The following is a 115,343-nucleotide window of genomic DNA, read 5'->3' on the forward strand; positions in this document are numbered from 1 at the left end:
GGGCGCTTATTTAAGCAGGTAACTGGTCAAGGACAAATTTTGATCAACGGTCGCTTAGCGGCGTCAACCGGCGTTCGTTTACAACAAAATGATCGTGTAACGATCCAATTACCACCAGAAAAAGCGGCGCAGCAGATTGCTATCAGCACACAGCCGCTAAATGTGATTTATGCAGATGAAAATTGGTTGGTGGTGGATAAACCAGCGGATCTCTCAAGTATTCCTGGGCCCACCAACCAAACCGATACGTTGTTAAATCGGGTTCAAGGCTGGTTACAACAACAGAATAATACTGAAACGGTACCGCACGTTGTGACCCGATTGGATCGCTTTACGAGTGGGTTGGTTTTATTAGCACGCCATCGCTTTGCTCATAGTCTGATTGCTCGACAATTGACTGATCACACCTTAGATAAACGGTATTATGCGATCGTTGCGGGACATTTAACGACGACCCATGGTTTCTTGACCCAGCCCTTAGGTCGCCAGGGTGATGAGATCCGCCGCCGAGTCATGGCCACCGGTAAACCGGCTAAGACGGAATACTGGCAAATGACTAAATTAGCTCGTGCCACTTTAGTTGAGGTAAAGTTGCATACGGGACGAACTCACCAGATCCGTGTACATTTTGCGGATCAAGGCCATCCATTGCTTGGCGATCAGCTATATGGCGGTCCGCTGGATCAAGGCATTACCCGCCAAGCTTTGCATGCCTATGAGCTTAACTTTTATGATCCATTTACTCAAACTGAACGCCATTTTACCAGTCCATTACCGGTAGATATGCAGGCGGTATTGAAGCTGATGTAGCCACAATTGCCTAAGCAGACAAAAAAAGACGAGCGCACTCGTCTTTTTTGCTAGTCATTATTTTAAACGCTTGGAAACTTGGTAACGATTAGCAGCGGTGTCGTCAGTCTGCGCATCGGCTGCGTTAAAAATCGCGTAAGTTTCACCATCGACTTCCTTAACGATCATTAGTTCATGTTGTTTTTGATCACGGTGAAAAATTTCTGCACTGCGCATCGCTTCATTAAAATCGTGACCGCTGGCGATCGCATCACCAGGATTGAAAAAAACAATTTCGTTCATCGGCGCCACTCCCTGTATTTTATTTGGTTATCTTAATTGTAACGGAAAACGCTTTAAAAAACAGTAAACAGGTCGTTAAACTTATAAGAAAAAATCGGAGTAGAAGCATAATAACATAAATAATGTAGACTGAAAGCGGGCTGACAACAAAGTAGTTGTAATTATGCCGCTTTCATGCTAAGCTATGTTTGTAAAAAAATTTAATAAAGGTTCGTCTTCAGGGCAGGGTGAAATTCCCGACCGGCGGTAATAGTCCGCGACCCATCAATTTATTGGTGGCCGAATTGGTGTGATACCAATACCGATAGTTAAAGTCTAGATAGAAGAAGATAGGCTTATTTTACGTAATTTAAAAATAAGACTAACGCTATTGAGATGCCCCTAAAAAGACATTTTGGTAGCGTTTTTATTTTGCGTAAGATGAACTCACTTACCTGAGGTGAATCCTTGTAGGAGGATTTATTATGGAAAAATGGGCGTCAGAAAGCTAGTCATGATCGCCATGCTAGCAGCAGTCTCTTACTTATTGATGTTGTTCAGCTTCCCGGTATTACCGGCGGCACCGTTCCTTAAGATCGATTTTAGTAACCTACCGATCTTCTTGAGTATGTTTCTTTACGGACCAGCAGCAGGGGCGTTTACCACGCTGATCACGGGTTTATTGGACTTTATCACGCGTGGGTCTGGCCTGCCTGGCTTGATCGGTGAAGCAGCGTACTTCTTAGCGACGATGTGCTTTACACTGCCGGTCTATTATTTCTTTAAACGTGATCACAGCGTTAAAGCCAACCGGAAGAATATGTTAGCTGGTTTTGTGACGGGGACCATCTCCTTAACTATTTTTATGAGTTTAGCTAATCTCTTTGTGTTATTACCGATTTATATGAAGTTTTCTGGTATCCAAATCAATGCTACCACACTGAATTTAGTGGCCACAACGGTTGTGCCATTTAATTTGATTAAAGGGGTGCTGGTCAGCGTTGTCTTCTTGATCGCGTATGAGCGACTGTTACCATGGCTATCACGTAAGGTATTACCACAGCAAATTAAAAAAATCTAAATAAATTTTCGGCGTACAGTTTAGCTGTGCGCCTTTTTTTGCTTTTTTCAGGCTAACCGGTATAAAGTAAATATTGTTCTAAAATTGATTTAAAAAATACTAAACATGATTATATAACCATAAAGACTGTAGTATAGTTGGACATACATTAGTGCGGGGCTAAATATGATTGATGGGGTTTGATATTGTGTTTAAAAGGATTTATTGGCGGGATGTGGCACCGTATATATCGATCGCGGGGATGGCGGTACTGTTGATATTGCCACAGTTAATTTTGCATAGTACGATCGTTGGTTCCGACGCGATCTTTCATTTTAATCGAATCTATGATGCAGCTAAGCAGATGCAAAACTTTAATTTTAGCTATTTTCAAACCAATTATGGATTTCAACAAAGTGGTCGGATCATCAATGCATTATATGGGCCATACTTTGCTTATTTAAGCGGCGTACTGCTAATTTTGGTTCGTAGTTGGTATCATTTCCAGATCGTTTCGACTTTGTTAGTGTATTTGATTGGCGGCATAGGAATGTACTTGTTGGCAACGAAAGTGCGGGCGACTAAGCGGATTGCGTTGATTGCGGCGCTATTATTTATGAATGTAGGCTGGTTGCCACGCTGGGGCCTGTCACAAAATTTGAATTCCTGGGGCGCTGCTTTAGCCCCATTTGTATTGATCTGTGCAGTACGGATGATCAGTGATCACCAGCGGCCAATCAAAATAATACCGTTGGCGCTGATCATGGCGATCATCATCGAAATCCATATATTAAGTACAATTCTGTTTACGCTAGTTTTATTGCCATTTTTCATGATTGGTTTATGGCGGGCAAATGATAAAATAAAGATGCTGCTGGATACGATTTTAGCGGCTTTATTGACAATTTTATTAACGGCCAACATCTGGGGAAGTTTTCTAACAATTTTTGCGAATAATAGTATTGCTGAGCCAGCAAAATTTGCGTTAGAGCAAAATGCATTACAGTTTTCGATGATCCTTGGGCAGCGGAATCAGTTAGGTGCGGTTTGTTTGATCCTTTTTGCGGCACAGCTGGTTTATGTGCTTGTCAGTAAGCAAGCTACAACCGTTAATCGAGTCGTAACGGTGATCGGTGCGTTGATTCTATTTATTGCTTCTGATTTATTCCCTTGGGTGACCTTACAACATCAATTGCCTTTTTTACAAAGCACATTGCAATTTCCAGTTCGCTTCACGATCATTGCCTATCCGTTACTGTTTTGTGGGGCGGCGATCAGTGCCACGCAGTTGCGTTTAAGCAGTGAGCGCCACACGGGTTACTATCGTTTCGGGGCGTTGATCGCCGTGTTATTGTGTTTAGCGCCAAATATGCTTAGTATGGCGCTAAAGGCGGAGACTTATCATTCAGTGGATGTGCTGAATAGTTGGACTGGCGTAACGGTTTTAGCAGACACGCCTGATCAAATCCGCAGCTCATTACACGCTGAACATCCAGGTCAATTATTAACATTGGTAGAAAAGCGTCATCCAGATTATTTGCCGATTCCCAGCGAATTTAAACGTTTGAACTTTAAACGTTCCGATGAATATGAAAAACAAATCATTGATCGACATCGTGAATTTGAACATAAAGTACTTAGTGGTGGTCGATTACAGCTAACCTGGAACGCTGAGCGGCGCGATTATCGGCAAGTGCCACTGATCATGTACAAGGAGTCTATTTTACAGTTGAACGGGCACCGCTTAAATAGTTATCAGTACGATGAAACCAATATCGGTGCGCCTGTTGTTCCGCAAGAAATCGGCCGTAATACATTGATCTTGCAATTTAAACAGCCGCGCAGCTTCACTAATCTACTGATTTTGTCGCTTGTTTCGTGGTTGGTATTGTCTTGCGTCGGTGTTGGTAAAGTGGTTTATCAGTATAAAAAATATTATAAACGAGGGTGAAGTAGTGGCTGAATTAACAATTAAGCTGGCTACCGGTGCACGGACAGCGTATCAAAATTTGCTATTAATTGGGGATGACGCAGCGGAAGTGGTAGCTAGTTACCTAGATCAAGGCCAGTTGTATTTGCTACAAAGAGATAAACTAACGATTGGCGTAGCGCTGGTTATTCCGCAAAATAAGCAGGTCGTTGAATTGAAAAACTTAGGCTTACTGCCGCAGCAACAGCATCATGGCTATGGTAAATGGTTTGTGCAACAATTGCTCAAATTATTGCGGGAACAGGGTTATCAGACTTGTATTGTGGGAACGGCCAATTCGAGTATTGCTAACATCCGTTTTTATCAGCGCGTTGGTTTTCGCATGGATCGAATAAAACACGATTTCTTTGCGACCTATCCGCAACCAATCTATGAAAATAAGCTGCAAGCAATAGACATGCTGATGTTTAAACAAGAGCTATAAAAGAAGACGCTGGTGCATAAAATCTTATGCATCAGCGCCATTTTTTTAGATTTTTTCACTTAATTTCTCGCTGGTTTGCTGATAAAGTAGGTCAGCGCTATCCCAGAATTGCAAAAATGAGATGTCCTTGTAAGCTAAGATCACAGGCTCGCCATGTTGGTAAGTCAAGGGATCAAACGGTAAGCAAGTGAAGTGGTGGGCGGTTGCGGCAACGACTTGGTCAACTGGTGTAATATCAAACCGACCAGCGATAGTAATATAAGCCCGTTCCTTAGTCAAAGCGGTGAAGAGCTTAGGTAGTAGTTGTTTGGACCACTGACTGATCGTTGTTTCTTTTTCGCTAAGCTGGAATGGATCGTATTGCTCGTGTGCTTTAAAAAAGTCCTGATAAGTTGTAATGATCTTTAAATAAGGCGTCGTGCTACGAACGCGTTTGATCCGCTTTAACGCAAATAAAGTATAACCAGCAAATTGTCCCTGTGCGTTCACCGTCGCGATGATCAGCCAACGATGATCACTGACGATGGGGTAGCCGACTTCGAATTCACCGGTTTGCTTTTTGACATAGACTTCCACCAGCGTGTGTTGCTGCTTGGCTTTTTCAATTTGACTTAAAATTTTTGCCTGTTTCAATCCGAACACCTCACAATTAGTTTCCGTCACCATTGTAAAGGATTTGTAGTAGAAAAGAAATGACAATTTACTAAATTCAACCGCGAGTTATTGTAATAGCGTTCTCATTTAGATAAACTAGATAGGAAACCAAAAATGGCTGGTCATAGCTAAGAACGAACATTACTTAATGACCAACCAAATTGTGGAGGGGAAATAGAACATGTTACGAAAACGATCATCCGTTGTTATGGCGGTGATGCTATTGTTATTACCTTTGGTGTTAAGTGCCTGTACGGCGAAAAAGCAAGCCGCACCGGTCATTTCTGAACCATATAAACGTAGTGAGTTTATGCTAGGGACGATCTGCACGTTGTCGATTTATAATAAAGGCAAGAAAAAAGTATTACAGAAGGGGTTTGATCGGATTGCTAAAACGGAAAAGCAAGCAACCTTAACTAAAGCTCATTCTGAGTTAGATAAAATCAATGCGAATGCGGGGATCAAGCCAGTTAAAGTCAGTAAAGATATGTGGCCATTAATGGAAAAAGCTATGTATTATAGCAAAAATTCCAATGGGGCCTTCGATATGTCGATCGGTGCGATCACTAATTTGTGGAAGATTGGTTTACCCGGTGCCCGGGTCCCGGCACAATCAGAAATTGATCAAGCACTGCCTTTAGTTGATTACCATGATGTTAAATTGGATGCCAGCAAGCGGACGGTGTATTTGACTAAAAGAGGGATGCGGTTAGATTTTGGTGGCATTGCCAAAGGCTATATTGCTGATCAAGTACGCGAGGTATTCCGGAAAAATGGGGTCAATACGGCGATTATTGATCTTGGTGGTAACGTAGTGGTGATGGGTAGTTCACCAGCAGGTAAGAACAAGCCATGGCAGGTCGGCGTCCAAGATCCCTACGGTACGCGTGGTACAGCCTTAGGGACGTTACCAGCTAAGAACCTTTCAGTCGTGACGGCCGGTATCTATGAGAAGTATTTGAAGGCTAACGGCCATACCTACATCTATTTGTTTAATATGAAAACTGGCTACCCGTATGAGAACAGTCTAGCAGGGGTAACGATCGTTTCACCGAAATCAGTTGACGGAGATGCGCTATCAAATGCTGCCTTCAATAAAGGCGTTAAAGGTGGCTTAGCCTACATCAACAATAAGCACCAGAAAAATATTCAGGCAGTATTTGTAACTAAAGATAAGAAAGTTTACGTCAGCAACGGTTTGAAGAAGACCTTTAAATTGACTAAAAATTCGGGTTATAAAATGGGCGATCCTAGCAAGTTAACTGCTAATGAATAAGTAACATAATAAAAATTATGTAAACTAACGGTCATGATGGTGATTTCCATCATGGCCGTTAGTTTATTTTTTCACTGTTTTTAGAACTGCAATATTATTAAACGTTCTTTTATAAATGCCTAATTTAATAACATTTGTTAATTTTAAAAATTATACGATAGTCTTATTTATTTTTAAAAGAACTTTTATTCCGTTTTAGAAAACAAAAAAATACTGCAACTGGAAAGCTGCAGTATTTAGTCATTTATTTGAGTTGAGCAATCAAGTCAGTCAATCCAGCACTAATTTCAGCAGGTAGGGGATATTGTTGATGGGTTGCTGTGTAGCTTGTGATCCAATCCAAGCGGATCTGTAACCGTGTCCGTAGCATTGCCACATAATCCTTATCAGTAAAATCAACTGGAAAATCATTTAATGGGGCATAGCTCAGGTGTTTCAGTGGGCCAAAATCTTGCCAAGTCATTTTTTGGTTGACAATATCTTCTAGAATGCCTAACGTTACTTCCTTAGGGATTTTCTTGCCATTATAATAACCCGTATTGAGGATATAACAATCAACTTGACGCTGCGCAAATAGGCTCTTAAAATCAGCGTAATCTTCGGCCAACGGGTAAGCGCGGAATGGATCAGCAAACGGCTCAATCACTAGGGCGTTACGGTCAACATTACCAACTAAATTTTCGGCTGATGACCGTTTGGTTGCTAAGGTTGCGCCAAATGTTGCAGCTAAGGTCGGATCAGTAATATGGACAACTGGTGGTAAGCTGTCGTCTTTCATGATCCAGAAAATTGCGTTGATTGGGGCTTCCTCTTTATCTACCCGATTAGCCGAGGCGTAACGCGATTTAATGGTACGGCCGTTACCATTACGCAGATCTTCAGTGACAAGCACTTTTTGCCCTGCTTTATTTAAGGTGACGCCAACGTTCATTAAGGTCATGAAATACTTGGTTTCATCAGTCCCAGATGGATAGTCGTTGGTTTTGTCAAAATAAGCAGGTTCTAGTGCAACTGAGCTACCGTTTTCGCGTGAAATAACAAAAGCATCATCATGTAAAACTGTGGTTTTAAAGCGTCCACCATGCTTGGCGTGAGTCAAAGTCGATTTACCGGAACCAGAAAGGCCAAACATAGCAAAAACTTGATCTGGACGATCGTTAAAATGAAAAGCTTTTTCGCCACCATGACACGCAACGTAGCCGTGACGATGTGCAGTGGCCCAAGCTAGCGTTAGGGTCGACTTCTTTAGCTCACCAAAATAGCGCATCCCTAAAATAGCAGCAACGTTATGTTGCGCGTCAAATAAGGCTAAACCATCGGGAAAATCAGGATGATGAAAATTTGGATCCGCGTAGATGAAAATATCGCCTTCTTGGTAAGGCTTGGATTGCTGATAGCGAGCTTGATAGGTCTGATTAAGTGTTTGAAAATTCAGCATATAAGATAAGAGATTGTTTTCATAACCTTCGGGAACGGCTAAATGGGCTTCAACCATGAAGTCTTCATCAAGTCCGACAACGACGCTAGTTTTATAAAACTGTTGTTGTGTGCCGGCAAAAATGGCATCACGCAAAATACCAGCAAACTTAGCTTGATCAACATCTGCGTCACCAATCCGACGGCGTGCTGCGGCTGTACGGCCCACAACTCGGCCATGATTGTTAACTAACATGACAGCATCGGCTGGTAAACCTAACTCGTCGGTATGAATGATCGGCAAGTCAGTAACGGTCGTTTCTGGAGCCGCTTTTGTCAATTCATAAGCGGTAGTGAGATCATTTACAGCAACCATATTATTGCCATAAAAAGCGGACTCAATAGTAGTACGAATTTGCGAGAAAATCGGATTAGCTTTACGAATGTCTGTTTCTGCGTAATTACCAATGGTACTCATGATGATCACCTCTCCTTTTGTATGCGCTTACAGATATAGTAACACAAATTATCACAAAAGTCCGCAGCCAAAAGCTGCTTTCTATGGCGTAGATAATCTGTAAAATTTAGTAATAACTGACGAATTTATCACTACATAAACTGGAAAAATGCTACAATATGAAGCAAATAAAATCGGCGGGGAGTTTTGGTGATGAATCAATCTTTGGATGCGCGCTTGTTAGGTCGACATTTTATCATTGATCAAACTAATGAGCAGGGCACGATCAGTTTTTTTGGTATTTTTTATCATTTTGTTGCCAACGAACCGTTAAAACTTGGTGACGAAGTTGTGATCACAGCCGTGACTGCAGAGCATTTAACAGTCACTAAGGCTGAATCGTTGTTGAAATTCTAAGTGATGCCACTTAAAAAATCGGTGAAGGGATCTAGAACGTGAAAACGAAGTTAACATTAGCGCTGGAGCAAACTTTATATGCGTATTGTAGTGAAAAGGGTTATTCGGCAGTTGAGGAAGTGGCCTTGCCAGATGATTTAGGGATCGTTGATATGCTGGCATTGCGCACGGACGAACAACAGCAACAAGAATGGCGCTGCTATGAACTAAAGATTTCCAAGGCTGATTTTCATTCTACGGCCCGGTTGTCGTTTGTAGGGCATTACAATTACTTTGTTTTAACGGCACCCTTGTACGCCCAGGTCGCTGCGGAAATTCCAGCTCACGTTGGGGTTTTAGTTTTTCACCCATTTAAAAAAGGACTAGAAGTTGCTCTGCCGGGTTATTTGACTGTGGCCAAAGCAGCACGGCGGCAGGAGCTAGCTACAACGGCAGCAACCTTGACGACTCATTTTATGTTGGCGTTGGCCCGGGAAGCGGACAAGTTTAAGCGCGCCAATATTGGTTTAGCAGCTTATTCAACGGAACGACTTTATGCGGAGTTGCGTAAACGCGGTCATCATTATGATCCCAGTGGTTTGACCCCTAATTATTATGAGCAATTTATCAAGGATGTTCGCGCTGATGCGGTTGAGCAGTTGAAGGCTGAGTTAGTTGCCACTGAAGCCGACTACCAGCAGCTACTGCGTCGCTATCATCAAGTTAAAGCGGGGAATCTGTGATGCTGCATTACTATCCTTATTTACGTGGTAAACAATTTGAATTACAGGCTTTATTAGCGCTACAAGCGGCCGGAAAATTAGCGCCAGCAGTGGTGCCGATAATTGAGCCAGTTCGTGATTCGCATCATTTAGTGGATTGCGTGGCTGAATTCATGGTGGCAAAACGGCCGCTGATCGTGATCGTTAATCCGCAGGTTGGCACCTATGATCAGCACCGCCAACAACGCTTCCCACTAACTAAATGGTGGACAGATCCTAATTTAAAAGCTGGATTATTAGTCAGTACTGAAGTGTCACTAAGTGATTATAATGCCGCTACAGTACTGATCTATACGCAACCTGGATTGCTGGAAACACTGCCTTTACCACGACCGCAGCAGTTAGTAATTGCCGGTCCTAGTCATCGCTTGCGCCGTGCGCTAACACCGCAGGTTACCTTGGCTGATCCGCTGCCACGTAGTTGGGATGGGGCCGATTATCTGTTACAGCCGCAAACTTTTTTTAGTGATCAACCTTGGTTTGCTGGTGCTGATGGGCTAAGTGGATTTAGTGATTTTGCGATTGCCGGCTCAAGTTATAGCGAAAAAGGCTATCCCTTGCCTTACGTGCGTTTATCGCTTAGCTTTCCCACTGGACAGCAGGTCTGGTTGCATCATTTCATTTCGGATCAATTTACTGATTTTAAACAACCGAAAGCCAAGTATTTCAGTTCGGGAGTTCATTTGCTGGCTTGGTTAGCTGAACATCCTGAAGTGCCGCAAACAATGGGCTTGCAAGCATTAACACAAAGTCTGAATGAGCAGCATTTTCCTGGTTTAGGTAAAGTCAAGCAATGGTTATTGATGCACCATATTGAAATGGTCGGCCAGCTTTTAACTACTGCACCCAGCTAAATGAAGTTATCTTTTAGGTCTATTTTCAGAAAAAGGCTAGAGGGCTGGTATCGGTGGTTTGAGTATGGCATAATTGAAACAGAAAAATACGCAATTAGTTATCTATATACAGAAATCTGAATTGGAGGAATTTATGTGGCGATCAAACAGACCTGGCACGTTTTGTTTTATACTAAAAGATTCACGGCTGAACAGGTACACACGTTTGTCGATGATTTGAAGAAAGAACCTAATTTCGGTGGCTTTCCCATCGAACAAGTGACGTTCGATTATACGACTAAAGAGATGTTATACACGACCTTTATTTTTACCGCGCCACAGGCAGTTGGTCAAAAAATGCAGCACGAAATGGCTAAGTATTTGTATGCTCGTGTCGTTCATCCAGGTGGCTTAGATACCAAACAGTACTATGAAGTACTTAATCAATCTAGTCAGGAACTAGGTATTGAATACTATGACTACGGCAATGGCACACTGGATATTATGCTTTGGGGTCAGCAATCTTAATTAAGCAGTCAGGACTCGTCGGCAATACTGACGAGTTTTTCGCGTGGTAAGGCGTGTAGATGAGTAGAGGAATTGGCAATGACGATGACATTTACTGAGTATTTTGAACAAACCGACACCATCACAATCGCACAGCAACTATTGGGCAAACAGCTATTCTATCAGGGGCCGGCGGGGCTGCTGTCCGGTTATATTGTGGAAACTGAAGCTTACTTAGGTGAAAAAGATCAGGCAGCGCACGCATTTGCCGGGCACCGTTCGGCTAAAAATGAGGCTTTATATCACGCTGGAGGTACGATCTATATTTATACGATCTATGGACAGTTTTTGCTGAATGTGATCACTCAACCGGAAGGCGTGCCACAGGGCGTACTGATTCGGGGCTTACAACCTAATTTAGGTCAGGAAGTAATGCAGCTCAATCGGCGACAACCACGTTCTGTTTTTGATTTGACCAACGGCCCTGGTAAATTAATGGCTGCACTAGGCATCCAAGATCTTAGTTTGAATTTACAAAGCTATGCCACGAGTGCGCTAACTTTGAGTTTAACGATGGAAAAGCGACCGCTAGCAGTTAATGCGGCGCCTCGAATCGGCATTGGTGATAAAGGTATCTGGAAGGCTGCGCCGTTACGCTTTTACGTGGCGCATAATCCATTTGTTTCCAAAATGCCTAAGCGGGCAATGAATCTAGAAAATTATGGGTGGCAATCATGAAAATAACGATGTTGGACTATCTAGCGACACAAGTTGCTGACTATGCTGGTGAAGGTCAGTTAGATCTAAACTGGGATAAAAAAGAGCATGTTTTTGAAATAACTTTAAGTTTGACTGCGCAGAATAAAGCTGGGCAAGAAGTGACCGATGTGGCGGGTAAATTAAGTACCCAGGATAAAATTGATTTTCAGGATCAAATCTTGATCTACGATGAAAAGCGTTTAGATCCAGCGGCGGTGGCTGAAGATTACTTGGCTTTGTTACCATTTTCGGGTAAAACTGGTTTAGCGCAGCAAACTATCGATGGATTGTTTGCGTATTTACCTGAAGTAATGGCGGATGGTTTAAGTGATTTGATGGCCTTTTTAAACGAAGATACGGTCACGACTTTTGAATTAAAATGGCAACCACGAGTTTTCGAGCAACAAGTAGCGGCGCAGGGCCCAATTAAAGCAACTGATTATTTAGCGTATCCGCGGTATTGATCAGTGTGGTATGAGCTTTGTTACCCAAATTAATCACTGTAGTGTAGAAAGGCGATCAACTTAATGGAATGGACTGAAGTGAAAGTCACAACTTCAACGGAAGCAGTTGAAGCTGTAGCTAATATTTTAATGGAGGCTGGGGCTACCGGCGTACAGATCAATGATTCGGCTGACTTTAAGCCAGAATCACAGGGCCCTTTTGGCGAAATATTTGACCCCAGTAAGCATCCGCATATTCAATCAGGTGCTGAAGTTGCGGCTTATTATCCGGAGACGGTTTTTTTACCTGAGATTTTACCAACAATTAAGCAACGGGTGACTCAGTTGACTGATTTTGGTTTAGCTATTGGCGCTAATCAAGTGACAACAGCAGCTGTTGATGAAGGCGCCTGGGCAACATCATGGAAAAAGTACTATCATCCTGTTCGTGTTACCCGTTATTTGACGGTGGTTCCAAGTTGGGAAAAATACCAACCCCAACAGGCTGATGAGCAGTTGATCATTTTAGATCCAGGGATGTCTTTTGGAACCGGGACGCATCCAACTACTAAATTGGCGTTACAAGCGCTTGAAACCACGATTCGTGGTGGCGAAACGGTATTGGATGTTGGGACAGGCTCTGGTGTACTGAGTATTGCCGCTAAGCAACTTGGTGTTGGGTCAGTTTATGCTTATGATCTGGATGATGTGGCTGTTCGAGCTGCAGCGAGCAACTTAGCGTTGAATCCAATTGCTGCTACGGTCAAAGTTGCGGCCAATAATTTATTGACGAATGTCACGCAATCAGCGGATATTATCGTGGCCAATATTTTAGCAGAAATTATTTTACCGTTGATTCCGCAAGCGCAACCCTTACTGAATCCGAATGGTTATTTGATCCTTTCTGGGATCATTGCCGATAAGCTGGCTAGCATCAAACAGGCGTTGCTCAAGGCTGATTTAGCGATTGTTCAGGTGTTAAATGAAGGCGATTGGTACGGCGTGATCGCGCAGAAACGGGAGGACTAGGATGCAGCGCTATTTTATTTCTGATCAGGTGCCTGCTGGTGGACAAGTGACGATCACTGGCGAGTCGGCGCGTCATATTCAACGGGTCATGCGCGCGCAAGTAGGTGATCAGCTTGAGGTTGTGACTGGAGATCGCCGCGCTTATCGTAGTAAAATCGAGGCGTTACAACCTGATGGCGTTAGTGTCCATTTAGCAGATACAGCATTGACAAGTCCAGAACTGCCTAATCAAGTGATCATTGCATGTAGTATCGCTAAAAAAGACAAGGCTGATTGGATCGTCCAAAAAGGTACCGAGCTTGGTGCCAGTGGCTTTATCTTTTTCTCCAGTCAATACGGGGTAGCTAAATGGGAACCAGCACGTCAAGCCAAGAAGCTGACGCGCTTACGTAAAATTGCCTTGGAAGCGGCACGACAATCGCATCGGGATCAAATTCCGACAGTCGATATCATGGCTGGGTTAACGGAACTAACGCAAGTTACTAAAGACTTTGGAATCGTTGCGTATGAAGAGTCGGCTAAACAAGGCGAAACGGCGGCGTTAGTGGCAACCGCGCAACAATTGGTTGGTGGGCAAACACTGATCGCTGTATTTGGTCCAGAGGGTGGTTTGGCACCGACTGAAGTTGAGCAATTAAGACAAGCTGATTTTAATGTGGCGGGTTTGGGACCACGCATTTTACGTGCGGAAACGGCGCCTTTATATTTATTAAGTGCGTTATCAACGTTGTGGGAATTATTAGCTCCCCAAAACAAATGATTCGCGTGTTACCGATAACACGTTGCGTCGATTCTAAAAAACGCGGAGGTTTAATTTTGACGAAAATCAAACAATTACTTAAACAGCCAGTGATTCAGCTCATTTTATTTAGTTTGATCATTACTTGGCTGTTACCCTTAATTTTTCACTGGTTGGCAGTCGCTAAAGTGATTCGAATCACAGTCTTATTTATTGTGGTCAATATGGTCGCGGCGATCGCATTGGGAATTTATTTAGCCAATCGCCATTTTGCTATCTGGTGGTTACTGATCTTTCCCGGGTTATTTACCGGAATCATCTACTTGCGCTATGGTCACTATGGTTATTGGTTTGCCGGTGCGTACTTAATTTTAAGTTATCTGGCCTATAGTATGCGCAAGACGGCGCTGACAGTTGCAAAATAGGTGGGCTCAGGTATAATTCATAGTGAATTTGCTGACTAAGGATCATACGGTACGTGGTATAATTAAATCAACAATTACTGCATGATCGGTATCTAAATTATTAGCTACATTTTGGCAGTTGATTCAGCTAAAATGCGGTCAAGTAAGCACGCATGCTGCATAGCTACCGTGCTGTTTTTGTATCAAAGCAGATAAGGATGTGGGGTTTATGGCTGAAGAAAAAGTTTACACCGCTAACGAAAGTATCAAGTTAGTTGAAACTTATATGAATGATGAGCATGTGGCGTTTGTAAAAAAGGCACTTGATTTTGCGACCTATGTGCACAAGGAACAGTTCCGTCAGTCTGGTGAGCCCTATATTGTTCATCCCATCCAGGTGGCGGCGATCTTAGCAGAGTTAAAAATGGATCCTGCGACGGTAGCGTCCGGGTTTTTACACGATGTGGTTGAAGACACTAATATTACGTTAGGCGACATTCAAGAGCTGTTTGGCCACGATGTAGCGGTGATCGTTGATGGTGTGACTAAGTTAAGCAAGATCAAGTATGTCGCGCATAAGGATGAATTAGCGGAAAATCACCGTAAAATGATTTTAGCGATGGCTAAGGATCTACGGGTGGTCATGGTCAAGCTAGCTGATCGTTTGCACAATATGCGGACCTTGAAGCATTTGCGTCCAGAAAAACAGCGGCGGATCGCTAATGAAACGTTGGAGATCTATGCGCCGTTAGCTGATCGTTTAGGTATCAGTCAGTTCAAATGGGAATTAGAAGATACTGCGTTACGGTATTTAAATCCACAACAATATTACCGTATCGTTCATTTGATGAATTCAAAGCGGGCACAGCGCCAAGCCTATATTGACGAAGCAATCAAACAGATTAAAGCTTCGATGACCGATTTTAATATTAAATACGAAATTTATGGGCGCCCGAAACATATCTATTCAATTTATAAAAAAATGCGTGATAAGCATAAACAGTTTGAGGAAATCTATGACCTATTGGCGATCCGTGTGATCGTGGATACGATCAAGGACTGTTATGCCGTTTTAGGGGCGATCCATACCAAATGGAAGCCAATGCCTGGCCGATTCAAAGACTATATTGCCATGCCTAAAGCCAATATGTACCAATCATTACACACAACGGTGATTGGGCCTAAAGGACAGCCATTAGAGATCCAAATTCGGACTGAAGAAATGCATCAAGTCGCTGAATATGGTGTAGCTGCACATTGGGCCTATAAAGAAGGCAAACGTGACGAAGTCAAATACGACTCGAATGGCAAAAAGATCGACATGTTCCGGGAAATTCTGGAACTAGGCGATGAAACCACTAACGCTGCTGATTTTATGGAAAGCGTTAAAGGTGATATTTTCTCTGATCGAGTTTATGTTTTTACACCTAAAGGGGACGTTTACGAATTATCTCAAGGTTCAGGACCATTGGATTTTGCGTACACGATCCATACTGAAGTCGGTAATAAAACCGTAGGGGCCAAAGTGAATGGCAAAATCGTACCGCTAAATTATCAATTGAAAAATGGCGATATCGTTGATATTTTGACTTCACCAAATTCATCACCTAGTCGTGATTGGATCAATTTGGTCAGTACCAGCAAAGCACGTAATAAAATCAAGCGTTTCTTCAAGCAAGCCGACCGCTCGGAAAATATTGAAAAAGGCCGCGATATGCTTGAAAAGCAGCTTACCGATATGGGCTTTTTACCGAAGGATTATTTGAATAAGGAAGTTTTAGGCCAAGCAATCAATCGGTTTAATTTCAGCAATAGTGATGAACTATTGGCGGCGGTTGGTTATGGCGAGTTATCACCGTTAGTGGTCAGTAATCGGTTAACCGAAAAAGCCCGCCACCAGCGGGAAAAAGCCGAGCAAGATCAGCAAGCCCGGGATGTTTTGACTGATACGACTGCGGCTAAAAGTAAGGGTAAAACCAAGCCGAAGGAACCAAATGAAAAGTTAAAGATCAAGCACGAAGGCGGCGTCGTCATTCAAGGGGTCGACAACTTGCTGATTCATTTGAGTAAGTGTTGTAATCCTGTACCGGGTGACCAAATTGTTGGTTACGTTACTAAAGGTCGGGGTGTCTCGATTCATCGCGCGGATTGTCCCAATGTCCAAAATGCTGCGGATACCGCTAATCGTTTGATTGAAGTTGAATGGGAAGATGCTGCAGCTAAAGGAACCACTTACGACGCTAACTTGGAAGTTTATGGTTACAATCGTTCTGGTTTATTAAATGATATTTTGCAGACTTTGAATGCGCAAACAAAGAATTTAACTTCCGTTAGTGGCAAAGTTGATCATGACAATATGGCAACTGTTCACGTTACCGTGGCCATCACTAACTTAGCCCATTTAACTCGGTTGATCGATAGTATCAAAAATATACCGGATGTTTACAGCGTTAAGCGGTCGAACGAATAATTGTCTGGCGCCACGTTGCTTGCGGTACGGTTTTTGCTAGAAGAATGATTATCGACCACTGCAAGTGCAAAATTTATTAGCAGATCTGGCTAAGAAACTGTCATTAAAAGGAGGCTATGTTGTGCGAGTTGTTTTACAGCGGGTCAAACAGGCTAGCGTGACGATTGATGATCAAGTTGTCGGTGCGATCAAGCGCGGCTATCTATTATTAGTTGCTGTGCGCGATGCTGATACCGAGGCTGACATCGATTATCTCGTACATAAAATTACTAATTTACGGGTTTTCGAAGATGCACAAGGCAAAATGAATTTAGCGTTGGCTGCGGTTGCTGGTGAGATTTTGTCGGTTTCGCAGTTTACGTTATATGCGGACACCCGTAAAGGTAATCGGCCGAGCTTCACTGATGCTGGACACCCAGAAAAAGCTGCCCAGTATTATGCGCGTTTTAACGAGAAGTTACGGGCTAATGGTATCAAAGTTGCAACTGGGGAATTCGGCGCGGATATGGCCGTTGCGTTGATCAATGATGGACCAGTGACAATTTTATTTGATACAGAAAACAAATAACAGCCATTTCACCATTTAGGCAAATAGAAAGTAAGGGATTATTTTATGTTACAAGCGGCAATTTGGGATTTTGATGGCACACTTTATGATACTTATGCTGGCATTATGCAGGCTTTGTTGCAATTAGCTGATGAGTATCGGCTTAAAGTTGACCGTCAAGATTTGTACCGCCTGATCAAGGAAGATTCAGTTAAAACGGCGATCCAGAATTTTGGACAGACTTTGGCCATTGCACCAGAAAAACTGTCTAAGCGTTACCATGAAATCGAATTTGCAACGCAGCGTGATCCACAGCCTTATGCTGGGGCTTTAGCAACTTGTCAAGCAATTATCGACCAAGGTGGGCAGAACTTTCTAATGACGCATCGTGATCGTGGTTCAGAGCGCTTTTTGGCAGCCGGGGGTTTTTTACCGCTATTTACTGAATGTGTTACTAGTGAGCAACACTTTAAACGTAAGCCTGATCCAGAAGCCATAAATTATTTAGTTAAGCAGCATCAACTTGACCCAGCCACGACGGTGATGATCGGGGATCGGCCTTTGGATGTAGTTGCTGGGCAAAATGCTGGTGTTAAGGGCTGTTTCTTTGATGTTGACCAATTCCATAGTGCACCAACTGCTGACATCATTATTGATCAGTTACCTGAGATCGTGCCTTATTTTCAAGCGAGAAATTAAAAGAGGGGCTATAAATCTACTGACCCGGTATGTTATAATCGCTTAGGTTTGTTTGCTAGATTTGGAGGCTTACTTTTGAAAGTAGAGGACAAAAATTGGTTTAACGTATTTAAAATTGCCTTGCCACTTTGTATAAGTTACGTACCAATCGGATTAGCTTGCGGTATTTTGTTACATTCAGCAGGCTTTAATATTCTGTTTACCGGCTTGTTATCGATCTTAGTTTTTTCTGGTGGTGCTCAGTTTTTAATTGCGTCGATGTTGGCAATTCACGCACCACTCTTGCAAGTTTTATTGATGCTTTTTTTCTTGGAGATGCGGTACGCACTATTATCCGCAAGTTTATCACCATACTTAAAAAACGAACCATTACCTTTTTTGATTTACTTCTCCAGTTCAATGAATGACGAAAATTATGCGATCAATTATTTAAAATTCGCAACAGATAAGAAATGGAATGGTCATCAGGCCGTGATGGTCAATCATTTTTCACTATTATTTTGGACCGTCAGTAATATGATAGGTTCGACGATCGGTAATTTGATCCACTTTGACGTGAACCTAGTTAATTTCACATTGACGGCGTTATTCGGCTATATGTTAGTGATGCAGGTCAAAAACTTGCTATCGATCTTGGTGGCTGGTTTATCCGCGGTTTTGTCCGTATGGTTGATCATTGCAATGCGGAGTACGATGGGTTTGGTTGTTGCAACGTTGGTAGCCTCGTTTGTTGGTTTCATGGTAGAACATGGCTTAGAGGGCAAGTCCAATCCATTGCTGTTGCGGTCACTACGTTTACGCCGCCGCCACGAAAGCTTTAAAGATATACCAAAGGAGACGACCGACGACCATGAGTAACCTAGACTACCTGATCTTGATTGTATTGGCGGCCATGGTCGCATTTATCCCGCGTGTGATTCCATTACTATATTTTTCAAAGCGCAAAATTCCAGCTTGGTTTAATGAATGGATGAAATATATTCCGGTGGCATTATTTACGGCTTTGATCGCTAAAGACGTTTTCGTCACTTCACACTATACTTATAATGCTAAAAACTTGACTGAAATCATTTCAACGATTCTTGTCTTCCTAGTAGCGGCTAAAACAAAGTCGATGCTGGTAACCGTGGTTGTTGGTTTAATCGCAATTATGGGCTTAGCCTTAATTTTCTAGTTATAAAGCGGTAAACTTTAGGTGTTGACCTAGGGTTTATGGCTTTTTTGTTATGGGGGAATTTTATATGGCTACTCCAGAAAAAATATTTGCTACTTATGTAGCTAGTTGGTTGCATCAAGATGAACCGGTTTTTTTAGCGACTTTAGCTACTGATGTGGTGATCTACGAATGTTATGGGCCTTGCTATCAGGGCAAAGATGAGGCGCAACGCTGGTTTGAACATTGGCATCGGTCGGCAGAAAATAAAGTATTAGCTTGGACGATTTCAGCTACCTATTTTGATCCAATACAACAGGTTCATTTCTTTGAGTGGCGATTTCGTTGTCGATACAACGGTGTAGAGTCAGTGTTTAGAGGCTGCTCAATCGTTAAAATAGTGCACCAACAGATTACGCTGATCAAGGAATTTGAAATGCAGGATCAGCAATATCGACCTTTCATGAATGAATAAAAAAACGACCACAGTATTTGTGGTCGTTAAGTGGATCTATTTGAAATAACGGGTCAAACCCTTGTAAATATCATTGGCGATCTCAGTTTGATAGCTACTGGAATGAATATGCTTATAATCGTTACTGTCATTGATATAGCCTAGTTCAAGTAAAACTGCTGGCTGTTTATTGTCACGCAATACCAGGAAGTTACCGAATTCAACACCACGATTGTCTAATGGTAAGTGATCTAATTGCTTGTTTAAGGCGTTGGCTAATGGTTTGTCTTTAGATTTACCGTAATAGTAGGTTGTGGTTCCACTGGCTTGATTATTTTCGGGACTAGAATCAAGGTGAATACTGATAAAGGCGTCAGCGTGCACTTTTTTAGCCAATGCGGGCCTTGGCGACAAACCAACGTATTTATCCGACTTACGGGTTAAAACGACGTGAGCGCCCCCTTGACGCAGTTTAGCGGCCACTTTTTTGACGATCTGCAAAGTGAACGTCTTTTCGTAAGTTTTCTTTTGCGATAAGGCGCCAGAATCATTACCACCATGACCGGCATCTAAAACGATCGTCGCTTCGGCCAAATCATTGGCGTTAGTTGTTACTGGTTTGTTTGAAGTCGATGGAGTAGCCGTCCAATTCGCTACATAGCCGGTTTTACCGTCTTTGGTTTGCACTTTATACCAATCACCAGCCGTCGCCAAATAAGTGAGTTGCGATTTCTTGCTTAAGGTTGCCTTGATATGTCCACCAATTGAAGGTGAGCTACGTAATTTAACGTTATCATCATGCAGGGTTAAACTCTTAATGCTAGAATCAACGGTTGGTTGTATGTTTTCAGTGGTATTATCGCTGGTCTTTTTTTCTGTGATATAGGCGCTTTTGACCCAGGCCACCGTTTTTTTGAAAAGGATCTGGCTCCAACCAGTTTTTTCGTAAACTACTGTTACTGTTGCATTTTGTTGCAAGGTTCCCAGTGTGTCGCTGTCGTCGGCGGGATTTTCCTTAGCCAGCACATTGGCAGTGTTGATCGTGCCTTCAGTGTTGGTGGCTGAGCTGATCTCGGTGTTTTTCAATAGCCAACTAGCGACCCAGCCGATCTTGTCACTACTTAAGCGAACTTGATACCAGCTATTTTTTTGCGTGATCACCGTGATTTTGTCGCCTTTTTTTAGTTGGGCCATGGTATCATAGGCCAATCCAGGCCCCATACGTACGTTGACCGTATTTGCGGTAACGGTGATCGTTTCCTGACGAGCATGGGTAACAGTTGGGCGGGCGAGACTACTGCCAGCAAAAATTAAACTTAGTAACAAGACTAAGCCAATGAGTTTTTTAGTTGGTCTGAACAACTCTTCACCTTCAAAAAATCAATTAATTTCATTATAGCAAATACTAGGTGCCGAAACAGCAATTTTCGCAATGCTGACTTGACTTTTCGCGATATTTTCGGTAACGTAATTGTGAACTTAATATGACCGATGACAAAGTAAGCTTGTAGGAAAGGTGTTTCATAGAGAGCGTCAGCTAGGCTGAAACTGACGTAAACACCCCTGCAACATGACACTTTTGAGGTAAAGCCTTGTGCTTTCGCGAACAGCGTTATCTGATAAGTGATCAAAATTAAGTTTTTAATAATGGTCAAGTAATTTAAGGTGGTACCGTGCAATCAATGCGCCCTTGTCGAAGACAGGGGCGCTTTTTATTTTATTGTGCGCGATTGAAGTAGAGCCATGCTTCTTGCGGTACGATTTTTGCCACAAGAATGGTCATCGTCCGTAACATCAAGGTTAATTAGTGTTTTATACTAATTAGCTACCTTAGTTGTGAAGTAGAGCCATGTTTCTTGCGGTGACCGAAACGATTTGAGGTGAGGAAACGCAGTTGCGGACTTTGCAACTACGCTCCTTAAAATTGCCACAAGAATGGTCACTGTTGCTCGTTCTTAACAAGATAGGTTGGTAAGTATTAGCATTTGTGCTTATCTGCTAAACGGGGCTTGCTTGCCGATGTCGATTGGGCTAGTGTCTAAATACGGCAAGTCCAAGTCGCATCGTCCGTAACATCGGGGCTAATTAGTTATCTTAATTGTGAAGTAGAAAGGGAGTTTATACATGGTTTATCAACGACCAAAAGGGACTGCAGATATTTTGCCAGGTGAATCGGAAAAATGGCAATATGTTGAGCAGACAGCACGACAGGTTTTTAGCAATTATCAATTTAAAGAGATTCGAACACCAATCTTTGAAAGTTTTGATGTTTTTTCACGTTCAGTGGGTGATACTTCGGATATCGTCACTAAAGAAATGTATGATTTTTATGATAAAGGGAAGCGCCACGTGGTACTACGCCCGGAAGGTACTGCCGGCATCGTCCGCGCCTACGTTGAAAATAAGTTATTTGGCCCTGAACATCCCAAACCAGTAAAGGTTTATTATATGGGCCCGATGTTCCGCTATGAACGGCCCCAATCTGGCCGGATGCGCGAATTTCATCAGATTGGTGTTGAGGCTTTAGGTAGTGCTAGTCCAACAGTTGATGTTGAAACGATCGCAATGGCCCTTGGGTTATTTAAAAAAATCGGCATCGGTGGTTTGAAGTTAGTAATCAATACATTAGGTAATTTAGCCTCACGGCAAGCTTACCGCCAAGCATTGATCGATTTCTTGGAACCACATTTTGCTGAATTAAGCGAGGATTCCCAAGTCCGTTTGCACAAAAATCCATTACGTGTCTTGGATAGTAAAGACAAAAAGGATCAGGCAATCGTGGCTGATGCGCCTTCAATTCTAGATTATTTGGATGAAGAATCGACTGCTCATTTTACGACAGTTAAGACGTTGTTGGATAATTTAGGTATCGCTTATGAAGTTGATCCCACTATGGTTCGTGGTTTGGACTATTATAACCACACAATTTTTGAGATCATGTCCAACTCTAAAGCTTTTGGTGGTCAGTATATGACTGTTTGTGCCGGTGGTCGTTATAACGGCTTAGTTGAAGAAATCGGTGGCCCAGCAACGCCTGGTTTCGGCTTTGGTTTAGGCATCGAGCGGATGTTGTTAGTAATGGATGCAGATGGTATTGAAGTGCCGACTGCTAAAGCGCCAGCGGCTTACGTTGTTGGAATCGGCGCTGAAGCAGTACCAACCGTCGTTCAAGTCACACAAGCCATCCGTAATGCTGGTTTTGTGGCTGAACATGATTATTTAGATCGCAAACCCAAGGCCCAGTTTAAAATGGCTAATCGGTTAAATGCTGAAGTGGTGATCACGATCGGTGAAAGTGAATTAGCTACCCAATCAGCACATTTGAAGAACATGGCGACAGGTAATGAAATTACAGTACCGCTTGCAGAGATCGAACAAGATTTTGCAACCGTACTCGCACAAGTAAGGGGAGAACAACGTGGATAAACGCACAACTTATGCAGGTTTGATCGATGAAAAATACGTTGGTCAAGAAGTCACATTAATGGGCTGGGTCCAAAAACGCCGCAACCTAGGTAATTTGATCTTCATTGATCTTCGTGATCGTGAAGGTATCGTTCAATTGGTTTTCAGTCAGGAATTTGGTCATGATGCTTGGGCCGTTGCTGATAAAGTTCGTTCAGAGTATGTATTGGAAGTTAAGGGTAAAGTCACTAAGCGGGCTGACGATGCCATTAATCCTAATATGAAAACCGGTAAAGTTGAAGTTGAGATTCATGACGTCACTGTTTTGAATAAAGCGAAGACACCGCCATTTTATATTGAAGATAATATCAATGTTTCTGCTGACCTAAGGATGAAATATCGTTACTTGGATCTGCGCCGGCCAGAGATGTTGCAAGGGTTATTGATCCGCAACAAGATTACCCAGGCAGCTCATCGTTATTTGGATGAAACTGGCTTTATCGACGTTGAAACGCCTGATTTAACTAAGTCAACGCCGGAAGGGGCTCGCGATTATTTAGTCCCATCCCGAGTTTATCCTGGTCATTTTTACGCCTTACCTCAATCACCCCAATTATTTAAGCAATTATTGATGGGTGCTGGCTTGGATCGTTATTATCAAATCGCCCGTTGTTTCCGGGATGAAGATCTGCGTGGCGATCGGCAACCAGAATTTACACAAATTGATTTGGAGACGAGCTTTTTAAGTGCTGAAGAAATTCAGGATCTAACTGAAGGCTTGTTGAAGGCCGTTATGAAAGCAACTAAGGGCATCGATTTAGAAACACCAATCCCACAGATCACTTGGAATGAAGCGATGGCGCGTTTTGGTTCGGATAAGCCTGATATTCGTTTTGGGATGGAACTACAAGACCTTTCTGACTTAATGGCTGACACTGAATTTAAAGTTTTCAGTGGTGCGGTTGCAAATGGCGGTCAAGTCAAAGGAATCTGTGTACCTGGTGCTGCTGATAAATATTCACGTAAAGATATTGATAAAATTCAAGATTACGTTAAACGTTTCGGTGCGAAAGGCTTGGCTTGGTTGAAACTGACTGACGATGGTTTCACTGGTCCAATCGCTAAGTTCTTTAAGGGCCAAGAAGACGTTATTGGTGAACGCTTAGGGGCTAAATCCGGCGACTTGCTATTATTTGTTGCTGATAGTCGGAAAGTTGTTGCTGACACCTTAGGCTATTTGCGTAAATTCTTTGCTAAAGAGCTTGATTTGATTGACGAAAGTAAATTTGCTTTCATCTGGGTTGTTGATTGGCCATTATTTGAATACGATGAAGGTATTCAACGGTGGACGGCGGCACATCATCCATTCACGATGCCAAATGAAGAAGATGTACATTACTTGAATGATGGCGAAGATCCGCATAAAGCACATGCTCAAAGCTATGATATCGTCTTAAACGGTTATGAGCTTGGTGGTGGTTCAATTCGTATCCATGATCGCGATATTCAAGAAAAGATGCTGAAGGCCTTAGGTATTTCGCCAGAAAAAGCACAAGAACGCTTTGGTTTCTTATTAGATGCGTTAACTTACGGTTTTCCACCGCATGGCGGCTTGGCAATCGGTTTAGATCGTTTTGCAATGTTGCTAGCAGGTAAGGATAATATTCGTGAAGTGATCGCCTTTCCGAAGAACTCAAAAGCCGGCGATCCATTGACTGATGCACCAAGTAAAGTATCAAATAAACAATTATTAGATCTTGACTTAACGGTCTACGATAAATAAGACAAATACCGTCACTTCAATTGAGGTGGCGGTATTTTTCGGATAATTATTATGGCTCTTTGTCAAATCCTGTTGATGAATAGCTTTTACAGAGTTGAAAGTCATGCGACTTTCAACTCTGTTTTTTTCATTGGTTTTGTTCTCATTTGCCGTAACTTAATACGTGAAATCATATGATGGTAATTACGGAATCCAAATGCTGTGCGTTGAATTTGTTTAATCATTCGATTCATGCCTTCGACTGGGCCATTCGTATAGTCCGATTCACTGGCGTTGAGTACAACCACTAAGTTCTTTTTGAACGTTTGAAACACTGCTTTCATGTAGGGACTTATATTTTGATTTGTATATAGATCTTCCACAAGCTTGTCTTTGTCTTGATTCTTAAGGTTTTCCATGATGCTTTGCATCGACTCGTACGATGCTTTAAGTTCTTCGTTAATTGTCAGTCCTTGTTCTACACGTTCTAGTTGTGTGAGTTGTTTTCGCAGGTGTCGGTCATAAAAGACATGTTCCTCATCTAGATTTCCGGCATACTTCAAATAAAGCCGCCAGGCGAACTTTAACGTGCGATATTCATAGGATCTTTTATTGTTTCATGGTTTGCACCCGAGTTTGATTAAAAGCTCGAGTCATCATTGCAACGATGTGAAAGCGGTCGATCACAATTTTTGCCTGCGGAAACATTGCCTTGGCAATGTCTTGATAGTAACTATTTAGATCTACGGTAACTGTTTTGACACGTGCTCGAACACTTGCTGGAAATTGTTTAAAATAATCAGTAATACTTTGCTTGAATCGGTCTGGCAGAATTTGTTGAATTTCATGCTCACCAGCGCCATTAATACAGATGAAATGGAGCCGACCACCAATTCCTCTAAATTCATCCATGGCGAGATGAACCGGTAGATAGTTAAGATTTCTGCGAAATAAGTCATCATAGTTGTCTAAGTAACGACAGACAGTGCTAGCTGATATGCCGGCATCGATCGCAATGCTAGCTTGAGTGCGGTCGTCTTGTAGACTCATAAACACTTTCTGACGCGTGGCTCGGGAGATACAACAGTACTTGTCTACCACATCAGAAGTAGCCATAAACGACGCTTTACAATTACGACAAATGACGCGTTCTTTATGGAGTTCTAAATAAACTGGTTCACTCGCATTCGCTGCCAGATAGGTCACGCGTGATACGTAGTGTCCATTATGACTTAGCTCGCAAAAGCCACAGTTAGCGCAATGTTTCTGGTCGAACTTAACCGTGGCTATATATACTTTTGCGCGCTTAGCTTTAATCACTTGATAGTTATATTTGTAAAAAACTACATTTGGGTCTTTAATACTGAGCGCAAATTTTATATTATTATCTACAGGGTCCATAAGTTTTCACGTCCTTTAAAAAAGATGCTGTAGTGGGTGGATTTTTTAGGTGCGAGGCTTATGGGCCTTTTTTATTTTGCACTAAAAAATCCTGCTAATAGATTACCATGTTAAGTAAGCTATCAACAGGAAAAAGTATAGAACCATTATTATTAACGAACAGTAATCATTAAATGAATCTTAGATAAAATTAGAAAAATAGCCGCGGAAAAAATCAATTCGTTAACTGATTTTTTCCGCGGCTATTTAGCAAGACCGAAGTTATTTTTTCAAATTAGCTTCGATGAACTGCTTGATTTCGTCCTCACTTTTATCGCTGGTGTAAGGCTTAACGTCGACAACAGTTTTATCGGTGTCGTGATTATTTTTTTCCATGAAATAATCCCAAATCGCATCGCGTACCACTGTGTCGCTATCGCTCCAGTCAAATGCCTCGCTCATTTTTTCGTTAAGAATATGTGCTTCTGTGACTTCTGCCATAATGCTTACCTCCTAGATTTAGTTAACGGACTAATCTCTTAGTTCACCTTCTAGTATAATCCTTTTTTGAAAAAGTGCGGTAATTATTGCTGATAAAAATTAGATTTATTAGCGTAAAGGTCGTTTAAATACAGGGATATGTTATAATGCAATCAACAAGTACTTCGGTGGGGTGACCCAGAATTAATTAAAAGAGGTTAGATAAAGACAACATGGATGATTTACAGCGCGTTATGCGGCGCCATCAATATACCGCTAAAGTTTCCACGGCTTTTTTGTACTCGATTTGTGTTTCAATCGCAATGAACTTTTTTTGGCAGCCAGGTAACATCTATGCATCCGGGATTACCGGTTTTGCCCAATTACTGTCCACCTTAAGTGGGCGTATTTTTTCGGTCAGCATTTCAATTCCGATTTTGCTATTTTTACTTAACCTGCCCTTATTTGTTTTAGCTTGGCGACAGATCAGTCATCGCTTCACGATTTTCACGTTTATCGCGGTTGTATTTTCCAGTGTGATGATGAAAATGATCCCGATCACACAGATCACGTTTGATCCAATTATTTGTGCGATTTTTGGTGGGGTAGTCAATGGTTTTGGTACCGGGTTAGCTTTGAAAAATGGAATCTCAACTGGTGGTCTAGACATTATCGGCTTGGTGATTGGTAAGCGAACTGGTAAAAGTATTGGTACGATCAATATCAGTTTTAACGCCTTTATTGTCATCGCGGCAGGTTTTGTTTTTGGTTGGCCGTACGCCTTTTATAGTGCATTGAGTATTTTTGTTAACGGAAAAGTCATGGATATGGTTTATACCCGCCAGCAAAAAATGCAAGTCATGATCGTGACCGATAAGCCACGGAAAGTGATCGACCACATTCAGAACCGGATGCGGCGTGGGATCACGATCGTTCATGATGCTGAAGGTGCTTACCAACACGATGAAAAAACGATTCTATTCACTGTTATTTCGCGATACGAAATGCATGATCTTCAAGCGGCCATGCGCGATTCTGATCCTAAGGCATTTGTTAGTATTTCGGATACAGTTAAGATCCTGGGCCATTTTTATGAACCGATGATTTAAAAAAACAGTGACACCGCAAAGTTATAACAAATTGCGGTGTTACTGTTTTAATTTACATATTTTTAGCTGGTAAAATTTTAGTAAGAATCAAGCCGATGATAAAGCCGCTTAAGGCGGGAATCAACCAGCCCATACCAATGCTGAAAAAGGGCAGATATTGTTGTGCCAGAGCCACGATCGTTTTAGCGACTGTGGTTTGAGCAATGATTGCTGGTGCCGTATGCACACCGTCAGCGATTGCGGCGATCAACGTAAAAATAGTGGTGGTTACGTAAACGACACGGCGTTGTTTGAATAGCGAACCGCTAATTCCGAGTAGCATCAATGTAATCGCCAGCGGATAAATGAACATCAAAACTGGGGTCGAGTAAGCAATAATGGCAGTTAACCCGATATTGGCGAAAATACCAGGTAAAATACTGGCACCAGTGATGTACCACAGATAATGACCTTTTGGAAAAAGTTCTTGGAAAGTTTCGCCAAAAGCTGAGACTAAACCGATCGCTGTTTTGATACACGCTAGAATGACTAATAGTGCTAAGAGCAAGCTACCAAAACCACCAAAGTAATATTTGGCAATCGCGGCTAAAGCAATTCCACCATTGGCTGCCGGTTTAAATTGACCCAGGCTCATGGTTCCCATCATAGCTAATAATGTGTAAATTACGCCCATTAAAACGATACTGATCAAGCCAGATTTCATGGTATCCATGGCAATGGTCGTTGGCTTAGTCACGCCTAGTTTACGAATCGTATCGGTAACGATTACGCCAAAAGCCAATGCAGCAAGTGCGTCCATTGTGTTATAGCCTTCGGTGAAACCGACAAAAAACGGCTGCTGCGTGTAAGCACTAGCTACTGCAGCATGGTTGATACTGCCCAGCGGTTTGATCAGCGCCGTTAGTAATAACAGCCCCAATACGATCAAGAAGGCGGGGGTTAAATATTTGCCGACAACCGCAATTAATTGTGATGGTCGCCGGGCGAACCACCAAGTGACGGCAAAGAAAATAATTGAAAAGATAATCAAAGCGCTAGTTTGTTGGTTACTTTTCAAAAAAGGAATGATTCCGATTTGAAACGAAGTTGTGGCTAATCGCGGTAGTGCAAAGAACGGGCCGATCGTTAAATATAGTAAGATCGTAAAAATATAGGCGTAGGGGCGGCCAACGTGTTCAGCAAGTTCAAAGACGCCCTTGCTTTGAGACAAGCCGATCGCGACAACCCCTAACAACGGTAGGCCAATACCGGTGATAAGAAAGCCTAAATTAGCCGTCCAAACATTGTGTCCGCTACTTTGACCAAGAAAAACGGGAAAAATTAAATTACCGGCGCCAAAGAAAAGACCGAATAACATTGAACCGATATAAAGGTATTCGCGCTTGGTTAAGCGATGCTGCATAGATTATTTCCTCCTCTAACTCATTCTTAAGGTAGTGATTAACAAAGCCACTAATTAAGGATGTTACTAGTAGTGCCACTAAATAATGCTAATTTTGTGTGTAGAACCAGCAGGCGCACATGAGATTGATTTTGCACAATGGATTATGTTTAAATAAAACTAATATCTGTTTAAAAATTACGCGAACTTCATTACAGAAATAGTTCAAAGCTTATTTTAAACAGCGCTTAGTTTATATCGACCTTATTAGATTACCTAATTTTAGAATAAAAGTAAAAGGAAGGTTACATAATGCTATTAATTGGTTCTCACGTTGCCATGCGGGGTAAAGAAATGTTTTTAGGTTCAGCTAAAGAAGCGGCTAGTTATCACGCCACTACTTTTAGCATTTATACTGGAGCACCGCAAAATACGCGACGCAAACCGATCGCGGAGTTGAATATTCCAGCTGGTCAAGCATATATGCAGCAACATGAACTGCAAAGTGTTGTGATCCATGCGCCTTACATTATTAATCTAGCTAATACGATCAAGCTTGATCATTTTGATTTTGCGGTAAAATTTTTGCAGGTCGAAGTGCAACGAGCTGAAGCCTTAGGGGCTAAACAGATCGTTTTGCATCCAGGTGCGCACGTTGGGGCGGGAGCTGCGGCTGGCATTGCGAATATTGTTAAGGGTCTGAATGAAGTTCTACAGCCACAACAAACGGTTCAGATTGCCCTAGAGACTATGGCCGGTAAAGGAACGGAAGTTGGTCGTAGCTTTGCTGAACTAGCTGAGATCATTGCGGGTGTGCATTTAAATGATAAATTAAGTGTTTGCTTTGATACTTGTCATACCAACGATGCTGGCTATAACGTTAAGGAAGATCTTTCCGGTGTGCTGACTGAATTTGATCAAATTATTGGTTTAGAACGGCTACAGGTCGTGCATTTAAATGATTCAAAAAATCCCCAAGGCAGTCATAAGGACCGGCACCAAAATCTTGGTTTGGGAACGATAGGCTTTGCAGCATTAAATGAAATGGCCCATCTCCCTGAGTTAGCGAAAGTACCGAAGATCATGGAAACACCGTGGGTCAAAACTGATACGGGAGAAAGCTTTGCGCCTTATGGTTATGAGATCGCCATGTTGACTGCGCAAAAAATGAATCCCACTTTGATGGCGGATATTGTGGCACAACAACCATTCAGTCAGAACGTTGGATAAAATAAAAAAGCTTGCGAGATTAAATCGCAAGCTTTTTGCTTACTCATCTTTATTACCGTAGTGATCTAATCCCATATGTTCTAGGATCAAGGTCGCCGTTTCTTCGATCGAACGATGAGCTGTATTGATCACGTAGCAGCCAATTTTATCATAAAGTTGCCGCGCAAAATCTAATTCAGCGGTGATCTGATTCATGTCAGAATAAGCCGTATCAGGATTTAAGCCGTAAGCAATCATGCGCTCACGACGGAAATTATTGAGTACGGCAACATCGGTGGTGAGACCAATAATTTTTTTCGGATCGACTTGCCAGATTTGTTCCGGAATATGAGCAGAAGGAACTAATGGTAAGTTGGCAACTTTAAGGTTGCGGTTAGCCAGAAAAAGCGAGAGCGGGGTTTTGGATGTCCGGGAGACACCAAGCAATACAATATCCGCTTCTAAAAAGCCTTTGGGATCTTTACCATCATCGTACATTACAGCAAATTCCATGGCCGAGATGCGATCAAAGTAACGGTCATTGAGGCGATGGATCGCACCTGCTTCGCCGCGTGGGGTTTCGCCAGAAAGTTGACTAATTTTTTGCATGATGGGACTCAGTAGATCATAGCAAGTTAAATTCTGCGCTGCCGCAAATTGATTGACTCGTTTGGACAGATCACCGGTGACCAATGTTTGAATGATGATTGGCCGCTCAGTTTCCGCTTGCTTGAGGACGCTATCAAGACGGCTGTCTGAGTTGGTAAAGGGAAAACGATAGTAGATCGGATCAACTTTTGTAAATTGTGCTAAAGCGGCACGAACCATGTTTAAGGCCGTTTCACCAACAGAATCAGAGATAATAAAAAATTTAATTTCGGTTTTACTTGGCATGAGAGGAAGGCTCCTTTATCTGAAATAGTTAGAGTGGTCGCGGAAGCAAGCGCGCGAAACTCACGTTTTTGTAATTGTTTTCATGATAGCATAAAATGTGGATCGAGTTGTAGTAAATTAAAAAACCAGCAAATATTATCGTTTGCAAGCCGCTTTCTTATTGACGGGGCAGCAACCGTTGGTTATAATAAAAAACGAATCGAATTTTATGAGAGCAATCTTGCAAAACGGTTCCATTTTTGAGCTCGGAGGGAGGGATATCATAATGGCAAAGACAGTCGTTCGTAAAAACGAATCTCTTGATGATGCTCTTCGGCGCTTCAGACGCACTGTGTCCAGAAATGGTACATTGCAAGAATACCGTAAACGTGAATTCTACGAAAAGCCAAGTGTTAAACGTAAATTAAAATCAGAAGCAGCAAGAAAACGCAAGAAGTTCTAGTTTACTTGCCTACTAAGGGATGAGTATCCATGAGTCTGATCGATACGTTAAATGCTGACTTAAAGACCGCAATGAAAGCACGCGACAAAGCAACTTTAGCTGTTGTGCGGATGTTGAAGGCCGCCGTTACGAATGAACAAATCAAGCTTGGTCATGAATTAAATGAGCAAGAAGGGCTAGCGGTACTTGCCACTGAACTGAAGCAACGCAAAGAGTCACTGGATGAATTTCAAAAGGCAGGGCGTGACGATCTCGTTACACCTTTGCAAGGTGAAATTAAGATAGTGGAACATTATTTGCCGCAACAGCTGACCGAAGCGGAAGTTAGTGACTTAGTCACAACAACCGTCGCGAAGCTTAATGCAACGTCGACGAAAGATTTTGGTAAAGTGATGCAAACGTTGATGCCCCAAGTTAAGGGCAGAGCGGATGGCGCTTTAGTTAATCGATTAGTTAAATCAGCGTTAACCAAATAGTCAGCAAAAATAGTCGAGCGAAAGTTCGGCTATTTTTTTGGCTTAAAATACTGGCAGATGCTTTTTTGGTGCGGTTGTGCTATCATTTTTAATGATAATTACGTTAATGATTTTAAGAAAATAAGCAATGACTATAAATTTGATTAAGCGCCATGTTGCTTGCGGTACGGTTTTTGCCACAAGAATGGCTATCGACCGTAACATCAGAAATTTTTGATACAAAAATTAACCACTATTGTGGAGTAGAACCATGTTTCTTGCGGTATGATCTTTGCCACAAGAATGGCTATCGACCGTAACATCAGAAATTTTTGATACAAAAATTAACCACTATTGTGGAGTAGAACCATGTTTCTTGCGGTATGATCTTTGCCACAAGAATGGCTATCGACCGTAACATCAGAAATTTTTGATACAAAAATTAACCACTATTGTGGAGTAGAAGGAGTACGCTTTTGGCAGAAGAACAAGTCGTTAAAGTATTTCGTGTCAGTAGTCCAGAACAAGCTGTGAGCTTGATGGGCACGCAAGATAAAAACCTGAGTTTGTTAGAAGATGGCTTGAAAGTCACCTTAAATGCGTTTGGTAATGAAATCAAAATTACTGGGTCTAGTGAAGCGGCTAGTCAGGCTTATGCAGTTTTGACTAATTTGCTCCATTTGCTAGGTCAAGGGATCGCCATCGGTAGTGAAGATGTTGTGAGTGCGATTAAAATGGCCACCCGAGGTACTTTAGACTATTTTCAGGATCTTTATGCCACTGAATTGATCAAAGATCGACGTGGCAAGCCGGTTCGGGTCAAAAACTTTGGTCAGCGTCAATACGTTCAGGCTGTCCAGCACAATGATGTGACCTTTGGTATTGGTCCGGCTGGTACTGGGAAAACTTATTTAGCAGTGGTCATGGCGGTTGCAGCGTTAAAAAGTGGTTCCGTGGAGAAAATCATTTTAACGCGACCTGCAGTGGAGGCTGGTGAAAGTCTTGGCTTTTTGCCAGGTGATCTAAAGGAAAAGGTTGACCCTTATTTGCGGCCAATCTATGATGCCTTGTACGATATTCTCGGTGCAGAGCATACCACGCGATTGATGGATCGAGGCGTGATTGAAATCGCACCACTGGCTTATATGCGTGGACGGACCTTAGATAATGCTTTTGTTATTTTGGATGAAGCGCAGAACACCACGCCAGCACAGATGAAAATGTTTTTGACGCGGCTGGGCTTTGGGTCCAAAATGATCGTCAATGGGGATGCGACGCAGATCGATTTGCCGCGCAATGCCAACAGCGGTCTGGTTCAGGCTCAACGCATCTTGCAAGATATTGCACATATTAGTTTTGTTAGCTTTAGTGCCGCTGATGTGGTTCGGCACCCAGTTGTAGCTAGCATTATTGCAGCTTATGATGAACAAAGTCGCCAAGCATAATATTATTTTTGAAGGGTAGGAAGTTGTGTGGATTTAGAAATATTTGACCATACGGAAGCAGCATCACCAGAACATCTAAAATTAATTCAGGATGTTTTAGAATTTGCTGGTAACTACATGAAGTTGCCAGAAGATACAGAAATGTCAGTTACTTTAATGCATAATGATGAAATTCACCAAATCAATAAGGAGTACCGTAATACTGATCGGGCAACTGACGTGATCAGTTTTGCAATCGAAGAAGATCCTGACGATCAAGATGTGATCATTTTGCCGGATAATGTTCATGTACCACGGAATATCGGTGATTTAATGGTTTCGGTGGATAAAGCCCAAGAACAAGCTGATGATTATGGTCATTCTTTTGAACGTGAATTAGGCTTTTTAGTGGTCCACGGTTTCTTACATTTAAACGGTTATGACCATATGCGCTCACCAGAAGATGAGAAAATAATGTTTAGTCTACAACGGGAAATCTTGGATGCTTATGGGCTTAAAAGATAAACAGACGACGAAAAACCATAATTTAGGCCAAAGTATGCGCCATGCATTTGCTGGCTTGATTGCGGTCGCTCATTTGGAACGTAACATGCGATGGCATTTGTTAGCTAGTATCTTGGTACTAGTTGGTGGTTGGTGGCTACAGGTTGATCGCAGTGAATGGTTGTGGTTGATTTTAGCAATTTTTCTAGTGATCCAAAGTGAGCTGGCCAATACAGTAGTGGAGAATGTGGTTGATCTGTTAACGGATCAACACTATGCATTGGCAGCTAAGTATGCAAAAGATATGGCTGCTGCTGCGGTTTTGGTTGCCGCCATTTTTGCGATCGTTGTTGGTCTAATTATCTTTTTACCTAAATTATTATGGCTAATTTAATTATGAGTTAGTACAACAGGTTTGGGACACAGTACCACGAACATCAGGAATTTATTAGTGTTTTTTGCTAATAAATTGACCTTAATTGTGAGATAGAGCCATGTTTCTTGCGGTACGATTTTTGCCACAAGAATGGACATCGCCACGAACATCAGGAATTTATTAGTGTTTTTTGCTAATAAATTAACCTTAATTGTGAGATAGAGCCATGCTTCTTGCGGTACGATTTTTGCCACAAGAATGGACATCGCCACGAACATCAGGAATTTATTAGTGTTTTTTGCTAATAAATTAACCTTAATTGTGAGATAGAGGAGTATTAAAATATGAGTGAAACAGCATTTCATTCCGGTTTTGTCGCCATTGTTGGTCGGCCAAACGTTGGAAAGTCGACATTCTTGAATCGAGTTGTCGGCCAAAAAGTTGCTATTATGTCGAATAAGGCGCAGACAACACGAAACAAGATTCAAGGTATTTATACCACTGAGCATAGCCAGATTGTATTTATTGATACACCGGGTATTCATAAGCCACAAAATAAACTAGATGAGTTCATGATGAACTCAGCAACTTCGGCGTTAAATGAAGTCGATGCAGTTTTATTTATGGTCAGTGCTAAAGATCGCATGGGCGCCGGCGATACCTTTATTATTGATCAATTAAAAAAAGTGAAGCAGCCGGTTTATTTGATCGTTAATAAAATTGATACAGTTCACCCCAATGATCTAGCACCATTCGTTGAACAGTACCAAGCTGAATTGGACTTTGCCCAAGTTTTCCCTATCTCAGCCTTGCAGGGTAACAATGTTGATGAATTGCTGGCGACATTGAATCAGAATTTACCGGAAGGTCCGCAATATTATCCGGACGATCAAATCACTGATCATCCGGAGTACTTTGTGGTTTCTGAATTGATCCGCGAAAAGATCTTGGAGCTAACACGTGATGAAGTGCCTCATTCGGTTGCGGTTAATGTCGAACGGATGCGGCGTAATGATCAAGATAAACTTAAGATCGAAGCAACGATCATTGTCGAACGTGATGGTCAGAAGGGCATTATCATCGGTAAAGGTGGTAAAATGCTCAAAGAGATCGGTACTCGGGCACGACGTGACATTGAGCACTTGTTAGGTGACAAAGTTTACTTGCAGTTATGGGTTAAAATTGACAAGAACTGGCGTGACAATCAGCGCTATCTAAATGAATTAGGTTATCAGAAGAAAAACTATTAGATAGGTTATCTTGAGCGCAATCGTCAGCTGGTATTGCGGTTAACGCTATCGGAATTAGTCATAGGAGGTTGCGGTGGCACAACGAGAAATTACTGACTTTAATGGCATCGTGATGTTACGTAAAGATTATCGCGAACGCGACATGTTGGTTAAGATTTTAACTGATCGGTTTGGCAAGAAAATGTTCTTTATTCGTGGTGCACGCAAAAAGGGGTTTCGCTTGGCAGCGGCAATTTTACCGTTTACTCACGGGACTTTTGTGGGTAATATTCGTGACGAAGGGCTGTCGTTTATTAATACAGCTAAGGAATACCGCCAGTGGCAAACCATCAGTCAAGATATCACTTTGAATGCCTACGCAACTTATATTTTAAGCTTGGTGGATGCGGCATTTCCGGATGGTCAGCCGTTGGAACGGTGGTATGAACAAACTGACTTGGCACTACGTTATATTGACGATGGTTTCGATCCACAAATCATTACTAATATCATGGAAGTACAATTGCTACAGATTTTTGGGGTTGCTCCGCGGTTAGAAAGTTGCGTTGTTTGCCAACGGACGGACCTACCTCTGGACTATTCACAGAGTTATGGTGGCTTGTTGTGTCAGCAGCATTGGTCTTTAGATCCCTATCGCTTCCATGCTAGTGCCCGGGCGATCTACTTGTTACGGCTATTTTCAGTGATTGACTTGCGTAAACTAAATTCGATTACGGTCAAAGCTGCGACTAAGCAGGAATTACGGCGGATGCTAGATCGTATTTATCAAGATAGTGTTGGTCTGTCATTGAAGAGCAAACATTTTATTGATGAAATGGCAAAGTGGGACGATTTACTAAAACCATGATTGACAACTTTTAGGAAAAGCCGTAGAATCTGTATCAGTGAATGAAGACGGAACGGTGTTAAGGAAGCCTCAAGCGAGCCTGTGGTAGTGGAAGACAGGTAGGTCATGACTTAGCGTGGCACTCTCGAGTTCGAATTGAAATATAATTAAGTGTTAACGGAGCGATCCGTTAGAACTAGGGTGGAACCGCGCAGCTGCGTCCCTATGTCGTGCTTTTTGGCGACATAGGGACTTTTTGCTGTCGTTCATTAAAGTCCGACTGTACTACTAGTGACAGTCACCAACATAAATAAAAATTGGAGGATTTCTTATGAATCAGAAGTTGAATATTCAAGATATGATTTTGACCTTGCAACGTTACTGGGGTAAACAAGGTTGTATGCTGATGGAAGCATACGATACAGAAAAAGGCGCCGGCACCATGAGTCCGTACACTTTCTTGCGGGCAATCGGTCCTGAACCATGGAATGCAGCCTACGTTGAACCTTCGCGGCGTCCAGCGGATGGTCGTTATGGTGAAAATCCTAACCGCTTGTACCAACATCATCAATTCCAGGTCGTGATGAAGCCATCACCTGCTAATATTCAGGAACTTTATTTAGGTAGTTTGCGTGAATTGGGTATCGAACCGCTAGAACACGATATTCGTTTTGTTGAAGATAATTGGGAAAACCCATCAATGGGCTGTGCCGGTGTTGGTTGGGAAGTTTGGCTTGACGGAATGGAAGTTACTCAATTCACTTATTTCCAAGTTGTTGGGGGCTTAAACGTTAAACCAGTCACTTCTGAAATTACTTACGGGATTGAACGCTTAGCGTCATACATCCAAGATGTCAACAATGTTTTTGACTTGGAATGGGGCGATGGCGTTAAATACGGTGAAATCTTTAAAGAACCAGAGTATGAGCATTCTAAATACTCTTTCGAAGAAAGTAATCAAGAAATGCTGTTACAGTTATTTGATATGTACGAAAAAGAAGCAAAGAAGCAGATCAAAAATGGTTTAGTTCATCCAGCTTATGACTACATTCTTAAATGCAGCCATACCTTTAATTTATTGGATGCACGTGGCGCTGTCAGTGTGACGGAACGGGCTGGCTACTTAGCACGAATCCGGAATATGGCGCGTTCGGTTGCGCGTGCATTTGTTGCTGAGCGGGAGAAATTAGGCTTCCCATTGTTAAAAGAAGCAGCTAAAAAGGAGGAGGCATAATTATGAGCCAGACATTTTTATTAGAGATCGGATTAGAAGAAATCCCTGCACATGTGGTTACACCAAGTCGGCAACAATTAGTTAAGCGTGCCGCTGATTTCTTAAAAGAAGAACGATTAGATTATGGTGAAATCAAATCTTTTGCTACACCACGACGCTTAGCAATTATGGTGACAGAGGTTGCGGCTAAACAAGCTGATATCAAGGAAGAACTACGTGGCCCAGCCAAACGGATCGCGCAGGATGCTGATGGCAACTGGACTAAGGCAGCGCAAGGCTTTGTTCGCGGCCAAGGCTTAACGACCGACGATATCACCTTTAAGCAACAAAAGGGTGAAGATTATGTCTTCGTTAATAAATTTATTCCTGGTAAATCCGCAACTGAAGTTTTAAGTGGCATGGATAAAGTGATCACTAGTATGACGTTCCCAACAAACATGCATTGGGGCAGTTATGATTTTGAATATATTCGGCCAATTCACTGGTTGGTTGCCCTGTTGGATCAAGCCATCGTACCTTTAAAGGTCTTAGATATTAAGAGTGGTCGCACAACTCGGGGCCATCGCTTCTTGGGCAAATCGGTTGATTTAGCCCAAGCAACTGACTATGAGTCAGCTTTGGCTGCTCAATTTGTGATCGTTGATCCAACTAAACGTAAGGCGGAGATCAAGCAACAGATCACTGACTTAGCCCAAGCAAATAATTGGGTCGTTGAATTAGATGCCGACTTGTTGGAAGAAGTTAATAATCTAGTTGAATACCCAACGGCTTTTGCGGGTAGTTTTAAGGAAAAATATTTACAGATGCCTGATGAAGTGTTGATCACTTCTATGAAGGATCATCAACGTTTCTTCTATGCACGCAACCAAGCCGGCAAGCTGTTACCAATCTTCATTTCAGTTCGTAATGGTAACCGTGACTATTTAGATAACGTGATCAGCGGCAATGAAAAAGTATTGACCGCACGCTTAGAAGATGCTCAATTTTTCTATAATGAAGATCAACAACAAACAATTGCGGCCTATGTTGAGCGTTTGAAAAAAGTGACTTTCCATGAAAAAATTGGGACAATGTACGAGAAGATGCAACGTGTGCAATTAATTGGTCAGCTGTTAGGGAAAAACTTAGGTTTGACTAGCACTGAATTAGCTGATCTACAACGAGCTAGTGAGATCTATAAGTTTGACTTGATGACGGGGATGGTTGGCGAATTCCCTGAATTACAAGGGGTTATGGGTGAAAAGTATGCCTTACTACAAGGTGAAAAACCAGCCGTAGCGACCGCAATTCGGGAACACTATATGCCAATCTCTGCTGATGGTGAGTTACCACAGACCAAGGTTGGCGCAGTTTTGGCAGTTGCCGATAAAATCGACAGTATTGCTAGTTTCTTTGCGGTTGGCTTGATCCCAACTGGTTCAAATGATCCATATGCATTGCGGCGGCAAGCAGCAGGAATCGTGCGGATCGTCAAAGCGGAAAATTGGCATTTAGATATTTCGACCTTGCAACAACAAAGTAGTCAGTTATTGGCGGAACATAATGCAACCTTTGGTTTGAAACTTGATGCGCATATCACGGAGTTACAACAATTCATCAATGAACGGATGCGGCAGTGGTTTGGTCAGCATAAAGTTCGTTATGACATTGTCGATGCTGTTTTGGCTAGTCATGAAAATGATCTGCAACAAATGTTTGCTGCAGCTAAGGTTTTGGAACAGCGCAAAGACGATCCAGCCTTTAAATCAACCATTGAAGCGTTGACGCGTGTCTTACGGTTAAGCGAAAAGGCTGATTTTAAGAGTCAAGCTAGTTTAACTGTCGACCCAGCTTTATTTGAAAATGATGCTGAGCAACAACTTTATTCGGCCGTTGAAGCGGTTCGCAATCAAGCAGCACAACGGACGATTGCTGAAAACTATCAAGCATTGGAACAATTACGACCATTGATTGCGGATTACTTTGAAGCAACGATGGTCATGGTCGATGATGAAGCAGTGCGGAATAATCGCCTGAAACAATTGGCCATTTTAGCGCATCTGATCTTTAGTATTGCTGATTTAAATCAATTGATCGTTAAATAGCTGATCGTGGTTGTAGACTAAGCAAACTGGTTGCTGGTTTGAGCGGGTTGTGCTATAGTTAATGATGTATTTTTTTGCTCAACAGGAGCTGAAAAGTCGCACTCATTTTGGGTGCGACTTTTCGAAGCTTAGGGCTTGAGAGTAGGGTGATTGAATTGGCAACCAGAATTCCCGAAGAAGTTGTGGAACAAATTCGCGGTGCTGTTAATATCACTGATGTCGTGGGGCAATATGTCCAGTTGAAAAAGTCCGGTCGTAATTTGTTTGGGTTATGTCCCTTCCATGAAGAACGAACCCCGTCTTTTTCGGTCGCTGAAGACAAGCAAATTTTTCATTGCTTTAGTTGCGGTCGTGGTGGGAATGTCTTCAAGTTTATTATGGAAATTGAAAGTCTTTCTTTTCCAGAAGCGGTGACCCGAGTTGCGGATCTTGGTCATGTAAATATTGATCTGTCTGGTTATGCGACACAGGCTAGTCCTGAGGCGGCGCCAAATTCGCAGCAACAGCAATTACGGCAACTCTATCAAGATGCCGCTGATTTGTTTCACCATATTCTGTTGAATACAAAGCTTGGTGAGACAGCATTAGCTTATACGCAGCAACGACAATTAACAGCAGAGCTATTAGATACGTTTAATATTGGCTATGCACCAGATGAGAATAATTTGTTGACCCGTTTTTTTGCGGAAAAAAAAATCGATTTTAATTTATTACGGCACTCGGGTTTATTTATTGAAAATAGTGATGGCACATTGCGTGATCGTTTTGTCGATCGGGTTATGTTTCCAATTAAAGATGGTCAGGGGCATGTTATTGCCTTTTCTGGCCGTGCGTTGACTAAGCGTGAGGGTCAACCCAAATATTTAAATAGTCCAGAAACTGAGTTATTTAACAAGCGGAATGTTCTGTTTAATTTTGATGTTGCTAAAGCCGAGATTCGTAAGGCTAAGCAAGTGGTTTTATTTGAGGGCTTTATGGATGTGATCGCGGCTTATCGTGCCGGTATTAAGTACGGTGTTGCCTCGATGGGAACAAGCTTGACTAACGAGCAGCTTTATTTATTACAACGATCAACTGATCATTTAGTTGTCTGTTATGATGGTGATCCGCCTGGGATGAAAGCCACTGATCGCGTCATTGCTTTGTTACACGACGATCCACGTTTTCAGTTAAGTATTGTGACCTTGCCAGAGCAACTCGATCCTGACGAATATGTCAAAAAGTATGGTGCGGAACGTTTTCGTGACGTATTAAACGGTGGCATGGAAACAGCCGTTGGGTTTCGCTTACGCTACTTAAAGCAAGGGCGTAATTTAGATAATGAGCAAGATAAGTTAACCTACATTGATGCAGCTTTACATGAATTGGTCAATGTTAGTTCGGCAGTCGAACGGGATATTTATTTGAATCGACTAAGTGAGTCTTTACAGGTCACTTATGAGGCCTTGGTCACGCAGCTGCAAGATTATTTGGTTGATGCAACGGTTAAGCGGCAACCAGCGCCACAAGTGCAGCATGAAGTTGCTGCAACACCGCAGGTTCATCAACAGCAGGCTAAGTTGACGCGGGCTGAGCGGGCTGAACGTGGGTTGCTGAATTTGTATTTTAAATTAGCTGATATCCGGATTGCTTTGCGCAATCAACCTGATTTCCATTTTATTCACGAACCATATCAAGTTATCTACCAATTGGCCACGGCCTATTTTGCCGATCATGATCAATTTGTGATCGCACAATTTATGGACCGAATCAATGATGATCGTCTGCAAAGTTTGGTGATTGCTATTGATCAATTGGTTTATGATGAAAATACGGTTCAGGAACAATATCAGGATTACCTGCGTGCTTTACAACAAGCAAACTTAGAACAGCAATTGAATGCAGCACAAACGCAGTTGCAAGAAGCCAGTCGAATCGGTGATAGTGTCGGTTCGCTAAATGCAGTGCAGACGATCGTGCAACTTAAGCGACAAATGCAGTCTAGTGTGGGTTCGGGAACAGTGGTAAAAAATTAAGCAGCTGCTTGATTTTTAATTATATATTTGAGTATCCATTCTGTACCAAGCAACTGATTAGCGTTATTATAAAGGCGATAATCAGTTAACTGCGGTTATTGCAAGTTTTCGGTACTCGTATGACAAGCAATTAATTAGTTTTTATAGTGAGATTGAAATAGGGAGGCCGATCTAATGGCAGAAGAGACTGTGAAGAGCGATAATAAGAAATTGGAAGCTGCACTCAAAGCACTCATCAAAGAATATAAGCCTGAAAAGCAAATTCAGGAAGATAAGCTGACCGAGACGATCGTTGCACCATTTCATTTGCAATCTGATGCAATTGAAAAAGTTATTCTTCGAATTGAAGATCAAGGTATCAGTGTAGTCGATGAAAACGGCGAGCCTTCACAACAAAGCTTGAAGAAAGAAAAGAAAGTTTCTAAGAAGGCTTTGCAGGATACATCTGCACCAGCGGGGATCAAGATCAATGATCCAGTGCGGATGTACCTTAAGGAAATTGGGCGGGTACCTTTATTGACGGCTGATGAAGAAGTTGCTTTAGCTTTGAAGATCGAGCAAGGTGACGGTGAGGCTAAGCAGCGGTTGGCTGAAGCTAACTTGCGTTTAGTTGTTTCAATTGCTAAGCGTTATGTTGGCCGGGGAATGCAATTCTTGGATCTGATCCAAGAAGGGAATATGGGCTTGATGAAGGCGGTTGAAAAGTTTGATTACCGTAAAGGGTTCAAATTCTCGACCTACGCAACTTGGTGGATTCGTCAGGCAATTACCCGTGCAATCGCCGATCAAGCGCGGACAATTCGGATTCCGGTTCACATGGTTGAAACAATCAACAAATTGATTCGGATCCAACGGCAGCTACTCCAAGACCTTGGCCGGGAACCAACACCAGAAGAAATTGGCGCTGAAATGGATATGCCAACCGATAAAGTCCGTGAGATCTTGAAGATCGCGCAAGAACCTGTTTCATTGGAAACGCCAATTGGTGAAGAAGATGATTCACATTTAGGTGATTTTATTGAGGATCAGGATGCCACTAGTCCAGCTGACCATGCGGCTTATGAATTGTTAAAAGAACAATTGGAAAGTGTGTTGGACACACTAACTGATCGTGAAGAAAACGTCTTACGGTTACGCTTTGGTCTTGATGATGGTCGGACGCGGACCTTGGAAGAAGTCGGCAAAGTTTTCGGTGTTACTCGTGAACGGATTCGGCAGATCGAAGCTAAGGCATTGCGTAAATTACGCCATCCAAGTCGCTCCAAACAATTAAAAGATTTCTTAGATTAGCATTGGTTACGGCAAGCATTATTTAATGCTTGCTTTTTTTGGTGCGCCCGGCATGGGCGTCAACTAGGTGGTGAAAGTCCACTGCGGGCCGTAGTAGTCGGAACCGCTAGCCAAAGGCAAGGCCTTTATCGTGAGGTGAAGACTGAAGGAAGCCTGATGAGCAAAGTACTGCACCGATGAACAAGAAGCAGCTATAAGGCCGGAAGTAACTGGATAAGGTGGCCAAACACACTGAAGTCCGATACTACCCGAAGTTACGACAGTAAAGCTGACGGTGACATGGTACGAAAGTTGACGTTCTTACCCGGGGAGACCTGTACACACAATCCTGATTTTCTTAGGGAATACCCAAATGACAAGGAAATATGAGTTCAAAGCAAGTCAGAAATGGCTGGTTAAGTGTACAGGAGTCAGCCGAGGTCATAGTAGTGGGTAACCATGAAGGACCAAACAATAATAACTCATATTGCGACTGGAAGTGAAGACGATGCGAAAATCGCAGAAAACAGAACAAGCTGACCGCCAGCGGATGATAGGTCTGGAAGACCAAAGACAAACTGGGGCGCGTAGTATCGCCTCCGGTGAAGGAGAAAAGATGAGTGGCACTCAGTTTCAAGCATTAGTTTTGGCCCGCAACAACCTGAATTTGGCTTATCAACGTGTGGTCAGGAACAAAGGGGCGGCCGGAGTTGACGGTATGACCGTTGATGAATTGAAACCGTACCTGAAAGTACATCGCGAAGAATTACTCGCAGAATTGGCCAATGGGACTTATAAACCGGCACCAGTCAAGCAAGTCTCAATTCCAAAGCCCAACGGTGGAACGCGTAAGCTTGGCATTCCGACCGTGATCGACCGGCTAGTCCAGCAGGCCGTGGCCCAGGTCCTTTCGCCGATATATGAACAGATCTTCGCCAACAATAGTTTTGGTTTTCGACCCCAACGCAGTGCACATGACGCAGTTCAACAGGTCGTTCAGCTAGATAATGCGGGTTATCACTATGTGGTTGATCTGGATTTGAAGGCCTACTTCGATACGGTTAATCATGACATGCTTATGAAGTTTCTCAAGCAGCGAATTAGTGACCGCTGGATACTACGGCTCATTCGCCGTTTTCTGACTAGTGGCACCATGAATGGGCAATTGTTTGAACGCAGTGAGAAAGGCACACCGCAAGGCGGGCCGATCTCGCCACTGTTAGCGAATATTTATCTCAACGAATTCGACCAAGAACTAGCTAGGCGCGGTCATGAATTTGTCCGTTACGCCGATGACTGCAATATCTTTGTTAAAAGTCCACGCGCGGGCCAACGAGTCCTCGCTAGTGTGACTCGTTTTCTCGAGCATGAGTTAAAACTCACGCTCAATCAGGAAAAGACACAAGTGGTCGCCACCAACAGAATGAAGTTCTTAGGTTTTACGTTGGGCCACACTAAAGGCAGGGCTTTTCCCTATCCGGTGTGGTCAGCGAAGCAGCGAGTTAAACAAGCATTGAGGCGGCTGACTAAGCGTAATCGTGGTGTATCCGAAGACCAAATAATGGCAGAGATTCGTCAAAAGATGCGCGGTTGGTTGCAGTATTACAGCTTGGGTAGAATGAAGCGGTTCATCACGGAATTAGATGCGTGGCTGCGGTCACGTATTCGCCAGTACATTTGGAAACAATGGAAGAAAGCCAAAACTAGAGAGAACAACTTGAGCGGATTAGGATTTACGAAAGATGAAGCTAAGCTATCCGCTAACACGCGTAAAGGGTACTGGCGGACAGCGCATAGTAAAACGCTGTGCCGTACCCTAACTAACAAAGAGCTGGAACGTCGTGGACTCATTAACTTGAGTCAGACGCTCCAGCAAATTCAGAGTGCTTAAATTATTGAACCGCCGTATACGGAACCGTACGTACGGTGGTGTGAGAGGACGGTAACTTACAATTACCTCCTACTCGATTATCTAATCTTTCTAAAAAACACTAAGTAGCGCATGTTCAAGCGCTTGGTTGACTGTTACAATAGAAGTGACCTATTTAGTCATACAATGTTTTTTGAAACTATTAATGTCTTCAAAGTTAGGCTTTTTAATAACTTCATCTATGAAATAAAGGATTGAATCTTGTGAATAAACATCATTTAACAAAACGTTTAACGGCAGTTGCTAATTTTGTTCCTCAGGGTGCTCGCTTGGCAGATATTGGCTCGGACCACGCGATGGTGCCGATCAATTTAGTGGCTAGTGGCAAAATCGATTATGCTGTGGCCGGCGAAGTAATTACTGGGCCATTTTCACGGGCGCAAGCAGCAGTCACTGATGCTGGTTTGGCGACGCAAATTCAAGTGCGTTTAGCTGACGGATTAGCGGCAATTCAAGCTGGTGACCAAATCGATACCGTGGTGATCGCGGGTATGGGCGGAATTTTGATCCGGGATATTTTAGCACGCGGCTGGCGGACATTGAAAACAGTTAAACGGTTAGTGTTGGAACCAAACGTACAGGAGGATGTGGTCCGCACTTGGCTCGCCCAACAACAGTTTACGATTGTCGCTGAATCGATTTTGCGAGAAGACAATCATACCTATGAAATCATTGTTGCTGAGCCAAGCGATCAACCGGTAAACTACACGACTCAGCAGATTAAATTTGGGCCGCATTTAATGCAGGCACAATCACCAGTATTTCAGGCTAAGTGGCAGCATCAATTGTTAACTAATCAACGAATCCTCGCAAATTTAGCCCAAGCACAAAATGTACCACAGGCTAAAATCGCTGCTTTAGAGACAGAAAATCAGCAGATTATGGAGGTGCTTCATGGTTAAAGTAAAAGATTTTATTCAGCGTTTTGAACAATTTGCCCCGCGTTATTTAGCGGAAAATGGTGACCCGATCGGGATGCAATTAGGCTCGACGGAACAGACAATCCACCGGGTATTAGTCACCTTAGACGTGCGGCCAGAAGTGGTCAAAGAAGCGATTGCTAAAAAAATCGATTTTATTTTTGCTCACCATCCAGCGGTATTTCGGCCAGCAAAAAATTTAGTGACTGATGATCCACAAAATGCGATGTATGCAGAGTTATTGCGCCACCATATTGCAGTTTATGCGGCTCATACTAATCTGGATAGTGCTAATGGTGGCATGAACGATTGGTTGGCGGAACAACTGCAATTGCAAAATGTACAGATCCTGCAGCCTAATTATCGCCGCCAAATCATGAAATTAGCTACTTATGTTCCGCAAGCTAGTGCTGCCACCATGCGTCAAGCACTAGCTGCCGCAGGTGCTGGTCAGTTAGGCGATTATACAGCAGCTAGTTTCAGTTACGCTGGGACGGGACGGTTTACACCTGGGACAGGTGCCCAGCCCTTTATTGGTCAAGTTGATCAAGCCGAAGCAGTTGCTGAAACAAAGGTTGAAGTTGTTTTTCCTGAGGATTTGACCAACAAGGTGTTAGCGGCCATGTTTAGTGTGCATCCGTATGAAGAACCTGCCTATGATCTATTCCACTTGGATAATAAAACTGGTGAGCAATTTGGTATTGGCCGTGTCGGCGAACCGCAGCAGCAAATGACGATCCGTGAATTTGCTGAATTCACCCGTGCTGCTTTTGATTTGCACGGTTTACGATTAGTCACGCAAAAACCTGATGAACTGGTTCAACGGGTGGCTATCCTCGGTGGGGATGGCGGTAAATTTTATCCGGCGGTATTGCAGCAACACGCCAATGTATTCGTTACTGGGGATGTTTACTATCACACCGCCCATGATATGTTAGCTGCTGGTCTATCGGCAATCGATCCTGGTCATCATGTGGAAAGCATTGTTAAGGCAAAAGCAGTACCGCTGTTTGAACAGTGGGCGCAAGCAGCTGACTGGCATGATGTAACATTTATGGCTTCAACGTTAAGTACTGATCCGTTTACGTTCATTAATTAAGGTAATTTAGTCAAATTTAGATTACAATAAAAATAATCAATTAGTTGGAGGTAAGTTAAATGGCAACCTATACAACCCTAGTTCCACGCTTCTTACGTTATGTAAAGGTCAACACACGGTCCGATCCAGATTCAAAAACGATTCCGTCAACTCCTAGCTTGGTCGCTTTTGCTCACAAGTTGGCTGAAGAAATGCAAACGATTGGGTTACAAAATGTTCATTATTTGGCGAGTAACGGTTACGTGGTCGGTACTTTGCCGAGCAACTTAGATCATGAAGTGCCGGTAATTGGCTTCTTAGGACATTTTGATACTGCTGATTTTAATGCTGAAGGGATCAATCCGCAAATCGTTAAGGATTATGACGGGCATTCAGAAATCAAGTTAGATGCAGCTGGGCAGTTTACGCTGAATACAACTGATTTTCCTTTTTTAGCTAATTATGCTGGGCATACTCTGATCACCACCGATGGCAGTACGCTTTTAGGCGGTGATGATAAGGCTGGGGTGACCGAGATCATGACGGCAATGGAATATTTGATTCAGCATCCGGAAATTAAGCATGGTGAATTGCGGGTTGGTTTTGGTCCTGATGAGGAGATCGGCACTGGTGCTGATCATTTTGACGTTAAGGACTTCAATGCAGCCTTTGCTTACACGGTTGATGGTGGTTCTGAAGGGCAATTGGAATATGAAACCTTTAATGCAGCTGAAATGAAAGTTCATATTCAAGGTAAAAACGTGCACACCGCTACTGCTAAGGGTGTGATGGTCAACGCTTTGCAATTAGCTGTTGATTTTCAAAACGGTTTACCTCAGGCAGAAGTTCCCGAAAAAACTGCTGGTGTGGACGGTTTCTTCCATTTGTATCAATTGAATGGAACGGTTGAAGAAGCAGACATGACGTACATTATCCGCGACTTTGAACGAGATGGTTTAGAAGCACGTAAAGAAAAGGCCCGCCAGTTAGCGGCTAAATTAAATCAGCAATTGGGGTTGGAACGAATCACCCTCGATATTTTTGATCAATATTATAATATGAGTGAAATATTGAAACAAGATATGACTAGTGTTGAATTAGCCAAAAAGGCAATGGAAAACTTGGATATCAAGCCACTGATCGAACCTGTTCGCGGGGGGACTGATGGGTCAAAGATCTCCTTCATGGGCTTACCGACACCTAATTTGTTCGCCGGTCCAGAAAATATGCATGGCCGTTACGAATTTATTTCCGAGCAAGTCATGGCGAAAGCCGTCGATGTGATTCTAGAGATCACGCGGTTGAATAGTCAGAAATAATTCAGTCTTGAGTCTGAGGTAAAAGGGATTGATGCTATGTTATCGTAAGGTGTCGATTAATTGGTTAAAGATGGTCAAAATATTTGTATAGAACATACGTTCGTGATATGATATAACCATCAGATAATTAAAGGATAGGTCGGCGGTGAATAACTGCCGATTTTTTAATCACTAAACCTTATTTTAAAGTAGGAAAATATTCCTTGTAGTTACGTACTGTACGACGGGAATATGCATCATGATTATGTAATGGGAGGTCATATTTTGAATCCAGAAAAATTAACTCAAGCTGTTCAAGATGCCTTGGCTGAGGCACAACAAATTGCGGTCACGCGCAAGCATCAGGAAATTGATGTGGCGCATTTATTTAAATTTTTGATTCAACCCGGTCAATTGGGGCGGAAAATTTATGAAAAAGTCGGCGTTGATCTGAATCAATTTGAAGCGCGGATCGATCAGTTATTAGACGAAGCGCCAGCGGTTGAAGGTAACGTTAAGTACGGTCAAAGTATGAGCCAGAACTTATATCAATTATTGCAAGCAGCTGATCAGGTGCGGGCTAGTTTCAATGACGATTTTATCGCAACTGAAAGTGTTGTTCTGGCGTTAATGACGTTGAAATATCATCCATTGACACAGTTTTTGACTCAAGCTGGGATCACTGAAGTTAAATTACAAGCAACGATCACTGAAATGCGTGCCGGTGAACGTGTGACTTCTAAAAATCAAGAAGCACAGTATCAAGCACTAGAAAAGTACGGGATCGATTTAGTCAAGGCTGTGCGGACAGGTGATCAAGATCCGATTATTGGCCGTGATGAAGAAATTCGCAATGTGATCCGTGTCTTGTCGCGTAAAACTAAAAATAACCCTGTCTTGATTGGCGAACCTGGTGTTGGTAAAACCGCGATTGTTGAAGGTTTGGCCCAACGAATCGTCAACAAAGATGTTCCCGATAACCTAAAAGACAAAACGATCTTTAGTCTGGATATGGGCGCTTTGATCGCCGGAGCTAAGTATCGCGGTGAATTTGAAGAGCGCTTAAAGGGCGTGCTTAAGGCCGTTAAAAAAAGTGACGGTCAGATCATTCTTTTTATTGATGAAATTCATAACATTGTTGGTGCTGGTAAAACGGAAGGCAGTATGGATGCCGGTAACTTACTGAAGCCAATGTTAGCCCGTGGTGAACTTCATTTGATCGGCGCGACTACGTTAGATGAGTACCGTCAATACATGGAAAAAGACAAAGCATTAGAACGACGTTTCCAGCGTATTTTGATTAAAGAACCAACTGTTGAAGATACAATTAGTATTTTGCGAGGACTGAAGGAACGTTTTGAGATTTTTCATGGTGTGCGGATCCACGACAATGCTTTAGTCGCTGCTGCCACCTTATCCGATCGCTATATCACCGACCGCTTTTTACCTGATAAGGCAATTGATCTAGTCGATGAAGCGAGTGCTAATATCAATGTGGAAATGAACTCGCAGCCAACCGAGTTGGATCAAGTCACCCGCCGGTTGATGCAAATGGAGATCGAAGAAGCTGCCCTCAAAAAAGAGACCGATGATGCATCTAAAAAGCGATTAGCTGAACTACAAGGTGAGTTAAGTAATTTGCGGGAAGAAGCGAATAACTTAAAGATGCAGTGGGAAGCAGAGAAAGAAGATATTACTTCAGTCAATGCTAAAAAATCTGAATTAGATAAGGCTAAGCGTGAGTTGCAGGATGCACAAGGCAACTATGATCTGGAAAAAGCGGCCCGCTTGCAGCATGGGACGATTCCTGAACTGGAAAAGAAACTGGCGCAGCTTGAACAGCAAGATCGACCAGAAGATTGGCTGGTTCAAGAATCGGTGACTGATGATGAGATTGCCGCAGTCGTTAGCCGGGAAACTGGGATTCCAGTGGCAAAATTGGTTCAAGGTGAACGGCAAAAGTTACTCCACTTAGGTGATAGCCTGCATCAACGAGTTGTTGGTCAAGATCAAGCTGTTACAGCGGTTACGGATGCGGTTCTACGTTCACGAGCCGGGTTACAGGATCCTAATCGACCTTTAGGCTCATTCTTGTTCTTAGGCCCAACCGGCGTGGGGAAAACTGAGCTGGCTAAAGCTTTGGCCGAAAATTTATTTGATTCAGAATCGCATATGGTGCGGATCGATATGAGTGAATATATGGAGAAATCTTCCGTATCACGTCTAGTTGGGGCAGCACCTGGTTATGTTGGTTATGAAGAAGGCGGTCAATTGACTGAAGCTGTACGCCGTAATCCTTATTCGATCGTTTTACTGGATGAAGTTGAAAAAGCCCATTCAGACGTGTTTAACATTTTATTGCAAGTTTTGGATGATGGGCGTTTAACGGATGGTCAAGGCCGGACAGTTGATTTTAAAAATACGATCATCATCATGACCTCTAATTTAGGTTCAGAGATTTTGTTAAATGGGGTTGATGATCAGGGCCAAATCTCGGCTGAGAGTCAAGCGCAAGTTCGCCAATTGATCCAAACTAAATTTAAACCAGAATTTTTGAATCGGATTGACGATATTATTATGTTCACACCGTTAAGCTTAAGTGATGTGCAAGCAATCGTAGTGAAATTATTACAACAACTTGAACAACGGTTGTCAAACCAAGAAATTACACTAACGATTTCGGATAGTGCTAAGCAGTGGTTGGCTAAACAAGGATATGATCCTGCTTTTGGGGCACGGCCACTACGGCGCTTCATTACCCGTGAGGTTGAAACCCCATTAGCTAAAGAGATCATTGCCGGTCGCGTTGCGCCACATACTACGATCAATATTAATTTGTTAAATGATCAATTGGTGTTCGAAAATAAGACAGCTAAATAAAAAATAAAAAAAGACCGGTGAGTTACGCCGGTCTTTTTTTATTTACTTGTTGTCGCTTTCGTATTCAAAACATGTGGTAAAATGCAAACGATCAATCCGAAAATTGCCGAAATGATTGCCACAGTGACTGGGCTGTACGCCAATGAAGTTACGGCGGAACCGATGTAACCTACTAATTGGCCAAGAACTAATGCCCAGATAACGACGATAATTTCTTTCATGCCGCCACCTCTTTCTACTTTGCTGATTTTAGCATAATTTGCGGATAAGTGAAAGCGATGATTCATTGTTTAGCTGTGATTTTTATAGTGTTGTTGGAAAAAATTCAATCAACTAGGGGAACCTGTTTTCGTTTGTTATAATTATTAGTATAGTAATGATTTTGTGGAGTAACCTTGTGTTTTGACGGTATACTTTTGCTGTAATGAGGGGTTACCGCATATGATTAACGAGTATTCATTTTAGCATGTAGTGCTTTGCGTGAGCGGTTGAATTAAGTCGTCATAATACGATTGATTCAACGCGGATCGTTGGGATTCACTAATGCTGCTTGCTAGTAAATAATTTTAATTGGGAAACTGTGTCAAACAAGGTAGGTCGTGGTGGACTGCCTGCTAGGCGATGCTCAGATCCTGAACATCTTCCTTGACACGCTAGAAAGGATGTGGCGAGTTGACCTTTGTACAATTACAAGTAAAAAGTGCTTATAGTTTACTTGAAAGTTCATTGACGATCGCCGATTTAGTTAAAAATGCTAAGGAGCGGGGGTACGGTGCGCTGGCGCTAACTGATTTTCAATCATTATCAGCTAGTATTGATTTTTATAACGCTTGCCAAGCAGCGGCTATTCAACCAATATTGGGTTTAACCATTGCACCTAGTGGGGTGTTTGCGGCAGAACAAGCTGCGCCATTGTTAGTTTATGCGTTAGATCATCCGGGGTACCAAGCTTTATTAAAGCTATCAACTCAGGTTATGACTAGTGAAACTTTATTATCTTTGGCTGAGCTACAGCCCTATTTAAGTCATCTAGCGGTGATTACCCCGGCTTATGCTGCTGAATTACCAGAATTGGCGGTCAATGATTTGCCGCAAGCACAGCGGTATGTACAACGCTTGCAGGCACTTGCGCCGGCGCAAGTACGTATTGGCGTCAGTTTACAGCCAGAAGGACAACCATACGTAGCCGCATTAAAGCAGTTAAGTCAGCTGAGCAATGTTCCGTTGATCGCCTTAGAAGATGTCCAGTACTTGGATCCACAAGATGCTTTTAGTGTAACGGTTTTGCAACACATCAAAGCCGGTACGACCATAGAAGATACCACGACTCAGGCGGATGGTACCCATTACTTGATGCCAGCAGCACAGGTTGCCGAGCGTTATCAGGCTAATGGTTTAGCAGCTGCTGCAGCTGAAACGACTAAACTGGCGGCTGCTAGTCAATTAGACATCAAGCTACACAATTCGTTGTTGCCTAAGTTTCCAGTACCAACCAAGCAATCAAGCCACGTTTATTTACGCCAGGTCGCTGAAACTGGATTGCAGCAGCGCTTTAGTGACGGTAAGATTCCGCCTGCCTATCAGCAACGCTTGGATTATGAGCTTGGCGTGATCCAGAAAATGGGTTTCGATGATTATTTTCTAATTATCTGGGATGTCATGCAGTATGCGCATAAGGTCAATATTCTGACTGGACCAGGACGTGGTTCAGCGGCCGGCGCTTTAGTTGCTTATGCATTAGCCATTACTGAAGTTGATCCGCTGGAATATAATCTGTTATTTGAGCGCTTCTTGAACCCTGAACGGCATAACATGCCGGATATCGATTTAGATATTCCTGATAATAAACGGGAGCAGTTACTGCAGTATGTGCATGAAAAATATGGTCAACAGCATATGGCGCAGATCATCACCTTCGGGACGTTGGCAGCTAAGCAGGCATTGCGGGACGTCGGGCGCGTTTTAGGGCTGACTCAGTTTGAAATGGCCGATTGGTCCCAAGCTGTGCCTAATGTGTTGCATATTGATTTAAAAACCGCCTATGACCAATCTTTACGTTTGCGTAATTTGGTCAGTGATAGTCCGCGTAATCAACTTTTATTTGCTACTGCCACTAAACTGGAGGGGTTGCCACGACATTATTCAACCCATGCTGCTGGGATCGTCTTAAGTGATCAGGATCTTACTGACTATTTGCCTTTGCAAACCGGTAGCGAAGGTATTTTATTGACTCAGTTGCCGATGGGAAATGTTGAAGCGCTAGGCTTGTTAAAAATGGACTTTCTAGGTTTACGTAATCTTAGTATTTTGGCTAACGCTTTAAATTTGATCAAGTTGCAAACCGGGCAAGTTTTACCGATTGCACAAGTACCATTGGACGATGCGGCTACGTTGGCTTTATTTCAGCGTGGTGATACGGATGGTGTCTTTCAATTTGAATCGAGTGGTATTAAAAATGTGTTGCGTGAATTACAACCAACTAGTTTCGAAGACATCGTGGCGGTCAATGCGTTGTATCGACCGGGGCCAATGGCAAATATTCCCACGTTTATTCAACGTAAACATGAGCAAAAGGAGCCCGACTATCCTGACCAACGGATCGCCACCATTTTGGCCCCAACTTATGGAGTGCTTGTTTATCAGGAACAAGTCATGCAGGTTGCCGCAGCTATGGGTGGTTTTAGTTTAGGTGAGGCCGATAGTTTGCGTCGGGCGATGAGCAAAAAGAAAAAGGCCGTGATCGATGCTAAACGGGATGAATTTGTCACCGGCGCGTTAAAACGTGGCTATACCCGGGAGTCGGCAACTCAAATGTATGATTATATTGAGCGTTTCGCCAATTATGGTTTCAATCGATCCCATGCGGTCGCCTATAGTATGGTTGCTTTCCAATTAGCTTACCTTAAGGCACATTATCCGGCGGCTTTTTTTGCGGCTTTGCTGAACTCAGTGATCGGTAATCCGACTAAAACTAAAAGCTATTTGGCTGAGGCCAAAAAAAGACACTTGACGATCTTACCGCCAGATATTAATCAGAGCCAGTTAACTTATACTGTTCGGCGCCCAAACAAAATTTTATTTGGCTTATTATGCATCAAGGGCTTACGGCGTCAATTTGTTACTGATTTATTGGCGGAACGGCGGTCCAATGGTCGTTTTACTTCGTTGGAGCAATTTTTGCAACGTTTGGCCAAGTTAGATGATAAGTGGTTGAGCATGAATTATCTAGAACCGTTGATTTATAGTGCGGCTTTTCATGAGTTCAATAGCAATCGTGGGGCGCTCTTAAAGCGGGTACCGCAATTGATCGCCAATACAAATTTTAGTGGGCAAAGCGAATTATTGGCGGAAGAATTAGCTTTAAAGGAAGAGGCGGTACTTGATTTAAGCTTGGCGGAAAAATTAGATCAAGAAGAAACTTATTTAGGTGCCTACTTATCTGGCCATCCCGTAGAAAAATATGCCAACTTACAGTGGCTTAAGCCGACTGTGGCGATAAGCGAATTAGTGGCCGGTAAACGGCAAGCCGTGTTATTATTTGTCAAGCGTATTAAAGTTATTCGGACTAAGCGCGGTGAGCAAATGGCCTTTTTGACGGCAAATGATCCTACCGATGAAGTGGATGTCACGGTTTTTCCGCGGCTTTATCGACAAATTAGTCCGTGGCTGGAAAAGGGCCAAGTCATTTATGTGGCGGGTAAAGCGGATGCCCAACGTGGTGAATTGCAGTTGATCGCCGAACAAATTCAAGCGGCGGCTGATTTAGAACAGCAATTGCCGCAAAAAATGTTATTTCTGCGTTTAGAGGCGACTCAGACCACGCAAGTGCAAAAGTTGTTGCAAAAACACAAGGGCGCAACCCCAGTTTTATTATTTTATCCGACAACGAAGCGTAAATTATTATTGCGGCAAAATTATTGGATCGACTTAGCCAGTGAAGTGGTCGAACAGTTAGCGACTGTTTTAGGCGATGATAATGTGGTCGTGAAAGCGCAAACGTTGCCGGCGCCGTGATTGAAACCGATTTAAAGTGAATTTGTGATGAAAAATTCAAAGATAAAGCAGACATATTTTCTGAAAAGTGGTATGATATTGTCTGGGTTTGAGTGCAGGTGCTTGTGCTTTAACAAATTAAACAAAATGCCTGAGGTGAAGAAATGAAACGCATTGGGATTTTAACCAGTGGTGGCGATGCGCCGGGTATGAACGCGGCAATTCGTGCAGTCACTCGGAAAGCAATCCACGAAGGACTAGAAGTATACGGAATCAACTACGGTTATGCTGGCTTAGTTGCCGGGGACATCTTCAAGATGGACGAATCCTCAGTTGGTGACAAGATCCAGCGCGGTGGGACTTTCTTGTATTCTGCTAGATATCCAGAATTTGCTCAAGTTGAGGGTCAATTAAAGGGTATTGAACAATTAAACAAGTTTGGTATTGAAGCATTAGTCGTTATCGGCGGCGATGGTTCATATCATGGTGCCTTACGTTTAACTGAACATGGTTATAACGCAATCGGCTTACCAGGAACAATCGATAATGATATTCCTTACACTGACTTCACAATTGGTTTCGATACAGCGGTCAATACCGTTTTGGAATCAGTCGATCGTATTCGCGATACGGCAACAAGTCATGAACGGACTTTTGTCATTGAAGTTATGGGTCGTGGCGCTGGTGATATCGCCTTATGGTCTGGTGTCGCTGGTGGTGCCGAAGCCGTGATCGTGCCAGAAAAAGATTTTGATATGCAAGCAATTGCTGACAAAATCCGCGCTGGTCGTAACCGGGGTAAGAAACATAGCTTGATTATTTTAGCTGAAGGTGTTATGCACGCTGATGAATTTGCCGAAGAATTAGGCAAATTCGGTGATTTCCATACACGAGTAACGGTCTTAGGACACGTGCAACGTGGTGGTTCACCAACAGCCCGTGATCGTGTTATGGCTTCACAAATGGGTGCTTATGCCGTTGATCTTTTGCTACAAGGCAAAGGCGGCTTAGCCGTTGGTATCGAAAATAACAAGATCGTCGCTCATGATATTCTTGATTTATTCGATTCCAAACACCATGCTGAATTATCATTGTTTGACTTAAACAACGATATTTCTTACTAATCTAAGTAGTTATTCAAAATTCGATAAAAATGACATTAAAGTCTTTTTATAAAAAATTCCAAGGGAGAGATTCTACCTATGAAGAAAACCAAGATCGTAAGTACACTTGGTCCTGCTAGTTCCGACAAAGAAACAATCAAAAAATTGATCGAAGCTGGTGCTAACGTATTCCGTTTCAACTTCTCACATGGTGATCATGCTGAACATGAAGACCGGATGCAACAAGCACGTGACGCAGCCAAAGAAACTGGTAAAATGATCGGCTTCATGCTGGATACTAAAGGTGCAGAAATCCGCACTACAGTTGAAAAAGAAGGTAAAATTGCCTTCAAAACCGGCGATGTAACACGTATTTCAATGGATGAATCCATTGAAGGGACTAAAGACAAGATTGCGGTTACCTACCCAGGTTTATATGATGACGTTCATGTTGGCGGCCATGTCTTATTTGATGATGGTTTGATCGACATGAAGATCACCGAAAAAGATGATGCTAACAAAGAACTTGTCGTTGAAGTTCAAAACGATGGTTTACTTGGCTCCCGTAAAGGTGTTAACGCTCCTGGTGTATCAATCAACTTACCTGGTATCACTGAAAGGGATGCTTCTGATATCCGTTTTGGTTTAGACCATGATATTGACTACATCGCTGCAAGTTTTGTACGTAAAGCACAAGACGTTTTAGATATTCGTGAATTGTTAGAAGAAAAGCACATGGAACATGTCCAAATCTTCCCTAAGATCGAATCACAAGAAGGTATCGACAACATCAGCGAAATCTTAAAGGTTTCTGATGGTTTAATGGTTGCTCGTGGTGACATGGGTGTCGAAATTCCTGTTGAAAATGTGCCAATTATTCAAAAACGTTTGATCAAGATGTGCAACGTTTTAGGCAAACCAGTTATTACTGCAACACAAATGTTAGATTCTATGCAAGAAAACCCACGGCCTACTCGTGCCGAAGCTACTGACGTTGCGAACGCTATCTTTGATGGTACTGATGCAACAATGCTTTCTGGCGAAAGTGCTAATGGTAAATACCCTGTAGAATCTGTTGCAACAATGGCTAAAATCGCTGAACGTGCTGAAAAATCAATGGTCGATCAAGATTCATTTGCTTTGAAGGAATTCAGCAAAACTGATGTTACTGAAGCAATTGGTCAATCTGTTGCCCATACTGCTCGTAACTTAGGTATCCGTACGATCGTTGCTGCTACGGAATCTGGCTTCACTGCCCGGATGATCTCCAAGTATCGTCCTAAGTCAGATATCTTGGCAATTACTTTTGACGAACGCACTCGTCGCGGCTTAGCCGTTAACTGGGGTGTTCAACCAATCGTAACTGACAAGCCTGCATCAACTGATGACATGTTCAACTTGGCTTCACAAAAAGCACAAGATTTAGGTTTCGCTAAAGAAGGCGATTTGATCTTGATCACTGCCGGTGTGCCAGTTGGCGAACGTGGTACAACTAACGTTATGAAGATTCAATTGATCGGTTCAAAATTAGTTGAAGGCCAAGGTGTTGGCGATCAAACCGTTATCGGTAAGACTGTTATCGCTACTTCAGCTGCTGAAGCTAATCAAAAAGCTGTCGAAGGTGGGATCTTAGTTGTTAAGACAACTGATAAAGACTACTTACCAGCTATTGAAAAATCAAGCGCATTGATCGTTGAAGCTGGTGGCTTAACTAGCCATGCTGCTGTTGTTGGTATTGCAATGGGTATCCCAGTTGTCGTTGGTGCAACTGATGCTACTTCATTGATTGCTGATGACGAAGTCATTACAGTTGATTCACGTCGTGGGATCATCTATCGTGGTGCTTCTAACGCAATGTAATTTTTAAATTAAAGCCGTCGTGTTTGACACGACGGCTTTTTTTTGTGCTATGATTAATAAAAGTATGATCAGAAATAAAAATGGTACATGAATAGACTAAATAAAATTAAAGATACCTTATTATCGATTTTCTAATCTGCAAAGTTGAGGTACTGAGGAGGTTTCATGGAAAGTTGGCTATTTTTAGCGATTATTTTAGTGGTCGCTTTTTTAGGTAAAAATCAGTCATTAGTTATTGCATCGCTGGTGGTTTTAGCCTTAAAATTAATTCCTAACACCCAGAAATTATTAACGACAATTCAGGCTAAAGGCATTAATTGGGGAGTGACGGTTATTTCCGTCGCTATCTTGGTGCCGATTGCGACTGGTCAAATCGGTTTTAAGGATTTACTGAATGCATTTAAGTCGCCAGTCGGTTTTGTTGCGGTGGCTTGTGGTGTTTTGGTGGCAATCTTGTCGAGTAAGGGCGTTGGGCTATTATCCCAAAGTCCAGAAATCACGGTGGCATTGGTTTTTGGTACGATTATGGGGGTTGTTCTATTCAAAGGCATCGCGGCTGGTCCAGTGATCGCTTCCGGAATAACTTTTGTAATTATTCAAGTCATGCAGTCATTATCATTGATCAAATAATTAAATAAAAACAGCATAAAGCTGAATGTGAGATAGGAGATATTATGGCAGTAAATCAAGCAATTGGACAAAAAATTTCGGTAACCGTTACCGATGAGAATCAGGATTATTATTTTGCACAGCGGGATGGCTTCACCTATCGGGTGGCTAAATCCGAATTTACTAAAGAACATAAGGTGACCGATGCAATTACTGGGTTTGCCTACGAAAATGAGAATCATGAGTTACAAATCACTACTAAAATTCCACGGGTGCAGATTGGTCGCTTCGATTTTGTGCCAGTTGTAGCGGTGCGCCATGATCTAGGTGTCTTTGTGGACATTGGTTTGCCTAATAAGGATGTCGTCGTTTCGTTGGATGAACTACCTACGATGAAGCAATTATGGCCGGCACGAGGTGATTATTTACTGGTCAGCTTGACTGTTGATAATAAAGGACGTTTATGGGGCGATTTAGCTGATGAAGATCGGTTCCAGCAAATGGCTAAAAAAGCTGAGGCAAGTTTAAAAAATACCAACGTTGTCGGCACGATTTATCGACTAAAAGTAGTTGGCAGTTATGTCTTCACTTCGGAACACTATTTAGGTTTCATTCACCCCAGTGAACGCGATGCAGAACCACGTTTAGGTCAGCACGTTAAGGCACGGGTGATCGGTGTTCGGCCTGACGGAATCTTAAATCTTTCTTTACGGCCACGTGCTTATGAAGCAATCGGCGACGATGCACAAATGATTTTAGCGGTTTTACTGCACCAACCAGAAGGTAAAATGCCGTACACTGACAAAAGTAGTCCTGAAGATATCAAGCAATACTTCGGTATTAGTAAAGGGCAGTTTAAGCGTGCGTTAGGCCATTTGATGAAAGCGGGTGTGATCAAACAGATCGCTGGCGAAACAATTTTGGTTGAACAAAACGAAGAATAAGTGATGAGCGTGAAAGCGGGGGATCAAGATGGTCGATCAGGCGTATGTGAAAAAAATCAAGGCACAATTACATCAAGCTGGGTTCAAATTGACACCACAGCGGGAAGCAACAGTGGTTTCTTTGCTGCAAAACGAAACGGGCCATTTAAGCGCTGAAGAAGTTTATTTGCTAGTCAAAGAGTCTACGCCTGACATTGGTTTGGCGACAGTATATCGGACATTAGAAATCTTAACCGAGTTAAATATTGTTAACAAGGTCAGTTTTACTGATGGATTGATCCGCTATGATCTGCGGCGTGAAGGTGCTCAGCATCACTTTCATCATCACCTACAGTGTTTGCAGTGTGGGAAGATCCAAGAAGTGCACGAAGATCTACTGCATGATGTTGAGCGGCTTGTAGAACAGCAATATCATTTTCAAGTTCAAGATCATAAACTGACTTTCCAAGGCATCTGTGCGGATTGTCAGCGGCGTAATCGGGAAGCTAAAGCTAAGCAAGAATAGAGAGTTGGAACCCTTTTGGATGTTATGACGAATCAGATCGCTGATTTTAAGCGTTATTTATTAGTCGAAAAAGGACTATCGCAAAATACGGTCAGCAGCTATACACGTGATTTAATGAAATTCAAGGCTTATTTAGAACAACAAAAATTAGCTGATTTTAAACAAGACCGGTTTGTGATCCTCAACTTTTTGGCAACTTTAAAAGCGCAAGCAATGGCTAATAATAGCGTTATTCGGATGGTGTCCAGTCTACGTAAATTTTACCGGTTCTTATTGGAAACTGAACAGATCACCATTGATCCGATGCAACAAGTTGACTCACCCAAGAAACAACAGCATTTACCCCAGGTTTTATCGCAAGCAGAGGTCAAACGGCTGCTAGCAGTACCGGACACGACAACAGCTTTAGGCATTCGCGACCGGACTATATTGGAGGTGCTATATGCAACGGGATTGCGGGTCAGTGAATTAACTCATCTGAAATTGGCTGAGCTACATTTGAGCCTTGGGCTGATTCAAACTTTGGGCAAAGGGGATAAAGAACGGTTAATTCCAATTGGTGACGTGGCGATCGAATGGATCAAACGCTACCTAGAAACGAGTCGACCGACTTTTTTGAAGGCAGGCCAAAGTGAGCCGATTTTGTTTTTAAATCATTACGGCCGGCCATTTACACGTCAGGGAATTTGGAAAAACCTTAAGCAGATGGTGCGTGCTGCAGGAATTGAAAAAGACATCACGCCGCATACGCTGCGCCACTCGTTTGCAACCCATTTACTGGAAAATGGGGCTGATCTACGGGTGGTTCAGGAACTGCTCGGCCACGCTGATATTTCGACCACACAAATCTATACACACGTGAGTCAAAAGCATTTGCGTGAGGTTTACGATCGCTATCATCCCCGGGCCTAAGCCTGGTATTTGGTAACTGACAGTAGCATTGTATCGGAAATATTGTTATGATAGGATAGCTATGGTTAGAAACAAGCGGTAAGGGCTGGGAGGTCTAGCATGTTATTAAAGTATAAAACGGACTACGAGAAGATCGCGATGGGTCTTCTTTCCTTTATTCCTGATCTGAATGATGTTAGCCATCTGAAAACTGAGATCGAATGGTATCAAAATGAGACTGGTCGGCAGCTGTTTTTATGGAAAAATACAACTGGTGATCTAGCAGGTGTCGTTGGGGTCGAGCAAAGTAAAGATTATTTGATCGTACGGCACTTGTCATTAAGTCCATCCGATCGCGATGAAGGTAATAGTTTTACGATTTTAGATGAATTAGCGCAGTTATATCCAGCCGATAAATTAATGGGTACGATTGCCACTTCCCCATTGATCGGTAAATGGGAACAACGGCATAAGAAGGATGAGTTTAGTGGCCTTAACGGTTAAGTTACCTGAATTTGAGGGTCCTTTAGATCTGTTATTGCATCTGATCAAGGACTCGGAAATGAATATTTATGATATTCCCATTGTGGCGATCACGTCACAATATTTAGATTATTTGCATTCATTACAACAAGTGCAATTGGAAGTTGCCGGCGATTATTTTGTGATGGCAGCAACGCTAATGCGTATTAAAAGTCAGTGGCTGTTACCACAGCCGGAAGAACCATTACTGGATGAAGACGTAAATAGTGAAGATCCGCGTGATGAATTGGTTGCACAACTTTTGACTTATCAGGCCTATAAAGAAGCGGCAGCTGATCTGCAAAATCGCGAGCAGGAACGCAAGGATTATTTTAGTAAAGCACCTAGTTTATTGGCTAGTGCTGAACCAATACCGATGCCAGATCAGCCATTGGCCTTGACTGAACTGACAGCGGCTTTTACTGCCCTATTGCGGCGCCAGCAACCACAAACGCCGGTAACGCGTAATGTACAGTGTGAGACGATTACGGTTGCGGAAAAGGTGACACAGATTACTCAGGCTTTGCGGCACAGTGCGCAAGGACAATTAGATTTTACCCGGTTACTTTCGACCGAACCATCAATCGAAGAAACCGTGACGACCTTTATGGCAGTATTAGAATTAATGAAGAATAAGCAAATTGCTTGTTTTCAAGCACAAACGTTAGCACCGATCACGGTTGCCTTGAAAGAGGAAGTTGCATGAATATCACGGCAGAGTTAGAAAGTTTGTTGTATGTTGTCGGTGATGACGGCATTAGTTTAGATGAATTAGATCATTTATTGTCCGCATCGCGGGCGACAATCAAGCGGGCGTTGAGTGCCTTTGCGGAACAGTTGCGGGCAGATAATCAACGTGGCTTAGTTTTATTTCAATTTGGTGAGCGCTATAAGCTAGTGACTAAGAAAGCTTACGCAGCGTTAATCAAGCGTTATTTTGAAACGCCATTGACGACTAACCTGAGTCAAGCTTCTTTAGAGACTTTGGCCATCATTGCTTATAAGCAACCAATTACACGGGTAGAGATCGATGAGATCCGTGGTGTCCAAAGTGGTGGGGCCTTACAGCGGTTGATGTTGCGTCAGTTGATTGAAGAGCGGGGTCGTAAAAATGCGCCAGGCCGACCGATTCTCTATGGCACCAGTGCTTTTTTTATGGATTATTTCGGTTTGAAATCAATGGCCGAATTACCACCGTTGCCGATGCCTGAAGCTGATGCGTCAACTACGGCAACCACCAATCAAGATCTATTTGCACAATTTGAAGCCCAATTAAAAGATAAGGAAGAAAATCATTAATGGAAAGATTACAAAAAGTGATCGCTGCTGCAGGAATTGCTTCGCGGCGTAAGGCTGAACAACTGATCAGTACTGGTCATGTTCAAGTCAATGGACAAGTGGTCAAAGAAATGGGGATCCAAGTCGAGCCCCATGATCATGTTGAAGTTGATGGCGTGCCGGTCACAACCGAACAAAAACGTTATTTCTTATTATACAAGCCACGGCGGGTGATCTCATCTGCTCACGATGAAAAAGGCCGTAAAACAGTGATCGACTTTTTCCCTGAGGTCAATGAACGTCTTTACCCAATCGGGCGTTTAGACTATAACACTTCAGGTTTGATCATTATCACTAATGATGGTGAATTGGCCAACTTATTGACTCATCCGCGTTACCGGATTGAAAAGCAATATACAGCGAAAGTAGAAGGTATTCCCACAGTTGAAGCGTTGAAAAAATTACGTGCTGGGGTCAAATTAGAAAAGAAAAGAACCGCACCAGCTAAAGTTAAGGTATTGTCCACTGATCGAACAAAGAAAATGGCGTTGGTTAGTTTGACGATCCATGAAGGGATGAATCACGAAGTTCGGGATATGCTACAAGCAGTTGGCTATCCAGTCAATAAATTAAGTCGCGAACGGTACGCCTTCTTAACCACGGAGGGGATGACTGCTGGTGATTCACGACCAATGCAACCACAAGAAGTTGCGGCTCTAAAAAAATTAGCCCGTACTGGCAAATTGCGTTAGCCAATACGAACTAATTATAGTTTGAATGATCGTGCGGGGCGCTTATAAGTGCGTCGTACTTTTATTTTCTGGCGGGAATGGCTTATTTTGCCGTTTGATCGCGCCAGTCGGACAATCACGATATGCTTGCTTAAAGGCTGCTAGCTGATCGGACGGAATCGGTGTGGTCCCCTGATTGTTATCAGGACGATAATAAGCAATTCCTTCTTTATCATAGTTAAATAGTGCTGGGGCCCGTAATTGGCACAAGCCACAGGCGATACATTCTTCACGTTGAACACGGCTATACATGTAAAGACTCCTTAGAATTTAAGGTTAATAATTGGTCCAGTTGTTCTATGGACTGATATAAGGCTAGAATAAGACTAAAAGGTGGTAAAATGGACGATCGCTTATACTTACTTTATTTATTCGATCAAAATCAGTGGCGTCGACCACTAGCGATTCAAGCACTGCTTAAAGGTAAACGGACGGTCTCGAATCTTTATGCTGGACTGGATTACGATCTATTACCATTATACCAATTATTGCCCCATTTGGCGGCGTCAAAATTTCAGCAGGCTTTAGCTAGGTTGATTGCGGACGGTTTATTAGAACAGCAGACCCGTGCAGTTCGTTTAACCGCTGCTGGTACAGCAATTAAAGAAGCGCATCGTGCGACAGTTTTTCTGCCGCAACATTATTCTGGTTTTACTTTTCAACACAGCCGTGAATTTAGTGATCGTTTATTTTTAGCGACGCAGGTGGTATCAGAGTTACAGGCGCATAATCGGCGTTATTTTCCATTGGAAGTTAGTTTATTGACACAGCAGCGGGTTAAACAGTGGTTGCGGCAACAGGATATCAGTATCGTGGCAGAACGATTACAGCATGAGTGGGAACTTTTTTTAGCGATATTACCAACGGTGCAAGCTAATTATTATAGTCAATTTTTGTTAGGGCATGAGGTGCAGCGAGCAACGACAGCCCAAGCGGATCAATTAGCGGGCTGGACAACTTTAACTGGTGAGTTGGTGCGGCAAGATATTAGTCATCACTTGTTGAGCTTGGTCACCGCACAAGCCGCGCGTTTTCCATTGCTGGCAGCGTTATGGCAACCATTGGCTAGTGGTCCCTTAAGTCAAAGTGCCACGCAAACCATCAACTTATTACAGCAAGGTAATACTTTAGCTGCAATTAGTCGACAACGCCGAGTCAAGTTAAATACACTTAAAGAGCATCTACTGGAAGCGGCTATTTTATTGCCGGAGTTTCCTTTTGCAACCTATTTATCAGCGCCAGCACGCCAAGAACTGGCAACTGCTTTTAGTGATCAACCACTAGCTGATTGGCGGTTTGATCAATTGACCAATACTGCGCTTAGTTTCTTTGAATTTCGCTTATATCAGATCGAACGGAGGAAAAGCTTGTGATCGAGATGGAGCAGATCATGCAAACATTGCAGCAGCGTTTTGGCTATACGGCGTTCAAACCAGGACAAGCTGAGGTGATCCGTGCGGTTCTAGGCGGTCAAGATACGTTCGCCATTTTACCGACAGGAACGGGAAAATCGTTGTGTTATCAGTTGCCGGGTTATTTACTTGCCGGACAGATCGTGATCGTATCACCATTACTGTCATTGATGCAAGATCAAGTCGCACAACTGCATTATTTAGGCGAAAAGCGGGTGCTTGCGTTAACTTCCGCACTTGATCCGGGGATGCGGCGTTATAGTTTAGCGCATTTTGAACAGTATAAGTTTATTTTTCTATCACCAGAAATGGCTAATCAAGAACAGATTCGGCGTAAGTTACAGCAATTGGATATTGCGTTATTAGTCGTGGATGAAGCTCATTGCATTTCTCAATGGGGGGTCGATTTTCGCCCTGATTATTTAGCTTTAAAATCATTGCGTGCCGCAATCAGGCCACAGGCAACTCTAGCTTTAACGGCTACGGCGACTAAGCGTGTCCGGGCGGATATTTTGGCTAAATTAGGCCTTGATCCGGCAGCAACGAAGCAGATCGTTCATTCGGTTGATCGCCGTAATATTTATTTGGCAACGGCGGAAGTTACGGATGAGGCGGAGAAGAATCAGCGCGTAGTGGCATTATGTCAGCAACTCAAACAACCGGGGATCATTTATTTTTCCAGTCGACAAAAGGCAGAAGAAATTGCTGCTTTGTTGCAGCAAAAAGTGAGCCCACGAGTGGCCTTTTATCACGGTGCGATGACCAGTCAGGATCGGTTTGCCGTACAGCAACAATTTATGCATGGTAAATTGGCGATTATTTGTGCGACTAATGCGTTTGGTATGGGGATCAATAAGGCGGATGTACGCTTTGTAATCCATTATCACTTGCCTAGCAGCTTAGAAAGTTATTTGCAGGAAATTGGTCGTGCCGGCCGAGATGGGCAGCAAAGCGTGGCTATTTTACTATATGAAGCACGTGATTTTCAGCTGCAGGCTAACTTGGTGACCAATACATTGCCTGATGCTGCTTTGATCAAACAATATTTTGCGCAGCCACAGCGCTTTGCAACCGCGGCAATTCCGGAAATTGAATTATTGCAATTCTATCGTCAGCATCATCAAAGTGAGGCGGAGGTACAACAATTATTTGCTAAACGGCGTAACGAAAAATTATTGGCATTGCGGAGTATGTTGGCTTTTTTGCAGACGCCTAATTGTAAGCGGCAATTTATTCTGAATTATTTTACCGATACGACAAAAATTGTTCATGATGCCACCTGTTGTAATGCGGGACAACCATTGGACTTAGCGGCGCTATCTTTGATTCGACCGGCAACGGCGACCGATACTGTAGCAGTTGATCAAAACTGGCAGGAACGTTTGGCAGCACTTTTCACGAATTAAATGATCGCGATTACTGCAGTTAAAAAGATAGTACATGCTGAACTTGTTTGATTCTGAGCCTTGACTGCTGGATAGTTTTAAACGAAATTTAAAGAATTTTAAATAAGATTATGTTACAATATTTGCTGTAGGTTTGGCAGGAAAGTCTATTGCTAATTGCTCACATGCTAGTTACTCACTGGCTTATTTCCTGTTGAACATGACGCTTGGTGAGCAAGAAGGAGCATTGATGAGTAAACGAGATCAGAAAATAACTGATGATAAGCCTTGGGACGCCAAATTTGAGGATGATCGTGATGATAAAGGTAATTTGTCACGGTCAGCGACCCATCGCAAAGATAAGAGTAATGCGTTATTTGTGACTATTTTAACGATTGCTTTACTAGTTTTAGCAGCATTACCCGTTGGTGCATGGACGATTTGGCAAAATCAGATGAATCGTCCCGTAGCCACTGAAAGCTCAGTTTCTAGTAGTAGCAGTTCTAAAGCTAAAAAAGTTGCGGTCAAATCATCAAAAAAGACGACTAAGACCACTAGTAAGAAAGCCGCAGACACAAATTCAACACAAGCAGCTGCTAGTACAACGACGGATAGCACTAGTGACGCTGATGCGAGCTCAGTAACCAGTGAGTCAAGTGATGCTAGTTCAAGCTCAGCAGCAAGTTCGAGTAGTAGTGCTAGCAGTTCCAGCGGTAGCTATGTTACAGTTGGTGCTGGCCAAGGAATCTATCGGATCGCCGCTAATAATGGCTTAACGGTTTCTGAACTTTTACAGTTAAATGGACTCACTAGTACTAGTACTATCAAGCCAGGACAACAATTACGGGTTAAATAATAAAATTGATTTATGGCGAGATCGCGGCGTAGGTCGTGATCTCGATTTTTTTGGATAAGGGGTTTGAATAATGACAGCAGCTTTACAAATTGCAATTGACGGGCCAGCATCAGCAGGTAAAAGTACGGTGGCCAAATTGGTGGCTAAACAATTGCACTATACATATTGTGATACCGGTGCGATGTACCGTGCTTTAACCTTAGCGGCAATGCAAAAACAAATTGATTTGCATGATGAACCAGCGGTTTTGGCAGTTTTGGCTGAGATCACGATCAGTTTTAAGCCAGGTGAGCCTGAGCAACAAGTTTTTGTAAATGAACAAGAAGTGACCCAAGCAATTCGGCAACCGGATGTGACCAATAATGTTTCAACCGTTGCTGCTTTAGGCGGTGTGCGGCAGCAACTCGTTCAGCATCAGCAAAAAATTGCGGCTGCTGGGGGAATCGTGATGGATGGTCGTGATATTGGGACGGCGGTTTTACCTAATGCAGCGGTCAAGATCTTTTTGGTGGCCAGTGTTGCTGAGCGGGCGCAACGACGATATGCGGAAAATATTCGCAAGGGTATCGATACACCTTTGGCGGTTTTGCAGCAAGAAATCGAGGTTCGCGATAAAAAAGATTCGACGCGTGCAGTTTCACCACTAACACAAGCAAAGGATGCTGTATTAGTTGATACGACAGCGCTGTCAATCGAACAGGTGGTTGCAAAAATCATCGCGATCACTAACGAAAAACAGAAAGATATGAATAAATAGCAGCTTTTTGTGGCAATTCAAGCCGTTTTACTATAAAATAGATATTGTAGTTTCAAGCTGTTAAGGAGGATTTTGGCATGAGCGAAGATAATACAAACCAAGTTGAAAATAAAAATGCCATGGCGGACGCATTAAACAGCGTCCACGATGTAAAAGTCGGTGACATTGTGAAAGGTGAGATCTTGGCGATCGACGATGACAAGCAATTGATCGTTGGTATCCAAGGTACTGGTGTTGAAGGGGTTGTTCCCGTCAAAGAATTAGCTAGCCAACCTGTTGCTGATATTAATGAAGTGGCTAAGGTCGGGGATGTTCTTGATCTTGTTGTCATCTCAACAATTGGCAAAGACAAGGAAAATGGTAGCTACTTACTTTCCAAGCGACGCCTCGAAGCCCGCAAAGTTTGGTCTGAAATTCAGGACAAATTTAATGCTGGCGAAAACATCACTGCACCAGTTACCGAGGTTGTTAAAGGTGGCTTGGTCGTTGATGCTGGCGTTCGTGGCTTTGTCCCAGCATCAATGATTCAAGATCATTTTGTTGATGACTTAAATGCTTATAAGGGTAAAAAATTAGAATTGAAGATCATTGAGATCGAACCAAGCGAAAATCGTTTGATCTTATCTCATCGTGCAATTGTTGAAGCTGAAAAGGCTGAACAACGTGAGCATGTATTAGCAACATTAAAAGCCGGCGATACTGTCGAAGGTACAGTAGCCCGGTTAACATCATTTGGTGCATTTGTAGATCTTGGCGGCATTGACGGTTTAGTCCATGTTTCTGAAATCTCATTTGATCGAGTTGAAAAACCATCTGATGTACTCAAAGTTGGTCAAAAGATAACCGTTAAGGTCTTGTCTGTTGATGCTGACCGCGAACGGATTTCATTATCAATCAAGGCTACTTTACCAGAACCTTGGACCGATATTGAAGAAAAAGCACCTGCTGGTAGCGTTTTGGAAGGTACAGTTAAACGTTTGACTACATTTGGGGCATTCGTTGAAGTCTTCCCTGGCGTTGAAGGTTTAGTGCATATTTCTCAAATTTCACATCAGCATATCGCAACACCTAATGAAGTTCTTTCTGAAGGTGAAGATGTGAAAGTTAAAGTACTTGAAGTCAATCCAGAAGCTCATCGTTTGGCATTGTCAATCAAGGCTTTAACATCAAAACCAGCCGGTGAAGAGAGTCATTCAGCACCAAAAGCTGAAAAAAATGATTATCAAGAAAATAATTCTAGTTACCAAGATAACGACGAAGGTGGTTTCACTTTAGGCGATTTGATTGGTGATGAATTAAAACACAGTACTGACGACGATCAAAAATAATTGATCTTAGGTAGTGGTGGAAGAGATTGGTAATGACCAATCTCTTTTTATTTGCACCTAACTTAGTCAAACGGTGATAGTCTATAATTTTAGTGCGATTTGTGCTATTATCAAGTGACTGAAAATTTATAATTAAATGATGATGAAAATTTTAAGAAAGTAGGCGATAATATGGCAAAACCAGTAGTTGCCATTGTTGGTCGACCCAACGTTGGTAAATCAACTGTGTTTAACCGGATTGCCGGTCAACGCGTATCCATTGTTGATGATGCGCCTGGTGTGACTCGTGATCGGATTTACACATCAGCTGAATGGCTGGGTCATGAGTTTAACTTGATCGATACTGGGGGGATCGACATTGTTGATCAACCTTTTGTTGAACAGATTAAGGAACAAGCGGAGATTGCAATTGAAGAGGCTGACGTGATCGTTTTTGTCACTAGTGTCCGAGAAGGCATTACTGATGCGGATGAAAATGTTGCGCGTATCCTGTATCGTTCTGATAAGCCAGTTGTTCTGGCCGTCAATAAAGTCGATAATCAGGATTTACGTCAGGATATTTATGACTACTATGCATTAGGCTTTGACGAACCAATTGGTATTTCTGGGGTCCACGGTATCGGTGTCGGCGATTTGCTGGATGCGATCATCAAGCATTTTCCAACTGATATTGAACCTGAAGATGAAAGCCGGATTCGTTTTAGTCTGATTGGGCGGCCTAACGTTGGTAAATCATCGTTGGTTAATGCTATTTTAGGCGAAAATCGGGTGATCGTTTCTGATATTGCCGGTACAACGCGTGATGCGATCGATACGCGCTTTGCTGCGGCTAACGGTACGGAATTTAATATGATCGATACCGCTGGTTTACGCAAGCGGGGTAAGGCCTATGAAAATGCCGAAAAATATAGTGTTTTACGGGCAATGTCTGCCATCGATCGTTCTGATGTTGTGCTAGTGGTTTTAAATGCTGAAGAAGGTATTCGTGAGCAGGATAAGAAGATCGCTGGCTATGCGCATGAAGCAGGTCGTGGGATCATTATTGTCGTCAATAAATGGGATACCTTGAAAAAGGATAACCATTCGTTGAGTAACTTTGAACAGGCTATTCGCGCTAATTTTGCTTACTTGGATTATGCGCCGATCGTTTTTGTCTCCGCTAAAACTAAGCAGCGACTAAGCCAGATACCAGGTATGATCGAAAAAGTTAGCGAAAACCAGAGCCGGCGTATTGCTTCTTCAACGTTAAATGATGTGTTATTGGATGCTATTGCAACTAATCCAACGCCATCATCCAACGGTAAACGGCTACGAATCTATTACGCGACTCAGGTCGCAGTTAAGCCACCGACATTTATTGTGTTCGTTAATGATCCAGATATGATGCATTTTTCGTATGAACGTTTTTTGGAAAATCAGTTGCGAAATGCATTTGAATTTTCAGGGACGCCAGTGCATATTATTGTGCGGCGGCGGAAGTAGGTTAAACCTTGATCTAGCAATAAAAACGTCGATTTATGAAGACTTTTCTCATATTTCGCACTTTTTCGGTAAAAAGCGCTTAAAAATGTGAAAAAACCTTGCTATCAAGGCGTTCCTATGATATCTTTGATTCAGAAATGATGTTGTTAACCATTATTTCAGAACTGCAGATGCAGTTACTCATTTTATATTAGACTACGGTCTAATTGTTGCTCAGGAGGTGACATTCACTATGGCAAACAAAGCTGAATTAATCGAAAACGTCGCTAGTCAAACTGGTTTGACTAAAAAAGATGCAACTGCTGCTGTTGATGCTGTCTTTGGTTCAATCCAAGATACATTAGCAAAAGGCGAAAAGGTTCAATTGATTGGTTTTGGTAACTTTGAAGTTCGTGACCGTGCTGCTCGTAAGGGCCGTAACCCACAAACTGGTGCTGAAATTGAAATTCCAGCCAGCAAAGTACCTGCATTCAAACCTGGTAAAGCATTAAAAGATGCAGTTAAATAATGTATGATGAACTAGCAATTTCGATTGCTAGTTTTTTTATACTCAGAATAAGGTTGTTCCGTCATGGATTGATGGGACGGCCTTTTGTTTTTTCTAAGCGCTTAGTTGTCTTCACAAAGACTTCAATTTTTAGCTAAAGTTTAATCGTACCTTCAACTTAAAATTAACTTAAATAAAAGGACTAGCTAATAGTAGAAGGAGGTCGACATGTTTAAAACGGATTTACTGGATAAACAAGATCGAATCGTGGTGATGCTACTAGAAGCGCTTTACTTAGCTGATGGTGCCGTTAGCAAACAGAAATTAAGCCAAGAGTTAGCAGTTTCTTTATCATCGTTGAATCGCTATATTGCGCAATTAAACCAGTTATTAGCGCCACAAATTAACGCGGGTGCGGTTATTTTGAATATTCAATCTAATCAACTGGAGCTAAAACTAGTGGGTCAGGTCACATTTGATGAGCTATATTGTGATCAAGCGATTCGTAATGCAATCAATTATCAAATACTGATGTTGATTTATCAAAAAGGCAAAGTGACGTTACCGGAGTTTGTTTTTGAGTTGGCGCTCAGCGAGGCTTCATTGTACCGGCATTTGCAGCAATTAAATTCATTATTGGCCGAATTTAAATTAACGATCAAACAAGGACAATTAAGTGGCACCGAGTTACAGATTCGTTATTTTTATTATCAACTAAGTCGTGAAAGTTCCAATTCGAGTAATCCCTTAGTCCACCAAGCTTTACAGCCTGAAAATTAACCTTCAACTATTGCTCATGCTCAGCGTGATCAGCGCCGAAGTTTGAATCGATAAGCCATTTAAAAATTGGTCAATCAGTGTCTTGATCTGCGCAGTCATTTTTGCAGGTGATTTAGTCACCTTTAGGTTAGTCAACTCACCTAGTAACTGGCCGATTGCAGTCGCCAGATCAATGATCGGCAGTAAGGTATCCAATTGATAGAAAATATCGCCAATCGTTGGGTCGCCTGGTTGGCGCCGCTGTTGCCAAGCCAACAGATCATAGGTCATCATGGTCACAGCCATATGCGCACAAAGCCCGTCATAATCCTGGATCTGAGTCTGATCAAGGCGTAAATATTGTTTGGCGGCCTTAAAATAGTTCTCAATCTGCCAACGGCGACTATAAAGTTGAATGATCGCTGCCGGGGTCAGATTGGTTTTTGTGGTCGCTAACACCAGGTAGTCGTTGGCGCAATGGCGTTTAGCGACAAAAACTAAGCGTAACGGTAACTTTGCGGTAGCGGCCTGAACCACGCAACTATATAAATAGTCGGCTCGTGGTTGACGATGCGACTGACGTAAGTACTGATAGAGCGTTTTGACGGTGTATTGGCGGCCACGATAGCGGTAATAGATCTTCTTGGTCCGTTTAAGCATGCCAATACCGATCAACTTTTGGTCGTTTAACGCCGCAAACATTTTAGGCGAGGTAAACCAACTATCGAATAGCACATATTTAGCTTTGAGCCCATTTGCCCGCGCTTGCTTGATCAGTTCTAGTGCGACCGCTGGCATTGGCCGCATCGCTTGGGCCCGCCGTTGTCCGGCTAAGGTGCGTTGATCTAAAGTTTTAGCTGGTGTGCCCACCCGATTACGTGCTTTCTGTGACGACAAAACTGCCGTCGTGACTGGCAACACGAGCTGGCCGTTACTCCAAGCCAAGGTCAAACCACGGTAACCTTTTAAGTAGCGTTGCCGATCATGATCGAAGGTGTTGGCTAAAAGCTCGGTTTGTTTCGCATTCAGTCGTGAGATCAGGGTGTCATCAATGATCAGCGCACCACTTTTGCGGGCGTCGAGCCACTGTGCTAGGCCAGTAATCACCCGTTGTGCCAATAAACAACTAAGCCGTTGCCAATTGATCCGACCGTCATTCAAGATATTGTAGACCGTGCGTTTGGTACACATGCCTGGTGCTTCTGCTCGGTAAAGTGTCCGCCGCTGGAAAATAACCTTGAGTAACCAAATCAAGATTGCAGTTAGTGAAACGTTAGAATGGCGGTGATCATTGAGCAAGCGGACCAAAGCTGGTAGGTGCGCCAAGGCACAAAATTGGGTAATTATTTTAAAACTTGATTTTTCAATTTTATTTTGCGGTATACTAGCCATAGCACAAGCACTCCTTTGTATCGTGGTTTAGACGACTCAAGTATACTTCAAGGAGCTGCTTGTGTTTAATTTTGGGCTAAAATAACTTAGTGCAATCAGGGTTTAGCTGGGTTTTGAACTTTCACGGTTTAGTTATCAATTATTTACTTTGATTCCAATTACAGCAACTAAACAGAATGTTTTACATGATCAATATATTCGCGGATTGGAAGAACATTTTGCTTATCAATTTAATGCAGTTGCGGCACAGCGAATCAAGTTGTGGATCACCATTTCTCGGCAGCGCCAGTTAACGATTACGCAGTTTGATCGGCGTCTACCAGCGGCAGTGATTGATTTAAGTCGCAATAACGTTTTATTCGATCAAATGAGCGCCAACTATCGTCAGTTATTCGGTCAAATGGACGCGACGGCAGTAAATTTTGAAACCAAAGCTTTGTTTGCGATGTTGGTTGGAATGTCTGTTTTTAATAGTCAAGCAGCTTTAGTGTGGGAGTTTGCGGATATTTACTTGCATAATGACACTGAACTTAGTCAGTTACTAACGGTGTTTAATCGTTTGTTGTGTCAAAGTCTAGCGATTCAGCCGGAACAATGGGGCTTCAGCTTTTCCAAGGCGTTATTTGATACGTTGGCCCGGCCGTATTTATTCACCGGCGAACTCAGTAAATTTACGCCTAAGCGGGCTGATTATTACCGCCAGTTTTATTTTCCGGTTGAAATTCAGCGAAATGTTGGGCAGATAATTGAGCGACTTAAGCAGAGTACTTGTGTGAAGTTACGTCAAATCGTACTCAAAAATGAGGCTTACTTCAGGCGCTGTTTATTATTAGTAGTTGATGAGTTTGAAGGTCAGCAGACTCACGAGCTTAAGCTTGGTTTAGAACCTGACTTTACAGACAGTACGGTGCACTTGCTGATCAATAAATTGCATCAATATTTAGCGGGACAAGCTTTGATCGAAATCACGCCTTATCAACCAGGACATGATTATGACTTAGTACTGACTAATCGACAATTGACGGAGACAGAAAAGAGCCAGCCGATTTATCGTTTTGCTGATTTAGCTAGTTTACGAGATTTTAAAAATATAAGAAAAATAGTTATAAAAATGAGTCTAATTGAAAAAGGCTTAGTCGTTCTTAATAACTGAAATAAAGGCGTTAAATTAGTTATAAAATAACTTTTTTAATGCCTTTATTTTTATTAATAGCTATTATATAAAATTATTATTATCATTTTTGATATAAAACTTGCTATTTCTGATAAGCGCTTTCATTGACATCGGGTACAATGAGTTTGTAGCAAAATAGTTGATGAAAGCAGGTGAGCTTATGGGAAAAAGGATGTGGCGTCGCAGTTTGAACTTGTTAGCCATACTTAGCCTATTTTTAAGTGTTGCGATCAGTTCAGTACATGCGGCGACCACAGCGCAGCCAGAGATTACCCTTAGTGGGGTTAACCAACTACAAGTTGGGGAAAGCAAAGAACTAATTGTCTCTACGACAAATCTAGCGGCAGAGACGCAAATCACCTTATCATTACCAGCCGGGCTGGAATTTGATGAGGCTCAATTCAAGCAGCGAGCTGATGTCACTGAAGAACAAATCAGTATTCACCGTGAACAAGCTGAATTGGTAATCACTCTTCACACCGCAATGGCAATGAAGTTGAGCCTACCTGTGATAGCGGCGAAGGCGGGGACTTACCAATTACAAGCACGAACCACCACTTTACAATCTAACCAACAGACCGTTACCGTAACCGATATGCAAAGCGCAACGGAAACTACAACTGAAAAGAATGATTCGACTGCAACGGTAACAACACCAGAAGACAACTCAAGTACGTCCGTGGCTGAAAGTAATAATACGAGCAGTTCGAGTACCACGACGGCTAGCAGTTCAGTCACCAGCGAAAAAGAGTTTTCAGCCTCAACCTCAACTACCCCAGTTTTAAACAGTAAAAGTATCATACAATCAAGAGCGTCTTCAACAATTTCGCTAAAAGTTGATCAGTCATCTGGTACCAGCAGTTTGTTAACTAATAACTACTATGGTGGTGATTATCAGGTTAGTGGCACTGTTTGGGATAATACTGCGGAAACACTTTCGTTTTACGCAATGATGACTAAACGCGATGGTAATGGTGCTACACCTGCCAAGGAGCAATTGTTAGGTACGGTAAAAGTTGCCAGCAACGTGCAACAAAGTAGGCAATTCACGATTCCGGATAGTTATTTACCGGATGTGAATACACAATCAGCTGGCTCGCTTTATCGTGTGCGTATTGAAGCACGGCAAACGACAAGTAATTTTGGTAGTGCTAATTTTCAGTTAGCTTATGTACAGGGTAATTTAGGGCTTACTGCACCGAGTATGGTTAATTTCGGCGATAATTTAAGTGTGACTGAGACTGAGAAACGGACTTTCTTAGGTAAAATTGCCGCTGGTGATCAACCATTGGCAGTTAAAGATACGCGAATATTTCCAGCGAGTTCAACGATCAATGGCTGGCAGTTAACAGTCAGCTTGGCACAACAGATGACTGGTGCCAGTACTGGAACCGTGCTAACTGATAGCTTGCATTATTTGAATAACGGTACTGACTATACTTTATCTAGTGCCGCTAGTCCGGTAGCGAGTTTACAAACAGCGACGCCCGGTAAGAATACAGTAATCTCAGATACTTGGAACGCGCAAAATGGGTTAGCTTTTGAACCAACACCGGGACAACCAAAATCTGAGCAATATAGCGGTAGTGTCACTTGGAATTTACAAGAGACTCCAGCTAATAAGTGAAAGGAGTGCCGCCGATGAAATTTCCAAAGTTGGTTTTAAGTCTAATGTTACTGACGACACTCCTGGGGTTCAGTACCATTAGTCAGGCAGCTACAACCACTAGTCATGCTCAAACTGGTTTTGTCGCTAATAATACTGTTACTGCACCCACCACTACGAAACCGCAGGTACCCAATCAAATCGCTAATCAGCATGTCGATCAATCTAATCAATCGCAGCAATCAGTTTTACCGCAAACTAGTGAACGATCTTCCTGGGATTTTTCTATTTTAGGGATGATCATTCTAGTAAGTTTAGCGAGTTTTCACTTACGAACTAAATTAAAAACAGTATAAATTAATAGGAGTGATTTTAGATGATGAAAAAAAGTGCTTTATTAACGGTAGCTGCAATGAGCGGCCTATTACTTGGTGGCGTAACTTCGAGTGTTAGTGCAGCAGAGACGTCTAGTGCAGCAGAGACGTCTAGTGCAGCAGAGACGTCTAGTGCGACCTCAAAAGCCTCGGCTACCTTTACCAACGCTACTGACCCAACTACGCCCATCGATCCAACTGATCCAACCGATCCAGAAAATCCTGGTGGTGGCCCTGGTACCGGTAATGCTGGACCATTATCGTTGGATTATGTTTCTGACTTAGATTTCGGGACCCACGAGGTGCCAACCACGGATCAAATTTATGCAGCCAAAGATGATACTGATACCACTGGCAACGCGATTCCTAACTATGTTCAGGTGACTGATCAGCGTGCTGGTACACCTAAAGGATGGACGTTGCTGGTGACGCAGAATGCACAGTTTGCTAGTGCTAGTGATACAACTTTAGATGGTGCACAAATATCCTTTTCAGGCACCGCAATCACCGCTAATGCTTCAACTGCAGATGGCGCAGCCACACATGATGTGACTTTAACTCCAGGGACGTCAACTGTTATCATGGACGCCAGTGCAGGTAAAGGCTTTGGCACGTGGGCAGATAAATGGGGCGATACGGGTAGTTCTACTGCAAAATTAGCTGTACCAGTGGCCACCCATCCAGAAGCTGAGGCCTATACCGCAAACTTAACTTGGTCGTTGACTGATACACCAGCTAACACCTAAAAATTATGACTAATACGCTGAGAAAGTTATTGGTGAAATGCATAGACTAACGAATAAAGGATGTGTGTCTGTTGAAAAAAAGAAATTTGGTAGTGACTGTCCTCGCACTAGGTTTAGGTTTGTTGACGTTAACGCGACCGGTGGCGGCGAATGAATTAACTTTCGGAGTCGAAACTAATTTGCCCGACAATCAATTGACTAAAAACGTTAATTATTTCGATCTAAAGCTTGATCCAGGTCAGCAACAGACGATCAGTGTAACGATCACCAACAGCACAAATAAAGAAGTGAAGTTGAAGCCAGAAGTTAACGCGGCAACAACTAACTTAAATGGGGTCGTCGAGTACACTAAAACCAAAACTAAGGCAGATGCCAGCCGACGTTATTCGTTAGCCGATTATGTGCGACCTGAACAACGGACAGTGACCGTTCCGGCACAGCAAAAAAAACAATTGAATCTGAAGGTGACCATGCCTCGTAGTCAGATGAATGGCGTGATTGCTGGTGGATTACGGTTGCAAGATCAAAATGCAACCAAGCAAACTGCTGAATCGTCTAAAGGAACCACCGTCCAGAATCAATATGCGTATATCATTGGGATCGTTTTACACCAAAATACGAAAACAGTGACGCCACAAATGAAATTAGGCAAAGTGGCTGCTAGTCAAGTTAATTATCGCAATGTGATCAACACAACTTTACGCAACGTTACAGCCACTTATATCAATCAATTAACGGTCAAAGCTAAAATTTATCGTCAGGGTAGTCAGAAAATTAGCTATCGGCAAACGAATAAAGGGATGCAGATGGCGCCTAACTCGCAATTTGCTTTTCCAGTTCGTTTAAATGGTCAGCCGCTAAAGGCCGGTAAATATACACTGGATCTAGTGGCGACATCCAAGGATCATAAATGGCATTTTAAGCGTAACTTTACGATCGCTGGGCAACAAGCTACTAAGTTGAACAAGCGTGATGTCACGATCAAGCCAGATTATACTTGGTTGTATACACTGATTGGTGCAGTCGTCTTGATCTTGTTGATTGGTGTTCTCTGGTTCTTTAACCGGCGTAAACTAAAAGCTAAAGAAGCAGAAAATGCTGCGCTACGTGCAGCATTAGATAAGAAAAAACACTAAAAAATGGCGGTGCTGGCGAAAAGCCCACCGCTGTTTTTTTGCGTTCAATCTTTTTAATTTTCCGCTTAAATATGCTAAACTAGTTTAGTTTGAATAACGTGAACGAATGGAAGGTGCGGTTAATTTGAGTTACGCAAAACAAATGTTAGATCAATTGCGCGCTGGGCAGTTGGAGGAAGCTAAGACGGCCTTTAATCATGCATTACGCCATGATGACGATGAAACGCTGTACAGTTTAGCCGAGGATCTGTACGCCTTAGGTTTTCTGCGGCAAGCACGCCGTACCTATTTACAATTATTGAAAAAGTATCCCGATGAAGATGAATTACGAACAACTTTGGCTGATATTGCTATCAGCGATGGTAAAACTGATGAAGCGCTGACTTATTTACAAGCGGTCAAACCGGATTCACCAGCTTATGCTGAGAGTCTGTTAGTAAGTGCTGATCTCTATCAGCAACAAGGACTATATGAGGTCAGCGAGCAGAAATTGCTGACGGCGCGTCGTTTATTTCCCGATGAGCCAATTATTAGTTTTGCCTTGGCTGAGTTTTATTTTGATAGTGGTGAATTTCAAAAAGCAATCGCCCATTATGAGGCGTTGGTGGCTGCTGGTGAGACAGAAATTGCTCAGGTCAATCTTTATCAGCGCTTAGGTGTTGCGTATGCGAATAGCGGTGAGTTTGAACAGGCCCGCGATTATTTAAATGAGATTCCAGCTGGGGAAATGGATAGTAACACGCTATTCCAAAGCGGCTTTATTGCCTTGCAGCTGAAGGATTACACTCGGGCAATCGACAGTTTCGAACAAGTGGTGGAGCAGGATCCGCAGTATAGTTCTGTCTATCCGTATTACGCTGACGCTCTAGAGGCTGATCAGCAGCTAGAAGCGGCTTTACGCATCGTTCAGGCGGGTTTAGCTGTTGATCAGTATAATGAGGTATTATTCGATAAAGGTGCGCACATCGCTTTAAAATTAGACGATAGCGCAACAGCAGAAAAATACTTGCAGCAGCTATTAACGATCGATCCGGAAAATATGCAAGCCTTGATCGAGTTGAGTAATTTGTACGTGAAATTAGCTCGACATGAAGAAAACTATGCCTTGTTGGAACCAGCATTACAGCAAGGGGATGTTGATCCGCAGGCCTATTGGAACTTTGCTCGGTCAGCGGCCGAACTTGGTCACGATGAGACTGCACGTTCTAATTATTTATTGGCATACCCAACGTTCAAGGATGAGCCTAACTTCCTAAAGGAAATCATCACTTTCTTCCGGGAAATGGGCTTACGTGCAGAGACTTTAGCGGCACTGCAGCGGTACGTTAAGTTAGTCCCAACTGATGATGAAATGGTTTATTTATTAGATGATTACTTAGCTGACGATGATCGCTAAGAAAAAACGGTATGGCTGTGATAGCCACACCGTTTTTTTATGGTAATAGACTGCGATAATAATCTAGGGAAGCCGGATCAAGGCGCAGTTGTTGCTGTAATTCAGTTGCGCTAGTTGACCGATGCTGCAGCAGATAGTGCAGAATATAGCCTTGATGTAATTTACGTGGTGTTAGGGCAAAATCTAATAATGGGGCGTCTTTTTTTAAATATTTATGCAAGGCGGGAGCCGTTAATTGGGGATGCTGGCGGTCCAAGCGAGTTTTTAAAAAGAGTTCCGTGCTGTTTTGTAGCGTCTGTAATGGCTGTAAGTAAACGTGCAAATCGTGCATGAAATCGCGCTCAACTGGAGTAAAAGGTAATTTAGCAGCCAATTCGGCGAACCCAGGCGCTAAGATCTCTTGGCTAGTAAAGCCGTAAGCACTGAATAACAATAAAGCGCGCGTGTAGTAACTTAAGCGCTGATCGGTCAGCAGTGTCGGTAACTGCGTCAACCAAGCAAAATCAATCGTCGGTTGCAAAGTCTCTTTACTCAAACCTTTTAAAGCAACGGTTGGGTAGTGGGCAATTAATTCATGGGTAAATAAAAATTTAAAATAGCCATTTAAATGCGACAGTATTTTATTATACGTGTCGTTTTTTAATTCGCGTTGACTCAGCAGCATGCTTAAATAATCACGAACATCGTTTTCTAGAATATTGTCTAAGCTAGGGTCACTACTAAAGGCCCAGTTAAAGCGATGAAGGTAGTTAAAGAAATCATCTAAGGTACGGGCGTATTCAGTAATGGTAACATCGGCTAATTCTTTTTCAGCCAGGTAATGTTGAAAGTTTTTTTGATAAGGGTAAGCCAATAAGATCACATCCTTTAACAACAGTATAACATAAAAAAGTTACTTTAACCTACATAATCAAAAAACAATAGCGCAGACAAGCTGCGCCAAAATCAAAAAATAGACCATCGTTTACGTTCATAAGTAAAGCCTTCACCAAGCACTTCGTGTACATTAATGATCGAGATAAAGGCTTTTTCATCATGTTGAGCGATAATGCGTTTTATCAGTGCAATTTCATTAGGCGCGACCACACAATAGATCACCCGTTTATCAGCGTGCTGGTAGCCACCTTCAGCATGGAACAAGCTAGTTCCACGATCTAAGTGTGTCATAATATCGTCGGCAATCGCTTGATAATCATCACTAATGATCAAAATACCACGTGCCGCATATGCACCTTCCTGAGTAAAATCAACCACTTGAGAAAAAATGAATGACGCGAGTAGCGTGTACATCATGTGACGAACATCTAGATAACTTAAGGATAAGGTGAGTACGATCACATCAAATCCAAGTAACGTGCGGCCCATAGAAATACCGCGTTGTCGTTCGATCACCCGGGCAACAACGTCACTGCCGCCAGTCGTGCCACCAGCGCGATAGATCAAGCCGCTACCAAACCCACCACATAATCCGGCCATTACACCGGCGATAAATAGATCATGATGTAAATTTAACTGTACTGGCAGCCGTTGCCATAACCACAGAAAAACGGATAACATTACTGTGCCATAAATGGTCAGCAGCAATGCATTACGGCCCAGAAACTTATAGCCCACGATAATCAGCGGAATGTTGAGCAATAAACTTGAATAGGCGGGATCAATCTGAAACCAAAAACGTAAGATCAAAGTGATCCCGGTGATACCGCCTTCGGCTAAATGATTATTGATATTAATACTTACTAAACCTAATGCGTATAAAGCACAGCCCAATGTAATCAAGAATAAATCACGTATTCGTATTTCTTGCTTCGTCATGGAATGCCACCACCTTATTATTTTAAAAAACGTTTTAACTGCATTATACCGAATTCATTAGCCAACTTGGCTGGAATGGGCAGATTCTAATTTTAGGATTATTTTTAGCGAGTAACCGATATTTTAATTACCGGCATAATTTGTTAGTATGGTAGGTAACGGATTAAATTAAATGAAAAAGGTGATCGTTTTGACAAAAATTCTTGTGGCGGGTTTTAAAGGTAGAATGGGCGCTACCGCAACCCATATGGTATTGAAGAACACTGATTTTGAATTAGTTGGTGTTTATGATCCAATTGCAACTGAAAAAGATTTAGCTGAGGTAGCAGAATTTGGCGGTCAACATGCACCAGTGTTTACTGACTTAGAAGCAACCCTTGCAGCAGAACCGGAAGTTTGGATCGATTTTACGATTCCTAAAGCAGCCGTTGCTAATACAAAATTTGCGTTGGAACATCAAATCTCACCAGTTGTGGGAACAACTGGGTTTACGCCAACCGATATTAAGGCGTTACAAGAATTAGCAGCTAAGAACCAAGTTGGTGGCTTGATCGCACCTAACTTCAGTCTAAGTGCTGTCTTAATGATGCAATTTTCTAAACAAGCAGCTAAGTATTTTCCTGATGTTGAGATCATTGAAATGCATCATGATAATAAATTAGACGCACCAAGTGGTACTGCCGTCAAAACAGCCGAGATGTTGGCCGAGGTTCGTGGCGATAAACCACAAGGTAACCCTAATGAGAAAGAAAGTATTCCTGGTGCTCGTGGTGCTAACTACGCGGGTATGCGGATCCATAGTGTTCGTTTACCCGGTTTAATCGCCCATCAGCAAGTTCAATTTGGTGGTGTCGGGGAAGGCTTGACCATCCGCCAGGATACGTACGATCGCGAATCATTTATGACTGGGGTCGCGTTAGCTTGCCGTAAAGTGCGCCAAGAAAAGCAACTTTATGATGGGCTTGAATATTTACTATGAAATTAACCCAATTACCAGACGAATTTGTCCAAGCGCTACCGGTATTGCAGACAATCACCCAGGCCGGTTTTGAAGCTTATTTTGTCGGTGGGAGTGTCCGTGATGCGCTTTTAGGTAAAAAGATCCATGATGTCGATATTGCAACCAGTGCTTATCCAGCAGAAATCAAGCAAATTTTTCGGCGCACGATCGATACTGGTATCCAGCATGGGACAGTGACCGTGATGCAACAAGAGACAGCTTATGAAGTTACCACGTTTCGTACTGAATCAGGTTATCAAGATTTTCGGCGGCCAGATCATGTCACTTTTGTGCGCTCACTGCGTGAAGACCTTAAGCGGCGTGATTTTACGATCAATGCACTAGCATTGCAACATGACGGCACGATCATCGATCTATTTGCTGGGTTAACGGATTTAGAAAATAAAGTGATCCGCGCAGTGGGCGATCCTAATGAGCGCTTCCATGAAGATGCTTTACGGATGATGCGTGCGGTTCGTTTTGAAAGTCAATTAGGTTTTACGATCGAAGCAAATACTGAAGTGGCGATCCGCGCCCAGCATCAATTGTTGAGTAAGATTGCGGTTGAACGAATTCATGATGAATTTGTCAAACTTATGCTGGGACAGGCGCGTTATAACGGGCTGGTCAGTTTTGTACAGACCGAGTTATATCAGCAATGTCCAGATTTTACGAATGCTGGGCCGGCGTTCAAAGCGCTACTGAAATTGCCCACAACACCGTTACGTAGTGAAGCTGCGGTCTGGTTGTTGATCGCGCAGCAGCTACAATTGGACAGTGAGCAGGTCAAACCATTTTTACGTCATTGGAAATCGGCTAATGATTTGATCTATGCAGTGAGTACCAGCTTACCTGTTTTACAAAAATTTTTAGCCCAGCAACCATTAAGTAACTGGGATTTTTATCAAGCAGGTTTAACTAATGTGCTAACGGCTAATCAGATCGCCTATTTTTATGGTGCTGACATGGCGGAAACTGCTTTACAATCTAAGTACCAGCAATTACCGATCAAACAGCGTAGCGAGCTTGCTGTCAACGGTGGCGACTTGTTACAAGCATTAGCACTAAAACCGGGACCAAAATTAGGTCAGTTGCTGGCACATTTGGAACGTGCAGTTGTGGCAGCACAGATTCCCAATCAAAAAGCAGCTTTGATCGCAGCCGCGACAAAGCTTTAATAAGTGAGTGCGCTGATAATTGATCAGTGACTCTCACTTTTATTTTGCGGATAAAGTTGATTGCTTTTTCGGAAGTAATCTTTTACGATGGGCGCAATAGAAACTGAGGTAGATAAGTCATGCAAACTTTAACTGCAGAGAATTTAACTAAAACTTACGGTGAAAAAACACTATTTGATCATATTTCCTTTTTCATTAAGGAAGGTGATCGCATTGGTTTGATCGGTACGAATGGTGCGGGTAAAACCACATTGCTAAATGCGTTAACCGGTAATGATACTTTTGATCAAGGTGATATCACCACGCCTAAACAGTATCGTATTGGGTATTTACAGCAAGTGCCACAATTACCGCAAGACTTAACGATCATGGAAGCTATTTTTACCGGCGATAATCCATTATTCAAAGTAATTGCGGCATATGAAAAAGCCTTGACTGCGCTAAGCCTTGACGGCAATAGTACAAAGGCACAGGCAGCCTATACCAAGGCTGAAGCGGCTATGAACCAAGGTGATGCTTGGAACGTTGATACGCAGATCAAATCGATTTTGTCCCAATTAAAGCTAACTGACTTAAATCAGCGCATCAGTGAATTATCTGGTGGTCAGCAAAAGCGGGTCGGTTTAGCGCAAGTTCTGATCGAATCTCCAGACTTGCTTATTTTAGACGAACCGACCAACCATTTAGATTTTGCATCAATTGCGTGGTTAGAAGAATACTTAGCTAGTTATAAAGGTGCATTGTTAGTGGTGACCCATGATCGGTATTTCTTGGATCGAGTTACTAATCAGATCTACGAGTTAGCCTTTGGTCAATTGACCGCTTATAGTGGTAATTTTGAAGACTATCTGCGGCAAAGTGCTGAGGCAGCCGAACAAGCCAGTGAACAAGCCGCTAAACAGGAAAAGCTTTATAAGAAAGAACTTGACTGGATGCGTGCTGGTGCTAAGGCACGGTCGACTAAACAACAGGCACGGATCAATCGATTTAACGATCTCAAGGCACAAGTTAATAAAGGGGTTGAGCAAGCTGCCACCGTAGCCATTAACTTAGGCCAGCAACGCTTAGGCAAAAAAGTTTTGGAACTAAAACAGGCCAGTCTAAGTTTCCATCAGCATCCCATTATCAAAGACCTTGATTTAATGGTCCAAAGCAACGCTCGTTTAGGTATAACCGGTGAAAATGGTGCTGGCAAGTCAACTTTCTTAAATGTTCTGGCTGGGCGCCTACCATTAGATTCTGGAACGATCACATTAGGCGAAACGGTTCGTTTAGGCTACTATACGCAAATGACTGAACCATTGGACCCAGATAAGCGAGTAATCAGTTATTTGCAAGAAGTTGGCGAGGCCGTCACTGAACGTAACGGTGATGTGGTCAGTGTGACTCAGTTGTTGGAACAATTTCTCTTTCCACGTTTTATGCACGGAACGCTGATCCGTAAATTATCTGGCGGTGAACAACGACGGCTGTACTTGTTAAAAATCTTGATGCAGCAGCCGAATGTTTTATTGCTTGATGAACCAACTAACGATTTAGATATTAGTACATTGACGGTGCTGGAGCATTATTTGGCTAACTTTAATGGTGCAGTGATCACCGTGTCCCATGATCGGTATTTCCTGGATCAAGTGGCGGATGAGCTCTTAGTTTTCAATGGTAACGCGCAAGTTACACGCTTTACTGGGGCTCTAAGTGATTATTTAGCGCAACAGCAAACTAGTGATACCACAAAAGTAGCTACACCAAAAGTGACGACAGAAACACCGACTAAGCCAGTGGTTAAAGAAAAGACTAAGCTCACCTATAACGAGCAAAAAGAATGGGATACATTGGAAGATGACATCGATCAGCTGGAACAGCAACTAGCTGCCACCCAAGCAGCCATGCAAAGTAACGGTGATGATTACGGCAAGTTAGCCCAACAACAAAAGGACGTTGACCAACTTAATCAACAAATCGAAACTAAAATGCAACGCTGGGACTATTTAAGTCAGTACGTGGAATAGTTTTTTGAAGGAGGAAATAGTGATCATGGAAGAAGCATACCTCGATTTAGCACGTCAGATCTTAGCCGAAGGTCATCAAAAAAATGATCGTACTCAGACTGGGACTTATAGTATTTTTGGTTATCAAATGCGCTTCGATCTTAGTAAAGGCTTCCCGTTATTAACCACTAAAAAAGTTCCTTTCGGCTTAATCAAAAGTGAACTATTATGGTTTTTAAAGGGCGATAGTAATATTCGCTATTTGTTGCAACATAATAATCATATTTGGGACGAATGGGCGTTTAAGCATTACGTTGAAAGTACTGATTACCATGGTCCAGACATGACTGACTTTGGTCATCGGCAATTGACTGATACGACCTTTGCGGCAGCCTATCAGGAACAAAAAAAGCTTTTTTGCGAGCAAATACTAAACGACGATGCTTTTGCGGCTAAATACGGCGAATTAGGCAATGTATACGGTAAACAATGGCGGGCATGGAAAACACGTAGTGGCGAAACAATCGATCAAATCAAAGATGTGATCGCAGCAATCAAAACTACCCCTGATTCACGACGCTTGATCGTAACTGCTTGGAATCCTGAAGATGTGCCCACCGCAGCATTACCACCTTGTCATACTTTGTTTCAATTCTATGTTGCGGACGGTAAACTAAGTTGCCAACTTTATCAGCGCAGTGGCGATGTTTTTCTTGGTGTTCCATTCAACATTGCCAGCTATGCATTGTTGACAGCTTTGATTGCCAAGGAAGTTGGTCTAGAAGTCGGGGAATTCGTACACACTTTAGGTGACGCGCATATTTATAGCAATCACGTCAAACAAATTGAGGAACAATTGACGCGGACACCACGGCCAGCGCCTACGCTTGAACTAAATCCGGCCAAACATAGTATATTTGATTATGATGTTACGGATATTAAGTTAGCTAATTATGATCCGTATCCAGCAATTAAGGCACCGGTTGCGGTTTAGTATAATATTAAGTCGTAGCTCACTTTAATTGTGAAATAGGAGGATTTTAAAATGACGATTGCGTTCATGTGGGCGGAGGCCCGCGACCATTTGATTGGGGCCAACGGACACTTGCCATGGCATTTGCCTGCCGATCTCCAACATTTTAAGCAAACTACATTGAATCAAATTGTAGTGATGGGTCGGAAAACTTATGCTGGTATGGGCAAGCCACTACCAGGGCGTACCAATATCGTACTAAGTCAACAAGTGGATTATCCAGTGGCACCCGGCGTCATTTTATTAAATAACGTCGCTGCTGTTTTGGATTATGCATCCGCGCACCCACAGCAGGAGACAATCATTATTGGCGGTGCACAAATTTTTGCTTTATTTAAAGAATATGTTACCCGCTTGTATGTTACTGAGATCGATGCTACTTTTAGCGGTGATACGTATATGCCAGCGCTAGATTGGTCAGCATTTAAACGGGTTGCTTTTCAAGCCGGTGAAATCGACACCAAAAATAAATATCCTTATTCATTTGCGACCTACCAACGCCGTGACGAATAATTTTTAGAGTGACAAGTGAAAAAGCAAGGTTAATCTGCTATACTAAATTAGTGTTTATTTGCTGGTCCAACGTTAATTTAGAAGGTTACTTTTGAGTTAGCGTTTTCCGACAATAGCAAGTTGAAAACAATTTGTAAGAAAGTGTGGCTGAAGTTCGTGGCAACTATAAAAATCGTAACCGATTCGTCGGTTCAACTAACCCCTGAAGAAGTTGAAAAATACAATATCACGGTCATTCCACTTTCAGTTATGATTGACGGTACCGTTTATATCGATGGCAAAACGATCACACGTCCACGTTTTGTTGAATTAATGAATCAATCGACCGCGTTACCTAAAACTAGTCAACCGCCGATCGGTGAATTCATTGAATTATTTGATCAACTGGGTGCTGACGGTAGTCAGGTGATTGCTTTGCATATGACGGATGCCATCAGTGGTACCGTTAATACTGCGCGTCAAGCAGCTAACTTAAGTAAAAGTGATGTTACGGTTATCGACACACGGGAAACTGATCGTGGCATGGCCTTTCAAGTCTTACGTGCAGCACAATTAGCACAATCTGGTGCCGATAAGGAAACTATTTTGAGCTCATTGGATCGTGTGCGCAACAGTACAAAGTTATACATGGCCGTCATGACCTTAGATAACATCGTTAAAGGTGGTCGAGTCAGCCGGGTTACTGGCTTGATCTCCAATATTTTGAACATGAAGGTTATTTTTGAAATGATCGATGGTGAGCTAAACGTCAGGACTAAGGGTCGCGGTACGAAAACCGTTAATAACTTTATGCGTGATTTGATTGCTGACCTAGCAAGCAAACCAAATATTAAGAGTATCGGTATTTCACATGTAGCAGCGAATGATGTTATGGAAAAATTCAGAGCAGACATTCATGCAGCATTGCCGAATGTACCTTTATTGATTCGTGATACTAGCCCAATTATTGCAACATATGCGGGTATGGGTGCTTTTGCGATTATGTATTACACTGAAGATTAGTTGATAATTTGTAGTAAAATGGGGGCTGTGACGCGTTTGTCAAAGCCCTTTTACTATAGTCAGACATATAATTATCGTTATTAGTAAGATAGAACCATGTTTCAACTTAGCGATTTTTGCCTTAGTTGAATGGACATCGCCACGAACATCAGAAAGTTTATTAGTGGTTTTGGCTAAGAAACTTAACCTAATTTTAGTGAGATAGAGCCATGTTTCAACTTGGCGATTTTTGCCTTAGTTGAATGGACATCGCCACGAACATCAGAAAGTTTATTAGTGGTTTTGGCTAAGAAACTTAACTTATTTTAGTGAGATAGAGCCATGTTTCAACTTGGCGATTTTTGCCTTAGTTGAATGGACATCGCCACGAACATCAGAAAGTTTATTAGTGGTTTTGGCTAAGAAACTTAACTTATTTTAGTGAGATAGAGGAGTTTTAATAGTGCGCGGTTTAAAGATCATTAAAGAAATCGTGTTGGTGCTAGTCATTATTGGGGTGGTCGCCGGTGGTATTTATGCCGGGCTGAACTATTTTGGGCCGGGAACCGTCAGTGAGCAAACTGTGAAACCCAAGGCGACACCAACGGTTAAAAAGAAAAAAAGTATCAAGCTTGTCGCGGTCGGCGATTCTTTGACTCAAGGAGTCGGTGATGGCATGAATCAAGGCGGCTACGTGGGGATCATTAAGAGTGAACTCACCACTAAACAAGCTGTGAAAGCAAGTACACAAAATTATGGCATCGCGGGTGAAACCAGCACTCAAATCGATCAACGCGTGCGGACTAACAAAGACTTGCAGCAGGCGTTGAAAGATGCTGATGTGATCACAATGTCAGTTGGTGGCAACGATTTAATGGCCGTTTTACGTCAACAAATGTTGAACTTAAATGAAGCCGACATCAAACGAGCACAAACGGCGTATACCACACATTTAGCTACGTTATTGCAAGACGTCCGTCAATATAACGATCAGGCGCCAATTTTTGTTTTTGGTATCTATAATCCGTTTTATCTGTATTTTCCTAAAATGACGAAAATGCAAGCTGCCGTTGAAAATTGGAACACTGCTTCAGCTAAAGTGATCAAGCAACAAAAGAATAGTTATTTGATCGATATTTGCGATCAACTATCTAAAGGCGAAAAATTGACGACACAGAAAAAGTCTAAAGCGGCTAGTGATTCTAGTAATGAAAAAAATCAGTTAATTTTCACAGAAGATAATTTTCATCCCAATCATTCGGGATACCAAGTCATGGCCGACGATTTATATCAAGTCATGATGCAACAAAAGAATAAATGGCTAATAGATAGGAAATGAGTATGGAAACAAAAAAAAGGACAGTTAAAAAGCCACTTAATTGGTGGAAATGGCTTTTCATCGCCTTAGTGGCAATTTTACTAGGCAGTGGGGCTTATTTGGGTGTTAAACTGACAACACCGCCACCAGCTGATACAAGTAGCGAACAATTGATCAAGCGTGATCCAACATTTGCGATTAATTTAAAAAAATCGCAGGTCAACGCAGTGATCAGTTATTACCTTAATCATTATTTGAAGGACAGTAAAATTAAGTACGAATTTGATCTTGATGATCAGGCGATTCTTAAGGGTAAGTTTAAACTATTAGGTTATCCGGTACCATTTTCAATCTACTTTGATCCCTATGTAAAAGAAAATGGTGACGTCCAATTAAAAGCTCGGCGCATGGCAATCGGAAGTTTATCAGTTCCAATTAAAACTGTTATGAACTATATTGGCAATAGTTATAAATTTCCTAAGTGGGTTGTACTTGATAGCAAGCAAAAAACGATTTTATTGAAATTAAATCAGTTCAAAATGAAAAATGGCATGCAGATCAAAGCAACGCGGATCGATTTACCTAATGATAAGATCGATCTGAATGTCTATATCCCACAATTTAATGAATAGGCGGTGAAGTTCTATGCGTAAAAGTTTCTATCAATTCTTGATGACCCAGCGAAACCCAGAAAGTCATGATGAGGTTGCACAATTTGCGGCAAATGCGTTTTTTGATCAAGGCTTTCCTAAGTTAGACCAAAATTATGATTCTTTATCAAAGTATTTAGAAGAAAATGCTGGCTATCTACCTAGTATGACTATTTTTGACGAGGCTTTTCAACGCTATCAAGAACAAGCAAGTGAGCTATAGCGTTAAGTTAACTAGTAATAACGATTTTAAATGTGAATTAGAATAGGTGATTTTATTGAAAGAAGCTCCAAAGTCAGAGTCAAAAGTTCCTAAGAAACGTAAACGCCGTGTTAGTTTATTGGTTTACATCAGTTCAACCTTGTTAGCTTTCTTCGTTGGCATTTTCATGACGATCTTGATCGTCGGTTTGAATAGCCGCACTAGCCAACAGTTGGATACTTCTAGCGCTGGTTTTAGTAAAATTAGCCAAGTATACCAGACCATTAGTCAGCAATATTATCGTAAAACGGACCAGAAAAAATTGATCAATGGTGCAATTAAAGGTATGGTCAATAGCTTAGATGATCCGTATTCTGAATATTTGACCGGCAGTGATGCCAGCAATTTGGACAACACGATCTCTGGTAGCTTCGAAGGTATCGGCGCGGAGATCCAGAAAAAAGGTAATTACGTTGAAATTGTTTCGCCAATCGCTGGTAGTCCGGCTAAAAAGGCTGGTTTAAAAGCCAATGACGTCATTACCGCGATCAACGGCCACTCAACGGCTGGTTGGAGCGCTACTAAAACCACCAATAAGATTCGTGGTAAAAAAGGCACCAAAGTCACGTTAACGATCAAACGGGATCAGCAAAGCTTCAAAATTACGCTTAAGCGTGATGTGATCCCAGTCAAGACGGTTAATGCCCGCATTGATAAGCAACACCCAACAGTTGGTTATATCCAGATCACCAGCTTTTCTGAACCAACTTTCAAAGAGGTTAAGACAGCCATCAAGAAATTACGCCAAGAAGGCGCCAAATCGTTTATTCTTGATGTACGCAGTAATCCTGGTGGTATCATGCAACAAGCTCTGAAAATCTCCAGTATGTTTGTCGCTAACGGCAAGACTTTAATGCAAGTTAAGGCGCGCACTGGGCAACCAACTGTTTACAAGGCAGGTAAGTCACAAGATGGCGGCTTTAAGGTTAAGGAGCCCGTCAAAGTCTTGATCGATGACGGTAGTGCTAGTGCATCAGAAATCTTTGCGGCTGCGTTAAATCAATCCGCTAATGTGGAATTGATCGGTACCAAGTCATTCGGTAAAGGCACCGTGCAACAGGTCAGCCAGTTGGATAAAAAGAGCGAATTTAAAATCACCGTTGCTAAATGGTTAACTCCAAATGGCAGTTGGATCAACAAGCGCGGATTAACGCCAAATATTGAAGCTAAGTATCCAGGTTATGCTTATCTACCAATGGTCAGTGATCAAAAAACCTACCAATTAGAGGATGTCTCAAGTAAGATCAAAACCTTGCAGACAGAATTAAAGGCAGTTGGTCAAGATCCAGGAACGATCAATGGTTACTTTAGCGCAACGACGCAGAAAGCGGTCGTTGCTTTCCAAGCAGCCAATAATTTGGATCAAACTGGTAAACTCGATACTGCTACGATTGATAAATTACAAACTGAGATCACCAAGAAAATCAGTGATAATGACGTTGCTTATGACAAAGCAGTTGAACAATTAACGAAGTAAATTAAAACGAAGCGTTAGCAAATAATTGTTGATGCTTCGTTTTTTGTTTGCAAAATTGATAGGGAGACGTACTTACTTAAAATCTATTGCCTAACACAATAATTTTATACGGATACTTATTGATCACCACCTTTATCCAGTTATCTAAATATGAGTAAAATGAAACTTCATCTATTACTATATACTCCGACTGTAAGTGAGTCTAAACATAATAAGTGGCAAAATTTACTTTAACTTTGTACAAAGTTGAACTACAATAGAGTTGGTTAATGTAACCGATTCCATTTAGTCTTTTTGTTTGGTAATCAATAAGGTTTAAGTGATCATGATTAATTACAAGGAGGTAATATCATGAGTAGTCGCGATACTGCGAATGTTTTATGGTTCAATGAGTTGCACCGTGAAGATGTTAACCTAGTAGGTGGCAAGTCGTCCTCGCTAGGGGAAATGACTTCTTCGATGGATGTGCCAGTGCCATATGGTTTTGCCACAACCGCACGCGCATATCGGTACTTTATGCATCAGACAAAATTAAACGATAAAGTTAACGCTTTACTTGAAAGTATTAAGGACTACGAAAATTCAGATGAACTGCATACAACCTGCCAACAGATTCGTGATTTAATTATTAGCGCAACAATGCCGGAAGATCTAGCAAATGATATTAAGCAAGCATATGCTGAATTAGCTAAAAAAATGGGTCAGGATGATCCCTTTGTTGCGATCCGTTCTTCCGCAACAGCTGAAGACTTGCCTAACGCTTCGTTTGCGGGACAACAAGAATCCTACTTGAACATTAAAGGCGCCGCAGATGTGGTTAATCGTGTTCAACAATGTTATTCGTCACTATTTACTGATCGGGCAACTTATTATCGCCATAAGCAGCATTTCCCCCACGAAAAAGTTGCATTATCAGCAGCAGTACAGATGATGGTCTTTTCTAAGGCATCAGGCATCATGTTTTCCGTTAATGTTGCTAATGGTGACGCCTCTAAAATTGTGATTGATGCAATTTATGGTTTAGGTGAGTATATTGTCTTAGGTAAGGTAACACCAGATCATTTTGTGATTGATAAACAATCGATGAAGATCGTCGAAAAAAATATCATTAAACAGCCGATAGAATTGATGCGGATCCCAAATGGTGGTACGAAGGAGCAGGCTGTTCCTACTGAGTTACAAGAGCAACCAGTACTTACTGATAATCAGGTAATTGAATTAGCAGGTTATGCCAAGGAAATTGAACGTCATTATGGTTGTTATATGGATATGGAATATGCCTTGGATACCAATACAAATCGCTTGTGGATCGTGCAGGCACGGCCAGAAACTGTTTGGTCACGGCGCAACAAAGAAAAGAAGACAAATAATGCACCTAGCGATGATAGTGACGTTACTGCAGATAATGCGGAAGTTGCTGTTCGTGGGTTACCGGCTAGTCCTGGTGTCGCCAGTGGCGTGGTTCATGTGATTGATAATCCGAAAGATATTGATCAATTCAAGCAAGGCGAAATTCTGGTCACGTTAATGACTTCACCTGATTGGGTCCCAGCTATGAAAAAAGCAGCGGCAATTATCACCAATAATGGGGGCATGACTTGCCATGCAGCAATCATTTCCCGTGAAATGCAGATTCCTTGTATTGTTGGAACCAGAAGTAAAAATGTGGCCGCAACCGATGTGCTCAAAACCGGCGACGTAGTAACCGTTGATGCTAAAAATGGCGTTGTCTATCGTGGCAAAGTTGAAAGTATGTTTAAGCAGTCAGCACCAGTCAATACAGCAAATGGTCAAGTTGTGGCAGCTGAAACCTTTGCACCAACTGCTACGGGTGTCATGATGAACTTAGGTGACCCCGATTTAGCCGATCGGTACGCTTCCTTACCAGCTGATGGTATTGGTTTGATGCGGGAGGAATTTCTTTGGACATCGTATATTCATGAACATCCACTCTATTTAATTGAAAAAGGTGAATCTGAAAAAGCGGTTAATATGCTGGCGGAGGGGATTGCTAAAGTGACACGAGCAATGGTACCCCGGCCCGTTGTGCTGCGGCTATCGGATTTCAAGTCAAGCGAATACCGGAAGTTAAAAGGTGGCGAAAAATACGAACCACATGAATCTGCAGATTTACTCGGTTGGCGGGGTGCTTCCCGTTATTATGATCTTAAGTATATTGCGGCTTTCAAACTTGAATTGGCCGCAGTTAAAAAGGTACGGAATGAATTTGGCCTAAAAAATCTGAACGTGATGATTCCATTCGTCCGGACAGTTGCTGAAGCACAAAAAGTAACGACTATTATGCATAATGAAGGCTTAGTGCGTAATGCAGATTTCAAAGTTTATATGATGGCAGAAATCCCGGCCAACATTATTCTTGCCGATCAATTTAATCAGTTTATTGACGGTTATTCGATTGGATCAAATGATTTAACCATGCTGATTTTGGGCTGTGATCGGAACAACGATACAGTTGCCAGCCTATTTGATGAACGTAACCTGGCCGTTAAACGAGCGATTCATCATTTGATTGCGACTGCACATAAAGATGGAAAGACCGTATCTATTTGTGGACAAGCACCTTCGGAATATCCCGACTTTACGAATTTCCTGATTCAAAGTGGTATCGATTACGTTTCTGTTAATCCAGATATGGTTAAAGAAACAAAACGCAATGTAGCCCACTTTGAACAACGGATCATGCTGGATAAAGCTACTGGACGCGGTTTACAAGACCAAACGGATTACGACTGGTAAACGTACTTTTATGACTATCGTATGTAGTGTAACAATTTTATTAGCTGATAGTACAAAAATCCTGTTAACGGCTTAAATAATAAGTCTTTAACAGGATTTTTTTGGCGTGGAAGAATAAAACGTTAATGTGTTAAAAGCGTTTAATTTTTAGCCTAGTCATTCGGATGATCACTGCTAATTGATGACGGCACTTAACCACTTATTTTTCATTAAATACTTCAAACCCATAGCCGCGAATATGCTGCTTCAATAAGGCTAAATAGCGTTGTGCGGTTGTACTCAGCTCGATTTTTTTGTGGCGTAAGTAGCCTAAGGTCATGGCATCATCAACTGCCAGCGGAATAGCGATAATTTTTTCATCATTTAGCTCGCTACTAATAATACCTGAACTAATGGTGTAGCCGTTTAAACCGACCATCAAATTAAAAATCGTGGCCCGATCACTGATCCGAATATGCTTTTTATGAGGTAACGTGCTGAGAATTTCTTCGGCAAAATAGAAGGAGCTGGTGTCACCTTGTTCGTAGGATAAATAAGGATAGTCCTGTAGATCAGCCAAAGTAAGTGTCTTTTTTTGCGTCAATGGATTGTCACGACCGATGAACACGTGGGGACGAGCTTCAAATAATGGCACAAAGCTTAAATCTTTTTCCGCAATCAAGCGTTTAAGTACGGTGCGGTTAAACTTGTTTAGGTAAATCACACCAAGTTCACTTTTCAATGTTTGGACATCATTGAGTACGTTTTCGGTTTCCGTTTCCCGCAGTGTAAATTGATACGTATCCGCACCGATTTCTTTAACTAATTCGACAAAAGCGTGAACCACAAAGGCGTAATGTTGCGCGGATACACTAAAAATTCGTTTACGGACGGTTCCTTGTCCAAAATGTTCATTGAGTAAATTAACTTGATCCAATACACTACGCGAATAGTTGATAAATTCACGCCCCGCATCGGTTAAGGTAATACCGGTCTTATTGCGATAAAATAGTTGAATCTGGTACTCTTTTTCTAATTCTTTCATCGCTTGTGATAATGATGGCTGACTAATAAACAGCTGTTTCGCTGCTTCATTGATTGATCCTGTCGTCGCAATCTTTTCCAAATACTTTAATTGTTGAATACGCATACTGTTAATAAGCTCCTTAAGATTATTGCTGATCACAAATATTACAATAGTGTGCTTTCGGTTATAGGTAAAACCTATTATATCATCAAAGTAATCAGTCTTATCTATTTTCTCAGCAGACTGTTATACTAATCTCATCAATTAATAACGGAGGCTTTATATTTATGACAAAAACACACTTTCAATTAGTCGGTTCCTTACTTCGTCCAGCTAGCTTGCTAGACTATAAAAATAAAATCGAACATCGTGATGATATTCAATATCCGTTTTATGACGCTTTTCCTGGCTATCAAGCCGCTGAAGCTGCAGCGGTGAAGGACGTGATTGCCAAGGAAAAAGCACACGGCATCGATGTATTAACCGATGGTGAATACACGAAATCAATGTGGCATTTAGATTTTATTTGGGGTTTTAGTGGTATTCGCCGGTTCATCGCTGACAGTGGCTATAATTTCCGCGATCATGACGGTAGTGATTTCCAAACGCGTAAAGATATTGGCATCGAGATCACAGCGCCACTTTCCGGTAAGAATCATCATTTTCTTGATATTTACCGACAGCTTAAAGCACAAGCCGGTGACAATGACGTGAAATTAACCGTTTGGAGCGCTGCACATGCCTTTGTTGAATTTGGTTACATCGATAAGCTTTACGGCCCTGACCAAGTTTATAAAACGGTTGCTGAACTACACGATGGTTTGTTAGGTGCTTACAAAGAATTTCTCACTGAATACAAAGCTGCTGGCGGCGAGATCATTCAATTTGATGATTGTTTGTGGGAAATTTTTGCCAGTGACAACAAGCAAAGCCCATTCAGTACCCGCAATATTAGCCTACAGGACCTAGCTGATGTTGCTGTGAACACAAACAATGAGATTGCTGATTTTGGTCACAAATTAGGCTTAAAAGTATGGACCCATAATTGCCGTGGTAACTACGAAAGCCGCCACTTCGCGGAAGGCAGTTACAATACGATTGCGCAAAAGTTTCTCCACGATCAACATTATGATCGCTTCTTCTTAGAATGGGACGATGACCGTGCAGGGGATATCACCGCTTTGAAGGCACTCGAAGATCGGCCTAACGTCGAAGTCGTGCTCGGATTACTGTCCAGTAAAACCAGCACCTTAGACGACGAAGACCGTGCTTTGCGTTTATTGACGCAAGCCAGTCAAATTTTGAATAAGGACCAGTTATACCTGTCGCATCAATGTGGTTTTGCTTCATGCGATTCGGGTAACGAACTGAGTGAAGCTCAACAGTGGGCTAAAATTGACCAAGGGCAAAAGATTGCGGCTAAATTCTGGAATTAATTAGGTAATAGGTAAATAGATCATGACGAAAGTGGGACCGTAATTTGCGGTTCTGCTTTTTTGGTGCGCCCGGCATGGGCGTCAACTAGGTGGTGAAAGTCCACTGCGGGCCGTAGTAGTCGGAACCGCTAGCCAAAGGCAAGGCCTTTATCGTGAGGTGAAGACTGAAGGAAGCCTGATGAGCAAAGTACTGCACCGATGAACAAGAAGCAGCTATAAGGCCGGAAGTAACTGGATAAGGTGGCCAAACACACTGAAGTCCGATACTACCCGAAGTTACGACAGTAAAGCTGACGGTGACATGGTACGAAAGTTGACGTTCTTACCCGGGGAGACCTGTACACACAATCCTGATTTTCTTAGGGAATACCCAAATGACAAGGAAATATGAGTTCAAAGCAAGTCAGAAATGGCTGGTTAAGTGTACAGGAGTCAGCCGAGGTCATAGTAGTGGGTAACCATGAAGGACCAAACAATAATAACTCATATTGAGACTGGAAGTGAAGACGATGCGAAAATCGCAGAAAACAGAACAAGCTGACCGCCAGCGGATGATAGGTCTGGAAGACCAAAGACAAACTGGGGCGCGTAGTATCGCCTCCGGTGAAGGAGAAAAGATGAGTGGCACTCAGTTTCAAGCATTAGTTTTGGCCCGCAACAACCTGAATTTGGCTTATCAACGTGTGGTCAGGAACAAAGGGGCGGCCGGAGTTGACGGTATGACCGTTGATGAATTGAAACCGTACCTGAAAGTACATCGCGAAGAATTACTCGCAGAATTGGCCAATGGGACTTATAAACCGGCACCAGTCAAGCAAGTCTCAATTCCAAAGCCCAACGGTGGAACGCGTAAGCTTGGCATTCCGACCGTGATCGACCGGCTAGTCCAGCAGGCCGTGGCCCAGGTCCTTTCGCCGATATATGAACAGATCTTCGCCAATAATAGTTTTGGTTTTCGACCCCAACGCAGTGCACATGACGCAGTTCAACAGGTCGTTCAGCTAGATAATGCGGGTTATCACTATGTGGTTGATCTGGATTTGAAGGCCTACTTCGATACGGTTAATCATGACATGCTTATGAAGTTTCTCAAGCAGCGAATTAGTGACCGCTGGATACTACGGCTCATTCGCCGTTTTCTGACTAGTGGCACCATGAATGGGCAATTGTTTGAACGCAGTGAGAAAGGCACACCGCAAGGCGGGCCGATCTCGCCACTGTTAGCGAATATTTATCTCAACGAATTCGACCAAGAACTAGCTAGGCGCGGTCATGAATTTGACCGTTACGCCGATGACTGCAATATCTTTGTTAAAAGTCCACGCGCGGGCCAACGAGTCCTCGCTAGTGTGACTCGTTTTCTCGAGCATGAGTTAAAACTCACGCTCAATCAGGAAAAAACACAAGTGGTCGCCACCAACAGAATGAAGTTCTTAGGGTTTACGTTGGGCCACACTAAAGGCAGGGCTTTTCCCTATCCGGTGTGGTCAGCGAAGCAGCGAGTTAAACAAGCATTGAGGCGGCTGACTAAGCGTAATCGTGGTGTATCCGAAGACCAAATAATGGCAGAGATTCGTCAAAAGATGCGCGGTTGGTTGCAGTATTACAGCTTGGGTAGAATGAAGCGGTTCATCACGGAATTAGATGCGTGGCTGCGGTCACGTATTCGCCAGTACATTTGGAAACAATGGAAGAAAGCCAAAACTAGAGAGAACAACTTGAGCGGATTAGGATTTACGAAAGATGAAGCTAAGCTATCCGCTAACACGCGTAAAGGGTACTGGCGGACAGCGCATAGTAAAACGCTGTGCCGTACCCTAACTAACAAAGAGCTGGAACGTCGTGGACTCATTAACTTGAGTCAGACGCTCCAGCAAATTCAGAGTGCTTAAATTATTGAACCGCCGTATACGGAACCGTACGTACGGTGGTGTGAGAGGACGGTAACTTACAATTACCTCCTACTCGATTTTGCTGATTAAGGAATAGAGATGGCTAAGGATTATCTAATACCAAAATATCAGCAACCCCCCATCAGGTTGACCTGTTAGCTACATTTAAACATAAAAATACCATTCAATTGTTTTAATATTCCAGTGAAAATCATTCCAAGTATTCCGGAATTTTCATAATTTTGCGTTCCGAATCTATGATTACCAAAAGCTTGTAAATTCTAGAGAAACAGTTCAGGCTATATAGAATAAAAACGTTGGCTGTGGCAAACTACTGAATAGTAGGTTATTGCTTTAACTTAAGTAAGTCGTCTTTCATCAATACTGGTTAACTAGGCATGTAAGGTCAGACCATTTAGAAAATAAGTTACGAACTCAGTCTATCAGCTGTTTTTGGTTATTGATATAAATTTTTATTGGAAATAACACCACTATTTAAAATTATCAACAAATGGTAAAATAGAATTTACTGATCAAAATTGCATTTTATACTATTCGTGGAATTATATGCACCTAATCTAATCGGTGTACCAAGTTAATGAATTTGTAAACGAAGTAGCAATAAAAATCTTATAATAAAACATGCCTTATTTGCCCTTTACATATGGCAAATTTATGGCAAATTCCACGATTTTTATAACCTTGAGGGCTTCAAACCCTTGATATGAAAGGAGTTACACAACATGGCAACTATTCAATGGTATCCTGGTCACATGGCGAAAGCTAAAAAACAGGTCCAAGAAAAATTACATTTAGTTGATATTGTGTTAGAAATTGTTGATGCGCGTTTACCATTAGCTTCGCGCAATCCAATTCTTGATCAAATCATTCAGCAGAAACCGCGTTTGATGATTTTAAATAAGGCCGATTTGGCTGATCCAGCGTTAAATGCTGCGTGGATCAATTACTTTAAGCAACACGATCTACCGGCCATCAGTATCGATTCGCAACACAATCACAATGTCCAACAAATCGAAAAGCAAGCGCAGGTGATTTTAGCAGACAAAATTGCCCGGCAGCAAGCTAGAGGGATCAAGAATAAACCGATCCGCGCGATCTGTATTGGCATCCCTAACGTCGGCAAGTCCACAATCCTAAATCGCTTGGTTAAGCGTAATGTAGCGATTACTGGGAATCATCCTGGGGTAACTAAGAAGCAGCAATGGTTAAAGGCCGGCAAGAGTTTAGAGTTACTAGACACACCAGGGATCTTATGGCCTAAATTTGAGGATCCGTTGGTTGGCAAAAAATTGGCATTAACTGGCGCAATCAAGGATTCGCTGTATCACGCTGATGACGTTGCGCTGTATGCACTTGCGTTCTTCAAGCAATACTTTCCTGAACGGCTCCAGAAGCGTTACCGTTTAACCGAAGCTGACTTTGAACTAACTGACCCTGATCTATTATTGAAGATAACGGCTGATCTAGGTTTGAAAGACGATTACGAACGGGCTAGTGAGCGGCTAATTTTGGATTGCCGTAAGGGTAAGTTAGGTCGTTATACATTGGATCAAGTCACCGAGGCGGCTGCCAATGACTGAATCGATCGCGCAAGTTAAGCAGCATCTTAGCATTGAGCCAACTGCTGAATATTTGGCACAGTTGGCGACTGATCCACGCAAGGGTGTGCAACAATGCTTGCTACAATATGAAAAAAAGCAGGCCGCTTTAGCTGCTAAAAAAGTGGCCTTTTTAGCGCGACGGCAATATGAGGATCGTTTATGGCCAAATTATCCGCAAATCGCTGGAATCGATGAAGTTGGCCGTGGGCCGTTAGCAGGTCCAGTCGTGACCGCGGCCGTGATTTTACCGCATGATTTTGCGGTTTATGATGTCAATGATTCAAAGCAATTATCGGCGACCAAACGGCAACTGCTGTATCGCCAAATTTTGGAGCAAGCGGTTAGTGTATCAATTGGTATCAGTGATGTCGCAACAATTGATCGAGTCAATATTTTAGAGGCGACCAAGTTGACCATGTCGCAGGCCATTGCTGGTTTAAGCGTACCGCCAGATCATTTATTGATCGATGCTGTGAAACTGAATACCGATATTCCGACGATCAGTATGTTTAAAGGTGATAGTCATAGTATCAGTATTGCGGCGGCTAGCATTGTGGCCAAAGTCGTACGTGATCACTTGATGTTGGCTTATGATCAGGCCTATCCAGGCTATGATTTCGCCGATAACGAAGGTTATGGTACAGCCAAGCACTTAGCTGGACTGGCAAAATATGGCGTCACTCCGATTCATCGCCGTAGTTTTGCACCGGTAAAAAAATATTTAGCATAATTTAGCGTTCCTTTGCGTAGTTTTATAGTAAACAACCGAAGGAGCGTTTTTATGCTACCCCAAACTTTTTTACTAAAACTGCATCTCTGCCCTGGAATCGGCCAGGTGGGTGAACTGCGTATTGCTGAATACTTACGGCAACGTCCAACAGCTCAATTAGACGTTACACAACTATGTCAGCTAGCACGCTTAAATGCACGACAGACTCAACACTTACAACAAGCTTGGCTGAGCCCACAATTGGCTATGGCTGTACGTCAGCATCAGCAGATCAATACTTTGACCTGGCTTGATGCTGCTTATCCTGAATATTTACGTGAAAGTTATCGCCCGCCGGCTGTATTATTCTATCAAGGTGATTTAAACCTATTGCAGCAGCCGGTATTAGCTTTAGTTGGTGCGCGGCAAGCGACTAATTATACCCAACGTGTGCTCAGCCAATTTATGCCGGCGTTAGTCGCTAATCAAGTCGTGACGATCAGTGGTTTGGCCGCAGGCGCTGATCGAATGGCACATTTAACCACGTTAGCTGCTCATGGTTCGACGATTGCAGTGATTGGTACAGGTCTAGATGTTTATTATCCACGAGTTAATCAAGCACTGCAGCAGCGTATTGCCACAACTGGCCTAGTGTTAACCGAATATCCATTAGGCAGTTCACCGCAGCGGCATCACTTTCCCGAGCGGAACCGAATTCTGGCTGGCTTGTGTCAAGCATTATGTGTGACTGAAGCACGTCACCACAGTGGTAGCTTGATTACCGCTAATTTAGCGTTACAGGCTAATCGTAATGTTTTAGCGGTGCCAGGGGCATTGTGGCAACCACTCTCGGTCGGCTGTAATCAGCTAATTGCTGCCGGTGCGCGGCCGGCACTTTCGGCCACTGATCTACTTGAAGAATTGGCTATTATATGAAGGAAAAATTTACTTTCAGTTGACAAACCGCTTCAGCTTGGCATATGATGTTTTACGATTCGTTAGCGTTAAACAAACGAACTGAAAGGGGATTGTCATGGCGTATAAAAACCTCGTGATCGTTGAATCACCATCAAAAGCCAAGACGATTGAAAAATATCTCGGCCGCAATTACAAAGTCGTGGCGAGTCTCGGCCATATTCGCGACTTACCTAAAAGTAAAATGGGGGTCGACTTCGAAAATAATTACGAACCACATTACATTTCCATTCGTGGTAAAGGTGATGTGATTAAAGACTTAAAAAAATATGCTAAAAAGGCGGAACACGTTTACCTAGCATCTGATCCCGATCGTGAAGGTGAAGCAATTGCTTGGCACGTGTCCCATATTTTAGGCCTTGATCCAGCTGGTAAAAATCGAGTCACCTTTAACGAAATCACTAAAGATGCCGTTAAGAATGCTTTTAAATCACCGCGCAGTATCGATATGGATTTAGTTGATGCCCAGCAAGCGCGGCGGATCATGGACCGAATTGTTGGTTATTCGATTTCGCCATTATTATGGAAGAAAGTTAAAAAAGGCCTTAGTGCCGGCCGCGTTCAATCGATTGCTTTGAAACTGATCATTGATCGTGAAAATGAAATCAAAGCTTTTAAGCCAGAAGAATACTGGACGATCGATTCGCAATTTAAAAAAGGGACGAAAAAATTTGAAGCTAGTTTTTACGGTATCGCTGGTAAAAAGAAAGCTTTGAAGAATGAAAAAGCGGCCCAGGAAGTTGTTGATCGCATCGATCCTAAGGCTGACTTTGATATTGTTAAAGTGACTAAGCGTGAACGTAAACGATTCCCACAAGCACCGTTTACGACTAGTTCTTTACAGCAAGAAGCTGTACGTCGCTTGAATTTCCGTACACGGAAAACCATGATGGTGGCCCAGCAATTGTACGAAGGTATCAACCTTGGTGGACGGCAAGGAACAGTCGGTTTGATTACCTATATGCGGACTGACTCAACCCGGATCTCGCAGGTTGCCAAGCACGAAGCCAGCCATTTTCTCCATGAAAACTATGGTGAAGAGTTTGCGGCCTTGAAGATTCATAAAACTAAGAACCCTGAAGGCTCGCAGGACGCCCATGAAGCAATTCGACCATCATCTGTTTTGCGGACACCGAAGAGTCTTGAAGGTGTTTTGAACAAAGACCAGATGAAATTATACCAACTGATTTGGTCACGTTTCTTGGCTAGCCAAATGACACCAGCAATTTTGGATACGATGGCGGTTACGATTGAGCAAAATGGGGTCACTTATAAAGCCAATGGTTCCAAGATGAAGTTTGCTGGTTTTACTAAAGTTTATGATTCAGGTAAAGCGGACAAGAAGGACAACATGCTGCCTGACTTAGCTGAGGGCGATACGGTCAAGTTAGTTAAAAATGATCCTAATCAGCATTTTACTCAGCCACCAGCACGTTTTTCTGAAGCAACTTTGATCAAAACGCTGGAAGAAAATGGCGTTGGTCGGCCATCGACTTACGCACCAACTATTGAGACGATTCAACGGCGCTACTACGTTAAGCTAGAAGCTAAGCGGTTTGAACCAACCGAATTAGGTGAAATCGTTAATAGTATTATCGTTGATTTTTTCCCGGATATCGTCAATATTGACTTTACTGCTGGATTAGAAAATGATCTTGATGGCATTGAAGCTGGTAAGCGCCAGTGGATCAAGGTCGTTGATGAGTTTTACCAACCGTTTGAAAAGGAAGTCACCTCGGCAGAAACTAAGATCGAAAAAGTCCAGATCAAGGACGAACCAGCTGGTTTTGATTGTGATATTTGTGGGGCACCAATGGTGATCAAACTCGGCCGTTACGGTAAGTTTTATGCCTGCAGTCGCTTTCCTGATTGTCGCAACACCAAGCCAATCACTAAAGAAATCGGCGTTATTTGTCCACAATGTCACGAAGGACAAGTGGTTGAACGTAAGTCTAAGAAAAAGCGAATCTTCTATGGTTGCAGTCGCTACCCTGACTGTGATTTTGTGACCTGGGATAAGCCGGTCGGCCGTGATTGTCCCAAAGATGGTCATTATTTAGTCGAGAAAAAAGTCAAAGGTGGTAAGCAAGTCGTTTGCCCAAATGGCGATTACGAAGAACCTGTCCAGAAATAGTAGGCGTTGAAGAAATATTTACGCTAAATTAACGGTAAAAATAACGTAGTCGTATTTTTCAAATGCGACTTAATGTGAAATAGAAATGAGGAACGAATATGACACAAAATGTCCCCCATATCAATGTGATCGGTGCCGGTTTAGCTGGTAGTGAAGCCGCTTGGCAAGCAGCACAACGCGGTGTCCATGTTGATCTTTATGAAATGCGACCAGTAAAAACGACACCCGCTCATCACACAGCCCAATTTGCTGAATTAGTTTGTACCAATTCGTTGCGGGCAAATCAAATTACCAATGCGGTGGGTTTATTAAAAGAAGAAATGCGCCAACTTAATTCAGTAATTTTAGCAGCAGCGGATCAAAATGCCGTCCCGGCTGGTGGGGCTTTAGCTGTCGATCGGGAACCTTTTTCAGCTTCAGTGACCGAACGAATCAAATCATTGCCTAATGTGACTGTGCATAACGAAGAACTAACGGCCTTTCCCGAAGGACCAACAGTCGTTGCTACTGGTCCGTTGACTTCACCAGAATTGGCCAAGCAGATCCAAGCGCTTAACGATAGCGATGGCTTGTACTTTTACGATGCCGCCGCACCGATCCTCGATAAAAATAGTATTGATTTTGATAAAGTTTATCTGAAATCACGCTATGATAAAGGTGAAGCTGCCTACCTTAATTGCCCAATGGACAAGCAAGAATTTGAAACTTTCTATAAGGCCTTGATCACCGCAGAAACCGCTGAAATGCATGGCTTTGAAGATGAAAAGTTTTTTGAAGGCTGTATGCCAATCGAAGTGATGGCGAAACGTGGGTTAAAAACCATGCTGTTTGGACCGTTGAAACCAGTTGGTTTAGAAGATCCACGAACCGGTAAACAACCTTATGCCGTCATTCAGCTACGCCAGGACAACGCTGCAGGAAGCCTGTACAATATCGTCGGCTTCCAGACCCATTTAAAATGGGGCGAGCAAAAGCGGGTTTTTCGCTTGATCCCTGGTCTAGAAAACGCTGAATTCGTACGTTATGGCGTCATGCATCGTAATACGTTTATGCGTTCTCCAGAGTTACTTGAACCGACGTACCAATCTAAAAAGCGAGCTGATTTATTCTTTGCTGGTCAGATGACTGGTGTTGAGGGTTATGTTGAAAGTGCTGCTAGCGGCTTAGTGGCTGGGCTCAATGCTGCTCGCTTGGCGCAGGAACAGGCACCAGTCGTTTTCCCACAAGAAACAGCAATTGGTGCGATGGCGCATTATATTACCCATACTAGTGCTAAGCATTTCCAACCAATGAACGCTAACTTTGGTATCGTTAAGGCGTTACCGCAAAAAATCCGCGATAAACAATTGCGTAATCAAACTTTAGCTGAGCGTTCTTTAGCAACTTTAGCTGAATTTAAGCAACAACTATAGCTTCCTTTTTAAATTCTTTCCGACTTGTGTTACAGTGAATGCATTAAGTCGGGAGGGATTTTTTGCTTGAATTAAATTGGCTCGATTTATTTATTCAGTATTTAAATGTAGAGCGACAATATAGTCCAGAAACCAGTAAGGCATATCAGGAAGATATTTTAAGTTTTATTAATTTTCTCAAGAACAATGGTGGCGTCGATTCTTTTAAAGCGATAAAATTATTAGATGTACGAACCTATTTGAGTTACTTATATGAACAGCAATACAGTCGTAATTCGGTGTCGCGTAAAATTTCAAGTTTACGTTCGTTTTACAATTATTTAGTCAAAAATAGTTTTGTGGCGGTCAATCCATTTACTTCCGTTCAGTTAAAGCGGCACAATGCACATTTACCGCGTTTTTTTTACGAAAAGGAAATGCAAGCGTTATTTGATGCTGCCCAAGGAGATCGGCCTTTAGACCTACGTAATTCGGCGTTACTTGAGGTATTATATGCCACAGGGATCCGGGTCAGCGAATGTGTTAACCTAACTTTAGACGCCGTTGATTTTGACCTTAGCGTGATGTTGATCCATGGTAAAGGTAACAAAGATCGTTACGTTCCGTTTGGCCATTTTGCGGCTGAGGCCCTGGATCGATATTTAACCGATTGCCGCACCCCATTAATGACTAAATATCATGCTGAACATGATTATGTTTTCGTTAATCATTATGGCAAACAGCTGACGGCTACCGGTGTTGAATACATTTTGAATCAGATCATTAAGAAAAGTAGTCTGACCTCGGATATTCATCCCCATATGTTACGGCACACTTTTGCCACGCATTTGTTAAATAATGGTGCGGACTTGCGGACTGTGCAAGAATTGTTAGGTCATAGTAGCCTCTCAACCACACAGATCTACACACACGTCACCACCGAGCACTTACAACAGGATTATCGGAAATACTTTCCACGAGCAAAATCTTAAAGGTAACGGGTACTGATTTCAAATCAGTGTGCACATTAGCCATGTTTATCTACAACTTTTGCTGACAAACTAATATTTTTAAGTAAGATAAAGGAGTGCAAATCAATGACAGGTATAAAATTTGAAGCAACAACGATCTGCGCAGTACAGCACAATGGCCATGCGGCAATGGCTGGTGACGGCCAGGTGACCATGGGCGAAAAAGTAATTATGAAGGGTACTGCCAAAAAAGTGCGTCGTATCTATAACGATGAAGTTGTTGTCGGTTTTGCTGGCAGTGTTGCCGACGCCTTTAATCTAGAAGAGCGTTTTGAAAAGAAACTCAATGAATATAGCGGTAATTTATCTCGTGCGGCCGTTGAATTAGCTCAAGACTGGCGTGCTGATCAAACTTTGCAGAAGTTGGAAGCCTTGTTGATCGTGATGAATAAAGATCAATTATTGATGGTTTCTGGTAATGGCGAAGTGATCGAACCAGATGATAATGTTTTAGCCATCGGTTCAGGCGGTAACTATGCATTAGCAGCCGCTAAAGCCTTAACTACCAATGCTAAAGACATGAGTGCACATGATATTGCTCACGCCGCAATCAGCATCGCCGGAGACATTGATATTTTCACTAACCATAATATTATTGTTGAAGATCTATAAACCTGAATTATGCATATGCATCAAATTGATTGGCCAAATTATCAGTTTTACGTAATTTCTCTATATTCACGACTTGGGCTAGTCATGACTAGCCAAGTTTGACTTAATTTAGTTAGTTTGATTAGTTTTCATACTTGATCGCGTCAAAAAAGTAGCCACTAATCCCTTGGTCAAACACAATAATTTTAAAAAATTTTAAAAGTAACTGCGCTATTTTCTTAGTTGGTCACTAAGGGGCTTAACGTGTGAATGTTAGCTAATAAGGCTTCGATCTGCTGGCTAAAGACGTTGCTTTGCGCCAGATGAATGATTATTTTTCCGGCGTGACGGGCTAGTTTTCCAGCAACATGAAAGATTTGAAAGCGTAGTGTACTAATGGTCGTGTTGCGCTGCTCTTTTGGTAAGGCCATTAACTTCATCAAGGCAATCAAGTTATAGGCAATGCCGCTGATAGTTGCTCGCGCGGCATTGGTAGTAAAGGTGTGGCTATTCGTCTTATCCATAAAAAAGCCGGCTTTACTTTCTTTGATCAGGTTTTCCATGGCCCCACGCTTTTGATAGGCTAAGTACAATAATTTGACCCCGGCTTCAGTCATATTAGTGACCACATATTGCCGTTCAAAGAATAGTTCGCCTACTTGATGCGTCGATTTTACTAGGACGCGCCGATCAATCGACCAGCTCTTGGCCGCGTAGTTGAATTCACCATAGATGACCGAATTCTGATCAAAATGCTTGGGCACTACTGGTGTGAATTCATCAGCTAGTTGGTCTAAAGCGGCGTTTCGCTTCAGGCGGATCACATATTTTACATCATAAAATTCGCAGAGCGTATAAAGCTCAGGCGTCGCAAAACCACTATCACCGCGTAAAATCAACTGAACATCAAACGGCAATTCGCAAAAAGCCGCAAAGATCGGGGCTAAGAATTCTTTGACACCAGTGCTGGTGTACTGATTGCCTGGACGTTGCTTGATTCCTAAAAGCAAATTCAGCTGCGCGATATAGGCCACTAGCGGATGGAAACCAGTAACCCCATAATGCGCATTGAAACTAGCAGCTTCTTGATGACCAAAGGTATCACAATGCGTCGAATCAACATCAAGCATGACCGTGTCAATATGGTTAGTCCTGATATAATCGAGCGCCAAGGTTAAAATCAAACGGTTCAAGTGCAGAACATCATCACAAGTTAGCGCACTTAAAAAACGAGAAATAGTCGGTTGGGGTGCTAAATCAGTCGTCCCATGGACCTGTTTCATGACTGGGTCGTGTTGTAGCGCGTCGGCCGCGACATCATTGCCGTAACCGGCAATATTCAGTTCCAGCATTTGATTGAGTAAGCTAGTTTTAGAATAATGAGGGCCAATACGTTTTTCGCTTAATTGTGCCGCCGCTTGATCAATAGTTTGGTCAAGACCAGCTGCGTGCTTAAATTCGGCGTAAAACAACAGGCCTGCGTTATTTGAAAGTTGAACATCATCAGTCTTAATTTTGATTTTAGGGTTGAATCGCAGTTGGGTTTCGTGTAAGTTAGTCATGAGGCATCTCCTGTGTTCGTTATTGTTTGGTCGCTATAACAATAACACGGAAGGTGCTTTTTTGGTACACCATTTTGGTGAAACCCTCAATCAAAGGTAAAACGATGGTGTAGCAGCATTCTCGTTAAGGTTTAGGAAAAGATATGCATAATTCAGGATAAAATAACCGTAGCGAAAGCTTAGTATAAAATACCCATGTATTGTGGCGTAGAGCCATGTTTCTTGCGGTACGGTCTTTACCACAAGAATGGTCATCGTCCGTAACATCAGAAATTTTTGGTACAAAAAATAACCACTATTGTGGAGTAGAGATAAGGAGTTTACCTATGCAACCAGCTGAAAAAACACCAAAACAAATCGTGGCCGCTTTAGACGAATATGTCATCGGTCAACATGACGCTAAACGAGCGATCGCCGTTGCTTTACGTAATCGTTATCGCCGGATGCAACTTGCCCAAGATATGCAAGAAGAGATCACCCCGAAAAACATGTTAATGATCGGCCCGACTGGGGTCGGTAAAACTGAAATTGCCCGTCGGCTAGCTAAAATTGTTTCGGCACCATTTGTGAAGGTCGAAGCGACTAAATTTACTGAAGTGGGCTACGTCGGTCGTGATGTTGAATCGATGGTCCGTGATCTAGTGGATGTTGCTATCGAAATGGAACGTAAAATTCAATATAAAAATGTTCATGCTGAAGCTAGTCGTGAAGCTGACAAACGTTTAGTAAAATTATTGGTTCCTGGCGTCAAAAAACAACCCACACAACAAAACCAAATGCAAAGCTTGATGAATGCTTTCACTGCCATGCAAAATGGCCAAAATCCATTGCAAAACAATGAAGAGAAAGAAGAAGTAACGGATACAGTCCGTGACCAACGGCTATCAGTTAAAGAACAGCTAGACCGTGGTCTTTTAGAAAATGAAGAAGTGACCATCGAAATGGATGATCCTAAACAAGCTGTAGCCATGAATAACAACATGATGGGCCAAATGGGTATCGATCTTAGTGAGACCTTAGGCGCGTTAACACCAAAACGTAAGATCAAACGGACCGTTTCTGTTAAGGAAGCTCGCGAAGTTTTGATCAAGGAAGAAGCCGAAAAGCTCGTCAACGACGCTGATATTTATCATGACGCAATTCAACGTGCTGAGAATACCGGCATCATTTTCATCGACGAAATTGACAAGATCACGGCAAATGGTCAAAAAAATAGCGGCGAAGTTTCTCGTGAAGGGGTTCAACGCGATATTTTACCAATCGTTGAAGGGTCTGCGATTACGACCAAATATGGTACGATCAATACTGACCACATCCTATTCATTGCTTCTGGCGCTTTTGCTGACAGCAAACCGAGTGATTTGATTGCTGAATTACAAGGTCGTTTACCGATCCGGGTCGAACTAGATGATTTATCCAAGGAAGACTTCGTCCGTATTTTGACTGAACCAAATAACGCTTTGATCAAGCAATATATGGCAATGATCGCTACAGATAACATTCATACCACCTTCACCAAAGAAGCAATCGAACGAATCGCGGAGATTGCTTATGATGTCAATCATGAAACTGAAAACATTGGTGCACGGCGTTTACACACGATTTTAGAGAAGTTATTAGAAGATATTCTCTATGAAGGTCCCGACATGGAAATGGGCGACATTACGATCACTGAAAAATACGTTAACGATAAAATTGGTGATATCGTGGCGAATAAAGATCTTAGCCGCTATATTCTGTAGTGCTAGCTGTTAGGTGTTGCTATTGGTGATCCGGCTAATAGCTGGAATATCTAAAACTTTGATACAAAAATCAACCACTATTGTGGAGTTGGAGGGCAAATATGTCACTTTCAATCAAAAATCAATTTTTACAGGCGAACTTCACCGAAAAAGGTGCCGAGTTAACCAATCTGATCTCATTAGATTCTGGTACTGAATATATTTGGCAAGCCGATCCGCAGATCTGGGGCCGTCATGCACCGATTCTTTTTCCTTTTGTCGGACGTTTAAAAAATGACGAATATCATTATCAAGGCAAGACTTACCATATGGGGCAACATGGTTTTGCCCGCGACCGTGACTTTAAGGTAGTCAATCATGAAGCCACAACGATCAGTTTTCAATTGACTGATGATGAACAAAGCTGGCAAATTTATCCATTTGCGTTCGAACTTACAGTAACCTATCAATTAGTCGACAACGAACTTGAAGTCACTTATTTCGTGCATAATCCTGCTGAAAAAGAAGACTTATACTTCTCCGTCGGTGGTCATCCCGGCTTTAACATTCCATTAACGGATGAAAATAAGTTTGAAGACTATTACATCAGTTATGAACCAAAGAAATCTCGGGTACAAATTCCGTTGGTCGGACCATTCAATGATGCTGCACACAAGACACTAGCGTCAACTGATACTGATCATGATTTGTCGCACGATTTATTTAGCGGTGACGCTTTGATTTATGAACTACATCAGCCGAACACATTTACGCTGAAAAATGATCATAATCATCAAGGTATTTCGGTGAGCGTTCCTGATGCGCCTTATACAGGTATTTGGTCACCTTATCCGACTACTGGTAATTTTGTTTGTATCGAACCATGGTGGGGAATTGCCGATAATTTAGAGACTAGCGGTGAATTAACGGAAAAAATGGGGATCAACCAATTAGCAGCCGGTGCTGATTTTACTGGCAGCTTTACGATCACTGCTCATCAACGACGTGCATTTTAGCAACAAAAAAACGAGGCCTGAGCCTCGTTTTTATTTGGACGAATTCTTATGATAACCGAACCCGAATGGAACTTTATTTTCAGTTCCGTTGCGAATCCGTTTAAAATTATCGCGATGCATGTAGATGATAAAACACATCAGAATAAAGGCAACACTGCTGAGTAGTGGATCGTGGAAGAAAAACGATAAGCCGAAAATGATCACCATTCCTAACGTGCTAGCAACACTGACCATTCGGGTAAAGTAGACTAGGCTACCGAATACTAGCCAGCAGAGCAAGAAAAATAGTGGATTATAAGCGAGTACCATACCGGCACTAGTTGCCACTGCCTTGCCACCATGAAAATGATCAAAGATCGAGAAACCATGACCAACAACTGCGGCCAAGCCGATTAATATCGGACTATAATACGGGTGGCTGAAGCTACCGAAGAAATACGGCAATGCTGCTGCCAATGTGCCTTTGAACATATCCATGAATAAAACGATCAAGCCAGCTTTTTTACCTAAGACACGAAAGGTATTGGTGGTCCCAATATTACCGCTACCTAATGTCCGGATATCCTTATGATAAACGTATCTACCTAGCCATAAACCTGAAGGAATGGACCCCAGCAGGTAGGCACAGACGAGCATTAATGCAAGTTTCAAAATATTGCCTCCTATAGTCCCACTAATAGTGGATAATTTTATGCGAAATATATTTATTATTTCAGGCGCAACTGTCCAATTAAATTAAACAGGCTTCATATGAAAATGAATGCGCAAGTCTAGTGACAGTCTGTATTTTAGCATGTTTTGCCCCTGCAAGCCATACTAGATAACAGCTAAAACAAGCTACTGGGATATTTCCTCCACTAATGAGCCTGAATATGTGTTAAAATAGGGTAACGAACATTTGTTCTGCTTTGACTTTTCAAATGGATTCGCATAAGGTAAGATAGTATCTTGTGCGCAACATCACGACGTTAACCAACAATTTTAGCTCGCATTGATTTTTGTTTTAGGTGCTAGAGCTACAAAAAGTCTGATGATCGGCTAGTCTTTGACTAGCGTTTTTGTGCCACTCACGATCAATAAATGAATTAGTTCTGTAAAGGAGTTTTTGTTTGATGAAAGAAACCCAAACGGCTTATAATGACGCTTCGATTCAAGTCCTACAAGGATTAGAAGCGGTTCGTAAGCGTCCTGGTATGTACATCGGCTCGACCGATAGCAAGGGACTGCATCATTTAGTCTATGAAATTGTCGATAATGCTGTCGATGAAGCTTTAGCTGGTTACGGTAAAGAAATCGATGTGACCATCCATAAAGATAATAGTGTGACTGTCCGTGATTTTGGTCGCGGCATGCCAACTGGTATGCATGCGTCTGGTATTCCAACTATTGAAGTTATTTTAACTGTCTTACATGCCGGTGGGAAATTCGGCCAAGGCGGTTACAAAACATCTGGTGGATTACATGGGGTCGGTTCTAGTGTCGTTAACGCGTTATCTGAGTCAATGACGGCAACCGTCGTGCGTGATGGCAAAAAATTTCAAGAAACATTTCGTAACGGTGGTCAGCCCGTGGGCACATTAAAGAAGTTAGGTAAAACGCGGGAAGCTACAGGAACAACGATTACATTTAAGCCAGATGCTACGATCTTTACAACTATAGACTTTAATTATAATGTGTTAGCTGAAAGAATCCGTGAGTCAGCCTTTTTGTTGCGTGATGTCAAGTTTGTTTTTACTGATGAACGTGGTGAAGGCCGACAAGAAGTTTATCATTATGAGGATGGTATCAAAGAATTTGTCGACTATTTAAACGAAGACAAAGATACGTTGGGACCAACGATGTTTTTCTCTGGCGAAAAAGATGGTATCCAAGTTGAGTTTGCCGGTCAGTACAATGATGGTTATTCAGAGAATATCTTGTCCTTTGTCAATAATGTGCGGACCAATGATGGTGGCAGCCATGAAGCCGGTATGAAAACCGCCTTGACGCGCTCGTTCAATGACTATGCGCGCAAAGTTAATTTATTAAAAGAAAAAGATAAAAATCTTGAGGGTAGTGATGTCCGTGAAGGGCTGTCGGCGGTCATTTCTATTCGTATTCCCGAGGAAATCTTACAATTTGAAGGGCAAACCAAGGGTAAATTAGGGACACCACAGGCCCGTGCTGCCGTTGATAATGTGATTGGTGAGCAATTGGCTTACTATCTGCTAGAAAACGGTGACTTCGCGCAAATGATGGTCAAAAAGGCCTTAAAAGCGCGTGAAGCCCGTCAAGCTGCCCGCAAAGCACGTGATGAAAGTCGTAATGGCAAACGTAAAAAGAAAACTGAGCGTTTACTCTCGGGTAAATTAACCCCCGCACAGTCGCGTAATAGCAAGCGTAACGAACTTTATCTCGTCGAAGGAGATTCTGCCGGTGGCTCAGCTAAACAGGGGCGTGACCGCAAATTTCAGGCGATTTTGCCATTACGGGGTAAAGTTATTAATACCCAAAAGGCGAAAATGGATGATATTCTCAAAAATGAAGAAATCAGCACTATGATCTACACGATCGGTGCCGGTGTTGGTCCCGAATTTTCCGTTGAAGACAGTAATTACGATAAGATCATTATCATGACCGATGCGGATACCGATGGTGCCCATATTCAGATCTTATTACTGACGTTCTTTTATCGTTATATGAAACCACTGATTGAGGCGGGTAAGGTTTATATTGCCTTACCACCGTTGTATCGCCTACAAAAAGGTAGTGGCAAAAATCTGCAGATCCGCTATGCTTGGACCGATGATGAATTAGCTGCTGAAATGAAGACTTTTGGTAAAGGGAGTAGTTTACAGCGTTACAAAGGTCTTGGTGAAATGAACGCTGATCAGTTATGGGAAACGACAATGAATCCGGAATCACGGACTTTGATCCGAGTTCGAATCGATGACGCCGCTCTAGCGGAACGCCGTGTCACTACCTTGATGGGCGATAAAGTTGCACCGCGACGTAAATGGATCGAAAGTCATGTTCAATTTTCAATGGCTGAAGAAGGCAGTATTTTAGAGACAAAAACAGCTAATCATACCGCTAACAGTGTGGCATCTGACACACCTGATCAAGCAGCAAAGTGAGTGAGTAAATGAGTAATCAACAGAACATTCAAGAATTAACTTTAGAAGAAGTTATGGGCGATCGCTTTGGTCGCTATTCCAAATATATTATTCAAGAACGTGCCTTACCGGATATCCGTGATGGCTTAAAACCAGTTCAGCGGCGTATCTTATACGCAATGAATCGTGATGGCAATACCTATGATAAAGGTTTCCGTAAATCAGCTAAGTCGGTT

General features: G+C 42.5%; 104 protein-coding genes, 1 pseudogene and 1 riboswitch (2 of these 106 running past the window's edge). Of the genes and pseudogenes, 89 read left to right on the forward strand and 16 right to left on the reverse strand.

Annotated elements, in window-relative coordinates:
• A protein-coding gene (locus LC20001_RS07115; protein WP_010010043.1) for an RluA family pseudouridine synthase crosses the window boundary here: on the forward strand, nt 1-810 show its 3' portion. 75 nt of this gene lie to the left of the window's left edge; only the last 810 of its 885 coding nucleotides appear in the window; its start codon lies beyond the left edge, outside the window; its stop codon occupies nt 808-810.
• A gap of 57 nt (nt 811-867) precedes the next feature.
• Here LC20001_RS07115 and LC20001_RS07120 read toward each other — a convergent pair whose 3' ends face one another.
• Entirely contained in the window at nt 868-1,092 is a 225-nt protein-coding gene (locus LC20001_RS07120) for a hypothetical protein (RefSeq protein ID WP_010010042.1), read from the reverse strand.
• A 209-nt stretch (nt 1,093-1,301) separates the two neighbouring features.
• A riboswitch (FMN riboswitch) is annotated at nt 1,302-1,427 on the forward strand.
• Between the two features lie 137 nt (nt 1,428-1,564).
• Between LC20001_RS07120 and LC20001_RS07125 the strand changes: the two genes are divergently transcribed.
• The 3 genes from LC20001_RS07125 to LC20001_RS07135 all read left to right on the forward strand — a co-directional run bounded on the left by LC20001_RS07125 (nt 1,565) and on the right by LC20001_RS07135 (nt 4,545).
• Entirely contained in the window at nt 1,565-2,152 is a 588-nt protein-coding gene (locus LC20001_RS07125; RefSeq protein WP_010010040.1) for an ECF transporter S component, read from the forward strand.
• 187 nt (nt 2,153-2,339) lie between these two features.
• Complete coding sequence (locus tag LC20001_RS07130; protein WP_010010039.1) at nt 2,340-4,082, forward strand: 6-pyruvoyl-tetrahydropterin synthase-related protein; 1,743 nt, start codon at nt 2,340-2,342, stop codon at nt 4,080-4,082.
• Between the two features lie 4 nt (nt 4,083-4,086).
• Entirely contained in the window at nt 4,087-4,545 is a 459-nt protein-coding gene (locus tag LC20001_RS07135; RefSeq protein ID WP_010010038.1) for a GNAT family N-acetyltransferase, read from the forward strand.
• Between the two features lie 45 nt (nt 4,546-4,590).
• On the opposite strand, the gene LC20001_RS07140 is transcribed toward LC20001_RS07135, so the two are convergent.
• Nucleotides 4,591-5,178, reverse strand: a complete 588-nt coding sequence (locus tag LC20001_RS07140; RefSeq protein ID WP_010010037.1) for a hypothetical protein — start codon at nt 5,176-5,178, stop codon at nt 4,591-4,593.
• A 202-nt stretch (nt 5,179-5,380) separates the two neighbouring features.
• Here LC20001_RS07140 and LC20001_RS07145 point away from each other — a divergent pair, with 202 nt between their 5' ends.
• Entirely contained in the window at nt 5,381-6,475 is a 1,095-nt protein-coding gene (locus LC20001_RS07145) for an FAD:protein FMN transferase (RefSeq protein WP_010010036.1), read from the forward strand.
• A gap of 244 nt (nt 6,476-6,719) precedes the next feature.
• Here the strand turns inward: LC20001_RS07145 and LC20001_RS07150 are convergent, their stop codons facing one another.
• Nucleotides 6,720-8,369 carry a phosphoenolpyruvate carboxykinase (ATP) gene (locus LC20001_RS07150; protein ID WP_010010033.1) on the reverse strand — a complete coding sequence of 550 codons (1,650 nt, stop codon included), beginning with the start codon at nt 8,367-8,369 and terminating at the stop codon, nt 6,720-6,722.
• 192 nt (nt 8,370-8,561) lie between these two features.
• Here LC20001_RS07150 and LC20001_RS07155 point away from each other — a divergent pair, with 192 nt between their 5' ends.
• The 15 genes from LC20001_RS07155 to LC20001_RS07225 all read left to right on the forward strand — a co-directional run bounded on the left by LC20001_RS07155 (nt 8,562) and on the right by LC20001_RS07225 (nt 19,584).
• Complete coding sequence (locus LC20001_RS07155) at nt 8,562-8,765, forward strand: hypothetical protein (protein ID WP_010010032.1); 204 nt, start codon at nt 8,562-8,564, stop codon at nt 8,763-8,765.
• A 38-nt stretch (nt 8,766-8,803) separates the two neighbouring features.
• A complete protein-coding gene (locus LC20001_RS07160) occupies nt 8,804-9,487 on the forward strand; it encodes a hypothetical protein (RefSeq protein ID WP_003676959.1) in 684 nt (227 codons plus the stop codon).
• A complete protein-coding gene (locus LC20001_RS07165) occupies nt 9,487-10,380 on the forward strand; it encodes a sce7725 family protein (RefSeq protein WP_010010030.1) in 894 nt (297 codons plus the stop codon). Before LC20001_RS07160 ends, LC20001_RS07165 begins: the two co-directional genes overlap by 1 nt.
• Before the next feature lie 135 nt (nt 10,381-10,515).
• Complete coding sequence (locus LC20001_RS07170) at nt 10,516-10,887, forward strand: hypothetical protein (protein ID WP_010010029.1); 372 nt, start codon at nt 10,516-10,518, stop codon at nt 10,885-10,887.
• 78 nt (nt 10,888-10,965) lie between these two features.
• Nucleotides 10,966-11,604: a DNA-3-methyladenine glycosylase gene (locus tag LC20001_RS07175; protein ID WP_003676955.1), complete on the forward strand. Its 639-nt coding sequence runs from the start codon at nt 10,966-10,968 to the stop codon at nt 11,602-11,604.
• Complete coding sequence (locus tag LC20001_RS07180) at nt 11,601-12,089, forward strand: DUF3013 family protein (protein WP_010010028.1); 489 nt, start codon at nt 11,601-11,603, stop codon at nt 12,087-12,089. Before LC20001_RS07175 ends, LC20001_RS07180 begins: the two co-directional genes overlap by 4 nt.
• Nucleotides 12,090-12,152: 63 nt before the next feature.
• On the forward strand, nt 12,153-13,097 hold the full coding sequence (gene prmA, locus LC20001_RS07185) for a 50S ribosomal protein L11 methyltransferase (RefSeq protein ID WP_010010027.1): 945 nt from the start codon (nt 12,153-12,155) through the stop codon (nt 13,095-13,097).
• A gap of 1 nt (nt 13,098) precedes the next feature.
• Nucleotides 13,099-13,857, forward strand: a complete 759-nt coding sequence (locus tag LC20001_RS07190) for a 16S rRNA (uracil(1498)-N(3))-methyltransferase (RefSeq protein WP_003676954.1) — start codon at nt 13,099-13,101, stop codon at nt 13,855-13,857.
• Between the two features lie 56 nt (nt 13,858-13,913).
• Nucleotides 13,914-14,261, forward strand: coding sequence for a hypothetical protein (locus tag LC20001_RS07195; RefSeq protein ID WP_010010026.1), 348 nt, complete (start codon nt 13,914-13,916; stop codon nt 14,259-14,261).
• A 208-nt stretch (nt 14,262-14,469) separates the two neighbouring features.
• Complete coding sequence (locus tag LC20001_RS07200; RefSeq protein ID WP_010010025.1) at nt 14,470-16,710, forward strand: RelA/SpoT family protein; 2,241 nt, start codon at nt 14,470-14,472, stop codon at nt 16,708-16,710.
• 121 nt (nt 16,711-16,831) lie between these two features.
• On the forward strand, nt 16,832-17,278 hold the full coding sequence (dtd, locus tag LC20001_RS07205; RefSeq protein WP_003676950.1) for a D-aminoacyl-tRNA deacylase: 447 nt from the start codon (nt 16,832-16,834) through the stop codon (nt 17,276-17,278).
• A 45-nt stretch (nt 17,279-17,323) separates the two neighbouring features.
• On the forward strand, nt 17,324-17,956 hold the full coding sequence (locus LC20001_RS07210; RefSeq protein ID WP_010010024.1) for an HAD-IA family hydrolase: 633 nt from the start codon (nt 17,324-17,326) through the stop codon (nt 17,954-17,956).
• A 75-nt stretch (nt 17,957-18,031) separates the two neighbouring features.
• Nucleotides 18,032-18,814 (forward strand): AzlC family ABC transporter permease, encoded by a 783-nt coding sequence (locus LC20001_RS07215; protein WP_010010023.1) that lies wholly within the window; start codon nt 18,032-18,034, stop codon nt 18,812-18,814.
• Entirely contained in the window at nt 18,807-19,130 is a 324-nt protein-coding gene (locus LC20001_RS07220; RefSeq protein ID WP_010010022.1) for an AzlD domain-containing protein, read from the forward strand. Before LC20001_RS07215 ends, LC20001_RS07220 begins: the two co-directional genes overlap by 8 nt.
• Before the next feature lie 67 nt (nt 19,131-19,197).
• Entirely contained in the window at nt 19,198-19,584 is a 387-nt protein-coding gene (locus LC20001_RS07225) for a nuclear transport factor 2 family protein (RefSeq protein ID WP_010010020.1), read from the forward strand.
• Between the two features lie 36 nt (nt 19,585-19,620).
• Here LC20001_RS07225 and LC20001_RS07230 read toward each other — a convergent pair whose 3' ends face one another.
• Nucleotides 19,621-20,925, reverse strand: coding sequence for an N-acetylmuramoyl-L-alanine amidase family protein (locus tag LC20001_RS07230; RefSeq protein WP_010010018.1), 1,305 nt, complete (start codon nt 20,923-20,925; stop codon nt 19,621-19,623).
• Between the two features lie 762 nt (nt 20,926-21,687).
• On the opposite strand from LC20001_RS07230, the gene hisS reads away from it, so the two are divergent.
• Nucleotides 21,688-22,989, forward strand: a complete 1,302-nt coding sequence (hisS, locus tag LC20001_RS07235; protein WP_010010017.1) for a histidine--tRNA ligase — start codon at nt 21,688-21,690, stop codon at nt 22,987-22,989.
• Nucleotides 22,982-24,751 (forward strand): aspartate--tRNA ligase, encoded by a 1,770-nt coding sequence (gene aspS / locus LC20001_RS07240; RefSeq protein ID WP_010010016.1) that lies wholly within the window; start codon nt 22,982-22,984, stop codon nt 24,749-24,751. Before hisS ends, aspS begins: the two co-directional genes overlap by 8 nt.
• A gap of 101 nt (nt 24,752-24,852) precedes the next feature.
• On the opposite strand, the pseudogene LC20001_RS14770 reads toward aspS, so the two are convergent.
• A pseudogene (locus tag LC20001_RS14770) lies at nt 24,853-26,131 on the reverse strand (ISL3 family transposase).
• A 261-nt stretch (nt 26,132-26,392) separates the two neighbouring features.
• Nucleotides 26,393-26,611 carry a P8 family protein gene (locus LC20001_RS07250; RefSeq protein WP_010010014.1) on the reverse strand — a complete coding sequence of 73 codons (219 nt, stop codon included), beginning with the start codon at nt 26,609-26,611 and terminating at the stop codon, nt 26,393-26,395.
• A gap of 212 nt (nt 26,612-26,823) precedes the next feature.
• Between LC20001_RS07250 and LC20001_RS07255 the strand changes: the two genes are divergently transcribed.
• Nucleotides 26,824-27,699: a YitT family protein gene (locus LC20001_RS07255; protein WP_003676938.1), complete on the forward strand. Its 876-nt coding sequence runs from the start codon at nt 26,824-26,826 to the stop codon at nt 27,697-27,699.
• A 52-nt stretch (nt 27,700-27,751) separates the two neighbouring features.
• Here the strand turns inward: LC20001_RS07255 and brnQ are convergent, their stop codons facing one another.
• The gene (gene brnQ, locus LC20001_RS07260; RefSeq protein WP_010010013.1) at nt 27,752-29,101 is read right to left on the reverse strand and encodes a branched-chain amino acid transport system II carrier protein; all 1,350 of its coding nucleotides are present in this window, start codon (nt 29,099-29,101) and stop codon (nt 27,752-27,754) included.
• A 291-nt stretch (nt 29,102-29,392) separates the two neighbouring features.
• Between brnQ and LC20001_RS07265 the strand changes: the two genes are divergently transcribed.
• Complete coding sequence (locus tag LC20001_RS07265) at nt 29,393-30,310, forward strand: deoxyribonuclease IV (RefSeq protein ID WP_010010012.1); 918 nt, start codon at nt 29,393-29,395, stop codon at nt 30,308-30,310.
• Nucleotides 30,311-30,349: 39 nt separating this feature from the next.
• On the opposite strand, the gene LC20001_RS07270 is transcribed toward LC20001_RS07265, so the two are convergent.
• Nucleotides 30,350-31,183, reverse strand: a complete 834-nt coding sequence (locus tag LC20001_RS07270) for a pyruvate, water dikinase regulatory protein (RefSeq protein ID WP_003676932.1) — start codon at nt 31,181-31,183, stop codon at nt 30,350-30,352.
• A 265-nt stretch (nt 31,184-31,448) separates the two neighbouring features.
• Here LC20001_RS07270 and rpsU point away from each other — a divergent pair, with 265 nt between their 5' ends.
• The 16 genes from rpsU (at nt 31,449) to clpB (ending at nt 51,168) form a co-directional block, all read left to right on the forward strand.
• Complete coding sequence (gene rpsU, locus LC20001_RS07275) at nt 31,449-31,625, forward strand: 30S ribosomal protein S21 (RefSeq protein ID WP_010010010.1); 177 nt, start codon at nt 31,449-31,451, stop codon at nt 31,623-31,625.
• A 29-nt stretch (nt 31,626-31,654) separates the two neighbouring features.
• Nucleotides 31,655-32,101 carry a GatB/YqeY domain-containing protein gene (locus LC20001_RS07280; protein WP_003676931.1) on the forward strand — a complete coding sequence of 149 codons (447 nt, stop codon included), beginning with the start codon at nt 31,655-31,657 and terminating at the stop codon, nt 32,099-32,101.
• A 455-nt stretch (nt 32,102-32,556) separates the two neighbouring features.
• On the forward strand, nt 32,557-33,525 hold the full coding sequence (locus tag LC20001_RS07290; RefSeq protein ID WP_010010009.1) for a PhoH family protein: 969 nt from the start codon (nt 32,557-32,559) through the stop codon (nt 33,523-33,525).
• Nucleotides 33,526-33,552: 27 nt separating this feature from the next.
• Nucleotides 33,553-34,029 (forward strand): rRNA maturation RNase YbeY, encoded by a 477-nt coding sequence (ybeY, locus tag LC20001_RS07295; RefSeq protein WP_003676927.1) that lies wholly within the window; start codon nt 33,553-33,555, stop codon nt 34,027-34,029.
• Nucleotides 34,013-34,402, forward strand: a complete 390-nt coding sequence (locus tag LC20001_RS07300) for a diacylglycerol kinase family protein (RefSeq protein ID WP_003676924.1) — start codon at nt 34,013-34,015, stop codon at nt 34,400-34,402. The genes ybeY and LC20001_RS07300 overlap by 17 nt, the downstream gene beginning before the upstream one ends.
• Nucleotides 34,403-34,728: 326 nt before the next feature.
• Nucleotides 34,729-35,634, forward strand: coding sequence for a GTPase Era (gene era, locus LC20001_RS07310; RefSeq protein WP_003676921.1), 906 nt, complete (start codon nt 34,729-34,731; stop codon nt 35,632-35,634).
• A gap of 73 nt (nt 35,635-35,707) precedes the next feature.
• Nucleotides 35,708-36,481: a DNA repair protein RecO gene (gene recO / locus LC20001_RS07315; RefSeq protein ID WP_010010006.1), complete on the forward strand. Its 774-nt coding sequence runs from the start codon at nt 35,708-35,710 to the stop codon at nt 36,479-36,481.
• 310 nt (nt 36,482-36,791) lie between these two features.
• Nucleotides 36,792-37,694, forward strand: coding sequence for a glycine--tRNA ligase subunit alpha (gene glyQ / locus LC20001_RS07320; RefSeq protein WP_029507692.1), 903 nt, complete (start codon nt 36,792-36,794; stop codon nt 37,692-37,694).
• Nucleotides 37,695-37,696: 2 nt separating this feature from the next.
• The gene (gene glyS, locus LC20001_RS07325) at nt 37,697-39,778 is read left to right on the forward strand and encodes a glycine--tRNA ligase subunit beta (protein ID WP_010010004.1); all 2,082 of its coding nucleotides are present in this window, start codon (nt 37,697-37,699) and stop codon (nt 39,776-39,778) included.
• Between the two features lie 155 nt (nt 39,779-39,933).
• Nucleotides 39,934-41,793, forward strand: a complete 1,860-nt coding sequence (gene dnaG, locus LC20001_RS07330) for a DNA primase (protein ID WP_010010002.1) — start codon at nt 39,934-39,936, stop codon at nt 41,791-41,793.
• A gap of 174 nt (nt 41,794-41,967) precedes the next feature.
• The gene (gene rpoD, locus LC20001_RS07335) at nt 41,968-43,083 is read left to right on the forward strand and encodes an RNA polymerase sigma factor RpoD (RefSeq protein ID WP_003676909.1); all 1,116 of its coding nucleotides are present in this window, start codon (nt 41,968-41,970) and stop codon (nt 43,081-43,083) included.
• 487 nt (nt 43,084-43,570) lie between these two features.
• Nucleotides 43,571-44,953: a group II intron reverse transcriptase/maturase gene (gene ltrA, locus LC20001_RS07340; protein WP_069700543.1), complete on the forward strand. Its 1,383-nt coding sequence runs from the start codon at nt 43,571-43,573 to the stop codon at nt 44,951-44,953.
• 242 nt (nt 44,954-45,195) lie between these two features.
• Complete coding sequence (locus tag LC20001_RS07345) at nt 45,196-45,894, forward strand: tRNA (adenine(22)-N(1))-methyltransferase (protein WP_010010000.1); 699 nt, start codon at nt 45,196-45,198, stop codon at nt 45,892-45,894.
• The gene (locus LC20001_RS07350; protein WP_010009997.1) at nt 45,887-47,011 is read left to right on the forward strand and encodes a Nif3-like dinuclear metal center hexameric protein; all 1,125 of its coding nucleotides are present in this window, start codon (nt 45,887-45,889) and stop codon (nt 47,009-47,011) included. The genes LC20001_RS07345 and LC20001_RS07350 overlap by 8 nt, the downstream gene beginning before the upstream one ends.
• A 59-nt stretch (nt 47,012-47,070) precedes the next feature.
• Nucleotides 47,071-48,309 (forward strand): peptidase T, encoded by a 1,239-nt coding sequence (gene pepT / locus LC20001_RS07355; protein ID WP_010009996.1) that lies wholly within the window; start codon nt 47,071-47,073, stop codon nt 48,307-48,309.
• A gap of 264 nt (nt 48,310-48,573) precedes the next feature.
• On the forward strand, nt 48,574-51,168 hold the full coding sequence (clpB, locus tag LC20001_RS07360; RefSeq protein WP_056943287.1) for an ATP-dependent chaperone ClpB: 2,595 nt from the start codon (nt 48,574-48,576) through the stop codon (nt 51,166-51,168).
• Between the two features lie 38 nt (nt 51,169-51,206).
• Here the strand turns inward: clpB and LC20001_RS07365 are convergent, their stop codons facing one another.
• Complete coding sequence (locus LC20001_RS07365; RefSeq protein ID WP_010009992.1) at nt 51,207-51,389, reverse strand: YjzD family protein; 183 nt, start codon at nt 51,387-51,389, stop codon at nt 51,207-51,209.
• A 451-nt stretch (nt 51,390-51,840) separates the two neighbouring features.
• On the opposite strand from LC20001_RS07365, the gene dnaE reads away from it, so the two are divergent.
• The 11 genes from dnaE (at nt 51,841) to LC20001_RS07420 (ending at nt 63,625) form a co-directional block, all read left to right on the forward strand.
• A complete protein-coding gene (gene dnaE, locus LC20001_RS07370) occupies nt 51,841-55,182 on the forward strand; it encodes a DNA polymerase III subunit alpha (RefSeq protein ID WP_010009991.1) in 3,342 nt (1,113 codons plus the stop codon).
• A gap of 143 nt (nt 55,183-55,325) precedes the next feature.
• A complete protein-coding gene (gene pfkA / locus LC20001_RS07375) occupies nt 55,326-56,285 on the forward strand; it encodes a 6-phosphofructokinase (RefSeq protein ID WP_003678810.1) in 960 nt (319 codons plus the stop codon).
• A 78-nt stretch (nt 56,286-56,363) separates the two neighbouring features.
• Nucleotides 56,364-58,124, forward strand: coding sequence for a pyruvate kinase (pyk, locus tag LC20001_RS07380; protein WP_003678808.1), 1,761 nt, complete (start codon nt 56,364-56,366; stop codon nt 58,122-58,124).
• 165 nt (nt 58,125-58,289) lie between these two features.
• The gene (locus tag LC20001_RS07385; protein ID WP_003678806.1) at nt 58,290-58,754 is read left to right on the forward strand and encodes a DUF441 domain-containing protein; all 465 of its coding nucleotides are present in this window, start codon (nt 58,290-58,292) and stop codon (nt 58,752-58,754) included.
• Nucleotides 58,755-58,798: 44 nt separating this feature from the next.
• Nucleotides 58,799-59,677 carry a CvfB family protein gene (locus tag LC20001_RS07390; RefSeq protein ID WP_010009990.1) on the forward strand — a complete coding sequence of 293 codons (879 nt, stop codon included), beginning with the start codon at nt 58,799-58,801 and terminating at the stop codon, nt 59,675-59,677.
• Between the two features lie 28 nt (nt 59,678-59,705).
• Nucleotides 59,706-60,182, forward strand: coding sequence for a ferric iron uptake transcriptional regulator (gene fur / locus LC20001_RS07395; RefSeq protein WP_010009989.1), 477 nt, complete (start codon nt 59,706-59,708; stop codon nt 60,180-60,182).
• A gap of 24 nt (nt 60,183-60,206) precedes the next feature.
• The gene (gene xerD, locus LC20001_RS07400) at nt 60,207-61,094 is read left to right on the forward strand and encodes a site-specific tyrosine recombinase XerD (protein WP_003678799.1); all 888 of its coding nucleotides are present in this window, start codon (nt 60,207-60,209) and stop codon (nt 61,092-61,094) included.
• A 99-nt stretch (nt 61,095-61,193) separates the two neighbouring features.
• Nucleotides 61,194-61,577: a hypothetical protein gene (locus LC20001_RS07405; RefSeq protein ID WP_003678798.1), complete on the forward strand. Its 384-nt coding sequence runs from the start codon at nt 61,194-61,196 to the stop codon at nt 61,575-61,577.
• Complete coding sequence (locus LC20001_RS07410) at nt 61,561-62,301, forward strand: segregation and condensation protein A (protein ID WP_010009987.1); 741 nt, start codon at nt 61,561-61,563, stop codon at nt 62,299-62,301. Before LC20001_RS07405 ends, LC20001_RS07410 begins: the two co-directional genes overlap by 17 nt.
• Nucleotides 62,302-62,303: 2 nt before the next feature.
• The gene (gene scpB, locus LC20001_RS07415; protein WP_373274545.1) at nt 62,304-62,894 is read left to right on the forward strand and encodes an SMC-Scp complex subunit ScpB; all 591 of its coding nucleotides are present in this window, start codon (nt 62,304-62,306) and stop codon (nt 62,892-62,894) included.
• Nucleotides 62,894-63,625, forward strand: coding sequence for a pseudouridine synthase (locus LC20001_RS07420; protein ID WP_003678792.1), 732 nt, complete (start codon nt 62,894-62,896; stop codon nt 63,623-63,625). Before scpB ends, LC20001_RS07420 begins: the two co-directional genes overlap by 1 nt.
• A 42-nt stretch (nt 63,626-63,667) precedes the next feature.
• Here LC20001_RS07420 and LC20001_RS07425 read toward each other — a convergent pair whose 3' ends face one another.
• On the reverse strand, nt 63,668-63,916 hold the full coding sequence (locus tag LC20001_RS07425) for a ferredoxin (protein WP_010009985.1): 249 nt from the start codon (nt 63,914-63,916) through the stop codon (nt 63,668-63,670).
• Between the two features lie 89 nt (nt 63,917-64,005).
• Here LC20001_RS07425 and LC20001_RS07430 point away from each other — a divergent pair, with 89 nt between their 5' ends.
• The 8 genes from LC20001_RS07430 (at nt 64,006) to LC20001_RS07465 (ending at nt 72,151) form a co-directional block, all read left to right on the forward strand.
• A complete protein-coding gene (locus LC20001_RS07430; protein ID WP_010009983.1) occupies nt 64,006-65,037 on the forward strand; it encodes a helix-turn-helix domain-containing protein in 1,032 nt (343 codons plus the stop codon).
• Nucleotides 65,038-65,042: 5 nt separating this feature from the next.
• Nucleotides 65,043-66,482, forward strand: a complete 1,440-nt coding sequence (locus tag LC20001_RS07435; protein WP_003678787.1) for a RecQ family ATP-dependent DNA helicase — start codon at nt 65,043-65,045, stop codon at nt 66,480-66,482.
• A gap of 229 nt (nt 66,483-66,711) precedes the next feature.
• Nucleotides 66,712-67,317, forward strand: a complete 606-nt coding sequence (locus LC20001_RS07440) for an SAG1386/EF1546 family surface-associated protein (RefSeq protein WP_003678785.1) — start codon at nt 66,712-66,714, stop codon at nt 67,315-67,317.
• A gap of 70 nt (nt 67,318-67,387) precedes the next feature.
• Nucleotides 67,388-68,074 (forward strand): (d)CMP kinase, encoded by a 687-nt coding sequence (gene cmk, locus LC20001_RS07445; protein WP_003678783.1) that lies wholly within the window; start codon nt 67,388-67,390, stop codon nt 68,072-68,074.
• 77 nt (nt 68,075-68,151) lie between these two features.
• Complete coding sequence (gene rpsA, locus LC20001_RS07450; protein ID WP_010009981.1) at nt 68,152-69,402, forward strand: 30S ribosomal protein S1; 1,251 nt, start codon at nt 68,152-68,154, stop codon at nt 69,400-69,402.
• Nucleotides 69,403-69,573: 171 nt separating this feature from the next.
• The gene (der, locus tag LC20001_RS07455; protein ID WP_010009980.1) at nt 69,574-70,884 is read left to right on the forward strand and encodes a ribosome biogenesis GTPase Der; all 1,311 of its coding nucleotides are present in this window, start codon (nt 69,574-69,576) and stop codon (nt 70,882-70,884) included.
• Between the two features lie 220 nt (nt 70,885-71,104).
• Complete coding sequence (locus tag LC20001_RS07460) at nt 71,105-71,392, forward strand: HU family DNA-binding protein (protein WP_223877021.1); 288 nt, start codon at nt 71,105-71,107, stop codon at nt 71,390-71,392.
• Between the two features lie 207 nt (nt 71,393-71,599).
• Nucleotides 71,600-72,151: an AcpB/EbpR/MafR family transcriptional regulator gene (locus tag LC20001_RS07465; RefSeq protein WP_056943288.1), complete on the forward strand. Its 552-nt coding sequence runs from the start codon at nt 71,600-71,602 to the stop codon at nt 72,149-72,151.
• A 3-nt stretch (nt 72,152-72,154) separates the two neighbouring features.
• Here LC20001_RS07465 and LC20001_RS07470 read toward each other — a convergent pair whose 3' ends face one another.
• Complete coding sequence (locus LC20001_RS07470) at nt 72,155-73,522, reverse strand: IS4 family transposase (RefSeq protein ID WP_099267106.1); 1,368 nt, start codon at nt 73,520-73,522, stop codon at nt 72,155-72,157.
• A 148-nt stretch (nt 73,523-73,670) separates the two neighbouring features.
• Between LC20001_RS07470 and LC20001_RS07475 the strand changes: the two genes are divergently transcribed.
• The 6 genes from LC20001_RS07475 to LC20001_RS07500 all read left to right on the forward strand — a co-directional run bounded on the left by LC20001_RS07475 (nt 73,671) and on the right by LC20001_RS07500 (nt 79,954).
• Complete coding sequence (locus LC20001_RS07475; protein ID WP_056943294.1) at nt 73,671-74,675, forward strand: hypothetical protein; 1,005 nt, start codon at nt 73,671-73,673, stop codon at nt 74,673-74,675.
• Nucleotides 74,676-74,856: 181 nt separating this feature from the next.
• Nucleotides 74,857-76,323, forward strand: coding sequence for a cell surface protein (locus LC20001_RS07480; RefSeq protein ID WP_225358842.1), 1,467 nt, complete (start codon nt 74,857-74,859; stop codon nt 76,321-76,323).
• Between the two features lie 14 nt (nt 76,324-76,337).
• Nucleotides 76,338-76,658: an LPXTG cell wall anchor domain-containing protein gene (locus LC20001_RS07485; protein ID WP_010009974.1), complete on the forward strand. Its 321-nt coding sequence runs from the start codon at nt 76,338-76,340 to the stop codon at nt 76,656-76,658.
• A gap of 20 nt (nt 76,659-76,678) precedes the next feature.
• On the forward strand, nt 76,679-77,422 hold the full coding sequence (locus LC20001_RS07490) for a WxL domain-containing protein (RefSeq protein ID WP_056943293.1): 744 nt from the start codon (nt 76,679-76,681) through the stop codon (nt 77,420-77,422).
• 71 nt (nt 77,423-77,493) lie between these two features.
• Nucleotides 77,494-78,558 (forward strand): WxLIP family cell surface protein, encoded by a 1,065-nt coding sequence (locus tag LC20001_RS07495; protein WP_010009972.1) that lies wholly within the window; start codon nt 77,494-77,496, stop codon nt 78,556-78,558.
• A gap of 124 nt (nt 78,559-78,682) precedes the next feature.
• Nucleotides 78,683-79,954, forward strand: a complete 1,272-nt coding sequence (locus LC20001_RS07500; RefSeq protein ID WP_003680516.1) for a tetratricopeptide repeat protein — start codon at nt 78,683-78,685, stop codon at nt 79,952-79,954.
• 37 nt (nt 79,955-79,991) lie between these two features.
• On the opposite strand, the gene LC20001_RS07505 is transcribed toward LC20001_RS07500, so the two are convergent.
• Both LC20001_RS07505 and LC20001_RS07510 read right to left on the reverse strand, forming a co-directional pair.
• A complete protein-coding gene (locus LC20001_RS07505; RefSeq protein WP_010009969.1) occupies nt 79,992-80,807 on the reverse strand; it encodes a site-specific integrase in 816 nt (271 codons plus the stop codon).
• Nucleotides 80,808-80,899: 92 nt separating this feature from the next.
• The gene (locus tag LC20001_RS07510; protein WP_003680513.1) at nt 80,900-81,769 is read right to left on the reverse strand and encodes a YitT family protein; all 870 of its coding nucleotides are present in this window, start codon (nt 81,767-81,769) and stop codon (nt 80,900-80,902) included.
• A gap of 190 nt (nt 81,770-81,959) precedes the next feature.
• On the opposite strand from LC20001_RS07510, the gene dapB reads away from it, so the two are divergent.
• From dapB to ppsA, 11 genes are all read left to right on the forward strand, one after another.
• Entirely contained in the window at nt 81,960-82,748 is a 789-nt protein-coding gene (gene dapB / locus LC20001_RS07515) for a 4-hydroxy-tetrahydrodipicolinate reductase (protein WP_029507975.1), read from the forward strand.
• Nucleotides 82,745-83,947: a CCA tRNA nucleotidyltransferase gene (locus LC20001_RS07520; protein ID WP_010009965.1), complete on the forward strand. Its 1,203-nt coding sequence runs from the start codon at nt 82,745-82,747 to the stop codon at nt 83,945-83,947. Before dapB ends, LC20001_RS07520 begins: the two co-directional genes overlap by 4 nt.
• Nucleotides 83,948-84,066: 119 nt before the next feature.
• A complete protein-coding gene (locus LC20001_RS07525; protein ID WP_010009964.1) occupies nt 84,067-85,956 on the forward strand; it encodes an ABC-F family ATP-binding cassette domain-containing protein in 1,890 nt (629 codons plus the stop codon).
• A gap of 22 nt (nt 85,957-85,978) precedes the next feature.
• Entirely contained in the window at nt 85,979-86,929 is a 951-nt protein-coding gene (locus tag LC20001_RS07530; RefSeq protein ID WP_029507974.1) for a thymidylate synthase, read from the forward strand.
• A 51-nt stretch (nt 86,930-86,980) separates the two neighbouring features.
• Nucleotides 86,981-87,481: a dihydrofolate reductase gene (locus tag LC20001_RS07535; RefSeq protein ID WP_003679735.1), complete on the forward strand. Its 501-nt coding sequence runs from the start codon at nt 86,981-86,983 to the stop codon at nt 87,479-87,481.
• Nucleotides 87,482-87,637: 156 nt separating this feature from the next.
• On the forward strand, nt 87,638-88,483 hold the full coding sequence (locus LC20001_RS07540) for a DegV family protein (protein WP_003679736.1): 846 nt from the start codon (nt 87,638-87,640) through the stop codon (nt 88,481-88,483).
• A gap of 442 nt (nt 88,484-88,925) precedes the next feature.
• Complete coding sequence (locus tag LC20001_RS07545; protein WP_235804455.1) at nt 88,926-89,801, forward strand: SGNH/GDSL hydrolase family protein; 876 nt, start codon at nt 88,926-88,928, stop codon at nt 89,799-89,801.
• Nucleotides 89,802-89,803: 2 nt separating this feature from the next.
• Nucleotides 89,804-90,412 (forward strand): YpmS family protein, encoded by a 609-nt coding sequence (locus LC20001_RS07550; RefSeq protein ID WP_010013816.1) that lies wholly within the window; start codon nt 89,804-89,806, stop codon nt 90,410-90,412.
• Nucleotides 90,413-90,425: 13 nt separating this feature from the next.
• Entirely contained in the window at nt 90,426-90,653 is a 228-nt protein-coding gene (locus LC20001_RS07555) for a YozE family protein (RefSeq protein ID WP_010009958.1), read from the forward strand.
• Nucleotides 90,654-90,699: 46 nt separating this feature from the next.
• Nucleotides 90,700-92,169 carry a S41 family peptidase gene (locus tag LC20001_RS07560; protein ID WP_010009957.1) on the forward strand — a complete coding sequence of 490 codons (1,470 nt, stop codon included), beginning with the start codon at nt 90,700-90,702 and terminating at the stop codon, nt 92,167-92,169.
• A gap of 351 nt (nt 92,170-92,520) precedes the next feature.
• On the forward strand, nt 92,521-94,926 hold the full coding sequence (ppsA, locus tag LC20001_RS07565; RefSeq protein ID WP_010009956.1) for a phosphoenolpyruvate synthase: 2,406 nt from the start codon (nt 92,521-92,523) through the stop codon (nt 94,924-94,926).
• A 199-nt stretch (nt 94,927-95,125) separates the two neighbouring features.
• Here the strand turns inward: ppsA and LC20001_RS07570 are convergent, their stop codons facing one another.
• Nucleotides 95,126-96,055 carry a LysR family transcriptional regulator gene (locus LC20001_RS07570; RefSeq protein ID WP_003679744.1) on the reverse strand — a complete coding sequence of 310 codons (930 nt, stop codon included), beginning with the start codon at nt 96,053-96,055 and terminating at the stop codon, nt 95,126-95,128.
• 164 nt (nt 96,056-96,219) lie between these two features.
• On the opposite strand from LC20001_RS07570, the gene LC20001_RS07575 reads away from it, so the two are divergent.
• The 9 genes from LC20001_RS07575 to hslV all read left to right on the forward strand — a co-directional run bounded on the left by LC20001_RS07575 (nt 96,220) and on the right by hslV (nt 107,734).
• On the forward strand, nt 96,220-97,368 hold the full coding sequence (locus LC20001_RS07575; RefSeq protein WP_056943292.1) for a cobalamin-independent methionine synthase II family protein: 1,149 nt from the start codon (nt 96,220-96,222) through the stop codon (nt 97,366-97,368).
• Between the two features lie 509 nt (nt 97,369-97,877).
• Nucleotides 97,878-99,260, forward strand: a complete 1,383-nt coding sequence (ltrA, locus tag LC20001_RS07580) for a group II intron reverse transcriptase/maturase (protein WP_099267138.1) — start codon at nt 97,878-97,880, stop codon at nt 99,258-99,260.
• Between the two features lie 743 nt (nt 99,261-100,003).
• A complete protein-coding gene (ylqF, locus tag LC20001_RS07585) occupies nt 100,004-100,861 on the forward strand; it encodes a ribosome biogenesis GTPase YlqF (RefSeq protein ID WP_010009953.1) in 858 nt (285 codons plus the stop codon).
• Nucleotides 100,854-101,612 carry a ribonuclease HII gene (locus LC20001_RS07590; protein ID WP_010009951.1) on the forward strand — a complete coding sequence of 253 codons (759 nt, stop codon included), beginning with the start codon at nt 100,854-100,856 and terminating at the stop codon, nt 101,610-101,612. Before ylqF ends, LC20001_RS07590 begins: the two co-directional genes overlap by 8 nt.
• Before the next feature lie 51 nt (nt 101,613-101,663).
• Entirely contained in the window at nt 101,664-102,527 is an 864-nt protein-coding gene (gene dprA / locus LC20001_RS07595) for a DNA-processing protein DprA (protein ID WP_010009950.1), read from the forward strand.
• A 97-nt stretch (nt 102,528-102,624) separates the two neighbouring features.
• Nucleotides 102,625-104,700, forward strand: a complete 2,076-nt coding sequence (gene topA, locus LC20001_RS07600; RefSeq protein ID WP_003678435.1) for a type I DNA topoisomerase — start codon at nt 102,625-102,627, stop codon at nt 104,698-104,700.
• A gap of 98 nt (nt 104,701-104,798) precedes the next feature.
• Nucleotides 104,799-106,112, forward strand: coding sequence for an FADH(2)-oxidizing methylenetetrahydrofolate--tRNA-(uracil(54)-C(5))-methyltransferase TrmFO (gene trmFO, locus LC20001_RS07605; protein ID WP_003678434.1), 1,314 nt, complete (start codon nt 104,799-104,801; stop codon nt 106,110-106,112).
• A gap of 62 nt (nt 106,113-106,174) precedes the next feature.
• Nucleotides 106,175-107,083, forward strand: a complete 909-nt coding sequence (gene xerC / locus LC20001_RS07610) for a tyrosine recombinase XerC (protein ID WP_003678433.1) — start codon at nt 106,175-106,177, stop codon at nt 107,081-107,083.
• A 105-nt stretch (nt 107,084-107,188) separates the two neighbouring features.
• Nucleotides 107,189-107,734 carry an HslVU peptidase proteolytic subunit gene (hslV, locus tag LC20001_RS07615; RefSeq protein ID WP_003678432.1) on the forward strand — a complete coding sequence of 182 codons (546 nt, stop codon included), beginning with the start codon at nt 107,189-107,191 and terminating at the stop codon, nt 107,732-107,734.
• A gap of 218 nt (nt 107,735-107,952) precedes the next feature.
• On the opposite strand, the gene LC20001_RS07620 is transcribed toward hslV, so the two are convergent.
• Nucleotides 107,953-109,275 carry an IS1380 family transposase gene (locus tag LC20001_RS07620; RefSeq protein WP_099267139.1) on the reverse strand — a complete coding sequence of 441 codons (1,323 nt, stop codon included), beginning with the start codon at nt 109,273-109,275 and terminating at the stop codon, nt 107,953-107,955.
• 326 nt (nt 109,276-109,601) lie between these two features.
• Between LC20001_RS07620 and hslU the strand changes: the two genes are divergently transcribed.
• The gene (gene hslU, locus LC20001_RS07625; RefSeq protein ID WP_010009948.1) at nt 109,602-111,017 is read left to right on the forward strand and encodes an ATP-dependent protease ATPase subunit HslU; all 1,416 of its coding nucleotides are present in this window, start codon (nt 109,602-109,604) and stop codon (nt 111,015-111,017) included.
• 101 nt (nt 111,018-111,118) lie between these two features.
• On the forward strand, nt 111,119-112,012 hold the full coding sequence (locus tag LC20001_RS07630; protein ID WP_003678429.1) for an aldose 1-epimerase family protein: 894 nt from the start codon (nt 111,119-111,121) through the stop codon (nt 112,010-112,012).
• A 30-nt stretch (nt 112,013-112,042) separates the two neighbouring features.
• Here the strand turns inward: LC20001_RS07630 and plsY are convergent, their stop codons facing one another.
• Nucleotides 112,043-112,648, reverse strand: coding sequence for a glycerol-3-phosphate 1-O-acyltransferase PlsY (plsY, locus tag LC20001_RS07635; protein ID WP_035446273.1), 606 nt, complete (start codon nt 112,646-112,648; stop codon nt 112,043-112,045).
• Nucleotides 112,649-113,124: 476 nt separating this feature from the next.
• On the opposite strand from plsY, the gene parE reads away from it, so the two are divergent.
• Entirely contained in the window at nt 113,125-115,128 is a 2,004-nt protein-coding gene (parE, locus tag LC20001_RS07640; RefSeq protein ID WP_003678428.1) for a DNA topoisomerase IV subunit B, read from the forward strand.
• An 8-nt stretch (nt 115,129-115,136) separates the two neighbouring features.
• Nucleotides 115,137-115,343: the start of a DNA topoisomerase IV subunit A gene (gene parC / locus LC20001_RS07645; RefSeq protein WP_010009946.1), read on the forward strand. 2,253 nt of this gene lie beyond the right edge of the window; 207 of the gene's 2,460 nt are visible here — the first part of the coding sequence; its start codon is at nt 115,137-115,139; the stop codon falls past the right edge of the window.

Source organism: Loigolactobacillus coryniformis subsp. coryniformis KCTC 3167 = DSM 20001, from assembly GCF_002706425.1.
In the GTDB taxonomy this organism is placed as follows: Bacteria; Bacillota; Bacilli; order Lactobacillales; family Lactobacillaceae; genus Loigolactobacillus; species Loigolactobacillus coryniformis.

What these genes read in the sequence shown, in the direction of transcription:
- LC20001_RS07630 (WP_003678429.1), top strand. Translation starts at nt 111,119, where the DNA reads ATGTCACTTTCAATCAAAAATCAATTTTTACAGGCGAACTTCACCGAA.
- rpsU (WP_010010010.1), top strand. Translation starts at nt 31,449, where the DNA reads ATGGCAAAGACAGTCGTTCGTAAAAACGAATCTCTTGATGATGCTCTT.
- era (WP_003676921.1), top strand. Translation starts at nt 34,729, where the DNA reads ATGAGTGAAACAGCATTTCATTCCGGTTTTGTCGCCATTGTTGGTCGG.
- LC20001_RS07175 (WP_003676955.1), top strand. Translation starts at nt 10,966, where the DNA reads ATGACGATGACATTTACTGAGTATTTTGAACAAACCGACACCATCACA.
- LC20001_RS07210 (WP_010010024.1), top strand. Translation starts at nt 17,324, where the DNA reads ATGTTACAAGCGGCAATTTGGGATTTTGATGGCACACTTTATGATACT.
- pyk (WP_003678808.1), top strand. Translation starts at nt 56,364, where the DNA reads ATGAAGAAAACCAAGATCGTAAGTACACTTGGTCCTGCTAGTTCCGAC.
- pepT (WP_010009996.1), top strand. Translation starts at nt 47,071, where the DNA reads ATGGCAACCTATACAACCCTAGTTCCACGCTTCTTACGTTATGTAAAG.
- LC20001_RS07385 (WP_003678806.1), top strand. Translation starts at nt 58,290, where the DNA reads ATGGAAAGTTGGCTATTTTTAGCGATTATTTTAGTGGTCGCTTTTTTA.
- LC20001_RS07440 (WP_003678785.1), top strand. Translation starts at nt 66,712, where the DNA reads ATGAGTAAACGAGATCAGAAAATAACTGATGATAAGCCTTGGGACGCC.
- LC20001_RS07390 (WP_010009990.1), top strand. Translation starts at nt 58,799, where the DNA reads ATGGCAGTAAATCAAGCAATTGGACAAAAAATTTCGGTAACCGTTACC.
- trmFO (WP_003678434.1), top strand. Translation starts at nt 104,799, where the DNA reads ATGACACAAAATGTCCCCCATATCAATGTGATCGGTGCCGGTTTAGCT.
- cmk (WP_003678783.1), top strand. Translation starts at nt 67,388, where the DNA reads ATGACAGCAGCTTTACAAATTGCAATTGACGGGCCAGCATCAGCAGGT.
- LC20001_RS07150 (WP_010010033.1), bottom strand. Translation starts at nt 8,369, where the DNA reads ATGAGTACCATTGGTAATTACGCAGAAACAGACATTCGTAAAGCTAAT.
- LC20001_RS07535 (WP_003679735.1), top strand. Translation starts at nt 86,981, where the DNA reads ATGACGATTGCGTTCATGTGGGCGGAGGCCCGCGACCATTTGATTGGG.
- brnQ (WP_010010013.1), bottom strand. Translation starts at nt 29,101, where the DNA reads ATGCAGCATCGCTTAACCAAGCGCGAATACCTTTATATCGGTTCAATG.
- rpsA (WP_010009981.1), top strand. Translation starts at nt 68,152, where the DNA reads ATGAGCGAAGATAATACAAACCAAGTTGAAAATAAAAATGCCATGGCG.
- ylqF (WP_010009953.1), top strand. Translation starts at nt 100,004, where the DNA reads ATGGCAACTATTCAATGGTATCCTGGTCACATGGCGAAAGCTAAAAAA.
- dprA (WP_010009950.1), top strand. Translation starts at nt 101,664, where the DNA reads ATGCTACCCCAAACTTTTTTACTAAAACTGCATCTCTGCCCTGGAATC.
- ppsA (WP_010009956.1), top strand. Translation starts at nt 92,521, where the DNA reads ATGAGTAGTCGCGATACTGCGAATGTTTTATGGTTCAATGAGTTGCAC.
- LC20001_RS07485 (WP_010009974.1), top strand. Translation starts at nt 76,338, where the DNA reads ATGAAATTTCCAAAGTTGGTTTTAAGTCTAATGTTACTGACGACACTC.
- LC20001_RS07220 (WP_010010022.1), top strand. Translation starts at nt 18,807, where the DNA reads ATGAGTAACCTAGACTACCTGATCTTGATTGTATTGGCGGCCATGGTC.
- hisS (WP_010010017.1), top strand. Translation starts at nt 21,688, where the DNA reads ATGGTTTATCAACGACCAAAAGGGACTGCAGATATTTTGCCAGGTGAA.
- LC20001_RS07350 (WP_010009997.1), top strand. Translation starts at nt 45,887, where the DNA reads ATGGTTAAAGTAAAAGATTTTATTCAGCGTTTTGAACAATTTGCCCCG.
- LC20001_RS07620 (WP_099267139.1), bottom strand. Translation starts at nt 109,275, where the DNA reads ATGACTAACTTACACGAAACCCAACTGCGATTCAACCCTAAAATCAAA.
- LC20001_RS07435 (WP_003678787.1), top strand. Translation starts at nt 65,043, where the DNA reads ATGGAGCAGATCATGCAAACATTGCAGCAGCGTTTTGGCTATACGGCG.
- LC20001_RS07470 (WP_099267106.1), bottom strand. Translation starts at nt 73,522, where the DNA reads ATGGCTAGTATACCGCAAAATAAAATTGAAAAATCAAGTTTTAAAATA.
- LC20001_RS07280 (WP_003676931.1), top strand. Translation starts at nt 31,655, where the DNA reads ATGAGTCTGATCGATACGTTAAATGCTGACTTAAAGACCGCAATGAAA.
- LC20001_RS07120 (WP_010010042.1), bottom strand. Translation starts at nt 1,092, where the DNA reads ATGAACGAAATTGTTTTTTTCAATCCTGGTGATGCGATCGCCAGCGGT.
- LC20001_RS07570 (WP_003679744.1), bottom strand. Translation starts at nt 96,055, where the DNA reads ATGCGTATTCAACAATTAAAGTATTTGGAAAAGATTGCGACGACAGGA.
- LC20001_RS07255 (WP_003676938.1), top strand. Translation starts at nt 26,824, where the DNA reads ATGGATGATTTACAGCGCGTTATGCGGCGCCATCAATATACCGCTAAA.
- LC20001_RS07425 (WP_010009985.1), bottom strand. Translation starts at nt 63,916, where the DNA reads ATGTATAGCCGTGTTCAACGTGAAGAATGTATCGCCTGTGGCTTGTGC.
- LC20001_RS07575 (WP_056943292.1), top strand. Translation starts at nt 96,220, where the DNA reads ATGACAAAAACACACTTTCAATTAGTCGGTTCCTTACTTCGTCCAGCT.
- glyQ (WP_029507692.1), top strand. Translation starts at nt 36,792, where the DNA reads ATGAATCAGAAGTTGAATATTCAAGATATGATTTTGACCTTGCAACGT.
- pfkA (WP_003678810.1), top strand. Translation starts at nt 55,326, where the DNA reads ATGAAACGCATTGGGATTTTAACCAGTGGTGGCGATGCGCCGGGTATG.
- LC20001_RS07125 (WP_010010040.1), top strand. Translation starts at nt 1,565, where the DNA reads ATGGGCGTCAGAAAGCTAGTCATGATCGCCATGCTAGCAGCAGTCTCT.
- LC20001_RS07510 (WP_003680513.1), bottom strand. Translation starts at nt 81,769, where the DNA reads ATGACGAAGCAAGAAATACGAATACGTGATTTATTCTTGATTACATTG.
- glyS (WP_010010004.1), top strand. Translation starts at nt 37,697, where the DNA reads ATGAGCCAGACATTTTTATTAGAGATCGGATTAGAAGAAATCCCTGCA.
- LC20001_RS07405 (WP_003678798.1), top strand. Translation starts at nt 61,194, where the DNA reads ATGTTATTAAAGTATAAAACGGACTACGAGAAGATCGCGATGGGTCTT.
- LC20001_RS07555 (WP_010009958.1), top strand. Translation starts at nt 90,426, where the DNA reads ATGCGTAAAAGTTTCTATCAATTCTTGATGACCCAGCGAAACCCAGAA.
- LC20001_RS07250 (WP_010010014.1), bottom strand. Translation starts at nt 26,611, where the DNA reads ATGGCAGAAGTCACAGAAGCACATATTCTTAACGAAAAAATGAGCGAG.
- LC20001_RS07365 (WP_010009992.1), bottom strand. Translation starts at nt 51,389, where the DNA reads ATGAAAGAAATTATCGTCGTTATCTGGGCATTAGTTCTTGGCCAATTA.
- ltrA (WP_069700543.1), top strand. Translation starts at nt 43,571, where the DNA reads ATGCGAAAATCGCAGAAAACAGAACAAGCTGACCGCCAGCGGATGATA.
- LC20001_RS07520 (WP_010009965.1), top strand. Translation starts at nt 82,745, where the DNA reads ATGAAATTAACCCAATTACCAGACGAATTTGTCCAAGCGCTACCGGTA.
- LC20001_RS07525 (WP_010009964.1), top strand. Translation starts at nt 84,067, where the DNA reads ATGCAAACTTTAACTGCAGAGAATTTAACTAAAACTTACGGTGAAAAA.
- LC20001_RS07265 (WP_010010012.1), top strand. Translation starts at nt 29,393, where the DNA reads ATGCTATTAATTGGTTCTCACGTTGCCATGCGGGGTAAAGAAATGTTT.
- LC20001_RS07300 (WP_003676924.1), top strand. Translation starts at nt 34,013, where the DNA reads ATGGGCTTAAAAGATAAACAGACGACGAAAAACCATAATTTAGGCCAA.
- prmA (WP_010010027.1), top strand. Translation starts at nt 12,153, where the DNA reads ATGGAATGGACTGAAGTGAAAGTCACAACTTCAACGGAAGCAGTTGAA.
- LC20001_RS07270 (WP_003676932.1), bottom strand. Translation starts at nt 31,183, where the DNA reads ATGCCAAGTAAAACCGAAATTAAATTTTTTATTATCTCTGATTCTGTT.
- parE (WP_003678428.1), top strand. Translation starts at nt 113,125, where the DNA reads ATGAAAGAAACCCAAACGGCTTATAATGACGCTTCGATTCAAGTCCTA.
- LC20001_RS07145 (WP_010010036.1), top strand. Translation starts at nt 5,381, where the DNA reads ATGTTACGAAAACGATCATCCGTTGTTATGGCGGTGATGCTATTGTTA.
- hslU (WP_010009948.1), top strand. Translation starts at nt 109,602, where the DNA reads ATGCAACCAGCTGAAAAAACACCAAAACAAATCGTGGCCGCTTTAGAC.
- LC20001_RS07200 (WP_010010025.1), top strand. Translation starts at nt 14,470, where the DNA reads ATGGCTGAAGAAAAAGTTTACACCGCTAACGAAAGTATCAAGTTAGTT.
- LC20001_RS07590 (WP_010009951.1), top strand. Translation starts at nt 100,854, where the DNA reads ATGACTGAATCGATCGCGCAAGTTAAGCAGCATCTTAGCATTGAGCCA.
- LC20001_RS07550 (WP_010013816.1), top strand. Translation starts at nt 89,804, where the DNA reads ATGGAAACAAAAAAAAGGACAGTTAAAAAGCCACTTAATTGGTGGAAA.
- LC20001_RS07225 (WP_010010020.1), top strand. Translation starts at nt 19,198, where the DNA reads ATGGCTACTCCAGAAAAAATATTTGCTACTTATGTAGCTAGTTGGTTG.
- LC20001_RS07480 (WP_225358842.1), top strand. Translation starts at nt 74,857, where the DNA reads ATGGGAAAAAGGATGTGGCGTCGCAGTTTGAACTTGTTAGCCATACTT.
- topA (WP_003678435.1), top strand. Translation starts at nt 102,625, where the DNA reads ATGGCGTATAAAAACCTCGTGATCGTTGAATCACCATCAAAAGCCAAG.
- LC20001_RS07490 (WP_056943293.1), top strand. Translation starts at nt 76,679, where the DNA reads ATGATGAAAAAAAGTGCTTTATTAACGGTAGCTGCAATGAGCGGCCTA.
- LC20001_RS07190 (WP_003676954.1), top strand. Translation starts at nt 13,099, where the DNA reads ATGCAGCGCTATTTTATTTCTGATCAGGTGCCTGCTGGTGGACAAGTG.
- rpoD (WP_003676909.1), top strand. Translation starts at nt 41,968, where the DNA reads ATGGCAGAAGAGACTGTGAAGAGCGATAATAAGAAATTGGAAGCTGCA.
- ltrA (WP_099267138.1), top strand. Translation starts at nt 97,878, where the DNA reads ATGCGAAAATCGCAGAAAACAGAACAAGCTGACCGCCAGCGGATGATA.
- plsY (WP_035446273.1), bottom strand. Translation starts at nt 112,648, where the DNA reads ATGCTCGTCTGTGCCTACCTGCTGGGGTCCATTCCTTCAGGTTTATGG.
- LC20001_RS07165 (WP_010010030.1), top strand. Translation starts at nt 9,487, where the DNA reads ATGCTGCATTACTATCCTTATTTACGTGGTAAACAATTTGAATTACAG.
- LC20001_RS07155 (WP_010010032.1), top strand. Translation starts at nt 8,562, where the DNA reads ATGAATCAATCTTTGGATGCGCGCTTGTTAGGTCGACATTTTATCATT.
- der (WP_010009980.1), top strand. Translation starts at nt 69,574, where the DNA reads ATGGCAAAACCAGTAGTTGCCATTGTTGGTCGACCCAACGTTGGTAAA.
- LC20001_RS07430 (WP_010009983.1), top strand. Translation starts at nt 64,006, where the DNA reads ATGGACGATCGCTTATACTTACTTTATTTATTCGATCAAAATCAGTGG.
- LC20001_RS07465 (WP_056943288.1), top strand. Translation starts at nt 71,600, where the DNA reads ATGTTTAAAACGGATTTACTGGATAAACAAGATCGAATCGTGGTGATG.
- fur (WP_010009989.1), top strand. Translation starts at nt 59,706, where the DNA reads ATGGTCGATCAGGCGTATGTGAAAAAAATCAAGGCACAATTACATCAA.
- LC20001_RS07180 (WP_010010028.1), top strand. Translation starts at nt 11,601, where the DNA reads ATGAAAATAACGATGTTGGACTATCTAGCGACACAAGTTGCTGACTAT.
- xerD (WP_003678799.1), top strand. Translation starts at nt 60,207, where the DNA reads ATGACGAATCAGATCGCTGATTTTAAGCGTTATTTATTAGTCGAAAAA.
- LC20001_RS07420 (WP_003678792.1), top strand. Translation starts at nt 62,894, where the DNA reads ATGGAAAGATTACAAAAAGTGATCGCTGCTGCAGGAATTGCTTCGCGG.
- hslV (WP_003678432.1), top strand. Translation starts at nt 107,189, where the DNA reads ATGACAGGTATAAAATTTGAAGCAACAACGATCTGCGCAGTACAGCAC.